Here is a 114190-nt window from a genome sequence, read left to right as displayed (position 1 = left end):
TACCGAGGCTGGTTATTTTACAATCCACACTAGATTGTCCGGATCCTTATTTTAGAAAAATAGTAGATCAGCGAAGTTTTTTACAAAAGTTGGTTGACTTTTTAAAGGCTATTTTTAGGATGGCGACGCATACAGTGGTTCCAATTTCTACTTTTTTTAAGCCCCCTAGCAATACTACCTCTGTACAACCCACAAATTTACCCCAGTTTTTAAATAGTACCCCTGAAAAAGTCCTAAACAGTTAAAGTGTGATGCACTACTCCCAAGAATATCCTTGGGAGTAGTGTTGTGCACATAAGAATTTTTAAGCGGTGTTTAATGTGGGTGAACGATGAGATGGCGTTGCAGTGTCATCTTCACTGTCGTTTCTTGGAAAGAACGAGAGGCTATTAGTTTCACTTAAACCGGGGTTCTTGCCACCAATATTGCTAACTGTGGGTACTAGAAAGTCAACTATTCTTTTGATAAAGGTTTTTATTGCAGAAATAACGTTATGGATTTCTTCAGCGATAGAGGCTTCTTTAGTTTCCATATCCATTATATTCGCCCCGATTTGATATATGTCTTTATCTGCTTGGTTTATAATGGAGTCAAGATCTATGAGTGTTTGCATAGTTTTTGTAAGTGTGCTATTTGAAGTGGCAAGGTAGTTATAAAGCCCTTTCAATTGTCGATTATCAAAATTTTTTAGAGCTCTTTGAGTGTTACAAGAAATATCTTTAAGTTTATTATCTACGGGTATATGAAAAACTAAACGCCCTTCAATCTTAATAGAATGAATTTTGTTAAATGTATTTAGAAGTTCTGATGCTTGCTCTGAACCTTGGTTAAGTAGTCTTTCGCGTTCGATGAGACAGGAAAGCATTGTGAAAGCAATGCGAAGTCGAAGAGCCCGCGATAGGCGTGCGTTGACGGGCGAAGCAGGAAACGCATAACGCCGTAAAGTCATTTGTGGGAGGCACGGGCATGAACTCCGAAGGAGTGAGTGCGTGCCGGACGCAGGACGTATCGCGGCCTAATTTCAGTCGCGTCATGCGAACGAATTTCGGGGGCACGATGGCCGAAATTCTTCGGGAGCATAGCGACTCACTTGTATTATCTTAATATAAAGCAACGTAAGTTATTATATTATACTAGAACTCAAGGTCTAGCTCTCAGATTTTTTGTGAAAACAAGACTTTATATCTTCACATAACAAGTAATACTTTGCCAATAGCACTCTTCATAAGAGGGGTCCCTATACGAAACGCCTAACACTGAAGAAGTGTAAAGTCACTCCCCCGCCTTAAGTTCTTGCTCAAACTAATGTAGCTGGTAAGATGGGATGATTGATTCATAGTTAGTCTATTTATGCTGGATTCGCCTTCACAGACCTCGTTAAATGGGTCGCCAACAACCGATTTTGGCTATAAAACCATTCCGCTAGCTGAAAAAACAGCACAAGTAGGAGCGGTTTTCCATTCGGTTGCCTCCAAATATGATCTCATGAATGACTTGATGTCGTGTGGGATGCACCGCCTATGGAAAAAATTTACGGTGGAATTAGCCCAAATTCGTAGGGGTGATAAGGTACTGGATGTAGCGGGGGGTACGGGTGATTTAAGCAAAGCGTTTGCAAAACGCGTAGGTGAAAAGGGCAAGGTAACCTTACTTGATATTAATGCAGCGATGTTAGCGGTAGGGCGTGAGCGACTCATTGATGCTGGGCTAATAGAAAATATAACTGTGCTTCAGGCGAATGCAGAAATGTTGCCATTTGCCGAGGATTATTTTGATTGTCTCAGCATTGCATTTGGGCTTCGCAATGTGACAGATAAACTGGCTGCGTTACGGTCTATGTATCGTATTCTTAAGCCTGGAGGGCGATTGTTGGTGCTGGAGTTTTCCAAGCCGGTACTCAACTTTTTGCAAATCCTATATGATCGTTATTCTTTTGATTTTCTTCCTAAATTGGGGCAGTGGATTGCCAATGATGCAGCGAGTTATCAGTATTTAGTGGAATCTATTCGACGTCATCCGGATCAAGAAAGTTTAAAGTCACTTATTCTTGAAGCGGGATTTGATCACTGTGAATATCACAATTTGAGTGGCGGCATTGTTGCTCTGCATAGAGCGTGGAAGTTCTAATGCCATTGAGTACCTTGCTTGCAGCTCAAGAAGTTATCCTTAACCGCTTTTTAAAACTTGATCCAGAATCGAGCAGGGTTTTAAACAAGCTATCGGGTAAGGTTGTTAAGTTGGAATTGAATGCCTTAAGTCATTATTGGCTTTTTAAATCCGACGCTATTTATTTGACAAAAAATTACAGTGGATTAGTTGATTTGGTATTACGAGGTTCGGTGTTTGATTTTATGCGTTTAGCTTTTATGAAAAAAGAATTGGCTTTGACTGCAATGCCTATACAAGTTTCAGGCGATATGGAGTTTGCTAAACAATTTAAAGATCTTTTTTCAAATCTAGATATTGATTGGGAAGAGCAATTGTCACGTGTGGTGGGTGATACAGTCGCTTATCCGATAGCACAGTTTTTTAAATCCTTATCGCAATGGGCTAAACAAAGTATCGATGATCTTGGGCAAAATATAACGGATTATGTTCAAGCAGAAATGGACTACCTCGTGCCAGATGAAGAACTACAAGTTTTTTTTGCTGAGATTGATGATTTGCGAGACGATGTCGCGCGATTAGAAGCACGAATAAATCGTTTGCATGTTTGCAAAGGAAGTGAGGAATGAAATCAATAACGCGCTTAATACGGTTAATCCAGATTAGTTTCACCTTATTTCGTTATGGTCTTGATGAGCTTGTATTATCGTTGCATTTATTTCGTCCTGTGCGTTTCTTTATTTATTGTAATCCCTATCGTATTAGTAATAGAAAACGATCTCAAGGCGAGCGAATTCGTTTAGCGTTAGAGGCTTTAGGCCCTATTTTTGTGAAATTTGGCCAGGCATTGTCAACGCGGCGAGACTTCATTCCTGAAGAGATTGCAGATGAACTTGCCAAATTACAAGATCGCGTTCCACCTTTTTCTGGCGATCAGGCAAAGGCGATGATTGAAGCGGCTTGTGGAAAGCCTATCAATGAAATATTTGCTGAGTTTGATACAACACCGCTAGCCTCTGCTTCTGTTGCACAAGTTCATGCTGCAAAATTATTGACGGGTCAAGAGGTAGTTGTCAAAGTTTTACGTCCAGGTATTAATAAACGTATTGTTAAAGATGTAGATTTATTATATGCCGTTGCCAATTTAGCAACGCGTTATTGGAAAGAAGCTAAACGGCTTAGGCCGAGTGAAGTGGTTGCGGAGTTTGAGTCTTGTTTAAAGGACGAATTAGATTTATTACGTGAGGCAGCGAGCGCCTCGCAACTTCGGCGTAATTTTTTACATTCAGATTTGCTCTATATTCCCGAAATCTACTGGCAATATACACACTCTAATGTATTGGTTATGGAACGAATTTACGGTATTTCTATTTCCGATATACCCGCTTTAAAAAAACAAGGCATTAATTTAAAAAAGCTGGCGGAACGGGGCGTTGAAATATTTTTTACTCAGGTATTTCGCGATTGTTTTTTTCATGCGGATATGCACCCAGGAAATATTTTTGTTTCACCAAAACAAAAAGATAATCCACAATATTTAGGCGTAGACTTTGGAATTATGGGAAGCGTAAGCCCAGAAGACCAACGTTATCTTGCAGAAAATTTGTTGGCATTTTTTAAGCGCGATTATCGACGCGTTGCACAATTACACGTGGAGTCAGGTTGGATTGCACCGAATACCCGAGTTAATGAATTTGAAGCGGCTATTCGAACGGTATGTGAACCTATCTTCGAGAGACCCTTAAAAGAAATCTCATTTGGCCAATTATTATTACGCTTATTTCAAACCGCTAGACGTTTTAAAATGGAAGTGCAACCGCAATTAATATTATTACAGAAAACACTTTTTAATATTGAAGGGCTAGGCCGTCAGTTGTATCCCGATTTGGATTTATGGAATACCGCCAAGCCCTTTTTGGAGCGTGGGCTTAAAAAACAATTAGGCCCACGCGCTTTTTTACGTAAAGTACGCGAATATGCGCCTTATTGGGCTGAAAAATTACCGGAGATTCCCGAATTAGTTTATCAAGCGCTACTCGATAAGCGTAAAGAAAGAAATGAGTTACATGATTATTTATATAAAGATCTAAAGAAGCATCGCTACGCTATCAAGAAAAAAAGGTTTTTTGCTATTAATATAGGGATTGGCGTGGCGTGCATTACTTGGGTGTTGTTGAGTTTGGCGGTGGGTAATTTTCCCCAGTTATTATCCTTTAGAAATTTATTAATATTGGGCTTAGGCGGTTTAGGATTATTGTTGGTGGCGTTTATTCGTAGAGAATAAGTAGCGTATATTAAAAAGTAGGGAATTTTATGAGCATACATGGAATTAGCATGATATCACTGCTTATTATTTTTTTAATTGCGATATCGCTTTTTGGCACTAAACGCTTACGTTTAATGCTAGAAGATTTAGCGGTTGCTATAAAAAACTGCAATAAAACTTTAGGTGTTCAAGAAGATATATCGTTACTAAGAAAATTAAAGTCTGGAAAACTTGATAGTGATGCGGGCTAATTTTTTAGTTTAGCCCTTTTTATAGTGTTTAAATTTATGTTACAAAATTTTGATAAAAATAAAAATTTAAAAAAAATATTATTAGTAGATGATGATCTTTTAGTTCTAAGAGTAATGAGCCAATATCTAGAAGATGCTGGTTATTCTTGTGTCATCGCTCAAGATGGACAACAGGCTTGGGATTTCTTGCAACAATCACCCGATGCGTTTTTTGTGGTCTTCGCTGATAGAGTGATGCCTAAACTACATGGGTTAGAACTGTTAGCTAAAATGAAGCAGGCATCACTAAGAGACATTCCGGTTGTTTTATTGACAGGGGAAGCAAGTCATGAAGAAAGATGTGATGCGCTACGCCAGGGGGTATATGATTTTTTTTATAAGCCCATTTCTAAGCCGTTATTATCAGCTATTGTGAAAAAAATACAAAAATTTAGCCCCCCAGAGGACTCTTTATGATGCAAATTATTTTAACGAATCCACGAGGTTTTTGTGCGGGCGTTGATCGCGCAATAGAAATTGTCAAACGTGCACTGAGTTTATTTGGGCAACCTATCTATGTTCGCCATGAAGTCGTTCATAATAAGACGGTAGTTAGCGAATTGCAGCAACAAGGCGTTATTTTTGTTGAAGATGTGCTAGAAATTCCTTCGGGGTCTACGGCGATTTTTAGTGCACATGGTGTTTCTCAGTCGGTGAAGGAACGGGCGCGAGAACGTGGTTTACGCGTATTTGATGCGACTTGTCCTTTAGTGACCAAGGTTCACATGGAGGTCGCGCGTTATAGTCGCTTAGGTCAAGAATGCATTTTAATTGGGCATGCTGGTCATCCTGAAGTTGAAGGTACGCTGGGGCATTATGATAATCCAGCGGGTGGTATCTATTTGATAGAAAATATAAAGGATATAGATTCTCTTCGTATTAAAAATCCACAGTCGCTTGCTTATGTTACCCAAACAACTTTATCGGTATATGACACACAGGCTATTATTCAAGTATTGTGCGAACGTTTTCCGCAGATATCAGCGCCGAAGAAAGAAGATATTTGCTACGCCACACAAAATCGTCAACAAGCCGTTGAGGCGTTGGCGGATCAATGTGATGTGGTATTAGTTTTAGGATCGGCCAATAGTTCGAATTCAAATCGGTTAAGAGAATTAGTGCAGCGATTAGGTAAACCAGCTTATTTGATTGATTCTGCACAGGATATTGTATCGGAATGGTTGATAGGAAAATTTTCAATTGGTATTACGGCGGGTGCTTCTGCACCTGAGGTTTTAGTACAAGATGTGATTAAATATTTAAAATCACTTCCAAATTGGCAAACCTGCCTAGTATCCGAACTGAATGGTCAGGTTGAAAATATTTCGTTTGCTCTGCCGCGTGAGTTACGTCTACCAGCATAATTGTGAATTTCCAAGGTTTGTTTTTTCTCCTAACTCATTGAGTAATAAACGGCGCCATTCCGGATCGGTAAACGTTGCGGTGGCTACAAGTTTATAGCTGTTGTTGGTGCTACTTAAAGATAAGTGATAGAAGTTTTTATCTGTTTTTTCATTGACGCCTAATTTGCTAAGGCTGGCATCGGCATAACTATTATTATTTTCCAAATAATAGATTTCCATTTGATTTGCCAGATTGATTAACGCAATTTTCGCTTCAGTACGACGGGTTTTGGTAATGGCATGTGTATAAATGGGATAAGCAATGCTAGCTAAAATGCCAATGATGCTTAATGTAATCAATAATTCAAACAAACTAAACCCGCACACTCTTCTTCCTAACATGCTTCCTTAATCAAGCCCTTTAGGCGTAATCCCTAGGCTGGTGCTTACGTTCGCTGCAAATGAAGCACCCATGCGATCGGAGAGTTGCTCTAGTAACCCAGGTTTCACTGTGTAATCTACAATATTTTTATTTTTAATAAGATCGCGAGAAACAGAACTTAAATCGCCAAATCCATCAATCAGTCCAAGTGATAAGGCTTCTTCTCCATTCCATGCTAAACCAGAGAAAATTTCGGGGTTTTCTTTTAAGCGACTTCCACGGCCTTGTTTAACCGCATTAATAAATTGTTGATAAACACCTTGTATCATATGTTCCGCAATTTGTTTTTCATCCGGTTTTTGCGGAGAAAAAGGATCTAAAAAGCCTTTATGAGCGCCGGCTGTTATCAAACGTCGTTCAACACCCAATTTTTTCATGGTGTCTACAAAACCGAAACTATCCATGCGTACACCAATCGAACCAACTAAGCTGGAAGGATCGGCATAGATATCCTCACTAGCAGAAGCAATATAGTAAGCCGCTGAAGCACATAAATCGCCACATACGGCATAGAGTTTGATGGTTGGATGCTGAGTACGTAAATAACGGATTTCTTGGTAAATTTGTGAAGCTTGAACGGGGCTTCCTCCAGGACTGTTGATGCGCAAGACAATGGCTTGTGTGTTTTTATCATCAAAGGCATTCTTTAGGCTTTCAATCACATTATCCGCATTAGCGGGTGCACTATCACTGATAATGCCTCGTACATCGATAAGGCTGATATGAGGTTTTGATTTAGTTGAGTTGGGTAAGTTCCCTGGGTTTAGCCATAAAGCTGCCAAAAAGCTGACAAGAAGCGTGAAAAATAAGAGTTTAAAAAAAATGCTCCAACGACGCTTGGCACGCTGTTCTTTGAGTGTATTGAACAGTAACTTTTCTAGGGTTTTGTGTTCCCATTGTGGATTGCCTGATGCTTCTTCTGTCATAAAGCCTCTACTGATTTTCAGGTTGTGTTAGCGTACGGAAAAACGATTTTAGTTTAACCTTTTTTTGCACCATATATCCATGCTGCTTAAAAATGAGTCTTCACACTGAGGAAATAAGATAGTATTGAGATAGCTTACCTAGGGGTTGAGTAATCCTTTGGTATACGAGTTTTCTCTAATGCTAAGTCTTGCTACAATATCTGGTAAAAGCTTTAATTTTCATTAATAAAACCATCAAAACACTTGATTTTCTCTAATTGGACTAAACTATTAGGTCTAAGAACAAGTAGTAAATCGCTATGACAGCAAACCAGCAGAGGATAATATGAGTCTTAATAAATTAACCAGTCAGTTTCAGGCCGCTATCGCTGAATCCCAATCACTGGCGGTAGGGCGTGATAATGCATTTATTGAACCAATCCACTTAATGAAGGCATTGTTATCACAGGAAAATGGAACGGCAAGACCATTGCTGACTAAATCAAATGTTAATTTAAGTCAATTATCTAAAGAACTGGATGAGGCTATCGATCGTTTGCCAACGGTTCAAGCCGCAAAGCCTGGGGAAATTTTTCCATCTAATGATTTGACGCGCTTGCTTAATGTAACCGATAAGTTGGCACAACAACGCAAAGATGAATACCTCTCCAGTGAATTATTTGTATTAGCAGCGGTTGATGATAAAAGTATATTGGGTGATTTATTGCGAAAAGCCGGTGCATCAAAGGCTGCACTTGAAGCGTCAATTAAAGAGATTCGTGGTGGAGAAGGTGTTAGTGATCCAGAAGCCGAAGGGCGACGAGGTGCATTAGAAAAATATACTATCGATTTAACGGTGCAAGCCGCACAGGGCAAGCTTGATCCGGTGATAGGACGTGATGATGTCATCCGTCGAACGATACAAGTATTACAAAGACGAACAAAAAATAACCCGGTGTTAATTGGTGAACCGGGTGTGGGTAAAACAGCGGTTGTTGAAGGGCTTGCACAACGAATAATTAATCATGAAGTACCAGAAGGATTAAAAAACAAACGTTTATTAGCACTGGATATGGGTGCATTAATTGCAGGTGCAAAATACCGTGGGGAATTTGAAGAACGTTTAAAAGCAGTGCTGAATGATCTGGCTAAACAAGAAGGGCAGATTATTTTATTTATTGATGAATTACATACCATGGTCGGTGCTGGAAAAGCAGAAGGTGCGATGGATGCGGGTAATATGTTGAAACCTGCTTTAGCACGTGGCCAATTACACTGTATTGGTGCAACCACATTAAATGAATATCGCAATTACATTGAAAAAGATGCCGCGCTAGAGCGACGATTTCAAAAAATATTGGTTGACGAGCCAAGCGTTGAAGATACGGTGGCAATATTACGCGGTCTAAAGCAGCGTTACGAAATCCATCATGGTGTGGAAATTACGGACTCCGCTATTCTCGCAGCCGCCTCTTTATCACATCGCTACATTTCTGATAGAAATTTACCCGATAAAGCCATCGATCTCATCGATGAAGCGGCCAGTCGTATTCGTATTGAAATTGATTCTAAACCTGAGGAGTTAGATCGTTTAGATAGACGTTTAATCCAATTGAAAATTGAACGTGAAGCTTTAAAAAAAGAGACGGATGAGGCTTCTAAAAAACGTTTACAGAACTTACAAAAAGAAGTGAGCGAACTTGAAAAAAAATATGCTGATTTAAACGAAATATGGAAGGCTGAAAAAGCGACTTTGCAAGGTGAACAGAAAATAAAGAGTGATCTTGAAAAAGCACAATTTGAATTAGAAAAAGCCCATCGTTCAGGTGACTTAAACAAAATGTCGGAATTGCAATATGGCCAAATTCCTGCTTTAGAAAAACAGTTACAAGCCGCTCATAAAATGGAAAAACAGGAAACACATTTAGTACGGAATAAAGTAACTGAAAAAGAAATTGCTGAGATTGTTTCTAAATGGACGGGTATTCCTGTTTCTAAAATGCTGGAAGGCGAACGTGAAAAGTTATTGCATATGGAAGAAGCATTGCATCAACGCGTTGTTGGTCAAGATGAAGCGATTGCTGTGGTAGCCAATGCAATTCTTCGTTCTCGTGCAGGATTATCGGATCCAAATCGTCCTATTGGTTCCTTTATTTTTTCTGGCCCGACCGGAGTTGGTAAAACCGAGGTATGTAAAGCCTTAGCGTCATTTTTATTTGATTCAGATGATGCAATGGTACGCTTAGATATGTCTGAGTTTATGGAGAAGCATTCTGTTTCGCGTTTAATCGGTGCGCCACCTGGTTATGTGGGCTATGAAGAGGGTGGTTATTTAACCGAAGCCGTTCGTCGTAAACCTTATTCGGTTGTATTACTAGATGAGATTGAAAAGGCACATGCGGATGTATTTAATATTTTACTGCAGGTATTAGAAGATGGCCGTTTAACAGATGGTCATGGACGTACGGTTGATTTTCGCAATACCGTGGTTGTCATGACATCGAATTTGGGTTCTCAATTGATACAGGAATTAGCACCTAAAGCGGATTATGCGACGTTGAAGAGCACGATTATGGAGGTTATTTCACAGCACTTTCGCCCGGAATTTATTAATCGTGTGGATGAAGTGGTGGTATTTCACTCACTCACACAGAAACAGATTCATACGATTACGTCTATTCAATTGGAACGCTTACGTCAGCGTTTGAAGGAGCGTGATTTACAGCTAGAAGTGAGTGAAACGGCGATCGATCATATTGCAGCTGTTGGTTATGATCCTGTTTATGGTGCACGACCCCTTAAGCGAGCTATTCAACAAGAGTTAGAAAATCCGATTGCACGTGCGCTTATTGCAGGAAAATTTGTGGCGGGCGATAAAATACAAGTGGATTATAAACAAGATGAAATGATCATCAATGCGAAAGGTAAAACTAAGCCGAAAAATAAAGAATAAAAAAACTCGGTCATTGTCATTGCGAGTGCCGTAGGCGCGAAGCAATCCAGGGCAGTAAACTGGATGGGCACGCTCATTTCATTCGCTCGCCATGACGGTGGTTTTTATTTAAGATGCCCAAGGCCAGTTTTGATAAATTTCTGTTTTTGATAAAGACATAGGATATTTAATAATTTCAAAATAAGGTGGGTAATCGAAATCTTTAGGTGTCATTAAACGAGGGTTTCCTTTTAAGATTTTTAATGTTTCCCCATCTTGCTCTATCTGCGGCATGATGGGGAAATTAACCGATTGAAAAGCTTCCGTGGCAGTGCAGAGCAAGTTTCCTTTATGCTATTTCCTGGCTTGTAATTGAATAGTGTGGAATGCCATTTTCGTGGTAAAAGTGGCCAAGGTAATAAAAATCTGCCTAGATCCAAAATCTGACGGAAATCATATTGTATCTCTAAGTGTTCGATAGTGTAGCTAATAACTTTTTGAGCATCTTGATGAAGGATCCCTCTGGGACGGCAAATGCGAATGTGTTCACTTGCATATTTATTAAGTGGTGAAACCACGGTGCCTTCTCCTAATAAGCTTTCAATAACTAGCCGGTCCTGAGTATCACCCTGATAAAATTGGGCCACTTTTTCTTGCATGGTTTTATCTTCAATATCATGCAAGCGACCGATATAAAGTGCTGAATGTGACTACGAGGTTTGAGTAATCAGTTTGATTATTCGGCTGATACGTTTACGGCCTTCTATGAGTAATACATCACAGGGTCGCAATTCATGTTTAAGCTTATTGAAGTCACTAAGAGGAAATTTCTGAACAGGCTCAACTTCTTGGTTGAGCCAACGAATGAAGGCCAAGTGAGTCGCTATGCTCCCGAAGAATTTCGGCCATCGTGTCCCCGAAATTCGTTCGCATGACGCGACTGAAATTAGGCCGCGATACGTCCTGCGTCCGGCACGCACTCACTCCTTCGGAGTTCATGCCCGTGCCTCCCACAAATGACTTTACGGCGTGATGCGTTTCCTGCTCCGCCCGTCAACGCACGCCTATCGCGGGCTCTTCGACTTCGCATTGCTTTCACAATGCTTTCCTGTCTCATCGAACGAGTAACTTATTAGAACATTTAATGCTCATAAGGCTCCTTGAGTAACTCAATTTAGTTAGAGTTGCTGTGCTAATTCAATCGCATAGCCTAAATAATTTGTAGGTGTTAGCGCCAATAATTGTTGTTTTACTTTTTCAGACAGATCAAGCCCATTAATGAATTGGTGCAGAGATTCTTGGTTGATTTTTTTGCCACGCGTTAATGCTTTTAATTTTTCGTAAGGCATTTCGCTGCCATATCTTCTCAAAACAGTTTGGATCGCTTCTGACAAAATTTCCCAATGTTGATTTAGATCTTCCGTTAATTTCGTTGTATCGAGTTCAATTTTTTCCAACCCGCTTAATAGGCTTTTATAGGCAATTAAACTATGTGCAAGTGCAACCCCTAAATTACGTAGCAACGTAGAGTCTCTTAAATCTCTTTGCCAACGCGAAATGGGTAAAGTGCTGGAAAAATGTTGGTACAAACTATTAGCAAGGCTAAGATTGCCTTCGGCATTTTCAAAATCAATGGGATTGATTTTATGCGGCATAGTCGAAGAGCCCGTTTCTTCAGCCTTAGCCTTTTGTTTAAAATAACCTAATGAAATATATCCCCACATATCAGCAGATAGGTTAATTAAAATAGTATTGATGTGTTTAAGCGCATCGCAATAATTAGCAATGGAATCATGTGATTCGATTTGCGTGGTATAAGGGCTCCAAGTTAATCCTAAGCTTTCAACAAATTGTTTGGAAATTTCAGGCCAATTGATGTCGGGATAGGCAATACGGTGTGCGTTATAGTTTCCAATAGCACCGTTGAATTTGCCCCGTAGTTTAACTTGAGAAAACTGTTCAAGCTGTATCGTTAAACGAGTCGCAAAATTGGCTAATTCTTTTCCCATGGTCGTTGGTACGGCGGCTTGTCCATGGGTACGAGCAAGCATTGGATGGGCAGCATAGTTTTGCGCTAAATTCTTTAGTTGCGTGATAAGTGTTTGAATAGAAGGGAGTAGATAATTTTCACCCGCTTCTTTAAGCATCAAAGCATAAGCAAGATTATTAATATCATCGGATGTACATGCAAAATGAATGAATTCACTGCTGTTTTTAAGTTCGGAATTGTTTTTTATTTTTTCTTTTAAATAATATTCAATGGCCTTGATATCATGATTTGTGGTTGCTTCGAATTTTTTAATCTGTTGTGCTTCATGCTCATCAAATTCTTTAATAATGGCGTCGAGTTGTTTGTTGGTTTTTTCTGAAAAAGGCCCAACTTCCTTAATCTGGCCATGGTTTGCGAGGGCCTGTAACCAGCGAATTTCGACCAAAACTCTAAAGCGAAATAAACCATATTCACTACATAAGGGGCGTAATTCAGCTACTTTGCCGTGATAACGCCCATCGATAGGAGATATTGCAGTTAAAGAAGTCAGTTGCACAATAGCCTCGATAAAAAAATGAGTATAAATATAGTTTTGTGCTTAGATATACAGCAATTTTTCTAATCAGAGTTCTTCGTCAGTATAGTCTTGATTGAATTTTTCTGAGCTATCGTGTCGTTTTTCTTTTTGTTTTTGTTTGTGTTTATTGACTTGCTGTTCAATTTTATCAATCAAGTCATCAATAGCTGTATATAAATCTGTAGACTCGGCACGCGCATAAAATTCTGTGCCGTGTGCGTGCACTAGCGCTTTAGCGACTTGTTCTAAGTTTTCTACACTTAGGGTTACATGTATAGACGTTGCTTTCGTGAGGATGTGATCTAAGCGGTTAAATTTATCTATGTGCTGTCTCAATGCATCCGTTACTTTGATGCCATCATCTGTAATAGTAATTTGCATTAACAACCCCTATATAATTTTAAGTGTTATAAAATATAACTTTCAGTAGCTTAGTATATCTTAGCTTGGGCCGCTAAAGTAGGGAGTATCTCTAGAAGGAACTCAGGGGCTTTTTTGATCTAGAGATCAAATTCGTGGCCTAAATAAACTTCCCTTACGCGTTGATTATTCAATACTTCTTTGGGTGTGCCGGCATAGATCGTCTCCCCTTCACTGACAATATAAGCCCGCTTACAAATCGTTAGGGTTTCTCGAACATTATGGTCAGTAATTAATACACCAATGCCTCGATGACTAAGATGGGTAATCATACGTTTAATGTCTACAACAGAAATGGGGTCAATGCCCGCAAAGGGTTCGTCTAATAACATGAATTTAGGTTCCATAGCCAAAGCACGTGCAATTTCTACACGTCGCCGCTCACCGCCGGATAGGCTGATACCTAGGGTATCGCGTACATGCGTAATATGAAATTCATGCAGCAAATTTTCTAGATGCTGCTTACGTTGCTCTTTACTGAGATCTTTGCGTAATTGCAGAATAGCAAGAATATTATCGGCAACCGTTAATTTGCGAAATATAGACGGTTCTTGAGGTAAATAGCCTATGCCGGCTTTTGCTCGGGTATGCATAGGTAGATGGGTAATATTTCGATTATTGAGTAAAATTGTACCTTGTGCACTTTCGACTAAGCCAACGATAAGATAAAAACTGGTTGTTTTCCCTGCGCCATTGGGGCCCAATAAGCCGACTACTTCACCGGGTTCTACTTCAAGTGAGACATTTTTAACGACAACACGGGCGTGATAACGTTTTGCTAAGTTGATGGCTTGTAGTTTATTACTCATGAGTGCAGTGCTTGAAGTGGCGCCAATGTAATTTGGGTATGTCCTTCTTTTGATAAAGGCGAGGCTACGGTTTTTTTCTTAAAGTCATAGTTAATTTGCGGGCCTTGAAAATGGTTTTGGCCTTGGATAATCTGCGCATTGCCTACGGCCTCTAGGTAGTCTGTTAAAGGATAATAATAGATAGTGTTTCCAGTAGCAATCAACTTAGGGTGTTTATGAAAGACGAGGGCATGGTAGACCGCGGGATGGCCTGAGGCAATAATCTTAAGAATTTCCCCTGCTGGGTTAGAATAACTGGTGGCATAGTCGGCCGTTAGGATGCGGCTCCCTTGTGTTAATTTGATATGTCCTTGGTATATACCTACTTTGGTCTCATTATTAAATTGTAAGCTATCGGCTTCAACGTTGATGTCTTGTTGGTTGTCAATATTTGCGTAGGCGTAGGGATAGATGAAAACTAAAGCGAATAACGTTAAAACTAAACAAGATTTTTTATTAATTTCCCGTCGTAAGTAATTGCGTTCCTGCATTTTAAAACCTCACTTACTTTTAGTAGGTTTGAGTTGTCCTTTGACTTGGGATAAAAGTTGAATAGTTTTGGTATTAAAATCGGCATGTAAGCCTACCGCATTAAGCACTTGGTTGGCTTGTGTGATGACGACAGGCGCAGCAGTGTCTGCCGTTTTTTCCTTAAGATTAATGTTTAAAGTAGATGTCGTTAAGGTGGATGAAATATTCGTGTTAGAACCTTTTTTTTGTATCAGTTTTACATTATCCCAAAGCTGTAAGCGATCATTGCTTTCTTTTAGATTGCCATATTTAGCTGAAAGATCCCATGTTTCGTTGTTTTTTAAAAACAAATTGAATAACGGCGTTGCAAGAGAAATACTATCGTCTAGAGGATAGTGAATGGATAGAGGTGTTTTTAATTGATCATGCAGCTTGCCTTCTGCATCCGTATGAAACATGGTGACTTGGGTGGCATAGGTGTCGGGTTGATGTCGCTCGGTAAAGGCGTTGGTGGTACGGGTTAATTGTTGCCAGGTATACCAAGTACCCAGTAAAATCATTGCGATTAGGATAAGATGGATGAATAGTGTTTTGGAAAACATATATACTCTTCGCACTTGAATTTTTTTCTGCATTGCCGCTCAACTCGCAATCCTCATGTATGTTGTATACATTCCGGTCGCTCATTTTCGCGGCGCCTTGCCAAAAATCCAATTGCTGTGAGTATACTCACAGCAATTTTTCAGCTAAAACCGTGGCTGCTATTTAATGCCTTTCGCCAGAATATCATGAATATGAATAACACCAAGGGGTTTTTTTGTGTCGTCAACGATCACTAAGGTGGTGATTTTGTTATCTTCCATAAGCCGTAAGGCTTCTGTTGCAAGCTGATTGGCGTCTATCGTTTTGCAATCAGAGCTCATGACTTTATCAATCAGGGTGGTGTGTAAATCTAAACCTTGATCGATAGTACGTCTTAGATCACCATCCGTAAAAATACCTAAAAGCTGTCCGTTTTTAGTGACGGTCGTCATGCCAAGACGTTTTTGTGATATTTCTAATAAGGCATCAATGACGGGAGTGCCTGATTTTACTTGGGGGATTGCAGCGCCCGATTGCATAATATCCGCTACTTTTAACAATAAGCGCCGTCCTAATCGACCTTTAGGATGAACCTTAGCAAAATCCTCGTGAGTAAATCCGCGCGCATTAAGCAATGAAATTGCTAGCGCATCGCCCATGACCAACATGGTGGTACTGCTTGAAGTCGGCGCTAAGCCTAGGGGACAAGCCTCTTGTTTAATGCCTATATCAAGAGAAACGGTGGCTTGTTGTGCTAAGGTAGATTGAGGGTTTCCTGTTATGAGAATAAAGGGGATTTTTAATAATTTTAAGGTGGGTAATATACTGATCAGCTCATCTGTTTCTCCTGAATAGGAGAGTGCTAAAACCACATCCTTGGCGTTAATCATGCCCAGATCACCATGATTAGCTTCAGCTGCGTGGATGAAGAAAGCAGGGCTACCTGTGCTGGCAAGTGTGGCAGCAATTTTGTTTCCTATATGACCTGATTTACCAATACCGATGACAATGATATGTCCTTGGCAGTTGAAAAGCAGCTCACACGCTTTCTCAAAGTGGGTATCTATTTTTTTTTCTAAGTCATTAACTGCTTGTCCTTCGATTTTAATGAGCTCGCGTGCTGATTCAGAGAATTTTTTGTCATTCATTTTTTCACCTTTTATACTCACAGCAATGGGATTTTCGGCAAGGCGCCGCTGCGAAGAGTATATTAATTTGGATTTTCAAGGCTGAGCATGCGAGTATTATTCGCATAGGCAAATAATTCAGCATAACGCCCCCAATCAATAACCGTACGTAGTACACGTTCTGCTTCTTTTTCACTCAAGAAATCTTCTAATTCATTTAAAAAGCGATCTTTGGATGCACGTTGACCTGCGGTAATGCGTTCTTCTAAAACTTGGCGAATATGCTTAGCCAACGGTACATAACGTAATAGATGTGCTGCAAATATTTTTTTACGCTCTAAAATATCGGCGTTTGCAAATAATTTGCCGGCATCGGTTAGAATTAATTCACCATTGTTGACATAAGCAAAACCTAAAATATCTAATACTTCTGTTAAGGGAAATAAATCATCAATATTTAAATGCGAAGATTCAGAAAGCTCAGGTAAACCAATGTGTCCCTCGTGGCCAGCTTCATCTAATGTTTCAAGTAAACCGCTGAGTTCAGAAATATCAGCATCTGGAAGACGGTAGCCTATATCAGTAATACGTGGGAGTTGTTCTTTATGTTCATCCATTTGACGCGTTATCAAGGAATAAATTTGATCCACTAATTTTCTAAAGGCAGGATCTTTGTCAGAACGTGGATAAAGTAAATCAATCTTTAATTCTGCTCGAATAGTGCCAGGATCACTATCAAAAACGATGATTCGATTCGCAAGTAATACGGCTTCTTCAATGTTGTGTGTAACAAATAAAATACCGCGCGTGCCTGTCTGTTTAGTTTCCCAGAGATCAAGTAAATCGCTTTTAAGATTTTCCGCTGTTAACACATCGAGGGCGGAAAAAGGTTCGTCCATTAATAAAATATCAGGATTAACCACGAGTGCGCGTGCAAAACCCACACGTTGACGCATTCCACCGGATAATTCTTTAGGAAAAGCGGACTCAAAACCATCTAAGCCTATAATATCGATAGCTTTTAGTGCACGGGTTCTACGTTCATCACGAGGAATGCCCAAAGCTTCTAAGCCGAGTTCAACATTTTCTAAAACGGTTAACCAGGGTAAAAGGGCAAAATTTTGAAAAACCATCGTCATGCCAAACACAGGTCCTTGTACCGGTTGATCACGGTAGGTTACTGTGCCGCTGCTGGGTTCCGATAGGCCTGCAATGATACGTAATAGTGTGGATTTTCCAGAGCCTGATTTTCCAAGCAATGCAACAATTTCACCTTCATAGAGTTCAAAATTAACCTTATCTAAGACAAGCAACTCTTGTTGTTCGGCCTTTTTAAAAGACTTACTAATGTTTTTTACGGTAAAAATAGGTTGTTTTTGCATAATCTATAGTCTATTCACTCGCAGAGGCGAATTTGTAACGTTAAATGTTTTGCTTACTCTAATTTATAACGGGATTGGGCTAAATTATAAAGGGGCCGCCAGATTAAATAATTCATAGCCAGTACAAAAATACTCATCGTGGCCATGCCCAGCGCAACACGGGGGAAGTCACCTAGTTTACTGTACTGTGCAATGTAAGCACCTAATCCGGTGGCTGTCAGCGTTGTAGCGCCCCAGCTAACCACTTCTGCAATGATGCTCGTGTTCCAACAATTACCTACGGCCGTTATTGTGCCGGTTATCCAGTAAGGAAAAATACCTGGTAAAATTAAACGCTGCCACCATTGCCAGCCTTTTACACCAAAATTAGCGGTCACTTGTTTTAGATCTTCAGGTAAAGCAGAAGCACCGGCAATAATATTAAATAAAATATACCACTGCGTGCCCAATAACATCAGTGGCGTTGTCCATATATTAACATTGAGTTGGTATTTCAAGATGAGAATAACAACGATAGGGAATAAAACATTTGTCGGAAATGCCGCTAAAAATTGAGCAATAGGCTGTACAATTTTAGCCGCATGTCTATTTAACCCGATCAAAACGCCGATAGGGACCCAAATAATACTGCATATGATGGTAACGGCAATAACACGCAATGTGGTCATTGCCCCTAAGAATAGTACATGTGGTATTTCACTCAATGAAATGTGGCGTACTATAAATTGTATTAATAGCCATAAAGAAGCAAAAATGAGTGCGGTAATAACGACATACCAAGTGATATTTAAAGCGACTTCTAAGTTTGTGTTTTTATATTTTCTTATCGTTGGTGAAGGTTTCAAGGATCGTATATTGACAATATGATCACCCAACGTTGCAAAAAAGTGGCTTACATATTTCATGGCGCTTGAACGTTGCAATAGAATGGTTATCCAAGAACGTGAGACAGACTCTTGGCCCATTTGTTCAAAAGTAAACTTTTTGGACCAGCTCAATAGAGGTCTAAAGAATAATTGATCATACAATAATATAACGACCAGCATTGTGAGAATGGTATAAATGACGCCTTGCATACTGGATTGACTAATCGCTAGGCCTAAATAGGAGCCTATGCCGGGCAATACAATCGTTTGATTGTTAACCGAAATACTTTCGCACGCTATTAAAAAGATCCAACTGCCCGACATGGATAACATCATATTCCAGAGTAACCCTGGAATGCTGAAAGGGACTTCTACTCGCCAAAAACGCTGCCAAGCTGATAGGTGAAACATATCGGCCGCTTCTTTAAGTTCTAAAGGAACAGAGCGTAGACTTTGATAAAAGCTGAGCGTTATATTCCAAACTTGTGCAGTGAATACAGCAAAGATAGCGGCTGCTTCAGGGCCGAGACGACTACCGTGAAATAATTTAATAAAACCCACGACAGTGATGGTTAAAAGCCCTATAACGGGAACAGATTGTAGAACGTCAATACAGGGAATAATGAGACTAGCCGCACGTTTATTTTTTGCTGCTAAGGTTCCGATGGTAAAGGTAAATAGCAAAGCAAAAGCCATGGCTGTAAATAAGCGCAGTACGGTGAATAGCGCATATTTAGGTAGTTGATGTGGATCTAAAGTGAGGGGAAGTGTTTGGCCGATTTGATAGGGGGCTGCCATTTGTTTGCCGCCCCACACAAATGCAGCCAGCATGCCGAGTACGATGATAAAAGCAATTAAGTCCCATTTATTGGGGAAACCTTTTATAGATCGTTTAACCGAAAAAGGATTATAGAATTTTGACATGGTGACCTATCCCTATTTTTGGATTGGTGGTAGGACGCATATACTCTTAGCAATTAGATTTTCCTCTGTGTGCCTTGCTAAAAATCCAATTGCTTTGAGTACAGTTTATTCCCCCTGAATTCCAGGGGAAGGTAGTTTTATTTTTTTAGTTTGTCAATATAGGTGTTGCGTCTGAAGCTAATCGTTATCGCAATTTAAATGCTGATTTTTTAAAGGGGAAAATTATTATTTTCCCCTTTATTCATTTTTAATGATTAATTAACTTTTTGACAAACTGTTTTATAAATCCAACCCAAAACGCCCAAGGTTGAGAGTACGCCAAAGATACTTGCAAGTAGTGTGAAGTGTGCAGGCATGAGACGTAATACATCAGTGGATTGTGCCAATGTAAATGGGATAGCTAAAACTACACCCATTAAACAAGCGCCCGCTACTAAGCCACAAGCTAATGTAAGTCCGCGCTGTCTTGCTGGTTTATCACCGGATTCTTCGGTTTGACTAGGATGCTGTTTGCGCAAGGTTCGCTCAACAAAATAAGAAGCAAGTCCACCAAAAATTAAAGCAGAAGATGTGTCTAGTGGAAGATAAATGCCTAAACCTACGGCAAGTACCGGTAAACGCATACCGCGTGGTTGAAGAAATCTATCAACCAGGATACATCCTATAGCAACAAGAAAACCAATACTGATTAAACCCCAAGGTAGATTATGATTAAAGGCACCGGCTACTAGATTTGCCATCAAGGTCGCTTGTGGTGCTGAAAGCATTTGTGAAGGGTCCATGTGGCGTCCTGGAGGGGAAATTCCACCGATGCCATAAGCATTAAAGAGTAGGTCTAGGGTAGGTGCTAAGACTAGTGCTGAAACAATAACACCAAGTATTAATGTGATTTGCTGTTTCCAAGGGGTTGCGCCAACGATTTGTCCAGCTTTTAGGTCTTGAATGGTATCGTTGGTAATCGCACAACTAGTGCTCACTAAAGCACCTATAATGATCGCTAAGCCTTCACCCTCGAGTAAATGCTTCGTATCGCCAGTAAATCCGGGTGCCCAATGAAAGAGTCCTAATAACATCAAGGAGGCTAGTAATAGTACAGACAAGGAAACACCTGAAATAGGGCTTTGGCTGCTGCCAATAAGTCCTGCAAAATAGCCGGATAATGAAGAGAAAAAGAAACCGGTTATCAGAATAAAAAGGACGCCAATGATTACAGTAATGATTTGTAAACTTAATCCTAAACCAAGGGCAGGGTGGCTAACAAAGCTAAATAAAATAAAACTCAATGGAATTAATAAAACAGCTAATAGCGCTATAGTGTAGTGAATAGGAATATCACGTTCATGTTTTGGTAATGAGGCGTAACCACTTTTTTTAACTGTTTTTAAAGAGGCAAATGACGAATGTATACCCTTAATGATAGGTTTAATAAGCAATACCATGGTCCATAAGCCACCGACCAACATTGTTCCTACACCAATGGGGCGAATATCAGATTGCCAAATGCTCATGGCTAAACTATTAGCATCCATATTGGCTGCTAAAGGATGTAAATAGCTGAAAATAGGGATACCAACTATCCAGCCAATCACCACGCCGAGTAAGGTACTTAGAGCAACACCTACCCCAACGATATAACCCGCGGCTAAGAGAGCAGGCTCAAAACCAAAGGTAAAACCGTAAATAAATTTATTCTCTGCTTTAAACCATACGTGTGCATTATCAGCTATGATTTGAAAGCCGCCTTGGAACAAGGCAATAATAGCGCCTAATGCCCCTCCCTGTACGAGCTCCTTGAGCGCCCCTTTAGCATCTTGGCTTACTTTTAAAACTTGGCCTATAGCGGTACCTTCTGGAAAACGTAAGGTTTTATCTGCTAATAAAACACGTCGTAAAGGGATAGAAAATAATACGCCTAAAATACCGCCTGTTAAGGCTATAAAAACGGTTTGCCAGTAATCAAAATGTTGCCAATAGTGGAGAAGGATTAACGCAGGAAGCATGAAGGCCATTCCAGCTGTGACAGCTTCTCCGGCTGAAGCACCGGTTTGAACGATATTATTTTCAAGAATCGATGGATTCTTGAAAAATCGTAAAATACCCATAGAAAGGATAGCCGCGGGGATAGAGGCGGAGATGGTCAATCCTACTTTTAGGCCAAGATAGGCATTGGCGGCCGCCAGAATAACAGCTAATACAATAGCCAATAGGACAGCACGAACTGTGATTTCAGTAGGTTGTGATGGCATAAAATCTCGCGATTATTTTTTTGAGAATCATTTTTTTTATCATATTGTGCCCCATAGGTCAAAAAAACTTATAACCAGAGCCATTGATAGGCATCGAATGTGCGTCCAAAACTAACCCGAATTACGCAACTAAAAGTAGGCTGCGATTCCATCCAGTGTCCGGTCCGCTTATTACGGATTCTTCGACTTTGCATTGTTTTCACAATGATGCGCCTTATCTCATTGAATGTTTTTTAAACCCATATAATGCAGTTTTTCTATGTGGGGTCATATGTAATAATTTGATTTAGGGCCGAGGTCAAAAGTTTTTACAAGGAAAATACAATGGACATAACTAATTCAATAAATACCCCAGGTTTAATGAGGTCAACGGAATTAATACGATCGATACGGCTTACTTACAATCTAGAAATAAATTCAATTTTTGAAAAAAGATTGATGCTTTTAGCAAGAAATGGCAAAAAAATAGCGCTATCAATGATTCAGCTGAATATTTTGAACATAGAAGGCGATGAAGCGCCATTAGACATTCCTATTGGGAGAATGAAAGTAACCCAAGACGGTAAAATATGCTGTGAGAGCATGGTTACTCAGTCACAGTTTAAGTTATCCGAGGAAAACAACGAAGTTTATTTGGGGAGCATAAAAGTAGTTGCTGAAAATAAGCACATCGCCGCCGCTATTATTACTCCTGGAAATAAGCCCGATATAGATTTTGAAAAGTTACAGACACCGGTAGTGTTACTTTCTGTTACATTTAAAACAGAATATCCTAAAGTCATTGGAAAAATTTTACCAAACGATCCAAAAGAGGCTTTTATTTATGCGCTCTATGATGAAGATATCAGTAGCAATGAGAGTGAAGAAGTGAGCTTTTATACTGGAATAAATTTCACTGGCGATCGATATACTTATAAAGTAGGTTATTGTGGTGATTATCCTAGTACCCATCCTCTAAATGATAAATTTAAATCAGTAAGGGTGGGCTCTAAGTGTAAACTTTATGTTTGGGAGGATGGTTATCATAAAGGTAAGCAGACAATTTTCACAGCAGATAGCGCCAATATGAATATTGGCGGGAATGGCTTATCTTCTTTTACTATTATTCATAATACATAGTCTAAAGTCATGCAGGCAGAGAGACAGAGAGTAGTAGCTGAAGGCTAATTTTTTCAGGCGAGTTACGATTAAAAACTAGACCCTGTTCTCGATTTCTCCAGGGCAGGACAATGTGGTTTTTAGCCAAGTAAGTCCTTATCTATTTGTGCTGTAGCCAATTTAGAATGGTGCGTTGAGCAGTCTCAAGCCCAGTACCTTTTGTGGCCGAGAAAAGCTGGACAATGCTGCTATTGTTTAGCGTGATGAGTCGCTGTTGAGTTTCTTTTAAAACTTTTAAGGACTGCTGGCGGGTTAGTTTATCGGCTTTTGTTAGCAGGATGTAGACGGGGATTTGATAATTCGCAGCCCACGTAAGCATAGACTCGTCACGTTCTTTCAGTGGATGGCGGCTGTCCATCGTAATAATTAAGCCTTTTAGTGAATGTCTGGTTTGCAGATAATCAGAGATGACGACTTCCCACTCTTCTTTTCTTTGATCATGAACGCGGGCGAAGCCATAACCAGGCAGATCGACCAGGCGTTGTTCCTCGGTAATTTGAAAAAAATTAAGTAATTGTGTACGTCCTGGTGTTTTACTGGCTCTGGCTAATCCTTTTATCCCTGTAATCGCATTAATGGCCGTTGATTTTCCGGAGTTAGATCGACCGATAAAGGCGACTTCTGCGCCTTTATCGGGGGGTAATTGACTGAGTTGAGCCGCGCTGGTTAAGAAGCGTGTGGGTGGAAAAGTAAAAGTAGTCAAAGTTTATCTTCAATTAGGAGTATGTGAGTGTTTATTTTTTAGCACAAATAAACTGTTTTTTACAAATTCATTTTTTTGGTAGCGACCATCTACTGTTAATTGTTTAAGGCATTCTAAGTGATGTTTTTTAGCCAGTTTTTCTATATAAAGATTTGTGTGTTGGTAACGTCCAGTGGTTTGTAATTGATAAGAGCTTGTTTCTTCCGCTGCTAATTCTATAGAAAAAGCGAATAATGCATCTGTTTTTAAACGTAAAACTATTTCTGCAAATAATGCGTCCAAGTCTCCAAAATAAACCAGCGTGTCTACACATAAAATCAGGTCGTAAGCTTCTTTTAATTCTTTAAGCCCACCTAAAATATCATTTTCAATTAATACCGTGTAACAATTTTTAGCTTTCGCTTGCGCTAACATGTTAGCTGAAATATCAATGCCCGTTAGTTTTTCAGCTATGGTTGCAAAGGGTACACCGCTAAGGCCTGTGCCGCAGCCTAGATCCAGTAGATTATATTTCTTATTTTTTAAATAAGGTTTGATTTGTTCATATAATAATTCTGGTGTTTTATACGCTAAGGTTTCTTTTAAGTGCTGATCAAACTGCAATGCATAATTATCAAATAGATTTTTAATATACTCAAAAGGTGCCGTTGGCGGTATTAATTGCTGAGTGAGAGCGCTCAGCATATAAGAAGCTATAGGATGATTTTTTTGCAGTATTAAAACCTGTTGGTAATAGTTAATGGCGGTATCGTGATCATCTAATTTTAAATAAATAGCCGCTAAATTACAGTTGGCATCAATATGTTGCTTATCCAGGTTAAGTATTTTTTTAAGATCTTCAATCGCTTTCTCAAGCTGTCCGGTTAGCATCAATGCATGTGCACGATTATAAAGTGCTTCTATATCATTGGGCTCTAAATTTAGGTACAAAGAATAGTGCCAAATAGATTCTTTGAATTCATTTTTTTGTAATAGACAAGCGGCTAAGTTATTTCTGCTTTCTTTATGCTTGGGCTCAAGGTTAAGCGCTTGCTTAAAATAATCGATAGCACGGTCTAGCTGGTTTTGTTGAAGAGAAAGTGCGGCTAGATTATTAAGTAAGGCAGGTGAGTTTGGAATGATCTCAAGTAGTTTTTGGTAGTGCGCCTGTACTTTTTCTAAATCATTGTACTGCCAATAAATAGTAGCCAGTCGCCAATGTGCCTGTATGAAAGAGGGTTCCAGCGTTAATATCTGTAGATAGTATTTTTTTGCATCATCAAACTCATGTTTTTGATGTGCATAACTCGCTTGTTTAAAAAGCGTTTCAACTGGATTCATGGTGCGGCTCAATAAAGAAAAGCAGCCGTCCTTGTGCTTCGGTTAGTACAGACCAATGGTCTATTTCAAATTCTAAGCTTATAACACCTGCAGGGGGTAAATTGATAATTTTTGTGCTGTTACAAAGAAGATGTGCTAGCCAGCTGAGATGGGGGTTGTGCCCTACGACAAAGAGTTGCTGTGAGTCTACACAACGTAGGGTACTTAAAATATCATGGGCGTCGCCTGAATAAAGGACATCGCTTATTTTAATGAGGTCGGGATTAAGTTCTAGGGTGTGGCAAAGCAGCGTTGCGGTTTGTAGGGTTCGATTGGCGGGGCTGCATAATAGATAATCAGGTAAGCAGTTTTTTTGTTTTAATTGCCTTGCGATATCTTGTGCCTGAAATCTCCCTAATTCACTGAGATTTCTGGCATTATCTTGTTGTGAAACACGGTTGTTATTAGCCGTTGCGTGCCGAATAAGGGTCAAGGTTTTCATTTTTATTTAATTGTTATAACGGCGGCGGTGATACATACCGTCTTTAAAAGTATCGAAAAAATAATCTAATTCAGGATGTTCAACAGGATCCGAGGTATCGTCTTTTATTAAGTTAATTTCAGCTGCATAGGCATGATGCACTGAGCCATGAACTAAAAGGTGATACCAGGGTTGGATTTTAGAGGGGTTTCCAGGCGCATTTTTATTATACCAGCCTTCATCACCTTGAAAGCCAGCATCGGCGTCGACGATAACGCCTCGATAGCCAAACAAATTATGTTGCACAATTTCGCCAATGCCAAAACGCGCTTTAATAGTATCTGCCATTCTTAAATCCTAGTTGATATTTTCATAACTTGCTATGACTGGGACGTGGTCAGATGGTTTTTCCCATCCACGTATTTCCTTATCGATTTCACAACTTACGCAATAAGGTGCTAACTCAGAACTGCTTAGTATATGATCAATTCGTAAGCCATTATTGCGTCGAAATGCGCCAGCACGGTAATCCCACCAGCTATATTGTCCTGGTTCAGTATTGAGTAAGCGAAAGCTATCTTTTAATCCCAGGTCCAAGATGCCTTTTAACGCACTACGTTCGGCGGGACTAACCAGTACATGGCCTTTCCAAGCCTCTGGATCATGGACATCTTTGTCTTCAGGCGCAATATTAAAATCTCCGAGTACGATTAAACGCGGGTGCTGGATTAATTCTTGTTGTAAATGGGTTTGTAATTTATTAAGCCAGTTTAATTTATAGGTATATTTTTCAGAATCTGGACTGGCGCCATTTGGTACATAGACATTAACGATACGTAAATTGCCAATACTGGCGATTAAGACACGCCGTTGAATACCATCTAAGTTGGGTAAGCTTGTAAGCAGATTATGCAGCGGTGAACGACTAAGCAGCGCAACACCATTATAAGTTTTTTGGCCGTTGAAAAAAACATGATAACCCGCTTGGCGTAATGCTTCTTCAGGAAAATGTTGATCTTCGACTTTAGTTTCTTGTAAAGCCAGTACATCGGGTTGTCGTACGGCTAACCATTCTAATACATGGTTAAGCCGCACACGTAACGAGTTAACATTCCAGGTTGCAATCGTAAACATTTTATTTATTCACTGGGTTTATAATAAAAGAGTTTGATATCGGTAATAAATTCGGCTGAAAGTATTGTTTTTTTTAGTTCTTGCAATAAAGAAGGTTGGTCTAAAAAGCTTAGCGGCAACTTTAGTTCAATCAATATTCCGCCACTTTGATAGTGAAAAATTGCTGCAGTAATGATTGTTTCAGGAATCAGATGTTTCCATTCTCGAAGCAAAATAGGCTGTAACGTAGCTCGATTAGGTAAATGACGCGAAGGGTTTGTTAATTCATCATCTTCCGTATCAACATGGACGGTTACATCGGTAATATCAGGAAAATTTGATGTTAAAAGGTGTTCGACTTCTTGGCCAATGTGGTGGCCTTCTGAGACGCTAAGCTGTGGATCCACTAATACATGTACATCACAAAAGATTGAACCTGCAATTGAACGTGTACGTAATTGATGGATAGCGGCTACACCAGGAATTTTTTTTATAAATTGTCTAACTTTTTTTGTTTCCTCTAGACTAGGCGCTGTATCAACAAGCTCTTGGATACTATGCCAACCAAAATCCCAAGCAACTTTTAGGATCATGAGTCCCACAACAACAGCAGCAAGCGCATCTAACTTAGGAAATCCTGCCCAGGAACCCATTACACCGAGTGCAACAGCTAAGGAGGAAGCGGAATCACTGCGATGATGCCAAGCATTGGTCATTAATAATTTTGATTTAACTTGTTTTGCAATTCGTTTGGTCCAGTAATACAAGCCTTCGTTTAAAAAAATTGATGCTATAGCAATCCATAAAACATAATGCGAGGGGGTAGCGTTGACATGAGAAGCAGCAATTGTAAAACCAGCATCGATAATGATGCCAAAGCCAGCCAGCGCTAATACTAATGCTAGAAAAACCGTGGCGGCCGTTTCTATACGCCCATGTCCATAAGGATGGTCTTCATCAGCGGCTTTACTGCCAAATTTAGAGGCAATAATAACAACACCATCAATCAGTAAGTCCGATAGAGAATGGATGCCATCCGCTAATAGCGCATGCGAATGTCCGGTAATCCCAAAGATGATTTTGAAGGTGGCAAGGAAGACGTTCTTTAATCCGCCCCAAAGGCTTACGGAACGTACTTGTTGGTATCGATTAGATTCCATGCTCTATGCAGAGCCTACTTTTACGGTCATAAAAATTTCTCGTTGCTGATGATGGCTAGAAATTAAATGGTGGCCATGGACTCGGCACCACGCTGAGATATCAGATAAACTGCCTTTGTCTGTGCAAACAACCTCTAAAATATCACCAGCCTTCAGTTGTTTTACTCTTTCTTGTACCCGAATAACGGGGAGAGGGCAAAGTAAACGACGTGCGTCGAGCTGATAATGGGTCATTATTGAACAGGTTATGAATAATTACCCTGAAATATACCATTCTTTGCAGATCTGATCTGTAGTAAAGGGACTCACAGTGAGGGTTAGCAAGCTACCGCTTTGTGAGTGGACCTCTAGCGTCACTAAATCACTCGTTTCTGCTTGGCTAAATCGAGCCGCAATTTGTGCCGCAACGTGAATATCCTCGGCAGTTGCCTGGCCATCGATTAGCGTGAATGGGCCAAGATGGCTGATCGGTTTGATCGATGTAAACTGCTGCTGATAACCTTCAAGAAAATGATTTTCACCTTCATCACGGCCGATGATTAGTTTGAAGTGTGGGTTAGGTCGGAGATGGCGCCCTACTTTGAGCAAGATAATATCATCAAATTCATAGTCTTTTTCCCCTCGATGCTGCCAAAGATCTTTGAGTTTCTTGCTGTAGTGACCATTGGTTAAAAAACAGCAACCGCCGGCCGGCTGAGCATAATCGCTAAAATTAAATTGTTTAGCTAAGTCAAATTGTGGTGTGCGACTACGACCAGAAAAACCATGCAGTTTTTCGCGTGTTACCCATCCTTCTCGTTCTGGCAACGTGGGTGCTAGAAACTTAGCGCAAAGTGGTCGTAATAGACGATCATCTGCTTGCGATTCCCGCGCCACAATAGGCATGTTTTTTTTTAGTTGGGATTTGGGTCGCTGGCCAATGACTTCGCCGGTAATAATAAAGTCAAATTGATTTTCCTCCATCCATTGCTTTGCTTTATTAACCATGAAAATTTTGCAATCTAAACAAGGATTAAGATGTGCGCCGTAACCATGTTTAGGATTTAATACAATTTGTTTATATTCTTGAATGATATCAATGATATGTAATTTAATACCTAATTGCTCCGCCGCCCATAACGCATTATGGCGTTTAGGCTTACTTTTATCTGCGTTACGGATAGCGTGTGTATGACCTTCGACGCAAAACCCCGTGTAAAAGTTAATGCCTTCAACATGAATGCCTTGTTCTTGTATCACTCGGGCCGCTAGCATGGAATCCAGACCACCGGAAATAAGAGCGATTGCTTTTTTCATCATAGGTTTTATTATTTAAGGTTTAAGGCCTGTTCTAAATCTTGGATGAGATCTTCAACTGCTTCTACGCCAACAGACAAGCGAATTAAACCATCACTAATGCCCAAACGTGCGCGCGTTTCTGCAGGTACCGATGCGTGTGTCATAATTGCAGGATGATCGACAAGGCTTTCTACGCCACCCAAACTTTCTGCTAAGGTAAATAAGCGACAACCCGAAAGAAAATGGCGAGCATCTTTTAGATCACCTTTTAAAACAAAGCTAATAATGCCGCCAAACTTATTTGCCATTTGTTTTTTAGCTAATTCATGTTGAGAATGGCTTGCAAGTCCTGGGTAATAAACTTTGGCAATTTTTGGGTGTGTTTCTAAGTACTGTGCAATTTTTAAAGCATTTACGCAATGTCTTTCCATGCGTAAGGCAAGTGTTTTTAAGCCACGTAATGCCAGAAAACTATCGAAAGGCCCTTGTATTGCGCCGGTAGCATTTTGTAGGTAGCGCATTTTCGCAATCAGGTCGTGATTATCACCGACGACTACAATGCCGCCTACCATATCGGAATGACCATTCAGATATTTAGTAGCTGAATGTACGACTAAATTAGACCCCATTTCTAAAGGACGCTGTATCCAGGGTGTAGCAAAGGTGTTATCCACTGCGACGAGAATTTTGTGTTGTTTCGCAATTTTTACTGCAGCAGTGATATCAACCAATTTTAATAAAGGATTAGTAGGCGATTCTATCCAAAGTAATTTAGTTTCAGGTTTTATGTGACTGTTTAGACTATCTAGCTGCGTTAAATCAACAAAAGAAAACTGCAGGCCAGCAGAGCGTTGTTTTACTTGGCTAAATAAACGCACAGTACCACCATACAAATCATCCATACCGATAACATGATCACCTGGGCTTAATAGTTCAAGCACCGTATTGATAGCGGCTAATCCAGAAGCAAAGGCAAATCCAGCATGCCCACTTTCCAGATCAGCGATACAACGTTCATAAGCAAAGCGGGTTGGATTATGTGAACGGGAATATTCAAAGCCTCGATGTTCGCCAGGGCTTTTCTGCGCATAGGTTGATGTTGCATAGATAGGTGTCATCACAGCACCTGTGCTGGGATCCGGTGATTGCCCGGCATGAATAGTGCGTGTAGCGAACTGTAGTTTTTTTTCTTTAGAAGTTGTCATGATGATGGTGTTGCGTAGAAGTCGTCTACTGTTTTTACAAGACGATGACAGATTTCATCGGCTTCTTCTTCGTTAAGAATTAAAGGCGGTAAAAGCCGTATCGTGTTATTAGCAACGACATTAAATAATAGTCGATGTTTCAGTGCTAAACGCGGTAGGTTGCGGCATTCGCGATCAAGCTCTATACCAATCATAAGGCCTTGGCCGCGTATTGAAATAACCTGTGTATGCTTAGAAAAGCACTTTTTTAATTGCTGAGTTAAATAATTCCCGATTTTTTTTACATGTGCAGAAATATTTTCTTTTTCTAATGTATCAAGTACGGTGATAGCCACAGCACAACCTAAGGTATTACCAGCAAAGGTAGAACCATGCTTACCAATAGGGAATAAATTATTGGCTTTATCGCGAGAGAGATAGGCGCCTATTGGGAAACCATTGGCTAGCGTTTTAGCCAGGGTTAAAACGTCGGGCATAACATCATAGTGTTGATACGCGAACCAAGCACCGGTACGACAAAGCCCAGTTTGAATTTCATCCAAAATCATTAGCCAATCATGTTGGTCACAGAGTAGACGGATTGTTTTTAAAAATTCAGTCGTTGCGGCTTGGATGCCACCATCACCTTGAATAGGTTCAAGCATGATAGCGACGATGCTTTCTTCGTGTTGTTTTACAGCTGTTTTTAAGGCAGAGATATCATTAAAAGGGATATGAATAAATCGCTCTACTAAAGGCTCAAAACCGATTTGTAAGCGTTCACTGCCAGACGCACTGAGTGTGGCCATGGTTCGCCCATGAAAGCTATTTTTCATGCAAATAACAATCGGCTCAGCAATATTTTTTTTTCGCGCATAAAGGCGAGCCATTTTTATGGCGGCTTCGTTGGCTTCAGCACCCGAATTGGCATAAAAAACCTGATCCATCCCTGATGTGCGTGCTAAAGCAGTGGCCAGCGTTTCTTGTTCAGGAATTTGATAGGTATTAGAGACATGAATCAATTTTCCGGCTTGCTCACAGAATGTTTTGGTAACAGCGGGATGCGAGTGACCTAAACCACAGACAGCAATGCCTGCTAAAGCGTCTAAATATTCGGCACCGTCCTTATCCCATAGCCAAACACCTTGGCCTTTTTCAAAGGCGATCGGTAGGCGATTGGGATAAATCGGCATTAAATTAGAAGTGAAAGGTTGATGTTTGTTTGAGTTCATTATTTTTCGAAGTTTTTGCTAGCAAAATCCCAATTCATTAATTCCCAGAATTTTTCTAAATACTTGGGACGGGCGTTACGGTAATCAATATAGTAAGCATGTTCCCAGACGTCACAGGTCATTAAACAGGTTTTTCCATCCTTAAATGGGGTGGCTGCATTACTGGTGGTTTGAATTCTTAGGCCTTGAGCATCTTTAACTAACCAAGCCCATCCTGAGCCAAATTGGGCAATAGCGGCTTTATTAAAGGCCTCTTTGAATTTTTCAAAGGATCCAAATGCTTTATCTATATCGCTAGCTAATGCGCCATGCGGTTTATTTTTTGTACTTTCGGGCGTCATGCTGTGCCAATAAAAAGTATGATTCCATATTTGGGCGGCATTATTGAAAATAGGGCCTGCAGGGGCTTTTTTTATAATGTCTTCCAAGGATAGTTCGGCAAATTCAGTACCTGGGATGAGCTCATTGAGTTTATCCACATAAGCTTTATGGTGCTTGCCGTAGTGATATTCTAAAGTTTCTTTAGAAAGTGTGGGTGCTAGGGCATCTAAACTATACGGTAGAGGGGGTAGTTCGTGTTTCATGCGATAGATATCCTCGTTTATTTTTTAAAACGCTAAAATTGCTTGCGTCAGTTTAAAATCCGAGTAATCATAAGGCAAGCTTTATATATTGTTCGTATTTAAAGAGAAATACAATAATAGTCGACCAGAGTTTTAGAGGGCAATAATGGAAAGTAAAACACAAAATACGTTACTACTCACAGCAACGGGATTTTTGGCAAGGTGCCGCGAAAATGAAGCAACCGGAGTGTATTTATGATACATGAGGATGGCGAATTGAGCGGCAACACAGCTGAAAATTCTAGTGCGAAGAGTATAGAAATGATCAAGCAGCAGCTTGCTAAGCATGCGCTTATTTTATATATGAAAGGAACGCCGGACCAACCGCGTTGTGGTTTTTCCGCACGCGTAGTGCAAGCGTTAAAGGCGTGCGGGGCAAAATTTGCGCACGTTAATATCCTGGAAAATGATGATCTGCGCGAGGAATTAAAACGTTATTCGCAGTGGCCGACGTTTCCGCAACTGTATTATAAGGGTGAACTGATTGGGGGTTGCGATATCATTGAGCAACTCTATAAAACGGGTGAGTTGCAGAAAAAAATATCAGAAACTTGATTTTAATAGATTTGCCATCTATTTTCTTGTAATTGGCGAGGTTTCTTTTTAAGCATTAGATTTACGTCGTGTTTTTACAAAAAACCATTGACACAAGTCGTTGTGTTAGGTATAAAACGCAATAGCATATCTAATGCTTGATGTGCAGCAATTTTCAGCAAAAATAACAAAGTCTTGTGCCTGTCAAATAGCTGAAAAATCAAAAAATAATAAAGTATCTAAGGTTCTGGTAAACCGCTAAGCAAGTTTATTGTTTAGAGTTTGCGAACAGTTAATTAAAAGAATGTATAGCGGTACCAAGACCAGGGTTGTTTAATTTTCGCCGATATCGCCTTGACAGGCAGGAATGGAAATTAAACAGCCTTGGTAGGGAATAACAAGGGATAAAGACCGTGTTTGAATTATTTTTATGAATGCTGCCTATTCCAGTTTTATCGGTGGGTTGCAGATATAAAATTAAGTTTAATGTTAAGTAGATAACCTATTAAGGAGATGGATGAGTATGAAACTCAAGACGATAGTTGCTTCACTCGTAGCACTTGGACTTAGCGCGCCTGTTTTGGCGGCGCCATATTATATGGATACTTCATATCAGTTAGATGTTATGCGCGATCAGGCAAATAAAGCAGATATGATACTTGATCAAAATCAACCAGGTGGATTTGATCAGCCTTGTGGTTGGACTTGCAGAATTAACCTCAGTGGTTGGATTAACACAGATGCCTATCTTGCGAATCGGCCTCCTGTTTTCTTGACTTTTAACCCAGCTTTTAACGCAGGAGCTCCTATCGCTAGTCCCGATAATCTTGTTATGATCCCTTCTTCGGGTCGTGCCAGTGATTTAGTGCTCAATAACGCTAACTTATTTGTTGATGCGCGGGTTAACAATTGGGTGACGGCAATGATGTCGTTAGTTTATTCTTCATTGACTGGGGTAGCTGGTTCCACAGGCCCTTATAACATTGCAAATTCTCTTTTTGTATACCACCCAGTTAATCGAACCAGTCTAGATACAGCCTATGCGACCATAGGTAATTTCCAAGCTTCGCCGATTTATTTTCGCGTTGGTAAAGAATACGTACCATTTGGTCAGTATGATCCTTATGCGTTTGTACAAAGCGGAAACCCAACCCAGTTGTTTACTGAAATTAATCAAACCGTCGCTCAATTAGGGTTTGTTATGCCGAGCGGTTTCTATGGTTCGGCTTATACCTTTGCGGGTAATCCTAAAGTAAGTGATGGTGGTTCTACACGCCGCATTCAAAACGGTGGTGTTGACATAGGTTTTGGTTTGAAATTGTTGAGTACTAAAATTAATGTAGATGCAGGTTGGATCGCTAACATCGCGGATTCTAATTTCTTATCTTCCTATTATCTCAACTCACTCGTAACCGGAGCAACTGTACCAGGGATACCTAATCAAAAAGTTCCTGCTTGGGATGTGAATGCTGATCTTGCATTTGGGCCTTTTGATGTGAATGGTCATTATATTGCTACAACACGTAGTCTCGCTAATCCGGTGTTTTTAAGCGGCTTCGCTCCAGGAACACCACCAGCTACAGTAACACCCGGCTTCTTAGGCAAACCTAATGTTTGGGGTTTAGAAGCAGGATTGACTTTCCCTGTGAAAGCGCATCAGTCACGTGTAGCCTTAGGTTGGCAGCAAACAACCCACTTAGCGACTTTCTTACCTAAGAAACGCATTTATATAGATTATTTGGTCAATCTGGCTAAATGGTTTGATATGGGCGTTGCGGTCGTTCAAGACAGAGATTACAGTGTAGGTGAAGGCGCTATTTTTGATACCGGCGGTGCTTTAGTGCATCTAGGTGCAACAGATGGTAAATCTACCTTTGGTCAAGTACGTGCTAGCATTAAATTTGCTTAAACTAAATAATTAAATACGTTTATCTTCAAAGCCCACTTCGGTGGGCTTTTTTATAACTAAAATAAATTTAAGTGAGGTGATATAAGCGAATCGTATAGAATAAATCTAAAGTTTTATAGAGTAGCTCTCAAAAGGGTAAATAACGTTCCTATGCTTGAATTATTTCTTTCTCCAGAAACCTGGATCAGCCTACTTACCTTAACCGCCTTAGAGATTATTCTGGGAATCGACAACCTGGTTTTTATCTCCTTAGTGACCAACAGGCTGCCTACCGCACAGCAAAGACCTGCCCAACAATTTGGTTTAGTGTTGGCGTGCGTAACGCGTCTTTTATTGTTGGCGACTATTACGTGGATGATACGATTTACCGAGCCCCTTTTTACGCTTGCCGAACACACTTTTTCAGGACGAGATCTGATATTAATTGGAGGAGGCGTTTTTTTATTGGCAAAGGGGACAAGCGAGCTTCATTTAAACGTGAGCGCTATCGATGAAAAAGCGGGTGCGGTGCGTCGGTTTTCACGGTTTTCATTCGTTCTTATCCAAATCATGCTGCTGGATATTATTTTTTCTTTAGATAGTGTGATTACTGCTGTAGGAATGGCGCAGGAATTCATAATAATGGCGCTCGCCATTATTATCGCTATTGCCTTAATGATTTGGGCCAGTGGGCCATTGAGCCGATTTATCAATACCTATCCCAGCCTAAAGATACTTGGTTTAAGCTTTCTATTGTTGATAGGGTTGGTGTTGGTAGCGGATGGTTTTGGGTTGCATGTGCCTAGAGGATACCTCTATTTTGCCATTGCCTTTTCAGTCTTTGTGGAATGGTTGAATATTTTGGCTGTCCGCTGGCGGGAAAGAAAAAATAAGTGATAAATTAATTGTAAATAAGCTTGCATTGCCTTGTTTTTTTTGATAAATAGGAGGCCCACTGCTTATTCCAAATAATAAGGTCTTTGTATGTCAAGTAAAAAATATAAATTAACGGCACTGGTAGCAAGTGTTTGTTGGTTAGGATTACAGGGAAATGTCGCTTTAGCGGCTGATCAGACAACAGGCGATGATCAACTCGTTAGAAAACTAGCGGCGCGTACCCAAGCGTTAGAGTCACAGATACAGCATCTGCAAGGCCAGGTGGCTACACTAAAGAAGAGCCCGCCTCAAAGAAGAACGGCAGGTCAAGCCTCACACCCATTGCCTGATGTTAAGGTGATTGCTGATCCGAAGCACCCTGTTTTTATTCTAGGAACTCCCGTCATTAGTTCGCCTTATATTGGGATCAATTCGGAATATAATGCCTCTGACTTGGTGGTCAACCAGCCTTATGTCAACGAAGATCTCCACTTACAACAACAGCGCAAGCAGTTATGGAATTATTTACATCCAGCAGATGACCATCCATGGTCTAACACGCCTATTGTTAATTTGAGTGGTAAAATCGAAGCGCAGGTTATTCATGCGGATGATTTCGGGGGAAATTTCCAACGTGGATCAATGAACGATATTGATTTAACAGGAATTGAGCTTGATACCGAAATTTTAGTCAATAAATGGGTGGCGGGCCTTATTGCTTTTGTCTATGACAATAGCCCCCCTTCCTCATCACCGCGCCGTATCGATAACTCAAACGTATTGTTAGAGCGGGGATTTTTAACCGTTGGAAATCTGGCTGAGTTCCCAGTGTACGGAACGATTGGTCAGTTCTATATGCCATTTGGTCAATATTCTTCAGCGATGATTAGTGATCCGTTTACAAAAACCCTAGGTAGGACGAAAGCAAGGGCGATTTCTCTTGGTTTTTCTAAGGAATTTAATTCAGAAAATAATTTGAATTTAGCGGCTTTTATATTTAGGGGCCCTACTCGAACCACGATAGGAAATAATGGCCTGCATAACTATGGCGCAAATATTGACTATACTTTCACGAAACCTAAGTGGAGTCTGGATTTAGCCGGTAGTTATATTCGTAGCATTGCTGACGCGGTGGGTATGCAACATAACGGCAACCCTGGCAGTAGTAACTTCGATGGATTTGCAACGAACGATACAACGGAAGTGCTTAACCCTGTAGGCGGTTTAGATGGACGTGGAACATTATCAGTAGGTCCGGTTAGCTTAACAGCTGAATATGTTACGGCGGCAAGCACATTTGCAGAATCAGTGCTGTCCTTTAATGACAAAGGTGCTAAACCATCTGCGTTCCATACCGAAGTTGCTTATAAGTTTGCTGCTTGGGACAAGCCAAGTGCATTTATTGTTGGTTATGACCACTCTAAAGATGCCTTAGCACTGTTGATTCCTAAAAAGCGTTATAGTGCAACGGCAAGTACCTCTATTTGGAAGGACACAATCGAAAGTATTGAGTTCCGTCATGACATCGATTATCAAGCAACCGATGTAGCGACAGGTAATACAGGCTTTAATACTATTAACGGTACTGGTAATAGTGGAAATACGGTTACATTCCAGATAGGTCTATACTTCTAACCTTTATAAATTTTTATTTAGGTTTTCAATAAAAAAGGGGCATGACTTTCATGCCCCTTTTTGTTATGTTAATAGTATGAAAAACATGCAAAAGCGTCGTATTTTGTTGGGTATTACCGGTAGTATTGCTGCCTACAAAATACCGGATTTAATCCGAAAGCTCAAAGAACAAGACTATGAAGTCAGGGTGGTATTAACCCCCGGCGGAAAAGCGTTTGTAACACCCCTTGCACTCCAAGCAGTTTCACAACATAAAGTTTACGAGCAGCTCATGGACTCCGAAGCAGAAGCCGCCATGAGTCATATTGAGCTAGCACGTTGGCCTGACTGTATTTTAATTGCGCCTGCTACAGCGAATTTTCTTGCTAAATTAGCCTATGGTTTTGCTGATGATTTGCTGAGTACACTTTGTTTGGCATCTCATGCAAGAATCGTTGTAGCGCCGGCTATGAATCAAGCAATGTGGGCCAATGCGGCAACTCAGGCTAATCTGCGTAAACTCAAAGAACGAGAATATTTATTTCTAGGGCCAGCGGAAGGTAGTCAAGCGTGTGGCGATGTTGGCTTGGGCCGCATGCTAGAACCTGCAGAGATTGTAAGAAGCTTAGCGAGTGTGTTTGTAGAGCCTTTTTTAAGAGGTCAGCATATTTTGCTGACAGCGGGTCCTACACAAGAGCCTATTGATCCCATTCGTTACTTATCTAATCGTAGTTCAGGCAAGATGGGTTTTGCTTTAGCACAAGCGGCCATCGATGCTGGAGCAAATGTTACACTGATTAGTGGTCCTGTTGGCTTAAAAGCACCTGAAAAATGCAAATTTATTGCGGTTAGGACAGCGGCAGAAATGCTGGAAGCCGTCCAAGCGGAAATTGTTAAAAAAGATGTTTTTATCAGTACCGCCGCTGTAGTGGATTATCATGTGGCTGAGCCTTGCTTGCAAAAAATTAAAAAAATAGCGAATAATTTAACGTTAAATTTAAAGATAACTAACGATATTTTAGCAATGGTTGGCCAAATGAATGAACCTAAGCCGCTTATCGTTGGTTTTTCTGCAGAAACAGCGGATATATTCCGCTTTGCAGAAGAGAAGCGTTTAAGAAAGGGTGCTGATTTAATGGTTGTGAATGATGTCAGCCAAAGCGATATTGGTTTTGATAGCGATGAAAATGCGGTTACTATTCTATCTAAGGAACCGCCTATTTATTTAGAAAAGGCGCCTAAAAGACTGATAGCACAACGATTATTAGAAACCATTGATCAGCATTTAGCAAAAAAAACTAGTTGTTGAAGTGCTGTAACGATGTCCTGGGTTCGTCATTGCGAGCGCGAAGCGCGCGGCAATCTAGTGAAAAGCTTTATTTTTTTCCTAGATTGCCACAGCCTTCATTTCATTTCCGTTTCACCACGATCACTATTTGATGATAATGAATCTTACACCTGCGCGTGACAATACATTAACTAATAGTTCATTTTTACTTTCTTTCGCTATCTTTTGTAATTGCTCGACATTCGCGACGGTTACTTGATTGGCAGACGTCATGACGTCGCCGGGGCGGATACCGGCATGCCAAGCCATACTTTCTTCATCAATATTAACCACTTCAACGCCGACCAAGTGCCCTTGCCCTGTAACGGTTTGGTCAAAGTTACGTAGCACCATGCCGTAGAGGAAGGGATTATCGCATTCGGCGGTTTGTTTATATTGTTTAGGATCCTTCAGTTTCAATTCAGTGTTGATTATTTTTCCTTTTCGTGTCAGCCTTATGCTGACTTTGTCATCGACTCTTAACATACCGACAATGTTTTTCACTTGACCTGCATTATGGATGGTTATGTTATTGAGTGATTGAATAATATCTCCCGTTTGGATTCCCGCTGTGGTAGCAGGAGAATAGATAGGTACCTGAGTGACTAAAGCACCATCCGTATTGGTAGGGAGATGAAAAGCGCTTGCTAGGGCAGGTGTTAGATCTTGAACTAAAACACCCATCAAGCCACGACGTACCGAACCATATTCAGCCAATTGTTGCATAACGCCGTGTGCCATATTGACGGGGATAGCAAAACCAATACCAATGTTACCCGCATTGGTGTTTGATGCGAGTATAGCGGTATTAATCCCGATTAATTCACCTTTTAAGTTAATTAAAGCACCGCCTGAGTTACCAGGATTAATCGGAGCATCGGTTTGAATGAAGTTTTCATAACCCTCTATGCCTAAACCCGTGCGTTGCAATGCGCTAACAATACCTGAAGTAACGGTTTGATTGAGGCCAAAAGGATTTCCAATTGCAGCGACAAAATCGCCCACTTTTAAATTATCTGAATTTCCCAGTGGGATTTGTGTTAAGTGGTCCGGCGTGATAATGAGTAAAGCAATATCAGAAGCGGGATCAGCGCCTTTAAGCGTCGCTTTGAAGACACGGCCATCACCTAGTGTGACGGTAATCGATTTAGCCTCATGAATAACGTGCGCATTCGTTAAAATATAACCTTTTTTAGCATCAATAATGACACCCGAGCCCATGCTTTCAAAATGGCGTGGATAAGGGCGGCCAGGAATAGGTTGAGGCAATTGGTTAGGTGGGATATCGCCTTGAACAGAGACATTAACCACGGCGGGCATGATAGATTTTAATATCTGAGAGATGCTCGTGTTATTAACTTGCTGGGCAACGCTGAAAGGCCAGCCGGCAAAACAAGGCGCGTTAAACCCTATTATTAATAGTAAGCTGGTTAATAATCGGTATAATAATTTTTTCATAATTTTTTGTGGCTAAATAGCTAGCCGCTAAGCTTAGCGTATTTATTGGCCCTATTCCAATGAAATATGCTAGGGGTTGTAGGTTTTTATGCGTCAATATTCTTTGTGGGATCATGTCATTTTAGGGCTAGATAAAGCCTTACAATCCGTTAATACGATGCCTCTCGCAACACGCCCTAATCCATCGGCTCATCTATCCGAAGGCGCCTTAAGCGCTAGCGAACGCCGTCATGCTGCGGGACTCATGCGTATTAATCATGTTGGTGAAGTGTGTGCGCAGGCTTTATATCAAGGCCAAGCACTGACAGCCCGTTCATCGACTATTCAGAAGAAATTACAAGAAGCAGCTCAGGAAGAAGCAGACCATTTGAAATGGTGTGAACAGCGCCTAGAAGAATTAAATACACACCCTAGTTATTTAAATCCTTTTTGGTATAGCGGTGCATTATTTATGGGGTTAATAGCGGGATTGCTAGGTGATAAAATAAGTCTAGGGTTTTTAGCAGAAACCGAGCATCAAGTAGAAAGGCACTTAAATAAGCATTTGCAGCGGCTACCGCTGAATGATAAAAAAAGCCGTGCTATTGTCGAACAGATGCGTTTAGAAGAAATTGAACATGCTACAACGGCGGAGCAATCCGGTGCCGTCCCGTTACCGTTGCTTATTCAGATGAGTATGCAGGGATTAGCAAAGTTTATGACACTAGTCGCCTATAAGATTTAAGAGATACATAAAAATGAATACCTTACACTCAGTTTATAAAATGTTACTACAAGGTTGTGTCATAAGAGCTTGTATTGCGCTTATCATAACGGGACTGCTTTGTTTTGGCCTACGTCTATTATATAAAAAAATGCTTCAGCGTTTTGATCAAGGTGCTCATTTTGTAAGTTGTGCGTCTGTAAAAGCACTTTATAACCCCTTAATCATTTTTGTTGCTGTGATCGGCGCTACTTATTCATTTGAATGGCTTTGTTGGCACTGGGAATTAGAAGCGCAACAGTTCCAATTCTTTCGTCGCCTCGTTTTTATCGCTTTATTCGCATGGTTTTTATGGCGTTTTGTTACATTTTATAGCACCACATTTCTTAAGCGTAAAAATAAAACAGCGGATACCACCCTTGTTCATGCGTTGAGTCAAATTGCTAAGATCGCCATTGTCATTGTTAGTGCTTTGTCGTTGTCTCAGCTATTTGGTTTAAGTATTGCAGGCGTGCTAGCGTTTGGAGGAATGGGCGGCATTCTTATCGGGTTTGCGTCTAAAGATCTTTTAGCGAATGTTTTTGGTAGTTTAATGTTGTTTCTAGATAGACCTTTTGTGATAGGTGATCAAATTGTATTGCCCGCACTCAAAGTAGAAGGTCAAGTACAAGCGATTGGTTGGCGTGTTTGTCGATTGCTAACACCCGATTGCCGCCCTGTGTATATTCCTAACGCATTATTTTCTAACTTAGTGGTAGAAAATCGGTCTAGAATGAAACATCGACGTTTCTCTTGTGCTATTAGTTTGCGTTATCAGGATATAGCGAAGGTTCCAGCGATTTTGCAAGCAATGCAGTCGGTTTTAAAAGAAAGTACGGCGATTGATAAAGACCGCGCTATCACTGTTAATCTAAGTGAATTAGCCCATTCATCGCTTAATATATCAATTAATGCATTTACTAAGCTTGTTAATAGCGCTGATTTTTTAACATTACAACAAACACTTTATTTGCAGCTGTTAGATTGCGTTCATAGTCATGGTGCTAAATGGGCCTTTCCGACCAACATTTGTTTAAGTGCTCAGGAATCAGAATTATCTGCACCAAAATAGCATCTCGAATCTAGGTATGAAATTAAAGCTCAATATCATCGGCTGTGGTCGTTTAGGAAAAACACTGGCTTTTTTATTGAGAAAAACCAATCTTGTATTTATTCAAGACATCTATAATTCCAGCATTAACAGTTCAGAAAGCGCAGTTGCGTTTATAGGGGAAGGAACCGCTTGCCATCGCTTAAAGCAGTTTAGATTTGCTGATCTTTATTTAATTGCTACGCCAGATGATGCCATTGAAATGGTGTGCAAGCAGTTAGTTGAACAAGCAGCACCTAAGTCCGAAAGTTTGGTTTTTCATTGCAGTGGCTTGCAGTCATCAGATAGTTTAAACAGTGCTAGAACATGGGGCTGTTATACAGCGAGTGTGCATCCCATATTTAGTTTTTCTAATCCATTAAAGGATATAGAAAACTTTGCGGGAACTTATTGCGCATTGGAAGGTGATAAACAGGCTTTAGAAATAATGTCACCCTTAATCGCTGGAATTGGAGGGCAATTATTTCCTCTAAGCAAAGAGTCCAAAGCACTTTACCATGCCGCCTGTGTTTTTTCTTCTAACTATATCGTTACTTTATCGGCAATGGCAGAGGACTGTTATCAAAAAGCAGGGTTACCTTACGATTTAGCTAAAACCTTAGCCAATAGTCTAATGACGCAGTCTTTAAATAAGCTAAAAGCCACAAGTGCTTTAAAAGCGCTGACGGGGCCTATTCAACGGGGTGATAAAGAAACATTGAAAAAACATCTACACGCACTTAAACCATTTAGTGAGTTGGAACAGGTGTATAAGAGTTTGGGTAAATCAACTGTGCCGCTTACTGTACTAGTGCCTGAATTGAAAAAAGCACTAGCACAGCTTTTGGCGTAGTGGGTTTAAGCCGCAGAGGCTTCTGATGCAGCAGGGCTTAATTTGCGAATTCTCGCTAATAAGCGACTTTTATGTCTGGCAGCTTTATTTTTATGGATAAAGCCTCTTGTTGCCATACGGTCAATGATAGGAAGTGCTACTTGGTAAGCGGTGTCCGCTTCCGTTGCTTTTCCTGCTTCAATCGCTGTTACAACGCGTTTAATGTAGGTACGCATCATAGAGCGATAGCTCGTGTTATGTTGACGGCTTTTTTCAGCTTGTCGTACGCGTTTTTTTGCTTGTTTTGTGTTGGCCAATGTACTAGTCCTCGGATATATCAGTAATACGAAAAAACTACTCTTGTGAGCAACTCTCCTATCGAATTTCTCACGTTGAATTCCAATGAATTTTGGCGCCAATCATGCCTTTATGCAGGATATTTGTCAATCAAGTTATTCTTCTAAGGGCTCATTTTCTTCGTCTTCCTGATCATTCCCGTCCTCATCCGGATGGTCTGCTTCAGCCATTATGGCGTTTTTACCGGCCTCTGCAGAGGCCGGTGGTGGTTGGGTTGTTAGATTTTTCTTTGTTTGTGCCTCGTCCGATGGCTCAGCGGGAGCAGGAGGAGGTATAGGTATCGCTTCTTGCGAAGTAATCGTGGGGATAGGTGAAGGGGGAATTAAATAGTAATCAAGAAGCCGACGAGCGATTTCTGCCGCCGGCGTTACACTATTTTGCACGATAATGGCGAGGGCTATTTTTGGCTCCTCGACCGGGGCAAATGTGATAAATAGGGAGTCATCCCGTAGTTTAGTGGCTATTGTTTTAGAGTCATAGCGCTCATTGTTTTTCATGCTAAAGACTTGAGCGGTTCCTGTTTTTCCTGCCAAGGTATAGGGGGCGCCAGGGAAAAAGCGTTCAGCTGTTCCACCGGGAGCATTAACAACATGCTGCATGGCCGTACGGATAAACCTTAATATCGGTTTAGGTACATCGGCTATAGGTGCCAAACGTTCAGGTTCTATAGACGTTATAGCGCCATTACCGGAGCGCCAATTTAATACCACATGCGGTTTCCAGCGTTCTCCCCAGTTTGCGAGTGTGCTGACCGCATAGGCTAATTGCAGAGGTGTTACTAATAAATATCCTTGGCCAATACCGCAATTGAGGGTATCGCCTGGATACCAGGATTCCCCATAGGATTTTTTCTTCCATTCTGGGGTGGGTAGCACACCGCCACTTTCATCAGGGAGGTCGACGCCTATAGGAGAACCAAAGTTAAATTGCTTAAGGATAGAATCAATTCGATTAATACCCATGCGCATACTGAGATTATAGAAATAGATATCAGAAGAAACGGTTAGGGCCTTGAGTAAATTGACACCACCATAAGAATGGCGGCGAAAGTTGTGATAAATCCGTCCTCTACCATTAATTTGGAATTCGCCCGTATCATGAATCGTATAAGAGGGGGTAATGACATTATCCCTTAGGGCTTCAATGCTGATAAAAGGTTTAATGGTTGAGCCCGGATGGTAGGCGCCGCGTAAGGCGCGATTATATAAAGGGTTGCCCGGGGCATTTTTTAATACATCATAATCTGTTTGTCTAATGCCACTAACGAAGAGATTTGGGTCAAAGCTAGGGCTGCTGACAAAAGCTAGAATTTCCCCGTTACGTGGGTCCAGCGCGACGACAGCTCCTTTTTGCTGGCCTAAAGCCCGTTGAGCTAATTCTTGTAACCCACTATCAATGGTTAATACGAGGCTTCTACCTGAAATAGGTTGGGTTTGTCTTAAAACACGTACGATTTGACCATGCACATTGGTTTCAACTTGCTGGTACCCTACTGTGCCATGTAATTGTGCTTCATAATACTTTTCTACGCCTGTTTTCCCGATAAAGTTACTGGCGCTATAGTTAACCGGGTCAACGGTTTGTAGTTCTTTCTCATTAACGCGACCCATATAACCGACTATAGAGGCAAAAGCGTTGCCTCTTGGGTAATAGCGGATCATTTCTGCTTGTATGCTAACGCCGGGAAAACGATAACGCTCAATGGAAAACTTAGCGACTTCCTCTTCCGTTAATTTAACGCGTAGAGGGACGGGTTCAAAGCGGTGATGTAAGCGCCGTTGTCGCTCAAATTGTTTGAGGTCCTCTGAATCAATCTTGATAATTTTAGAGAGCGCAGCGATGGTTTCATCCATGTGACTGACTAAGTCAGGGGTGATAACAAGGTTGAAAATGGGTTTATTCTCAGCCAGTAAAACACCTTTTCTGTCATAAATAAGGCCGCGATTAGGCTCAACAGGGATCAGACCGAGCTGATTTTGTCGAGCTAGAGTCGTATAGAGGTTATGTTGAAAGAGCTGTAGGTAAATTAAACGCCCTAAGAGGGCAAGCGTTAAAAATCCTATTCCTACAAGAATGGAAAACGCCCTTCGCTTAAATAGTCCATGCTCTTGACGAGTGTTTTTAAACCTATTTATCGACTTGAGCATGAGATAGTTGAGCCAGAGTAAAGGTTGTTTATAAATTCTCTTTTGAGGAGGTGAATAGGCTCAATTTTTCGATTAAGCCCAACAAAACACTGTGTTTCAAAAGAGGTCTATAGTATGATTCTAACTGTATTTTGTCAGTAACGATATCTTTGTAAGCCTTTTGACCAGGGGACATTGAAAACCTCAACAAGATGCTTCAAAGCTAAACTATCTAGAACTTACTAAAATTTAATTAGACTTTATAAAAAAGTAAAGAATTCCAATATTTTATGTCTTCTTCTCAAGAACTGTTTTCACGCGCTAAACAATTTATCCCCGGTGGCGTTAATTCGCCTGTACGTTCTTTTAAGGCAGTAGGTGGGGAACCGCTGTTTTTTTCACATGGTAATCACGCCTATCTGTTTGATGTACAAGGTAAATCCTATATTGATTATGTTGGATCGTGGGGAGCATTAATTTTAGGACATGCGCCTGAAAACATAGTTAAAGCTGTACAGGAAGCAGCAGCAAAAGGTCTTAGCTTTGGCGCTTCTATTGCGGCGGAAGCGGATTTAGCAGAAAAGATTCGCACGCTAATGCCGAATTTAAAAAAAATACGACTGATGAATTCAGGCACAGAGGCAACTATGACTGCCGTACGTCTTGCACGTGGTTTTACCGGTCGTAAAAAAATCCTTAAATTTAATGGTTGTTACCACGGTCATGTAGATGCTTTATTAGTAAAAGCAGGATCAGGACTCGCTAGTTTTTCAATACCGGATTCAGCCGGCATTCCTGAAGAAGTCGTAGAGCAAACCTTGAGTGTTGATTTCAATAATCTTGAGCAAGTTAACCAAGTATTTTTACATCACGGTAAAGAAATTGCGGCGGTTATTGTAGAACCGGTAGCAGGTAACATGGGATGTATATTACCGCTTTCAGGCTTTTTAGAAGGTCTACGTGAGTTATGTAATTACTATGGAAGTTTATTGATTTTTGATGAAGTCATCACAGGTTTTAGAGTAGCCTTAGGTGGAGCGCAAGCGCTTTACCATGTAAAACCTGACCTAACCACCTTAGGTAAAATTATTGGTGGAGGTTTGCCTATTGGTGCGTTGGGCGGGCGAAGTGACATTATGGATTGTCTTGCACCCGAAGGATCCGTTTACCAAGCAGGGACTTTATCAGGTAATCCCATCTCCGTAGCTGCAGGATTAGCAACGCTAGAAATGCTCAGCGTACCTGATTTCTACACTGATTTAAGTGCAATGACGCGCAGACTCGTAGAAGGCCTATTGCATATTGCTAAAGAAATAGGAATTCCTTTGCAAGGGCATTATGTGGGTGGTTTATTTGGACTTTTCTTTACAGAAGAAAGTGAAATTTACCAATATGAACAAGTTGCACGATGCAATCCCTTATTATTTAAACAATTTTTTCATGAAATGTTAGCAGAAGGCATTTATTTCGCGCCTTCACCTTTTGAATCCGGCTTTGTTTCGAGTGTACATAGTGAGGAAGATCTTTCTTTTACGCTAAACGCAGCAGAAAAAGTATTTACTAAGCTAAAAAAGCAAATACTTGAGCCCAGTCTTTCTTAAAGGCACCGCGAAAATTCTAGTCGAAGAGCCTATTAATTTTCACCCAGCGTAACGACCAATAATTTTCCTGGGTTAATATGTTTTTGAAAAGCATCACGTACTTGTTTAACACTGACATTATTAATTTTTTCTCGATAATCATCCAAATAATTTAAAGGCAATTCATAAAAACCTATTGCTTTTAATTTAGCTAAAATAGCAGCATTATTGGCAATGCTGAGCGGAAAACTACCGATTAATGCTTGTTTGGCGGCAATTAATTCTTGTTCACTCGGTCCTTTTTCAATAAAGCTTTTTAAAGTGGTTTGCGTCACTGCAAGTGCAGTAGCCGCTTGGCTTTTACGAGTTTGTAAACCGATGATAAAGGGACCGCCTGCTTGTAGTGTATTAAAGTTGCTGCTTATCCCGTAACAGAGTCCTCGTTTGTTTCTTACTTCTGTGAAAAGTTGTGAGGTCAATATACCGCCGCCTAAAATTTGATTACCTAATAACAGCGGAAAATAATCCGGATCTTTCAATGTGATGCCGAGTTGTCCTAAAAGAATAGTTGATTGTTGAGAGGGGTAGTGAATTTTATAATGCTGATTGCTTAACTGAGAGGTAGGCTTAGCTAAGGGCATTACTTTTTTGCCTTGTGGGAGGGCGGATGAGAGCTGATCAGCCAGGCTAACTGCTTTATCTTTGGTAATATTTCCAACAATCGCCATCATCGCGTTTTGAGCAACGTAATAACGTTGATAAAACTTGATGAGTTCCGCGTGTGTAATTTGATCAATGCTTTCTGTTGTTCCAAATAAAGGTGAGGCGTAGGGATGTTCGGCGTATAAATCTTTATAAAATGCTTTTATTGCAATGGCTGTGGGTGTTTGTTCTTCTTGTTGTAGGGCGATTCGGACTTGTTTTTTTTCTCGGTGTAAAGCATCTTCCAGAAAATTAGCTTGGCTAATTAATTCTGCAAACGTATTAAAAGCCATATTAAAAAACTGGGGTTCACTCAATGAACGAAGCTGCGCTATCGCCATATCTTGGTTAATTCCCGCATTATAATGCGCGCCTGCCGATTCAAAACGATTTGCGATTTCATTTGCATCTAAATTATGTGTGCCTTGACCCAGCATTTGTGCTGTGAGCTGAGCAATACCTGGTGAGGTACTATCGTAAGCAGATCCCGCATGGAATATCACAGCGATATCGACGATAGGTACTTGTGTCTTGGCAACAAAATAAACAGGAACACCACTTTTACTTGTCCAATGCTCAATAGGAAGTACTGAAGTGGAAGCTATGGCATTTGCTGTAATGAGAGCAACCGTTAACAACAGAAAAAGGGTGGCAAAAAAACGTTTAACGTACATGCGAAGACCTTGGGCTAATAGGGTTAGATGAATGTAAAGGTAAGGGATGTAAATAGGCGATGATTAAATGGCCAGATTGTAGATATTCTTTTGCAACACTTTGTATCTGACGAGGCGTTACGGCATTAATGTGTTTGAGATAGTCTTCGGCTAATTGCCAAGGCAAATTGACTGCCGCTAAACTGCCAAGCTCATACGCTTGTTGCGAGATAGAGTCGGCTTGGTAGATTTTGTTTGCGGCTATTTGAGCCTTGGCGCGTGTTAACTCTTCGCTGCTTACGGTGTACGTTTGTAATTGTTTGATTTCATCGAGTAAGTTTGTCTGCAATTCAGCTAAGGTATGTCCCGGTGCAGGCGTTGCATCTAGTAAAAATAAACTATTTAAACGGCTAAACGGATTATAGGAGGCATCTGCATCGGCAGCGATTTGTTTTCCACGTACTAAATTTTTAGTGAAGCGGGAACTATTCCCCATTGATAATAGGGCAGTAATGAGATCCAACGCATAAGGATCGGCGCTATTAAGATTTGTTTTAATAACAGGCACAGGATAAGCCATCACTAACCAAGGTAATTGGGCGGGGATATGAATATCCAGATGTTGCTGCCCTAATGGCATAATATTATCCGCAGGTTTCAGTAGGGGTAGTGGCGATGAATTTATAGGGCCAAAATATTTTTCAGCTAATTGGTAAACTTCGTCGGGTTTAACATCACCGACCACAACAACGATGGCATTGTTAGGCGCGTACCATGCTTGATACCACTGTCGTAGATCCTTAGCCGTCATATTTATTAGATCACTTTTCCATCCTATGACAGGATGGTGATAAGGGCTGGCAACGAAAGCAGTGGCATTAAGCCGTTCCATTAGGGTTTCTTGGGGGTTATCATCCGTTCGCATGCGTCGTTCTTCCATAACGACTTGAATTTCCTTTTCAAAATCTTGTTCGCGCAGTAATAAATTTCGCATTCTATCGGCTTCTAATTTGAAACTAATAGGTAATTTATCGGCAGAAAATTCTTGATAGTAGGCCGTAAAATCACTATCCGTAAACGCGTTTTGTTGGCCGCCATTGGCCGCAACCATTTGCTCAAGTACGCCGGGACCGTATTGTTGTGTTCCACGGAACATCATGTGTTCTAAGGCGTGTGAGATGCCAGTTATTCCATTAGGTTCATAACTAGCGCCCACTTTATACCAGATTTCTGAAATCACAACGGGTGCACGATGATCTTCTTTAATCAGTAAACGAAGTCCGTTTTTTAAATGATACTCATGAACACCTTGTGCATGGCTTAAATAGGGAAATAGTAACAAGCTGATATAAATAAGAATCTTTTTAAGGTACATTCAATCGGATTTCCTTTTAATGGAACGGCTTTAAAATAGCGACTTAAGGCCATTAACGGCGAGCTAAACTAAACTACTTTTTAATAGTAACAACATTTATAATATTTGACATCACTTTACCGGCCTTTCATACTCCTTGCTATACAGAATAGGTAATATGCTATGCCAAAGATGAAAAAAAATGTGGCCTTTGATTTTGAAAAAGGCTTGATTGAATTGGAAAAAATTGTCGAACAAATGGAACAAGGTAATACGACACTAGAAGTATCCCTTGAACAATTTGGCCGGGCGATTGATTTGTTAAAAGACTGTCAAACCACGCTAAAACAAGCGGAACAAAAGGTGCAGATCTTGCTTAATAAAGGCCAGAAAGATACCCTCGTGCCCTTTGAAGTAGATGAAGAATTTGCCTAGTGACTACGAAAGAAGCGTTAGAACAATACCAACAACGAATTAATCGGTTTTTAGCGGAATATTTATCTTCTCTAGTGCTTTCTGAGCCCTTGTCTGAAGCAATGCGTTATTCTGTTTTAAGTGGCGGTAAGCGTTTAAGACCATCATTAGTTTATTTATTAGGTGAAGCTTTAGGCCTTCCTCTAGAAAAGCTTGATCAATCTGCTTGTGCGGTTGAACTTATCCATGCTTATTCATTAATCCACGATGACTTGCCCATGATGGACAACGATGATTGGCGACGAGGAAAGCCCAGCTGCCATAAGGTATTTGGCGAGGCTATTGCCTTATTAGCCGGCGACGCGTTACAAACACTTGCCTTTGAAGTATTGCTGAAGGCGCCGTTACTGCCATCAAAAATTCTAGCCATGATCGGCGCACTAGCAAGAGCGGCCGGTCCAAATGGGATGGTTGGTGGGCAAGCCATGGAATTCAGCGGATTAACGAAGCCATTAAATCGTGAAAAACTAGAAGTTATTTACCGTTTAAAAACAGGCGCTTTATTTTCTGCTGCTTTAGAATTAGCTGGAATTGTTGCGGATGTTTCGTCCGATGCCCTTGTCGCTTTAACGCGTTTAGGTCATGCAATCGGGTTGGGTTACCAACTCCAGGATGATATCAGTGATAACGCGGTAGAAACTCAGGGTTTAATAGCGTCAAAAAACGGCTTTCAAGATTATTTATTTGCTTCATTAGAAAATTTGCAGCAAGTGCTTCCTCGTTTTCCTAATGAACAGTTTACTTCTCGCCTAAACCATTTATTTTCTGATCAATTGCTCGATAAAAGCCCATCATTGAAATAGAATGTTCATTTCTTTAATCAAACAGAGACTGCTATAATAAGCCGTTTTTGAGAATTAGAATATAAAAGTTAATAAAATAATTGTTTATATAAGCAATTTAATAGACCACAAAAGATTTATTTAAAAGAGGAAAATAACCATGTCGATGTTAAAAGTAGGGGATAGATTGCCCGAGTTTAAGCTTACAGCTACGGTTGATACAGATATTAACAAAGCATTTACTGAAATTAGTTATGATTCTTATCCGGGAAAATGGTTAGTGCTGTTTTTTTGGCCTAAGGATTTTACCTTTGTATGTCCGACCGAAATTATCGCATTTAATGATTTAAATGATCAGTTTAAAGAAAATAATGCAGTGTTACTGGGCGGTAGTACGGATAGCGAATTTGTACACCGTGCTTGGCGTCAATACAATAAAGATCTAAGCAATCTTTCTTTCCCTATGTTGAGTGATATTAAACATGAGTTATGTAATAACTTAGGTATTCTGGACAGTGCAGCGGGTGTTGCGCAGCGCGCCACTTTTATTATTGATCCAGAGGGCATCATTCGTTTTAACATGGTCACTGACTTAAGCGTAGGTCGTAATCCTGAAGAAGTATTGCGTATACTACGTGCTTTACAAGACGGCGGACTCTGTCCTTGTAACTGGCAGCCTGGCCAAGGTACGATTAACGTTGCTGAAGTTGCTTAAACAGCTAAAAGCGCAATTAAAAAACCCGCGTCATGTGGGTTTTTTATACTGGATTATTAATGATTCGAAAATTTTAAATTGTTTTTAAAATGATATTTGTTGTTTAATAAAACTATCAATGAGTTTTGATGCAATACTGACGGAAGTTGATGGTCGGCCTGGTAAATTATCATATCGGTACCATCCCGCTTCTTCAATTTCATTAGGGTTGATAAGGATATCTCCGCTACAATAATCTGCAGTGAATGCAATCATTAAAGAATCGGGAAAAGGCCATGGTTGTGATCCAAAATAGTTTAAGTGTTTAATTTGTATTCCAACCTCTTCTTTTACTTCACGATGTACGGCTTCTTCTATACTTTCCCCGATCTCAACAAACCCTGCAATCAAACCATAATCGCCCGGTAAAAAAGTCGGACTTCTTGCCATAAGCAAATACTCTGCTTTTTTAATTAAAACAATTATTGAAGGGGATATACGTGGAAAAAAACTCAAGTGACAAAACAGACAGAAACGCTCAAATCCTTGATCTTTAGTTACCGTACGGTTGCCACAGCAGCTACAGAACTGCTGGTTTTTATCCCAACGAATGACGGAATACGCTTTAACCGCCATACTATAATAGTCAGGATGTAATAATGACAATGTGTTACGTAAAGATAAGACATGAAAGACTTCTGGGATAAGCGTGTTTTGATCGAGTTCCGCGCAAAAATAATTGCGATCGTTAACCGACCCTAATTCAAAACGTCTTAAAAAATTTGGAATTATTGATTTTAGGTCTGAGCTAACAGGTAATTCATTATTTTTTTAAGAGTAATAGCCCTTCATTCGATGAGACAGGAAAGCATTGTGAAAGCAATGCGAAGTCGAAGAGCCCGCGATAGGCGTGCGTTGACGGGCGAAGCAGGAAACGCATCACGCCGTAAAGTCATTTGTGGGAGGCACGGGCATGAACTCCGAAGGAGTGAGTGCGTGCCGGACGCAGGACGTATCGCGGCCTAATTTCAGTCGCGTCATGCGAACGAATTTCGGGGACACGATGGCCGAAATTCTTCGGGAGCATAGCGACTCACTTGTTGAAAAATAAATCCAATAGAATTTTCCATTATCTATATCTCAGAAGTTCCAGGCCCAATGGATATATTTCATTAATGTGCATTTTGAAAATTGCTGAGTATGATTTCAGCATTTAAAGCATTAGCATATTTATTATTATTTTTTAATAATTTGATAACAGCTATATCGCCATATCTATTTGAAGTTATATTTTGTCCATAGTTAATAGTTGAATAACCATTTGAAGACACACTATTGCCCATAAACGTATTTATAGAGTTAGTTTGCACTGTGGCAGGTGTAGTTATGGTTCGACGAGATACCTCGATGTTTTCGTTAAGTATAACAAAATATTTATACCCTTTTTGTATTGTTACATCTGCGCATCTTCTAAGCAGATAATTTTGTACCAACTCTTTAGAAGCAAAAGAATTTCCATTAAAAGATATTTTATAGATATTCTCGGAAAGTTGTATATCCTCATACCCACCAGAGAACCCAGAAGGCTGATAGGTAGTTGCACATCCAGTAAGGGCTAATGTTAATAATGGAAGAAGAAAGAAACATTTTTTCTTTGACATGGGTTGCCTTTGTTATTTTTATAGATAATGTTCGAGCCGAGTACTAAAATCAAATAGCAACCAGTGAAATCACGGTAGTTTGAAATTGTTATTAAGTTTGCAACGTACCACAAGGTGTTGATTATTAATGATTTAGCTGGTGCTGATGAGACGAATCGAACGTCCGACCTACTGATTACGAATCAGTTGCTCTACCGACTGAGCTACATCGGCTAACTCTTTGAAAAAAGGTGTACTTTTATATCCTTTTGGATAGATGCCAGGTTGGTTTAGTGGTTATTTTAGTATTTATAGACTCCTGTAAAATCAATAGGTTACGCGTGGGTTTTGGTAAAGCTTTTTCGCATCTTTGGGTATGTTATTATTCTATTGGCGATAAAACAATACACATGAAGGATTTTTATGAAAAAATTGATTTTATCTATAATCCTCTCAATGTTAGGAACCAAAGGGATATTTTGCTACGACGAGATTTTTAACATCAGTAGGTGTTTGGGATGTAGTTGGAACCGAAAAGAAAGCCGCCGGTGATGCTGCTACGGTTACTGGTGGTGGAGTATTTTGTTCTGGTTCAGCTAATAAAGCTTTTAGATGTTCTATCTCCGCTTGATTCGCTTTTATTCGAGCTTGTTTCTCTTTTATTCGAGCTTCTGCTTCTTTTGTCTTTTTGCGTGCTTTGGCCGTCCTAGTATCCATCTGCTTGCGTTCATTGATGTGTTGACGGGTTTCTTCGCTATACTCTTGTAGCTCATCAGGCGAGAGAGAGAACATATAGACACTCCATTGCATGCTGTTGACATGATAATGCATACAATTAAGTACGACTTTTTTTAGGTGCCTTAATAATGAGTCTGCTGCTCTTTCAGCATCGGAACTTTTTAATTCATTGGGATTTCGCTCTCTGAATTTTTGCAAATCATCTCTTACAGACTGGATCCGTCGAAAATGGTACTGTAATTGCTCTTTTAATCGAGCGTCATTCCTGTGAGCTTCGGATTTTTTATCCGTGTGAAACATCAATAATAATTTTTTAATGATCGCGGCAATCTCAACATGGTGTTGCTGTACAAACTCTACGGCGTTGCCTGAATGTGCATCCAACGCCTCTTGAAATTCGAACCAGCGTTTTTGGAACGGAGGAAAGAAATAGAAGCCAGCGCCTAAACGCTCAATCGCTCCCAACATGAGAAAGGCAAGCTTAGGAATAGAATCTTCTGTCCATATTATTGGTTCTTTATTTATTTGATACAACCAGCGCTCTGGTTTTAATAGACTATTGGCTAAATCAGCGTGAGGAACCATGCGTCCAATTTCTTGAAACCAAACACTTAGAATCATTTGCGTGATCTGATTTAAATCTGCACAGAAATCTTTATGAATCTCTTGCACTAAACGGTAGAGGTTTCTTTTATCAAAAAAAGGAATTTCATCTTCTTGGAAAGCCCATTCTTCGGTGCTTACATACTCCTTGATCTTGGCCATTAGACGAAGTTCCTGTCGAGAGAGCAGCCATTGTAGAAAGGATCCCTTATGGGGATAACCATGATACTCAAACCAGTCCCTCATAAAGAAATCAGCACACAGTTTATTTAAGGCCGGATCCAGCAAGGACTCCCAGTGTTCAACCGGCGTAGTTTTTTTTCGGTTGAATGTAAAAAATCTCTGTGATTTTAGAGGGTTCTCGCCTAAAATCCCTTTTTTAAACGTATCTGGCCAGTCAAACGTACTCATAAAACTTTCAAATAAAGCCAGTGCTGTCGATTGATATTCCAGAGCGTGTTTCTCTTTATCTACCCATTGGGTGATGAGTTGTTCATGCAATGAAAAATATAACCAACAACCTTCCCGTATCAATTCAGGGGATTGAAATTTTTTATTTCGAACCGCTTTTCTAGTGGATTTTCGTAATCGTTCACTGATGCCGAGTAGCCGTAAATATGAGGTTTCTGCAGCGCTGGGTGTCTTTGTATACAACGATGTCAGTTGGCTAATACACGTTTGTATCCATTGCTTCAAGCGTTCTATCCAGGAAGGGGATAAATCCAGTGTGCTGGTAGTTTCTATGAGTTGTGTTAATTGTTCCAATAAAAGTTTTGATAAATGTGCTGTTTCTTTTTCTTTTAGTGATGAGTCATCTATTTCACCGATGTAAACATGTAGCACGCCAATCATTTTAGTATAGCGATTATAGGTACTATCTTCTTTATCGGGAAACGGGCAGTTTTGAGTTGTATTACGCAGCTCATCCAAAAATTGTTTGAAGTAGAAGTTCAGTGCGTGCTGTTGGATCGTGAGTAAAGCGTGATCCACTGTGTGGTCGATGGGTTGTTCATGGATGGCTCTATAGACTAATTGGCGTAACTGATTTAAGTAAGCCGCTTTAGGTACTTTTGTCATCACCAGAGTGGCATGCTTTGTCCATGGCATTGCTGGTAGCTCAACTAATTGATCACGATAGCATTCTGTAGCGTTTTTTCTATAGACATACATCACAAGTAGCTTTAATAATAAAGCAGACGCCCAATCATTTTGTGTATTCTCGTCAGTTAGGTGTTGCTGTCCCAGCAGGCTGTTGAATTCTTCAGTGAGTAGCTTATATCCCTGTTTAATGGTCACTGAGCTTGTCTTTTTCAGTTCTATCTGCAAGGGTTCGAGCCAATCGGATGTCCATACGAGACTCTTGATTTGAGATATCGGGAAACAATTTGTTATCCAGCGGTAGAGAAGTGGATTGCGCTGCAACAACTGGTTTGCAGAGTCTGTACCGGGAGTGTTGGTTTTAGGAGGCATTGCTACATCCTGGTAAGTTAAGATTGGCAGCTTCAGTATTTGATGCTCGTGGTGTAGTTGTAGCTGGAAAGAAAGCCGCCGGTGATGCTGCTACGGTTGCTTGTGATGTAGGCGGTCGTCCTTTTTTAGCTAATAAAACTTCGTGTAGACGTTTTTTCTCTGCTTCTGTCGTTTGTTCTTGTGTTTCTGTCTCTTGTCCTCGAGCTTCTGTCTCTTGTCCTCGAGCTTCGGTTCTTTCTGTTTCTCTGCTTTCGTCAGTAGTTGTCGGTGTTTCTGTTCGTTGCGCAGTCAGCCCCGAACCCGAAGCGGACCCAAGATCATTTTCCTTCAGTTTTTTGATGTCTATAAGAGGGCCTGTGACGAACCTTTCCATTATCTTATATAAAACACTGCTACGGCCAAGTGTGGCTTTCTTGCTCATGTTCTTATAATTTTCTTCCAAGTCATCTAACACGTTGCTAATGCTCTCTACATCTTCTTCCGATAATAGAGTACATAAATCGCCAATATATATTCGCACACTGTCCAGTCGCTCTTGTCCGACTTCAGGTTGCCCTTGTTCAACTTTAAGATTAGATCTAATTCCATTTCTAAATGAACACCCCCATCGTTTTATGAGCGGTAATTCGTTGTAATACTCCGGCTCCATTCTCGCTAAAGCTGACAAATAGTAATCTAGCAAATCTGTAAAAATAATCTCTAGTTTTTTTACCATTTTAGGTGGCACACTGCGCAACGCCTTACTGTTAGTAATGATAGACAGCGTTTTTTTGGAGTCCTTGACGATAGCTTGTATGGAAAGACTATTATTAATCGCGACTAGTGATGATGTTGGTGCTGGGTTAGGCGTGTTTGTTGAAACTAAGAAGCGATCGGTAAATAAATGAAAGAATAGAGGCACCCTATCTATTTGACATTCGGTGCAAGCGTAAAACCAAGCTTTCTTTCTTGAGTCATCTTTTTTTTTATCCGGGTAAAAATAATGCGTGAGTTGCTTGGATCGGGAAGAGGTTTTAGTATTTTCTTTCCAGTCGCAAACCCCATTCGGATCGACTCCTCTATAAATCACATAGGATAAATCATCTAGGGTTGGTACTTGCTGTTCTTTATCTGCTTTATTGATGGTTTTAGTCTGATACAAATAATGAAATAAGCTGATGGTTGAAGAGGGAGAAGAAATCTCATTACAGATACGTCTTTGGGCTTGCTTGATACGTGCTACGCTCGCTTGATGTGCTTGATTTTCGTGTACCTCGGAAGCTGTTGTTTGTTTTCTGGGGAAGGCGTTAATTATCTCTGTATAACGAGATTGACTTCCCTCCAACGCCTTTTGTAACCGTTTAAGATCGGCAACAACATCTTTGGATAGTTGCCACATCTCAAGAGAGATGGGGAGAGATTTTTGTCTTGGGTCATCTGTGCGATGCTTCGATCCAACATTCGTCGTAAATGATTTTGGTAACTGGATCAAGGTATCATTTTTTTTCCAGATAGCGCCCCAGCGGCTGCCTCGATGTTCTTGAATAAGCTCATCAGACAATAAGCTTTTTTCAAGTGCTGATTTTATGTTGTCTTCGCTAAAACAACAGGGTAAAACTAAAATTTCTTTGTACAGTTCGATCAAACTCTGTTTTCTTTCGTTTGTTCTGAGCCACTCTATTAGCAAGTGCCGATCCTTCAGTTCCCGTCGCAGTTCCTCCAGTTGCCGTTCTACTGGTCGCTGCTCCTCCGGTTGTAGTCCTTCCAGTCGTTGTCGCAGTTCCTCCAATTGCTGTTCCTCGTAATCCTTATCCGGTAACCATACTATTTCTATTATTGTACTGAGAAGCCGAATAAGTTGTATGCACTTCTCGATTTGCCAATTGCGTAAACTGCATGCCATCTTATGAGCCTGCTGATCGACTTCAATTTGTTCCATCTCGTATTCGGAAATAGCTTTAGGTAAGAAAATATGAGCCATCAGTAATTTTTCATCCTCTTTGGCAGCGTGCACATCCATCGTATGTAGAAAAATACGCTGCCCGACTACTCTCTGTTTAGCTTCAGTTAGTAGGGGAGCCCAATCTGGTTTGGTCTCAAATGGGTTGGTCAGTTTTGCTTTGTAGGCTTGTTGAATGGTTATGAATAGCTTGAGGATATCAGTACAGGTAGTGGCAAGTACTGGATTGTTTGGCAGGAACGCATGCATTCTTTGCGATATTTGATCAGGGTAATTCATGCACAGTTGGATGATTTGCTGTAATGGATCATTAGGCCGCACTCTACGGAAAACGCTAACAGTGCTTGAGTTTGTTGCAGGTCTCAAGTAGATGGCACTGAAGCTTTGATAAACCTGGGCAGCAATTGCTTGTTCTTTTTTTTTCAGTTGTTCAATGCAACCCTCAATGCTTTTTAAGCGGTTATTATATCGAGTGATTACGCTTGGCGCTTTTGGCTCTTTCTCACATAATAAATCGGCGATATACAACGTTTGACGAGGTGGCAATACAAGCGAATCAATAAATTTTGTGAAATTGTTTTCAAAGATTTGAAAGTAGCCTTTAATCCTTCCTACATAGGAGAGGAGCGTGCGGTAGTCATTAGAGGTCAATACAGAAACGAGATTTGTTAAAGCTGTCTCGATTTCTATAAAACTTGTTAGTGCCTTTTCTAAATCACTAACACGATCATTTAGGTCAGTCAGATACTTTTCAGCTTCTTTTTTAATTTTCAGAATAGCTTTGTCAGCATTGTCGGTAATCTTAAAATCGTAGCGTGTTTTTGCATTTCGTACTATTTCCTGATTTGGATGTTTTTCATCTTGGCGTTTTTGATACTGCTTTTGGGCGAAATGTACAATAAAGCTCCCTCCTTTATGAGCGTTATGTAAAGATTCTTCGATCAATAATAAACGATGCAGATATTCAAATAGTATATGTATGGCTTCAGCCGCCGTGATTCCTGCTGCTACCGCCGTGGCTCCTGTTGCTGCTGCTGAAAGCATTGCTATCCCCTGTAAAGTAATTTTCTAATAAAACTCCGTAGAGTGTATGGTAATTGAATCTATTTTATAAATAGATAAATTAATTATCCTTAATATACCATTTGCTAAACTAATATTCAGTTTAACGCACTCTGCATTTATAAAACTTATAAAAATTATCGTAGTAATAAAAATAATTTATTCTGATAAATATCAATTTAATAAATAGAAAACATATTTATTTTTTTTATTGGTATAACCGCTTATTAAGTGTGAATATTATACGTTCTAGCCGTTTCTTATTTAGCGTTTGACAAGTACACCTATTTAGTGTACTATCTTAATATGAGTGATATTTTCGATGTTCTTTTATCTGCAAAGGCTAAAAAAGACTTAAAAAAAGTCCCCTTGCCTATCGCTGTTAAACTTCAAATATGGGTAGATGCAGTAGGCCATCACGGGCTAAGTGAAGTCAGGAAAATACCTGGCTATCATGATGAGCCTTTAAAGGGAAAGAGGAAAGGACAACGCTCAATACGTCTGAATATTGCTTATCGGGCTATATATACTATCAGTAAATCAGGCCTTATCAAATTTGTAGAAATTAGGGAGGTTAATAAACATGAGTATTAAAAGTAAAAAAACAGAGAAAACCTTAAAAGAAATAGAGAAAATTACTAAGATTCAACTTAGTTTTGGAAAGCTCATTTGGGCTATTCGTCAAGCCGATGAATTATCTCAAATTGATTTTGCAACTAAACTTAAGATTAGTAAGCAACATTTATGTGATATTGAGCACGAACGTAAATTTGTTAGCCCTAAGTTGGCATCAAAATATGCTGAAATATTAGGTTATTCAAAAGAACAATTTATTAGATTGTCGCTTCAAGATCTAGTTGATCGCGACGGCTTAAATGTACAAGTGGAAATTGTATCAAATAGGCCTAGAAGACATGATAATAATTCAAGAATGGCTGCTTAATGTTGTTTTAGATCCTTCTCAATAAATGAGCAGGGTTTAAAGCTTAGCACAGAGAAACCGCATTGTTTTTTATTGCGACTGATAAATAGGTTCAAAAAATTGATATTAATCTTTCTTTTTACTAGGAAGATTTTTTATAGCTTTAATAACTAGCTCAGTAACAGTCATGCCTTCATCTATAGCTCTATGTTGAATCTCTTTATAAAAAGCTATAGGAACATTTATGTTCATTCTAATAGAATCTTTCGGTGGTTTTTTGCCCCCCGTAGAAGATTTTTTTTCACTTTTAGTCATTTAGATACCATTGTTTACATTTAATACACATTATTAAAGTTTACTACATTTATAGAATAAGTAGATACGCACCCAACAGGATAAGTATTTACTTATCCTGTTGGGTTTGATAAAGTAGAAGAGTAAATATTAAGCGTTCCCCAAGGTCTGATACACCTTGAGGACAAACACAACCAACTATGTGGAGTTAGTTATGACCGCAAACGTCAGTTTAAATCAATTAGTCCATCTGAAACAACCTGCCAGCGATTACCTATTTCAAATCAAAGGTTTAATTCGGCAATTAAAAGAGCTTATAGACGAAGCGACTAATCTCTTATTTCACGTTCAAGTTAAATCCAAATCGAGTGATAAGCTATTAAAAAATGGTGATATCGCTCTAATGGATGTTAAGAGATTGCACAAACTTTCTTCTAAAAGGTTGATTGTAATAGAAGCGATCGTGACCGAATTAATCCTTCGTAAAAGAAAATTAAACCAACTCTATCAAGATTATTTCAGTCCACTGCTAGAAGAGAGAGCTTAAATAATAATGCCTCTCAATTTAAGTTGAGGGGCATATTTAAATCCAAACCGGTCAAACCCCAGTTAAGGGGGACAGTTACACAGGTGATACTAACACCCTATCGCTGTCTGACCATTTATCTCAACAACTAAGACTAAGTTAGGAGTCGAGCATCATGGCTGTATTAAGCTTATACCGATCGTCTGATCGAATCAAATTCCTTTATAGAAAATCTAGCATCTACATGGAGTCCTTTTATATGGAGTCCATCTACCTGGAATTACAATCAAATTTTTCTAGATTCATAATAATCATATCCAAAATAAAAAGAGAATGTGTAATGTATATCGGTGCCTTTATATTTCGATGCAGCACTAACTCTCAGTTACGTGGGGGTTGATATGAGCATCAGTAGAAGAATTCGAGATGCTTCCTGGCATGAAACTATTGTACGGGAAAATGATTACTATAATGCGCTAGCAGGATTGTCATTAGCAAACAAAGGCATTAAAAATCCTAATTTTTTACAGCTACGAATAGAAACATTGTTTTTATCGCATAAATTTCTAAGAAATTCAATTTTTTTTATTGATTTTTCAGAACAAGAGCTTAGGTGTCTTTTTCTAACCTCATGGGGATTTGAGGTCAAAGAAATAGCTGAGATACTTGAAATAGAAGAAGACAGCGTAATTAAAATTCGTGCCAAATTTTCTCTAAAACTAAACGCTAAAAACATTCCTCATGCTGTATATAAAGCGTGGCATGCAGGAATTTTAATGGTTGATAACGTGGATTTTATTCTCCAGCCCAAAAATAAAAAAACTCAATTCATTCAATAAAATATAAGAACTAAGGGAGTTGAAAATTCCTAAATATAAAGGAGTTTTTTAATTTCTATAAATTTTTAAAGATTCTATACGTTACCAACATAAAAAAGGAGTAAAAATGAAAAATCAAGAAGAGCAAAAAAATGCGTTAGGTTTTTATAGTGAATTAACGAGATCGTTATATAAAAAAAAGGCCTTAGTGATTGATGATGATCCTGTGAGTTGGTATTTACATAGGCATTATTTACAAAAACTTGATTTTTTAGTTGATGTGGTCAGTACACGGCAAAACGCACTGAAGCATGTTTATAGAAAACAATATGGGTTAATGATCACAAATTTGCGACTTGGGCCTAATATTGATGAGTTCATTATTACTCAACTTCGCCAACTACCCTCGCTGAACAGTAATACACCTTTGATTGTCGTAACTGCGGCAGAAAGTAGTTTGAAACCCAGGTGTATAAAAGCTGGCGCAAAAGAATTTGTTGTTAAGCCACTTACCATAGAAATATTGGAATCTATTTTAAATGAAATATTTTATCTCCCAAAAACTCAGTCTTTTTGAGAGCGGCTAAAAATTGAATTATTAAGAATAATATAATTACTCAGATCGATAATAATATATAATTTATTTTATTCTGAGCTATTATTTTTTTTAAGATACTGAAAAATAAGTTAGTAAGATTAGTGTCTAAATTAGCTAACCACTCCTGTAGTTAGCTATATGTGATTGATTTTTTTTAAGTCAGGTGTTTTTTCTTGCTTTTCACTTACTCGTTTTTGAGTTATTGATCTTGGTATAGGAAATAAATTAAAGCTCATCCCCAATTGAGTTGCCATTGTTTCTATAACTCGAAGATTATGCCAAAAAAAAGAATGATTTTCTTTTTCAAATATAGATATGTGTGTCCATACATTAGCCTTTACTAATTTATTTCTATAACCTTCGCTATCACTTCTGAAACGATCAAATTCTCCACATAAAAAGTAAGTAGGTGGTAAATTGGTCAAATCATTTGACCGATAAGGGGATATTATCGGGCTTTTAGGGTTACAAGTACCTTGTTGTAAATAGAGCGTTATAAACCATTGTGCTAGTGATGAAGGAAAACTATCTTTGTTTTCAAAATGTGAATATTTTTTTAGGCTGCGTGATAAATCTGTTATAGGTGAAATTAATAGTTGTAAAGATATTGGAAGTTTATCTTTTTTTGCTTGAATAGCTGCTAAAGCGGCAAAATTTCCACCGGAGCTATATCCCGAAATAGCTATTTTTTCAGGATCAATTTTTAATTGTTCTGAGTTTTTAATAATAGATTTAATGCTAGCATAGACGTCATTAAATCCAATTGGGCATGGATATTCTGGAGCCAATCGATGGTCAAGATCAATAACTTGACAACTAGATTTTTCGGCTAGATGGCTACAGGTTATATAAGCATAATACCGTGCTTCTGCGCTATAACCTGTGCCTCGAATATGTAATACTGTAGGATAGAGTCTATTAATCGCTAAGCGAGAAGGTCTGTAAATAAAAGCCGTAAGTATATTGTCGCTTTTTAATGGAAAAAAAAGTGGTGAAATCGTTACATTTTTAGCCGCGGTTCTTTTTTCTTTTTGTTGTAAACTTAAAATGAACTTACGATGTTCACTAATAGTGTAGTTCAAGGGCATTAAAATTTCTTATATTTATTTTTTTATGTTTGCAGTTATTATATAATAATCAAGTAATCCTTTTTCGTGAGCAATTTTCCAATTCATATCCCAAATGCTGGGATCATTTTGTTTTACCCAAGTGTCATATCCCAACCAAACATATTGACTAATATTTTCTAATTTTATGTTTTGAAATGAATATTCTTCTAATAAATTTAAAACTTCAGGTAATGCAGCTATTTCTCCATCACTACTATCTGATAGGAGCGCAGGCCTTGGCATGAGAGTGAGTAATTCTTCAAAACGGCTTTTATTTTTAGCAAAAAATGTAGAAATAACGAGTTTACCGTTAGGTGATAAAACTCTGTAGAATTCAGGAATAGCATGCGGAGCATTAAAGTGCTGAAATGCTTCTATCGTATAAATTTTATTGATACTTGAATCTGGCATTGGAATAGATTCAGCAGCGCCTTGTAAAAACTGTAACTTTCCTAATTCAACTAAAGAGAAATGCTTTTTTTGTGAATGTTCTGTATGAGCCGCTAAATAGTCTAGGCCAGTTATAGACTTTATAGAGTGAGAGGAAGATAGTAGAGCGCACCCCCCACCGTGACCAGAACCTATTTCTAAAACTTTATCTTGATCATCCAATGATAATCGTTGAAAAACTTGATGATAAAGATTTTTATTTGCTTCAATGACATCGTATTCAGATATAACAGTTGGAACATTTTTCCAGTAACCGAAGTTAATAAAGTCACCTTTAAATAAGGTAGCTAAATCATTTCCAGAATAAAGTTCTATAAGGTTTTTTGGATTATACATATGTAAGATTAAGTATTATTATTTTAATATAAATAGTAATACAAGAATGTTTAAATAGCGACCCCTATTTTTAACAAGCCTTGAAATGAAAAAATATATACATGAAATGGTTTTACTGGCTAAAGAAGCAGCTCTTAATGCTTATGTTCCTTTTTGTAAATTTAATATCGGTGCATGCATAAGAACGATCGAAGGTAAATTATTTAATGGTTGTAATTGGGAAAATGCAGCTACACCGCTTAGTCAATGTGCTGAAACTTCGGCACTTAGTGCCATGCTAACGGCAGGCTATAAAAACATATCTGATATTGTTTTAGTAACCCCTAAGCTAGTTTGTATGCCTTGTGGTGCCTGTAGACAGCGTTTAATCCAGTTTTCTGACTCGAAAACTAACTTTTACTCTTATAATATGGACAATGAGCAATTGAAAGCTATAAAGTTGAATGAACTTTTACCCGATAAATTTACTTGGGAGCTTTCTTAATATAGACTTCTACGGTAAGTATACCGGGCATTTTTTATAAGGGAGTGGTTAAAAAAAATAATGCAAAACCTCAATAAATCAGAATTACTTAATATTATTGAAACCCAACAACTGGAAATAAAAAAACTTAAAAATAAATATAAAAAAGAAATTTATACCTTAAATTTTATTTTAAAGAATTTACCAGGAAGTGTTTATTGGAAAAATAAAGAAGGCGTTTACTTAGGTCAAAATAGTTATGCTAAAAAACTTACGCATAAACTTGGATTTAGTGAGGTTGTTCTTGGGAAAACAGATTATGATCTATTCCCTAAAGTAGTGGCAGATAACTTTAGAGAAACAGATTTAGCTGTGTTATCGGGAAAGAATTTAACGATGGAGGAAGTAGTTACTTTGCCTAACGGCAAAAAAAGAATTTTTTTATCCTCAAAAATTCCATTGCCAGATAGATCTAAAAATATAGTGGGTGTTTTAGGTATATCTATCGACATTACTACTAGAAAAAAGGCTGAAGACGCCTTGAAGTTAGCTAAAGAGAAAGCAGAAGCGGCAAACCAAGCAAAGACCAAATTTCTCGAAAACATGCGCCATGATATACGTACGCCATTAAGCGGTATAGTGGGTTGTGCACATCTGATTCAAATGCAATCGGGCCTTCCAAAAAAAGTGACTGCATTTGCTGATGATTTAGTGCTATCAAGTGAGGCTTTATTAGGGTTTTTGAATAAGATTTTGGAAAGTATTACCGTGTCTAGCGGTGAAATTCCACTGTTAAGAAAGCAATTTAATTTAAAAGCAGATTTAGAACAGATAGTACGACTGAATAAATCCCAAGCCGTGCTAAAAGGCTTGGAATTAAGTTTAGATTATGATGAAACAATTCCGACTTGTTTACGCGGTGATGGCGTCCGGGCGCAACGGATTATATTAGAGCTGTTGACGAACGCCTTAAAATATACCGATAAAGGGTTTATTAAAGTCAGCGCACGTTTAATAAAAAATGAAAAACATGAAGCCATTATTGAATTGCGTGTCAGCGATACAGGAATGGGTATCCCTGAAGATAAGCATAAAGAGGTTTTTGACCGCTTTACTCGCTTGACGCCTTCATATCAGGGCATCTATCCAGGAACAGGATTAGGGCTTTCGGTCGTTAAACAATTTGTCGAAGACTTAAATGGTGAAATTCATATTGAGAGTGAGGTAGGGAAGGGTACAACATTTATTTGTGTCATTCCTTTTCAAGAATCCTTATCCCAGGATGAAACCCCTACAGAATTATCAGAAGAGTTAAAAGAAAATAGTGTTTTGTCAAAAGGAAGAGCAGCGAATGAAGCATTAGCGTCCGAAGTTGTTAACGCTAATGGAAGTCATATTTTAGTGGTTGAAGATAATATGATAGCGGTCATGGTGGCACAAAACGTGCTATCAGCACTTGGCTGCCGGATAGATACAGCACCTGATGGAAAAACAGCTGTAGAAAAAATAGAAAAGAATCATTATGATCTGATTTTAATGGATATGGGATTACCCGATGATGACGGCTGTGAAGTAACGCGGCGTATTCGATTAATGCAATGGCAAAAAAATCCCTCGGTGCCGATTATTGGATTAACAGCGCAGGTTGAGGATGATAAGAAACAGAATTGTCTCGCAAATGGAATGAATGCGGTATTTAATAAGCCGCTGACACCTGAAAAAGCCTCTGAGATATTAAGTGCTTTTATTTCACATAAAGGCCAGTCCCAAAGAGCGATCCATAAAGGCATAGAATCTCTACAATCGATTTCTATTTTAAACATAGAACAAGCCGTTAAGCTTGTAGGTAAAAAAGAAGTTGTAAAAGAATGTTTAGATTTGCTGGTAAGTGGGCTTAACAAAGAATTAGACATTATCAAACAACAACATAAAGAGAATGATTGGCAAGCGATTAGAAATATGGCACATAAATGGAAAGGTGGAGCAAGTTATTGCTGTGCAAATCGTTTAGAACAAGCTTGCGAACAGCTAGCAGCTGTTCTACGAACAGAGTCGCTTGAAGAAGCGGAAGTGCTTTATCAGCAGTTAATTCAAGTGGCTGAAGAAACCAAAGAAGCAGCTAGAAAAGCGATTGCCTAGGGATAATTAATTTTAAGCCATTAATGCTTACTAAAAAATCCTTTCTTCTCTTTTTCTGCCGAGGAATCGTGTTGTGGTGGATTAGAAAATACAGAACACGATCCAGGTAAATTCACTTGAAATGGCGTGCAACCAGAAAGGATAAGCATGTTCATGGCTATTCCGATTAAATAGACTTTTAAGCGATTGATTTCTTCTTTAAGATTAGCGAGTTGCATCTCTAATACTTCATGACGTAATTAGCTGCAAAATTTTGGGGACGCGATTCTGAACCTCCTCTATCACCCGTACTTGGATAGTTTTTAACGCCATTATCTCCACCTGAATAAGCATTTGAAGCGCCACTAAAAGCTTGGAATAAATATTGCCCATTAACAGCGGAAGGAGTTGGATGACTATGGATTAGGATTTCATCAAACTGGAATGAGCCGATACTATTTTCAATCAAACCTTGGCCATAATTAAAATAACGGTCATCTGTTTTGATACTGCCATCTTGGTTCCAGCCGCGAATAAACGCATCTCGTAAATCGGGTACAGCAAAACAAAATTGATTGATAGCAATTTTAATTTTTTGAGCAACTTCCGGCATCGTATCGGTCTCTATGAAATCGACAGGAATATTAGTACCTGAAATAGGGGCTGGGGGCGGTTCACCTTGATTATTTATTCTAGCAAAAACGTTAAAATTTTCAGCACTCGTTGAGAAAGTCCAGTAATCGTCAGGTTTAATCTTACTCGCGTCTGTGCAACTAATGCGTGTTAATTGATGTCCACCTAGGAATTCAGCGAGATAAATAGCTACCTCTCTAACGGTTTGTGTTGATAAAAGAGGTAATAAAATGGCGGTCAAATTGGACGGTACCGGATTGGAGCCTTTCCCATCGATCGTAAAGTATAGTCCAAAGGTTTTGGTCGTATTTGAAAATTGAAGCCACTTGCCGGCTAAATTCTTAGCATCCGTACATTCGATATAAAAAAGCTGTTTTACCAATGCGCCATTCCGTAAGGGAACAATATTAAATCCACTGGTTTTAGGATTAGGGGGTGCCACTCCAGCAGCTATGTTCCCTTGTACATAAACGCGATTAGGATAGTCAGAACTGAGAAAAGCATTGACCCCATAATCGTTACCTTTGAATACTTTTTCTACGGTAAATCCTGATGTTTCTGCTGAACTTGTTTTTGCTGCACCGGTTCGATTTGTCGTTAAAATTAATTGGTTGTTGGTATTAAGGTTGGCACTAACAAAGCTAGTACCTGTACCAAAGCGGTAATAACCGGCTTTATCATTCCAAAGCTTTTGAGCAACACGTGCATAAGGAATATCTTCTTGCGAATAATCGGTACGTAAATAACGTGTGCCAATACAGAGCAGTTCACCAAAACTAGGTTCAGGATAAATAGCTGGATATATCTTTCCAACGTCGCCGTCATAATATATCAATCCTTTTTTAGTATTCACGATAGGTAAATAATCATCGTAGCCATCCGCTCTGGGAACAGGCAAGCTACCCGCGAGACTTTGACTAATAACGTTGGTATCGGTTATTTGTGGGTAGTCTTCAATTACGAAATTGCCCGATGTTAAGATAAAATCGGTTAAAGAAATATCGAATACACTGTTAGTAGGAAATCGTAACGCAATAGCAACAGTGTCATCGTCATTAAGTCCCAAGGTTTTAGTTTGATTTTCACCAAAAATGAAAGGAACATTAATAAGCGAATAAGAACTTGTTATTGTCACAGTATTAATAATTTTTTCTTCTATTGGACTACCACCTTCACCAAAGTTTTTGATGAGTAATACGGTTACATTTAACGCATTTCCTGTATTCGTTTGTGCTGTAAAAGCAAAGGTATAATATTGATCGGTAGAAGCAAAGCGATTCACATTACGAAAGCTGATGCGCAAATCTTTGACTAAGTCCCCTGGGCTAGGTAATTGATTTCCAATCCGAATGGCATAACGGGGATAACCCGTGGGATTATTGATAGCCGATCCAAAGCGTTCAAAGAGGACTAAATCTTTAGCGGTCGATTGTTCAGGTCGGTTAAATGTCCATCCAGCGGGCGCTAATAGGGTGACAGCCTCTGTTATTTCTCCTACGGCCTTATTTTCCTTGGCAGGAATGTTGTTGTGTATTAAAAATTGGCCATTGGGAATAAAGTTAGTGATATTACCATCATCTTTGCTGCCATCTAGGCTCGTATTAGGCCATCCTTCGCGAGTAAACTGTAAAACACCGTCACTACTATAAACAGTGACATAATAAAGTTCTAAATTACCTTGCTCATCATAAGGGAAATAAAACGGTAATACGTTGTTTCCATTGTCATCTTGTATGGTGCCAACGGCACTTAAGGTTAAGGGGTTCGGTAGTTCCACATAACTGTAATTAGGTGGTGCCCCACTTAACGTATAAATCGATTTTAAACCATCACTCGTTCGTTGATTATCCTTATAAAAGGTAATTTTACCTTTTGCTAAAGGTAGTCCCGTTTTTTTATTAATGTAAAACTGTTCTAAAGCGGGTGCTATAATATAGCGCGGGTCTAAATTCATTGATTATTTTCCTGGGGTAATACGTTACTAACCGCACTAGTTGCTAATGCACGATAAGGTACACGCAGTCGATCGAGTTTGGCTTCAGGATTTTCAACCACACGCAGTAGGCGAGGTAACCCATAATGGCCAAAGAATCCACCACCGGCTAAACCTAACGCAGCGGGCCATAAACCAGGATGAACCGCCATACCGATCGCCGCACCTGTACCACCTGTGACGATGTCCTTTAATAATTTTCCTTTATTGATACGTTTATTCAGATCGTTTTGTGCAGACTGTAAAAAATGATTGCTAGGAACATCCTTTTTTTCTGATTGGGTGAGTTTGCTTAATGCACTGAGTAAGGCGGAGGGTTTAACATTTTTTGTTTCGCCTTCGCTGATATTTCTAACGAGTTTGTTTTGTTCAAAAGGAACCACATTTTTTCGGTGAAATTCAGCCGCTGCTTGATATTCATTCGCTATATCAGGGTGAATACGCTGTAACGCTGAATTTAAATCAGATAACAGTGAACCATGAACAGTGTTGAGGTCTTTAATTGCATTAATCGTGGCTGGGTCTTTGTTGGGGTTAGATTGCAACTCTCTGATCTTATGACCAATCTGACTTTGCAAGAAATGTGATTTTTCTATGGTCGGTTTTGTTATGTAGTCTTGATGCAATAAATTTTCCCCACCGCTATAAGCACGCATAAAACGTTTGTCTAGTTCAGGATAAAGTAGGTTTGGATGGTTTATCGGATAACCGCCTACTTTATTCATGATGTTGTTATAATTTTCTTCAGATTGTCCGCGGCTTTTGTTATACGATTGACGAATAGTGTCCGCTAAATTGGAGGCATATTGTTTTGGGTTTATTTTTTCCGGTACCTTTAGCAAAGCTTGACCTAGTGCTGGGATGCTTTCCGCAGTACCGCCTAATAAAGCACCTTTTAATGCACCGCTGGCTCTATTATCCGAATTTTCTAAAGCGCCACCGATAGATGTTCCAATGATTCTTCTGGCTATACCTGGAATACCTTCGCCGCTTAATGCGTTGGCTAAGCGACCTAGCATCGGTAAACCTTCAGCGCCTAAACGCGCCATTTCTAATGCTTCGCCACCCGCTATAAATTGTCCGATATTGCCAATAACATTGCCCGTTTCACCCGCCGCGCCTTGTGGCGGAGGCGCTTTAGTAAAAGGACTTCCAGGTAAAGCGGCTAAGCCATCTTGAATGGCACCGCCAGCGCCATTAGCAAAATTAAGGAGATCGTTAAGCGCATTAAAGAGTGGATTATGTTGTTCAGTGCTTTGATCTAATGATGCAAATAAAGCGGGATTATTAATAGCGCTGCTTTTATGATCGGCTGTATTATCAAGCTGTGCTAATAGTGCGGGATCAGTAATGCGTTTCATGCTTCAAACCATTCTCCCTGGATTTTATGATAGGTTTTGCCATTAACCGTTTTAGTTGCTTCTGCAATCGGATTAAAATCGCTAACACGATTCATAGGCGTGAGAGGAGAAGCCGATGTTTGTACAGAACGTGCCACTAAATTTAAGGTTTTGCCAAATTCATTGAGTTGGGTAATGAATTGTTGTGGATTAGAAGTCAGTGCATTTGCCGTTTTACCGAGCATATCTTCGAGTAATTTACGTTGTGCATTACTGGCACCCATTTGGTCTAACGTTTTAATTCGGCTTTCAAGCAAAGGTAATGTTTGATATTGAAAGGCTAAAGAATCCTCATAGGCTTTTGGATTAGTTTGCGATAAGGCGACTAAGGCGGCTTTACCTTTGCCGGCCGCACCCGCATATAAAGCGGCATTTTGTGCTTGCGCTTGGAAGTGCGGATCATTAAAAATACCTTCAATCTGCAAAGCACCTTCATATTGGCGACGCGTTGCGGCCGTTGTTAACGCATTATTGGCTGAGATTTGATTAGCTAATTGGGTTTGTTGGGTTGCTTCGGGTGTTTGTGGTGAAAACAAAGGCTTTTTTACAGCGACATTCTCAGGCGTATTCGTATTAACACCTAATTGTGGAAAATACGTTTGTAATATCTCCGGGGCTATCAAATTATTGCTGCTGCGATTACCTAAGTCGAGCAACATTTGATTGTATTCGTCTTGATGTTGCGAAATCCAAAGCTGCCTTGCCGCCGGCGACATAGCTTGCAGTCCTCTTGATAATTGATAAGCGCCGCCAAAACGTGATCCTTGTTGTGCTGATTGTTGCACTTTCATTAACGTTTCCAAGGGCATAAATTGTGCCTCTTGGTTTAATCTTTGCGTATTGGCTTGTAAGTAGGGTATTTGCGTTTGTTTATAATCTAAGTCGGTTTGTAGGGTTTGTGGCGCAATGGTTAACTTCAATTTTTCCAAAGCATTCGCTAACGCCCGCGCTTGTAAGGCTTGGCCTGTAGATAATCCCATACCCAGAGGATTAGCTTGTTGTGCGGATAAAATTGGAAATTGTTGGACAGGAATTGACATACATTATTCCTATAAAAAACCACCGGCTAAACCAGCTAACATACCGAGTAGTTGTTGATTCATTTGGTTTTGATTCGTTGCATTGGAATAAGCTAAATTACCTTGTGACATTAAGGCGTTGGCTAAATTTTCCCCTAAATTACCGGACATTCGGGCGCCGGTGTTATAAATGTTTTGATCGCCCGCTAAACCTTGTCCATACAATCCCATCGCATGTGCTAAATACTGATTAAAATCTTGATTGGCTAATTGTCCAGCGGTTTGTTGTGCTTGTTGTTGCTGCATCGGACTACCTAACATGCCTTTAGCAGCGGAGGCGCGATTACCTGCATTCAACGATTGGTTTAATTGAAATTGATAGCCTGGCGATTGTTGGTATCCTTGACCCAATTTATTTAATACGCCGGTAGGATCATGTAATAACTGATCATATTCTCCCTGTAATTGCGGATAAATGGCGTTACCGCGATCCGCATAGGGTTTTAAATATTGCTTTAATATATCTGGTATTTGATTGTAATATTGGCTAGCTGCATCACCTGGATTATTACCGCTAAATAAATTACCTACAAAATCACCAATACCGCTAAAAAAATTCATCAATGAGTTCCTTGGTCAGATAGTTTTTTTTGCAATACAGCAATTAACTCTTGAAGCCACAAACTCCATGAGGCCGTCCATTGACCATTACTATCAATGGGTTTTTCATGCGGTAAATTAGGAATATTCATGGTGTAATACTCAGTAGACCATTACCTACGACAATGCGATCGAAGCTCCAAAAACGTAACTGTAGCGTTAAATCATTGGCGCGTCCTAACTGCCACCAAATCAGGCGGTTTTGTCGATGGGCAACAGGATTTAATGTTTTAGATAGGTTAGAACTAAAACTCATCGCGCCATCTTTAGAAAAAGATAAATCAATACGCTGTTCTAATGCGCTATGGCCTTGTTCAATAGGCAAATTAAATTTTTGTGCGATAAAAAATTCGCTATCCGGTGATCGAATAGGGGGCGTTACTCGGATACGGGGTATTTCTTTCTCATCCGCTTGCGTATAACGGGAATTTAACTCGTAAATATGACCGTCAATAAAACTAATAAAATAATAGCTGTTATTATAAAATACCGCTTTTTTAGCGATATGCGCCGCCATGTCCTGATTAGTTAAGGTAAAAAAGAGTTTTGTTGTAAAGTCATAGGCATAAGTTATCTGATCATCAGGAAAGGTTATGACATACAGTAAATGACCATCCTGTTTAAATAAAAAACCATACGCTTGATTCGGGTTTTTTAATTGCGAAAATTTAAAGTTAATTCCTTCCGTGGAAATTTGCTGTACTGATCCACCGTCACTTAATAAAATAACAGGCCCTGATTGTTCATTGGCACCTAACCAAACCATAAATTGATCACTACGCGCAATCGTTGCTGGATTTAAACAGCCATAATCAATGTTAAAGCTGGAGGCGCGCTGGTAAGGAAAAGCATTTAAACCAATATCTGACCAGCATTCCGTTACGATGGATCCCATCACAAAGATCGTATTACCACGTCCAGGGAGTGGAATAACGGCTAAGGGATTATCGGCTTTGGTTTGAAATTCTCCCACATGCGAGGCATCGGTTGGCCAATGCAAACTATTTTCTTCATCACATAAACGCCATTCAGCATGTTCGCTATCAGCAGAAAGAAAACGACCATTATGATAACTAATGTAGCTCGGAACAAAATCCAATTGTGCTTTCGATGAGACAGGAAAGCATTGTGAAAGCAATGCGAAGTCGAAGAGCCCGCGATAGGCGTGCGTTGACGGGCGAAGCAGGAAACGCATCACGCCGTAAAGTCATTTGTGGGAGGCACGGGCATGAACTCCGAAGGAGTGAGTGCGTGCCGGACGCAGGACGTATCGCGGCCTAATTTCAGTCGCGTCATGCGAACGAATTTCGGGGACACGATGGCCGAAATTCTTCGGGAGCATAGCGACTCACTTGTTTAAATGTCGATTCACGATAATTGAATATAAAGATATCTTTATGATCGCAAATCGAAATTTCTTCTTTTTCATTTTCGGCAATTTGTACATCACCTTCAAAACTCTCTAAACTACCAATACGTTGTGCATGTAAGGTAGAGCCAATGATATAAACACCATTATCAATCACGGTAATTAAATTACCAAAACGGGCGCTATTAAATAATCCACGTCCCTGTCCTTGATCATTAATGGTAATGACTCTTTTATAACCTGCAAAAGGGACTAAAAAATTATCACTGACAATCATATTAAAGGTTTGTTCGCGTGATATTTTGGGATAACGACCAAACCCATTACCACCCACCACGGCAACTGGAAGTTGTGCCATATCAAGGCGTCTCCGCATTAAAATACGAGATCTTCTCTACAGTAAGGTCTAACGGTGAATAATCACGTAACTTAGATTCGAGCTCGCTTAATTTTCCTTTCCCTGAAAAGGGATGGTTATACAGATCGCATAGATAATCGGCTAAACCATAACGTAGGTAGAGTAAATAGAAGCGATCATAAACTTTACTTAAATCATCGTTATAATCTACCTCGGCTAAGCCAAATTTACCGACTAATCTAAATTCATAGGATTTATCCGGTGTAGGGGATAAAAACAATAGACTACCGCCTTTAGCAGGTTCGATATGATAAGCTCGTGGTTGAGAAGGCGAATAATGTTGGCAGGGTTGTGAAAAAAACGCCTTTCTTCCTTGCGGCTGTAAAGGATAATCCCCATTGCCTTTTATTGTTAAAACATCGATCTCCAGTAAATGATCAATTAAAAATTCATCACACTTTGCTTTGCATTCAAAGGAATGAACACGGGTGTAAGGAATCATCCGAGATTCAGTGCTTTGTAAAGCTAAAAAATCATTCAGATGATCTAAACCCGTGGTCAGTTGATCGCCACTCACTGTTTCCGCTTTTGCCGCGACAATACTGGATAAATTCCAGGCGGTGGTAATGAGTTCTGTGACGGTATAAGCCATATTATGTTCTTCTTGTTAAATAACAGGGAATAAAATACGCATACAACGATTAGGAACCATTAAAGTTCCCCACAGCGCCGCGTAATGAAATCCAAATACATTTGATCCCGCTACGGTACCGTAGGTTACTCGTAGTGCTACGCCGGTATCGCTGTCATATTTACTGACCGAGTCATTAGGACGTTCAGCGGGTAATTTGGGCATGGAAATATAGAAAGCATCGCCACCGATGAGTAAGCCTGCTCGATGACTCGGTGCCGTTTGTATTTTCATTCCTTTGACAATATTCGTTGTAATATTCCAGTCAGAATCACTAGGATCAGCACATAAGATAGGGTCGATGTTAATCGTCAGTGGGCCTTTGTCAGGAATCGTTGCATCGCTGGTGACACGGCATTGCAACGGACAATTGGAGGGCCCATGACCTACGTCTGTTAAAAATCTAACGTTGGGGATGCCAGGTACATCTTGGAATTGAATCAAATCGTTTTTCTTAAATGCCACACTCCCTGGCTCTGTGTCACCCGATAGTTGTAGTTGTGTGATTTTCTTTCCGCTTGGATCGTCTGTACCCTCAATAGTCAGTACAGTGCCTTTTTGACCTACGTCACCAGCCTCATGTATAGGCAACATATTACTGCGATAAAATTTTGTATAATTATATTCGCCAATTTCATAACGGCGTGCCAATTTATCATTACGAATCGGCGCAAATTGATTCATCATGCCACTGCGTGCTTTTAGTAAATACAGATCACTAACGTAGCAATTGAGTGATGGGGATGGAGTACCGACTTCGCGATACATAATCAGCATTTTTTCTAGATCTTCGAGTCCACTAAAGGTAGTTTTTCCATCACCAAAAAAACGGTAAGTAAAATCAGGAATACGCGAAGCAACATTTTTTTCTACATAAGCGGATAATTCAGCAATCGCCGATTTGCCTATTCTTTCACGGTTATTATCGAAATGATAAATCATTTCTTCCGCGCTCATGGCATAGTCAACTGATGCGGATTGATCTGTAATTAAAGAGACGTAGCGTTGTTTAATCGCTTGTGTTTGTGAAACCAGTGAAGGTGTGGTAATAAAGCGAAACGGTAATTCGACTTTAATTTCTGCACCTAAATTGCCGATGGTCTTTTCAAAATCGACAAATTTCGTACTAGCCGTTTGAACGAAACAATTTCTATTTTGAAAGAGTGCTAACGCATCTTCTTGTAACGTGGCAACACTTTCTAATACATTGATACTCATGGAGAATCCTTAATAGTCTTAATTTATTAAAACTAATGGGGAACCTTGACGAGTGTGTAAGTAAAGAAATCCTAAAAAATAAAACGGGGGTCTTCTTTTAGCTCACGTACAGTTAAGGGCCCATTAGACATTCGTGTTACAGAAGGGGTTAATGGACTTAAAGGAGGGCGCGTTGACGGGTGCTGACGCTGATTTTGTTTAATCGATTCGGCTATTTTTTTTGTTTCCGCTAAAGCGGCTTTGGGATTAACTTGGTAAAGTTGCCAAAGTGTAATGGCTTTTTGCGGTGTTTTAGCTAATTCGTAAACAACAGCAGCGGTTTCATCGGTTTGATTTGCTAAATCCAATACATGAGGAATAGATGTCCAATTAACGCTATGAATTGTTTCGTTAAAATCGGAGTATTTTTCCTCGCCAGACTTTAATTTACCTAAAAAATCCTGTGAGGCTTGCTGGGCTTGTTGTTCATAACGTGCTTTCGCTTGCCTAGCCTCATTTTCATCTATGATCTTTTGTACTTGTTCTATTGTTAAATTAGATGAAGTAGAAGGCGGTGTAGCCTCTATAGGCGCAATAGTTGAGGCTTTTCCTACCTTTATCCCTTGCTCGTAGGCATCCCTTTTCGCTTCCACCACAATACGATTGATGGCGGATTGCGGTAAATGTTTTTCAGCCGCTGCAGGATTTTCCGGTAAATGTTGTCCAGTGGATTCCGATACATGTTCCGTCGTTTGTCCTTCATTTGATTCCATTAGTTTCCTTCGACTATTGCCCCGTCACGGTAGTAACCTTAAATAACGTCTAAGTCCCGACTATTTACACCGGATAGCTCCGTAAAAACCTCTCGTATCGCAAGAGTCTCGATGAGTTTGATCGATAATCATTCATACTCTTATTATCTTACCTAAACTGGAAATCTCCAATACTACATGCGGTAAAAAAACAAATAGCCTTCAGTTATTTAAATAAATAGCTCTATTATGTTCATAAGGAAGTTATTTTTAATTAGCCTTTGCTTTCCGCTTATATTTTATAAACAACTCTCTGACTTTAAGATATCGAGGAGAAGCAAATTTTGAAACTATTTGAAAAGGGGTAACTCCTTCAAAATCTTTAGCATAAATATTCGCACCATGTTTTAAAAGTAACGTTATAATTTTAATTGATGAGTGGAGAGGATTTAGTACCGCAAGATGTAAAGATGTTCTTCCATATTTTTCTTCTATCATTTCTAAAAGAATCTTTCCTTTTTTCATATCTTGTTTTAACAGCATGCGTATTATTTGATAATTTCCAGCTGCAACCGCATCATATAAAACACTATAGTGATAAACATTTATCGCGATTGAATATATTTCTGCGCCGTAATCCAAAAGTAGTTTTGTAATTTTCTTATGCCTGGCTAAACCTGAGCCTGCTGCATTATGTAAAGGGGTAAAACCCTCTCTATCCATTATATTAATATGCGCACCGTTCTTTAAAAATAATTTAGTTAGTTTTAACGATAAATGAGTAGCCCAATGAAGTGGCGTCAAGCTATTTGAATCTCTTACATTAGGATCTGCCCCTCTGCTTAAAAGCAAATTAACAATTTTAAAGCAGTCTCTTTCATGAAGTTTATCTTGCCAATATTCATTCATTAGTTGAGCTACTAAAGAGTTTTTATTATCAAAAATGTAGTTAGGATTTCCTCCCTCATCAAGAAAATTTTTTATAGTATTAAAATTACAGACATCAGTTTTTTTGATAAAAGCATCTTTATTTTTTATCATTTTTTTTCATTTCTCAAAAATCTATATTGTATTTTATTTGGAAAAATTTTTCTCTTTTTTTATTTCAAAGTCAATAGCTTGCGTCAGTCGTTCAGTCTGCGCTTTCTCAAGCTGTACTAGATTTTCATTATGAGCCGTATGTAAATCAGCCATTAGTTTCATACGTTCAGTATCGATATTCTCCTTATCTAAGCCTAACTCAATGGCTTTATGGGCATTGTTAATTTGATTTTGCTGTGCTTGTGCGGCTAATTTGGCTTTTTCCAGGTTTAGTTTTTCTACCATAGGATTAGGTTGATTTATTTGTTGTTGCTGGGCCTGTTGTACTTTCATCTTCTGATTTTGAATAAAGTTTTCAGCAAGCGTTTTTAGTTGCTCGCCCCCACGTATCTCTAAATTGTCTAATAAAATGGGTAGACCTTCTGTATTGATAAGTTCAGCAAACCCAGGTAAGGCTTGAGCTAAAGGAATAATTTTTTGCAATGACTGTGATTTTTGAATAGAAAAATTAACACCGGCACTCACACATATCTCTAGCTGCTCGCTGCTGTATTTAACGTCAATACCACCTTGTTGATTAATTAAGGCATAGCTTCGTTTGCCATTCGGTAAGGTGACTGGTAATGTTCTCGGTGTCACATAATATTTAGGAATTAAATCTACAATAATTTGCGCCACTTGATTTAAGGATTGTAGAAAACTGACAACATAGGGCATAGCCGCTGCATTGGATTGTGTAGCGCCTTCTACAATCGCTACGCCGCTTAATTGATTGTTATTAATACCGAGGGAAGCATCATACGATCCTAAAATAGATTGCATGGCGCTATCGGCATTCATGAAAGTTTGTATGATTTCTGGCGGTGCACTAGTACGTTGTACAGATTGTGGCGGTGGTAATGGTACTAATGAGCCGTTATGTTCCATATAGCCATTATAAACGGCTATACTAGGTACTTGGGATTTTTTGTAATTTTCGATGTACGCTTCAGGAATTGCTTCTGCGGCTATAATCCATTTTTGAGCAGTCATAGTAGCTAATTCGTTAGCGAGACATTGCCCAGCAAAATTCTTTAATTTTTGATTGCTTGCAGCATGGTAAACATAAGGGCGTGTTAACTGCTTCATATCACCCATTTTGCCATCACGTAAACGAATAGAGTTACCATCGACATAGACCAAGGGCAAATATTTATAATCCGTTTCTTCATATTTGATGACCTGTGATTCAATCAACTGGTAACGGTGTATCGTTTCAATCGTGGTTGGACGTTCTTCAACAATCCTAGGAAACGGCGACAGAATGCCTGATTGTTGCCAGTGTTGCTCAAGGGTTTTGTAATCATCATAAAAAATAGTATCACCTGAGCTTAGGTGCACTAATTTTTTAGGTACCTGCTTTTTTTCGTAATAATCGCAAACTAATAAAATATCTTCTTGATTGCCTTGGTAAGACCAACTAAAGCCTTTGATTTCTCGGTTAAATTTAAGTGAGGATAAGTCGATATGGGGGAATTCTGATTGAAATTCTTTTTTTGTCTTAGGTACTAATTCAAAACAATAACACCCATCCCCTTTATGAGGTAACACCGCTAAGGGATCAAATCCAACTAAGGTCGGATCGTATACCCTTGCCATTTTAATAACTTGATCAAAGCTTTTTTCATGTAGGTAGTCTGTCCATACTCTTATGGCACTAAAACCACCACTGAGGATATCAGTATAAACTTCATATTCACAGCCATTATGGTTTGCCTCACAAAAAATCGAACGTAAATGGGCTTCTAGCAGAAGTGGTAACTCAGGATGCAACTGACTATGATCAAGTAATCTCACTGCGATGGAGGGTTCTTGCTTAGAAAACTCACCGCGTAAGCGCGAAATATAAGCTTCTAGTGTATTAAACTCTAAAATAGGTTTTCCTGTTAGTTTTAGCGCTTTTATATCTTTTTCAGAAAGTGAGGTTTCAAAAACAAACTTTCTAAAGAAATTAAAGCGTTTTATATTATCTTCAAAAAAGCAATAGCTTTTTTCAATGTTAGTTTTTAGTCGCTTTAATTGATCTTGGTGAGTTGATGCTATTGGCATAACCGTTCTTCCTGTAATCGATTAAGATGTTGAGCATGCTTGGCCAGTTCGGCAACAATGCGGTGTGTTTCTTGACGTCGCTTATTCCGTAAAATAACCGATTGATCAATTAACCCTATTTTTACCGCATCGTATAAGGTATCGGCGATATCATCGAAACGGTGGGTGTTATTAATAGTTATTTTTTTACAGTGATCCAAACACAGTGGGGTGTGTTTCGCGTAACGCATCAAAGAGACTAATTGTCGGGTAATAATCGGTTGTATTTCTAAAAAGCGATCACCCTTGCTTGAGGTGTTGGAACGTTCAATTTCTCTTACTTCAATGCCACGTAACGTTCTCAATAACGCTAATAGCATGGTCCCGGTAGACTTCTTTTCAATGGCAATAATACTAGGTTTTACGGCGTGCCGACTAGTGTGTGTGCAAAAATTTCGGAGTTCGGCTTCTAAATCTTTAGGCTCTATACGCAGTTCTACACAATCAATCCAGTGTAATGCTAATTGATCGGTTTCTATACCTTTATCGTTGATAGTGTACAAACCCCAAAAGCTAAAAACAGTGGCATCATTGTACGTTTTTACTGTTTCTGCCGTATCAACGGTAATAAATGTGGCTAGAAACTTAGGTTCTTCATCCAATAAATAAAACCATTCTGGTTTAAATAATCCGCCACCGGCAGGCTGTGGGTCTTGTTGATACTGTGCGGAAAAAACATAAGGACTTTCTTGTTTTAATTTCAATAAGGATTTTTCATCATGTTGGCTTGGATTGAGGGCATTACCACTTTCATCTAAGGCAGGTAATATGACAGCCGTCCAATCGCCCGTATCGCGCAATGTGGCAACCAGGTCTTCTTCATGTACACGCTGTCCGATAAAAATAATCGGTGTTGTCGGTGAATTAACGCGGCTTTGTAGCGTGTTGTAATACCAATTAACAACACCTTCGCGCATCACGTCGCTGCCCACATCATCGGGCTTATGGATGTCATCAATAATGATGGCACCTGCAAATCGCTCGATATTCTGTAGTCCTGCACCACGACCTGTGATTGCACCCCCTGAACCGGCTGCATAAACACAGCCACCTTGTACGGTTTCAAAGTTATCTTTAGCGCTCGAACTATCCGAGAGTTTAATTCCAAACAGTTTTTTATAGGCCGGTAGATTCACTATCTGTCGAATGGTTTGTGTTTGCTTTTTTGCTAGCATATGTGCATAGGAAATATATAGAAACTGCGAATCAGGGTAACGCGATAAGGCCCAGGCAATAAAATGGATGACTAATTCACTTTTTCCGTAGCGGGGTGGAATGTTAATAATTAATCGTTTGGTTTTTCCTTCTAATACTTCAGTTAAGGCACGACATAAGGTAATAACGTGTGGTTCACGGCAAATAGGCTGTGATATTTTAAATTCATGGCCAGTGCGTATTTTATAAAAAACCTGGGTAAACAATAAAAGTGAACCCCAATATTCCGCTTTCATATGTTCCGTAGAAAGCGCACTCATTTAATAGTCCTTTCGATATTTTTCTATTAATTTTTCGAGCTGTTCAATATCAGTATCTACGGCTACATTGAGGTTCATATGCTTTTCTGCAGCGTAATGCCCTTGCATTTTATTCATCTCAGCAATGGCTTGAATGGCTGAATTCACGTCTTTAGCTTCTAAAAAATCACTACCCGCTGGTAGAAATGTGTCTACAATTTGTTTTAGTTTTTCCAGCTTCCAGGCATGATTAACCGTCACTGTATTCTCTAATCGCGGTTGAGCGGTTTGTGTCGCATTATGCGGGGGTATCGCATAGGCTTGGCAAAGCTTGGTTTGTTTGACGGTTAGCCCGTTCGGTAGTTTGCTCATTTTCAGTTAAAAGGTTAGCTTCTTCTGTCTTTTTAATACGCATTTTTGATTTTTTATTGACGGTGGTTTCAGTTTCTTTCTTAAGTCCAGTCCCTAAACAGGTTGAACACGTTTGAGTGACGAGTCCTAAGCCCATCATTTCTTTTTTTCCATGACAGTGTTGGCAATAATTCATGTTTTTGTAACTCCTATGTCTTATTATCCCCATTTTTTTACTGATTAAACAGGTGGCTATTTAGTAAAAATCTAATCAAGTTCAGCTAAGTTAGGCGATTTTGCAAAATAATTGGCTAGCCGCTCTACTAGTTTTCGGTTGATATTATTTCCTTTGCCTCGATAGATAGTAATTTCCAAGGTGGTAAAAAACACTTTGCAATTGGGACAAATACGACGTCGCTTGACAATTTGTCCATTTTCTATGCGACGAGAGTCATATACTACGGAGGCTCGACTTTCAACATCTTTACAATCAGGACATAACATTATTTATTTCCTTATTAAAATAGTTTTTTAATGGCATTACTGGTGGCTAACCAATTTTTTAACGCTTTATTTTCTTCTTGCGCTAATTGCGCTTTGATTGATTCTATTTTTTTTCGAGCTTTTTTTCTCAGACGAAAAGTGGCTCGTTGTTCACGTCGTTTTATAAAATAGCGTTTCACAGATAACATGGTGGGTCTCCTTAATAAAAAATATCTAAATAGGTTGTATTTGCTTAGTTTTTGAAGAAAGTGCGATAGCTGAAGGAATATATGCCGTATGGCCATTTACCGCATTTTGATGTGCAATGCGCCCCGTTAATTGACGAGGTAATATCTTGGGTCGTCTTCGGCAATAAACTTGATAGCGGCGCTCAAAATCACGTTGAATAAAAGGCAATTCTTTTTCACTATGTTGGCATAATGCAATCCAACCACCCATATCACTAATCACCGCATGGATTAATTCATCCGAAAAAATCACACTGTCGTAATGACCGATTTCCCGAATCGCTTTTGTGACTTCTGTCCATGCCAGTAGACTTTTGCTGCCGATATCACCTTCAATGATGGCAACAATGTCTGACGGTGAAGGGAAATACGCATGTTTTTTTACATGGGGGTTCTTTAATATTTCCTCGAAAGCGTGTTGTACCTCCAAAAATGAATACGGTTCCAAACACGACCAATAAGCCCTTACTAAAACTTTGGATAATTTTCGATTGACGGTTTCTGCAATGACCGTCAATCCAGCCAGAAAAGCTTTTTTATCTTTGGTTTCCATCTTCTTCCTCCAACACGTCACGAATAACAGCTACATTGTGATCCCATGTACTCACGGCTTGCCTGGGACTATCACGATTTCCTTTGCTTTGATTTTGTTGGGTATGTGCTAACCAACCTTGAATGTGACGATTGATTCCACGTTGAGTTTTTTGTCGATCAGGATTGGCTTTGTTCCACTCCATCAAATGACGTATTTCTTGTCGTACATCCACCGCGGGATAATTTTTTCCCCATGTTTCGAGTTCAGCTTCTGTGATGGGATGTTGTTTCCCTTGGCGTAATGGAACCATGAAAATAGGCGGATCAATGTCAGTTGTGATTGGAGTTGAGATTGATTTTTCATCATCCGTATTTTGTGTTTCTTTAGTTGTACTTTTTTTGTGCTCTGTACTGAAGATAATAGGGATATTTTCTTTATTACTTATTACTTCTCTCTTCTCACTTCTTACTTCTTTCTTCTTACTTGCTTCTAAGGGAATAACAAAGGGCTTCGAAGCCGGTTCCCTTGAGTCTAAATGTAATAACGCATGGTACTTTTCGTAAAAACCATTTAAAAAAGGTATCTCAGGAAGGGCTTGGAATAGCTCATTAACATGCTTCACTTTATTGTCTTTAGGCTTTAAAGTGGCTCCTACCTGTGTTAATGCCATTTCATAAACCCAAACATAATCAGTTTCTTGGTCGTAAGCGCAAAAGCCTGCTTGGATAAGTGTTTCCATGCTCTTAGAAACTATTTCAAAGGTGGTTCCTATTTCATGCGCCATCAGTGAAAGGGGTAAATAATAAAAGCCAATCATGTTGGAGTTCGGGCACGTCATGAGATAAAAGGCCAAGGTCTTTGCTTCAAAATTACAGCTTTTTATTTTTTTACTTAAAGGCCCCATCCAGAATTGAGGTGAAAACTTTGCAAATTCACGCATAATATTTTCCCTGGTTAATTACAGCATACGGAAGTTTGATTTGTTTCCTTCGCAAGGTCTTTTTTCGTTTATTTCTTCTAATGAAATAGGTTTTATTCCTTCGCTAGGTAAATATCTTTTTAAAATAGATTGGAGTCGTCGGCGAAAGGATCGATCTAAATAAGGCGCTTCTAATAAATGTCCAATAAGCACTTGGATTATGTTGCAAGCTTCTGGTAGTGTGTTAAAAACCCGTTCAATCTCTCTCGCTTGATAATAATGACGAATAGGGAACCATTCTAAAAAATCTGTTAAATAGCCCCATTCCTCAGTATGATCCCAAATCAAATAGCCCACGTTAATAAGTTTATTAAACGTACTTTTTAAAAAAATGTCTGTCCAGCTTAAGTCTTCGGCAATAAAATGTAGCGGCAATCTAAAACAACCTAAGCGGTTAGTATGAGAATGATTAATTAAATAAAGTAGAATTAACTGTTCTTGAGGCGAACAGGTTCTCTTTGTTTCTACCCAAAAATTGAGGGGAATGGTATGGTATATTTTCATGGTTTTTCCTTATATTTGAATGAAAATTTATGGGGTTAACGATGTTTCAACTTTTCTCTGTTCTTCATAAGAGCCCTTAGCAAGGGATGCTGCTTTTGATATGGATATTTTTTTTTGATCGGCTTCTTCGATTAATTCAGGGCAGCCTCGTTGAAATAATTCTTTAGCTTGTTGGTATGTAAAGTGACTGCCAAAACCTAAATGTGTAGCGACGAACTCTCTGGTTTTTGTGCCTTTATCAAAGTTAAAAAGTGCAGAGTTCTGCACCTTTTTTCTTCCTCTACGCTCTCCTAAGAAGTTTTCTAGGGCAATTCCTATGGCTGCTCGCTCGCTTATTAAAAAGGTCTTTACTAAATCTTCTGTTATATATTTACCTTCGACTAATTTTCCTATAGAAAATTTCCAACAGGGAATTGTTTTTTTGTTTTTTTCTTGATAGTTAAGAAAAACTTTATGACCAAAAATAAGCGCATGATCTTCATCAATACAGGGTGGTCTTTGTATATAGACAGGTTGGTTTTGTTGATTTTTTGAAAAGTAATTGGGTACCGTGATGCGGTTTAGAAGTACATGTGTTAATTCACAGGGATAAGTACGGACTTCTTTTAATGTCAGACGCAAGTCTTTTAAACGATAAGCGATTTCAAAAGGTACTAACTCTTTCCAATCCACCTCGCCACGCATAAGGAAATCAAGGTGTAAAGCGACATCTAAGGGCACCTTGCTACGACCACGATGCCAATCACTGACACTTTGTTGGTTGATTCCTAAAATTTTAGCCACTTGTGTAGCTGATCCAAAATAATTAATCACTTTATTTAATGTATGAATGGGCATTACCTTTCCTTGTAATTATTTTTTGATTAAAGAAAGTTTATAGAAGTTTCCTACAACATATGTTGTAGCTAAATTCGGTAAGCTAACTAAGGATAGGAAAACAGCCCTTTAAGGCAAGAAAATATTTAAAAGGCTTAAATTCTTTCAAAAGTAATTTAATACGTTTTTTTGCTGAAAAAGCTTAAGTATATTTAAAAAGGATAGTAAAATATGGCGAAATATATGTGTATTGAGGAGTATATAGAGCAACATTATACGCCTAAATCACGTCCAACTAAAAAAACTGTTATCCGTTTAATTAAACAAGGAGAGTTATTAGGGAAAAGAATAGGAAAATTTTACTATATCAATATTGATGCTGAAGCTTGTCGAACAGGGAATCCTTTGGTCGATAGAGTGTTAGGTATAGAGGTATGTTAATCATGGCTAGACCAAGAAATAAAAATAATAAAGGGTTGCCTCCAAATTTGTATGAAGGTGTCAATGGTCATTATAAGTATCGTCGTCCTGATACAGGGAAATGGCATAGTATAGGAAAAGACCGGCTTAAAGCCGTATCGGTGGCTAAGCAATTGAACTCGATGTTATTGCCAGGTCGTGAAATAGTGGGAAAGGTGATGGGTCAGACTATCTACCTATTTAACACATTCTTAGATCTGTTTGAATCTAAGTTAATGCCAGAGCGCAAATTGGCTGTTCTTACGATCAAGGAGCATAAGAAAAGGCTAGTCCATATCCGTGAAAAGTTGGGTAACAAAGTAATTGATGAATTATCGGTCAAAGACATTTCAGATTTTTTAGATAATTTTCCATCAGTTTCATCAAATCGTTATAGAAGTTTACTTATAGTAATTTTTAGCTATGCAGTAGCAAAAGGATTATGTAATGAAAATCCAGTTGAGAAGACACTGCCAAAGATGGAAGAAAAGAAACGGCAGAGATTGGAGTTAGAAGGATTTTTGGATATTTACAATCATCCTGAAGCAGAGCCATGGTTCAAGAATGCACTGGACTTGGGTTTGCAGACTTTGCAGAGACGAGAAGATTTAGTCAATTTGAAGTTTTCGGATATTAAAGATGGTTATTTGTATGTTATCCAGCATAAGACAGAGAAGCATGGGGACTCAGCTTATCTTAAAATTAAGATAACGCCTATATTGCAAAACGTTTTGGGCCGTTGTCGCGATTGCTTTTTAAGTCCTTTTATTCTCCATAGGAAACCTGAGAAACATAGTAAACAGAATTATAAGGCAGAAAGTAAACAACACTTCAGCCAGATAACACCAGATTATCTGACTAAAGCATTTTCTAATATTAGAGATAAGCTACCTCGTTTTAAATCAATGCCCGTTGCAAAGCGTCCAACCTTTCATGAGATTCGCTCTTTAGGGATTAAGGAATATGAAAATCGAGGAATTGATGCACAAGCACTCGCGGGGCATACGACACGAGCGATGACAGATAAATATAAGGAAGGTCATGAGCCTCAATGGACTGAAGTGGAGGCCGGTTTAGACTTAAATTTTCCAGTTGTGGAAGTAGCCAAATAAGACTAATTATTTGCATTAGTTTTGGTAAAATTTTGGTAAAGTTTTGGTAAAACTAAAATGCGTAGTGCAGGTGTGTTATCTAAGTGTTTGATTTAATTGATTTAGCTGGTGCTGATGAGACGAATCGAACGTCCGACCTACTGATTACGAATCAGTTGCTCTACCGACTGAGCTACATCAGCTTCCAAAGAAGCGTAAGTATAAAGATAAGCTATGGTTTAAACAAGGAAGCCTTGTTAAACTAGAGGGCTATATTGTAGGTTGATTTGAAATAAAATTTAATTGGGGATGCTAGAAGCGATGAAAACAATGAGAAGAAAAGAACGTGGGCTTACGCTATTAGAGCTTATGATTGTTATTGCTATCATCGGTATTTTGGCGTCGATTGCCATCCCTAGCTATCAAAATTATAGTAACCGCGCTAAATTTTCTGAGGTTATTCAAGCAACGGGGCCTTTCAAACTAGCTGTGGCGACATGTGTACAAGAACACGGTAATTTAAGTGCTTGCGGTACCCCTGGCCAAAATGGCTTGCCCAATAATATCAAGGCCCAGGACCTAGCCAAAGGTTATGTGGCTAGCGTAGAGATGGGCAAAAATGGCCAGATTATTGCGACTTCGCAACGTATTCGCGTGAATAAGGTCGATCATGCTACCTATATTTTGACCCCTACTTCTCAAGCAGATGGGCAATTACGCTGGGATATCAGTGGTACTTGTGTGCAACAGGGTTTGTGTAAGGCCGAATAGCTTTTTTTGTTACTGAACACGCTTCAAGCATGTTATCCTAACCCCTTTTAATTTAAGGGCGGAAGGCCGCGCTCTAATTCGGCGCTTGAGCGGATGACATGACTGACTATAAAAATACCTTAAATCTTCCTCATACTAAATTCCCTATGAAGGCGAATCTGGCTAATGCAGAGCCGGCCGTTTTAAAACAGTGGGAATCCTCAGCGCTTTATAAGCAATTGCGTAAAAAAAACCACGGCAAGCCAAAGTATATCCTTCATGATGGCCCGCCCTATGCGAATGGGCATATCCATATTGGTCATGCGGTTAATAAAATCTTAAAAGATATCATTGTGAAAGCAAAAACCTTGAGTGGTTTTGATGCGCCTTATGTACCTGGCTGGGACTGTCATGGTTTGCCGATTGAACTAAATGTTGAGAAGAAACATGGTTCCGTTGGGGATAAATTAACCGCGAAGGCTTTTCGTCAAGCCTGCCGTGAGTATGCTCAGAAACAAATTGCTATACAACGTGATGAGTTTAAACGTTTAGGTGTTATTGGGGATTGGGAACACCCCTACTTAACCATGGACTTTAAATTTGAAGCGAATATTATTCGCGCTTTAGGCAAAGTGATTAGCCGAGGTCATGTACAACAAGGTTTTAAGCCAGTGCATTGGTGTGTTAATTGCGGTTCTGCTTTAGCGGAAGCAGAAGTGGAATATGCGGATAAAGTTTCATCCGCGATTGATGTACGTTTTCGCGTGGTAGATGAAGCTGATTTTTTAAGGCGGATAACGGCTACTACGGGTCATGGTCCTATTGTTATTCCTATTTGGACCACTACACCCTGGAGTTTACCGGCTAATGAAGCAGTGGCTTTAAATGCTGATCTTGATTATGTGTTAGTCCAAACTAAAACAGAGCGTTTACTGCTTGCCGAAGCTTTATTAGAGGCGAGTTTGGCGCGTTATAAAATAAGTGATTATCAATGCTTAGGCCAAGCGAAAGGTAAGGTATTTGAAGGTACGTTGTTGCAGCACCCATTTTACCACCGTCAAGTGCCTCTTATTTTAGGCGAGCATGTGACGACAGAAGCAGGATCCGGTGCAGTACATACAGCGCCTGCGCATGGTTTAGAAGATTATTGGGTCGCACAACAATATAAGTTACCACTGAGCAATCCCGTCGGTGACAATGGTTGCTTTTTACCGGATACGCCTTTGTTTGCCGGTGAACATGTTTTTAAAGTAACGCCACATATGATTGAAGTATTGCAAGAGCAGCAAAACTTATTAAGTGAGGAATCTATAAGACATAGTTATGCGCACTGTTGGCGACATAAAACACCATTAATTTTTCGTGCAACGCCACAGTGGTTTATCAGTATGCAGCAGCAGGGCTTACGTACAGATAGTTTAGCGGCTATTAAACAAGTACATTGGATTCCAGAATGGGGTCAAGCGCGTATAGAGTCGATGGTTTCTAATCGGCCGGATTGGTGTATTTCACGGCAACGGAGTTGGGGTGTTCCTATTCCTTTATTTGTACATCAAGCATCGCGGGAGTTACATCCAAAAAGCTTGGTTTTGTTAGAGAAAGTTGCGGCGCAGGTTGAAGAAAAGGGAATTGATGCATGGTATGACTTAAACGCTGAAGATTTATTAGGGCCAGAAGCAAAAGAATATGAAAAGCTAAGCGATTGTTTGGATGTATGGTTTGATTCCGGCGTAACACACTATGCGGTGTTAATGCAAAATCCGGAATTAGCTTGGCCAGCCGATTTATATTTAGAAGGTTCTGATCAGCATCGTGGTTGGTTTCAATCCTCTTTATTAACGTCGGTTGCAATGAATGAAAAGGCGCCTTACAAAACCGTGTTAACACATGGTTTTACCGTGGATGAAAAAGGACATAAAATGTCTAAGTCCTTGGGTAATGTTGTTGCGCCAGATAAAGTTATTCAAAGTTTAGGCGCAGATATTTTACGTTTGTGGGTTTCATCAACCGATTATAGAAAAGAAATAGCAGTTTCGGATGAGATTTTAAAGCGTACCGCAGAAGCCTACAGGCGTATTCGTAATACAGTTCGTTTTTTATTAGCTAATCTACATGATTTTGATCCAGCAACTGATTGTGTCGCGTCTAATCAGCTTTTGTCGTTGGATAGTTGGATTATAGAGCGGGCTAACATTTTACAAATAGAAATTATTAATGCGTATGAAGAATTTCAATTTCATAGCATCTATCAGAAATTACATAATTTCTGTATTAATGATTTAGGTGGATTTTATTTAGACATTATCAAAGATCGCCAATACACCTTACAAAAAGAAAGTATCCCGCGTCGTTCTGCTCAAACCGCGCTTTTTTATATTGCTGAAGCAATGGTGCGTTGGCTAGCGCCTATTTTAAGCTTTACAGCGGAAGATATTTGGCAATATTTGCCTGGCAAAAGAGAAAAAACGGTATTTTTAAACGAATGGTATGCTTTACCTGTTTCATTTGAACAAGATCCCTTAGAGCCAATTTATCAGCAATGGGATCGTCAGAGCTATTGGAATTTATTGATTCAAATACGTAATGAGGTTAATAAAGCGATTGAGAAGTGTAGAATTGCGGGTCAACTAGGTTCGTCTCTAGAAGCTGACGTAGAACTTTATGTTAAAGCCGATTCAAGCTTAGCTGTATTGTTAGGTGCATTACAAAACGAATTACGATTTGTTTTGATTACTTCAGATGCCAAACTTTTAACATCAACGCCGCCTGAGCAGGCGACATCGTTTAAAATAAACGATGATGAGTTAAAGATAACAGTCATCTCTACGGTGGGAAATAAAGAGAAATGTGCACGTTGTTGGCATCGCCGTTCGGATGTAGGTCAAATTATTGAACACCCTACAATTTGTCAACGTTGTGTTGATAACCTTCCTGATGGAAAAGGAGAGCTACGTTGTTACGCTTAAGCTATGTAAAAAATAGTATCCTTTTTAAAATAAAATATTATGAAAAATAGAAAAACAAGCCAACTTGCTTGGCTTTGGTTGAGTGCTTTGGTGATTGTGTTCGATTATGTCACTAAGGCATGGATGAGCTATTGGCTAGATCCTTCGAGTATTATTCCGGTATTTCCTTGTTTAAATTTTATTTTGACACACAATCCAGGCGCGGCGTTTAGCTTTTTAGGTTGGGCAGATGGTTGGCAACGTTGGTTATTTGTGGCGATTAGTTTAGGCGTTAGTCTTTATTTAATGCGCTTATTGTATCGTGGCGGGGTTTCTAAATGGGTAGGTTGTGCTATCGCACTGATTATAGGTGGCGCGATCGGCAATCTTTATGATCGTTTAACCTTAGGATACGTAGTTGATTTTATCGACTTTTGTATTGGCTATTGGCACTTTGCTACTTTTAATGTCGCTGATATGGCGATTTCAATCGGTGCTGTTATGTGGGTAATTGCCAGTTATAAGAAGTCCGGAAAAAAATAATTGGCCAATGAAGACCGCAATTAAACCACTGGGCGTTTTTAGTTTAGCAATGATGAATGTTATTGCTGTGGATAGTTTACGCTCCTTACCCGTGGCCGCTCAATTTGGTTATTCGCTGATCTTTTTTTATTTATTGGCAGCAGTTTTCTTTTTTATTCCCACAGCGCTTATTACGGCGGAACTTGCAACGGCTTGGTCAAGTACGGGTGGTGCTTATATTTGGATTCGTACCGCTTTTGGTGCACGCTGGGGTTGGTTTGCCATCTGGTTACAATGGATTTATAACGTCGTTTGGTATCCGACGATATTAGCTTTTGTTATTGCTGCAGTTGCATATTTATTTAATCCTCAATTAGTTCAGCATAAAGGATTTGTTTTAGGGTTGGTATTAGCTATTTGGTGGTCTGTTACTGGCTTAAGTTGTTTGGGTTTACGGGTTTCTAGCTGGCTTAGCAGCCTTGGGGCATTGATTGGCACCTTAATCCCCATGCTTTTTATGATTGCATTAGCTATTTTTTGGATTAAAGGCGCGAATCCGCTTGCGATTCATTTTTCTACACAGGCGTTATTACCGAATTTAAAAGATTTTAATAATATTGCTTTTTTAACAACCATTCTTTTTGGTTTGATGGGTTTAGAAATGTCTGCGGTGCATGCCGGTGATGTGCGCAACCCACAAAAAGATTATCCGTGTGCTTTATTTTGGTCTGCAGGGCTCATTTTGCTAACACTGGTGTTAGGTTCTTTATCGATTGCTTTAATTGTTCCCGCATCGCAATTAAATATATTGTCGGGGTTAACGGACGCCTATGTGCTGTTCTTTACAAATTATCATTTAAATTTCTTTATTCCGATAATGATTGCACTGATTATTATTGGTAGCTTATGTAGTGTATCAACCTGGGTAATAGGGCCGACACGTGGGCTGTTGATTGCTAGTTTTGAAAGCAAAATAGAAGGCTTACGATGGTTGTTAAAACTCAATCGTTTTGGTGCGCCAGTTAATTTATTATTGTTGCAAGGCTTTTTAGTTTCTTTGTTAACAAGCCTCTTTATATTGATTCCTACCGTGAATGAAGCGTATTGGCTGTTAAGTGTGATGACAGCGCAATTGGCGGTCTTATTTTATATTATTTTATTTTTAGCGGCCTTGCGCTTGCGTTATAAACCAGGGTGTCAATCTAGAGTTTATCGTATTCCTGGAGGAAAGTTAGGTATTTGGATAGTCACTGGTTTGGGCTTATTTGCCTGTATAGTGACGTTTACGATTGGTTTTTTTCCGCCGGTAGGTGTTGCATTAGGCAGTGTTTTGAAATTTGATGTTATTTTAATAGCGGGTGTTTTATTGTTTTGTATACCGCCTTATTTTGTAGCTAAAGCCCAAGGCTGTTTAAACTGATGATAAGCGCATTAGAAATTCATGGCGTTCCCATTGAATGCATTAACCAAGCGGCTGTGATATATCATGTTCCAGCAAAGTTAATTCTTTCTATTTTGGCGATAGAAGGCGGACGTGTCGGTTTAGCATCGCCTAATAAAAATGGCAGCTTTGATTATGGTCCCATGCAAATTAATTCTATTTGGTTGGCAAAGATTCAGCAGTATGGTTATACCAAGCAGCAACTGCAATACGATCCTTGTGCGAATGTGATGGTAGGCACATGGATTCTAAGTCAAAATATAGCGAATGCGTCTACAACTTGGCGCGGTATAGGCGGTTATCATTCGCATACAGCGACTTTAAATTACCGTTATCAAGAAAAAGTTTCTGAAGTCTATCAATTGCTTTCTCATTATCTATCCAATTCTAATACAAACAATATTTAACTAAGCACAATGTTCTGAGCCAATTTCATATTTATTTAAGTTTAAATAACTATGCTTAATTGAATGTATTTTTTTAAAGAATAGTTGAGGCCTTTGTTTGTCAATATTAGACACAGTTAAAGAAAAATTAAGCAAGCTCGATAATGAGCGTTTAGCGATTGGGGCAGTTTCAATGTTGGGACTCTCTTTATTGATACCATTACTGATTGTTACGCCGGGACTACTCGAATCAGAGTGGTTTTTAAATTTGCTTAGTGTTCCCGCAGAATATTCTAGCTTTATAGCGGGTGGTGCCTATATAGGCCGGTTGTTAAATTTATTGACGGCACAGGCAACAGAAGATGGGCAAAAAACAAAGGTTGCCACACTCTTAAATACAGAAGCGCTGATGAGTAGACGTATAGGCCTCCAAGAAAAGCGGTTTACACCCGTAGGTATGTTATTGGGGATGGGGCTTGCCATTGCTTTCATTGCTTTACATGCGGCAGTACCTTTTTTAAATGTATTTTCTTACTTTGCATATATTCTCTTTATATTAGGCTATGTCTGTGCCTTGGGTGGTTTGTTTAATCGATTAGGCAGTTCCATAGATGGCACACGATTACAGCAAGAAAAGAAAGCCATTTTGTTTGGGACTATTTTGGGGTTATTGGCTTCCTTAAGTTTAATTGTAATTTTAGCTACCACAGGTACTTTGCCTTTTGTGGCTGTAGCGGGTATTAGTAAAGCTTTTTTTGATCTCTTTGTGTTACATAAAGTGCTTTTTTCTTTGGCATTTGCTTTAAGTATTACAAGCACAACCGCTTCTTTTTTTGACTACTTTTCTAAGGCGTATTGTTTTTTAAAGTATCAGGGTTTAGGTGTTAAGGATGAGCTGCTAAATGAGCGTATAGAAGCACGTAAACGTGAATACAGAGGTGCTTTTTTAGGTTTAGTAACGGGATGTTTATTAACACTGGCTATTATTACCGGTTTAGCATTGACAGGTGGTTTGGCAGCGGCACCGATTGCGGTGTGCGCCACACTTTTTATGATCACGATTACCAGTACGAGTGTCATTGCGGCACTTTTTTCGAGGATAGGCCGTGTGATAGATGGTATTATGCGTCCTTCTAATAGCGCAACAAAAACGGAGACGACTGACATGGAAAAAACGAATGTAATAGAGAAAACCAAAGCTGAAAATCAAGCTGACGTTAATCTTAATCAGAACGTATTAAGTCCTGCAGAGAAGGTAGGGCAAGTGAGTAAACTAACCAGACGTCATAGTGTTGTGGTTTCTGTGGCCGATGCGATTAGCTCAGCTAACTTAATTTTTAAGCCTAAATTAAGGAGCGCTTCAATTCCGAACTTAGCTACCATCCGTGAAACGATCAGTGAAGCGACGGGTATAAACATTCAAACAACTTCTTTGCGCTCATAGCCGACTTAATAAAGGCTTTCTTTCACGAATAAAAGGGCTAGAATAAGCCTAAAACAATGAGAGGAAGCATTTATGACGGTTAGTATTTTTGATTTGTTTTCGGTTGGTATTGGCCCGTCAAGCTCCCATACCGTAGGGCCTATGAAGGCGGCCTATGAGTTTGTTAGTGGTCTGCCCTTGGATCAAGTACAAAGAGTACAAGTCGATCTCTATGGCAGCCTTGCTTTAACGGGCCGTGGCCATGCTACCGATAGCGCTATCTTAAGTGGTCTAGAAGGGAATTTGCCTGATAAAGTTATTCCTGAAAAATTGCCTGAGTGCATCCAACAAATTCTAGCGCAGCGGCAGATTAATCTAGGCGGAAAAAAAATCATTCCTTTTTCCGAGCAAAGCGATTTTTTATTCCACCAAAAAGAGCTATTGCCTTTACATACCAATGGAATGCGATTTACTGCGTTTGATGCGGAAGGCGGGTCATTAAAAAGCCAAGTTTATTATTCAATCGGTGGTGGTTTTATTGTGACTGAGCAACAATTTGGAAAACCATCGCCATCCGTTAAAGTCCCTTATCCTTTTAATAATGCTAAAGCGCTTTTTAGTTTGTGTAAGGAACACGGATTAACCATCGCCGACATTATGCTTGCCAATGAGCAAGCGCTTGCGCCAGATAGAGAGTGCCGTGCGGATCTGTTAGCCATTGCTAATATTATGCAAGACTGCGTAGAAAAAGGGTGCCATGCTGATGGAATTCTACCGGGTGGACTTCAGGTTAAGCGCCGCGCACCAGAACTTTATAAAAAACTAAAGAATAAAGAAACACCGAAATCGCCTACAGTGACGGGTTCTTTTTTATGGCCTACGGTCTATGCCATGGCGGTGAATGAGGAAAATGCAGCGGGTGGTCGTATTGTAACCGCACCCACTAATGGTGCAGCAGGTATTGTTCCGGCCGTGCTGACTTATTATCGTCATTTCTATGAAGACGTTAGCGAAAAAACGATCGCTGATTTTTTATTAACAGCCGGTGCTATTGCCTTATTATATAAAACCAATGCGTCCATATCAGGTGCCGAAGTCGGTTGTCAGGGCGAAGTCGGCGTAGCTTGTTCTATGGCGGCAGGCGCTTTGACAGCCGTGTTAGGAGGCACCTTAGAGCAAACCGAGAATGCTGCAGAAATGGCGATGGAACATCATTTAGGAATGACGTGTGATCCTGTTGCTGGTTTAGTGCAAATTCCCTGTATTGAACGTAATGGTGTGGGTGCAGAAAAAGCAATTAAACTGGCCTATTTAGCATTAATGGAAGATGGTAAAAATAAAAAGGTTTCTTTAGATAAAGTCATTGAAACCATGTTTGTAACAGGAAAGGACATGATGAGCATTTATAAAGAAACTTCCTTAGGTGGATTGGCTAAATCATTAGCAGTAAATATAACAGAACGTTGATTATATTCTTCGCTCTTGCATTTTTTGAAAGTATTTTTATGCACAAATAGCAAATATGGCTTTTTAAGCTATATTTAGTTTGTTTGGGTAATAGATAAACAGGGAAGTAGCATGAGTTTTTTTAAAGTAGTCAGTGCGTTAGTGCTGGGCGTGTTTTTGTGTTTTGCGCCGGCTTTGCTTTACGCCGCACCCGTTCCGTGTTGTGTCAAACCACATTATCATCATCCTCACCGTTTGTATTTTGATTTAGGTGTAGGTAAAACCTATGATTTTGCGAGTAGTAACAGTTTTTTAGAGAATAACGGATTGATTCTCGGCAATCTTAATACGCTTATTTCTTACAGCACACCCTTTTTCTTTATAGGTTTAGGCTACCAATGGACGCAGGATTCTCAATGGTTTCCTTATTTAAATGTAGGTCTGCAGCATCGCTATACTGCTCCGGTTAATGTAGCTGGGATCTCGAATACAGCGCCAGTAGGGATCACTAATTATACTTACCGGATGCAACAGGAAAGTTGGCTTATTATGACGAAAGCGGATATCTATAAATGGAAAAGATTCATGCCGTATCTTACCGCTGGTATGGGGGCTTCCTTTAATAGAATTAGTCAGTTATTTATCAATGCACCTGATTTTGCAAACCAATTAGCGGGTTCTACGACGCACACAGGTGATTTTAGCTATAGTTTTGGTGCAGGTATAGATTTCATTGTAAAAGATGATTTTTGGCTAAGTTTAGGTTACTTCTTTGATGATTTTGGAAAAAATAAGATAAATAAGGTATTTGCAAATGAGCTTGGACCTGGATTTTCTCTGGGCGAATTGAAAAATGCCAGTTTGCATGCGAATAGCTTTTACTTAAAGGCGCGTTATCTTTTTGCTTGATTTTGCTAGATTATTTCGAGTGGATCGACATCCAGGGACCATCTGACGCGACGATGATTGATTAACCCCGGTATTAATTTTGTTAATGGTTTTAGTAAACTGTGCAAATCATTACGTTTGTTTGCTTGAAATAATAACTGAGCGCGATAATAGCCCGCACGACGTGGTGATAAAGCAGGAATAGGACCTAGTACGGTTACATTGCTTTGTAGCTGGGTTGCGTGTTGTTTAACTTCATTTAAAAATGCCAATGGATAATCCGATGTGATTGCCTCAGCCTGCACTAATGCCAAATGGCTGTAAGGCGGTAACATGGCTGTTTGCCTTTCTTGCAGTAATTTTTCACTAAAATCCAAATAGCCTTGATTTACCAGCTGTAGTAATAAAGGATGTTCGGGATGATGGGTTTGAATAAGTACTTCCCCCGGTTTATCAGCACGGCCGGCACGACCCGCTACTTGCATGATAAGTTGTCCTGTTCGTTCTAAAGCACGAAAGTCAGCGCTAAATAATCCAGCATCCGCTTCTAAAATACCGACCAGAGTCACATTAGGAAAGTGGTGCCCTTTTGCTAACATTTGTGTACCGATTAAAATCTGACTGTTTCCTTGATGTATATTTTTTAATAAATCCTCTAAGCTGCCTTTTTTTTGCGTGTTATCTCGATCAAGTCGTACTATTCCAACACCAGGAAAATATTTTTTTAAGGTTTCTTCCAAACGTTGTGTACCTTGGCCTAAGCTGACTAACTGCGGTTCTTTGCAAGCAGGACAATGCGTAGTAAGCGGACAACGATACCCACAATAATGGCACTGCAAATGCGCGGGCTTTTTGTGAAAAGTCATGGTTTGATCGCAATGCGGGCAATTGGCTGTCCATCCGCAGGCGTGGCAAATCGTCAGTGGTGCAAAACCACGACGGTTTAAAAATAAAAGTACTTGGTTCTGATTTTTTAGATGTTGCGCCATACTTTGTAATAGTAGGGGTGAAAATCCCTGCTCAAGTTTTTGATGGCGTAGATCAATAAAACGAAGTTTAGGTAAAATAGCGCAGCCTGCACGGTTTGGTAATGATAAAAAATGATATCGTTCTTGTTTTGCATTGGCCAGACTTTCTAAAGAAGCGGTGGCTGATCCTAATACAATAGGACAGTTTTCAAATTTAGCGCGCATCAATGCTAAATCACGCGCATGATAGCGTAATCCTTTTTGTTGTTTAAACGACGCATCATGTTCTTCATCAATAATAATAAGACCAGGGCGATGAAGCGGAGTAAATAAAGCAGAACGTGTACCCATAATAATCGCCGCATCGCCGCTTTTAGCTAATAGCCAATGCCTTAAACGTTGTTTATCGGTGAGTCCGGAGTGAAATAACACTAAAGGTACCGCAAAACGTGCTTGAAAGCGTGCTAACATTTGCGGCGTTAAGCCAATTTCAGGTAGCAATACCAACACTTGTTCTTTTCGCTTGAGTACCGCTTCGATGATTTCAAGATAAACCTCAGTTTTGCCGCTTCCTGTCACGCCATGCAGTAAAAAGGGTTTAAATTGACCGAGCGATTGCGTTACTGTGGCCACAGTGGCTAGTTGATGAGTGTTTAATGTGATGGTGGTTGAATTAATTTTAATATCATCATTTTTTTCTAATGGTATAGCAGCGAGCGATAAGGGTTTGCCTTTTTTGGATTTTCTCAATAACGCTGGGAAAGCATTGGCAAACACTTCGCCTAAAGGCGTGTGATAATAGCGGCTTGTCCATTCAAATAAATGTAATAAAGCATCGGATAAAAGTGGTAGCGCGTCGAGAATAGCGATGGCTGTTTTTAATTGAGAGGTAGGTAATTCAGAAGTTTCACTGACTTCAACCAAAAAGCCTACTTTTTCCTGCTTCCCAAAAGGAACTAATACCCGTAGTCCTTTTTTTAGTGGAATATCAGGCAAATCAGTAGGCGCTAAATAATCAAAATAGTGAGCTATCGGCACTGAAAGAGCGATTCTGAGAATAAGTGCCATGTATGTAATTAGCCTTTCATAATATATTAATGTGAGTTAGCATAGCGATAATTAGGAGAAGCCAATGCCAAACCTAAATTACACCATAAGTTATAACAAAGAACTACAAATCTTGGAGTTTAGACATGAGGCTTTGTTTAGTAATGGCTATAATCAACCGCTAGCAAAGCTATTTAACAATTTCGGATATAATTTAACTAATATTATTTTAGATAGGCATAACTTATCAGTTTGTCTTATTTCTAAATATGAGGTTAATGCTATCGCTTATGGTGATGATGTACGATGTAATGAACATGTCACCGATATCGTATTTTCACATGGAGAGTATAGAGATTATAAAAACCACTATCCAGGTTTTCTTTCTCCAAAACAATTTACGCATTGGCAGAATACTGTCAAAGAGGTAGATAAACCCGCTATTTTAAAGCTGCTTTATCAGGATAATAAAATATCCCGTGCGTATTTACTTAAATACTCTAATTATCCCGCTTCTCGCTATGAATTAGGGAGATATAATTTGATGGATAATTTTTTTGGAAAAGGTGCTATCCAAACTAAAAAAATTGATGAATTGACTTTACCGCTTTCTATAAAGGAAGACCTAAAGTGTAGTTTGTCAAACGATGAGACAGGAAAGCATTGTGAAAGCAATGCGAAGTCGAAGAGCCCGCGATAGGCGTGCGTTGACGGGCGAAGCAGGAAACGCATCACGCCGTAAAGTCATTTGTGGGAGGCACGGGCATGAACTCCGAAGGAGTGAGTGCGTGCCGGACGCAGGACGTATCGCGGCCTAATTTCAGTCGCGTCATGCGAACGAATTTCGGGGACACGATGGCCGAAATTCTTCGGGAGCATAGCGACTCACTTGACCCAGATTTTCTTAGACAAGAAGAATTTTCATGCGGGCAGAATATTATCAGAGATGTAGGTAAATCAGCTGTTTTAAAGATGCTTTATCAAGATAATAAAATATCCCGTGCCTATTTACTTAAATATTCTAATCCTCCTGCTTCTCTCTATGAATTAAGTAAATATAATTTGCTTGATAATTTATTTGGAAAGGATGTTATTCAAGCTGAAAAAATTGATAAGTTACCTCTTCCTCGTCTTATAAAAGAGGATCTAAAGCTTAGTTTTTCAAGGTCTTAGGATGGTTTTAAGCAATTGCCATATTGTTTCTGCGTTTGTGTCTAAGGGTTGATGGGTCTGCGATGTTCCCATTGTTCCTATGAGTTTTGGATCAGTAGGACCATACAAGGTAATGGTGGGGACTTCTAAAGCGGCGGCTAAATGACTTAATCCCGTATCCACACACACAGCTGCTTTGGCGTGTAACAGCACGCTAGCTAGTTCATTTAAGCTTAATGCGGGTAATACCTTTACATTGGAATGCTGGTCACGAATTCGTAAAGCGCGTTTTTTTTCTTCTTCATTACCCCAGGGAATAAAAAAAGGTATTTTTTCTTGTGCCGTTTGTTCTGCAAGAGAATACCAATAGGTTTCAGGCCAGCATTTAGCTGACCAGCTAGCATTGGGTACAAATACCAGATAATTTTCTGGCAAAGTAAACTTTGTTAAGTTTAAACGTGTTTTGTCTATACCATAGCAAGGCGGAGTTGTAGGTAAAGTATATGCAAACGCCTCGGCAAATAATTGACGGCTACGGTTGATGGCATGTTGTTTCCAGGGTACAGAAAATGTTTTTTGATAGGCTAGATTAGCAAAAAGCTCTCTGACTGAGTTTTTATCGAAGCCTACCCGATAACCACGACTTAAGCGTGTTGTGACTGCACTTTTGATGGAACCTTGCGCATCAAGCACTTTATCGTAGTGTTGTAATCGTAGTTGTTTATAAAATCGCTGAACTTCATGCTGTCGTAAACTTCGGTAGATTTGTCGGCGCCATCGGCGTAAAGCAATTGGAATGACTTGCCTCACATTTTTATGCCACATTGGAATTTCAGTAAAGGCTTCTTCAGTCACCCAGTCAAATTGGATGCCAGGTAATGCTGTGCTGGCATCATTGATAGCCGGCAAGGTATGGATAATATCACCCATAGAAGACATTTTTACGATTAATACACGCATGAAATAAGCATAGTTCAGATAAAGACCATTAAACTAGCATAAAGTGCGCTTGCTTGCGAAGAAGGAAATGTTCCATTAGACTAAATTGAGCTTGCTTTGACCTATCAGGCAAAGACAAGTGATTATTCCAAATATATAAATAATCTAATGATGAGGACTTGATCATGCGACAGGTATCCAACGTTACCCACGTCTGTATTTTACAGGGTGGTTATCAATGAGCAGCCAGCTTTTTACCCAAAAAAAACAAGCACAAGAAAAAATTGCCGTACTGACCTGCTATGATTACACCACGGCAAAAATTCTCAACGATTCTACGCTTGATGCGTTGCTGGTAGGTGATAGCCTAGCAATGACCATGCACGGTTTTAAGGATACTGTGATGGCCACATTGACGATGATGGAACTACATACGGCAGCGGTTAGTCGTGGCGCAAAGGATAAATTTATTATCAGTGATCTTCCTTTTTTAAGTTATCGTAAATCACTACGTCAAAGCGTTTCTGCCGCTGAAACGTTAATGCGCGCAGGTGCACATGCACTTAAATTAGAAGGTGCCGCTGGTAATCTCAGCTTAATTTCTCATTTAGTTGAATCAGGCATTCCAGTGATGGGACATTTAGGTTTAACACCACAATTTGTCCATGTACTAGGTGGTTACAAAGTTCAGGGAAAAACCGTAGCTGCCGCTGAGCGCTTAAAACAAGATGCTTTAGCTTTACAAGAAGCAGGCTGTTTTGCCTTGGTACTGGAATGTATTCCGGCACCTTTAGCAAAAGCGATTACACAGCTTTTAAATATTGCCACTATCGGAATTGGTGCTGGCTCAGATACCGATGGTCAAGTCTTAGTATTGCAAGATCTTTTAGGGTTAAATCTGGATTTCAAAGCTAAATTTGTCAAACACTTTTTAAGTGGCAGTCAGTTACTGAATGAAAGCGTTAATCAGTATGTTCAATCCGTCAAACAAAGAGAATTTCCAAGCTATGAACATTGTTACTAGTATTAACGAATGGCGAGTTTTAAGGAAAAAAATACACGGTAAAAGTATTGGTTTTGTGCATACCATGGGTCATTTACATGAAGGTCATTTGAGTTTATGCGCACGTTCCCAACAAGAAAATGAAATTACAATCGCGGCTATTTTTATTAACCCCACACAGTTTAATCGCGATGAAGATTTTGCCAATTATCCGCGTACCTTAGAAAAAGACAAAAGCTTGTTGGCTGAACAAAAAGTCGATTATTTACTCTTATTAGATAAACAAGCTATCTATCCTGATGATTATCATATACAGGTTAGTGAAACAACTGAATTAAGCCAAATACTTGAAGGAGAATTTCGCCCCGGTCATTTTAATGGCATGTTAACCGTGGTTTTGAAATATTTAAATATAGTTAAACCATCACGTGCGTATTATGGAGAAAAAGATTATCAGCAATTATTGCTCATAAAAAAAATGGCACAGGCACTGTTTTTAGAAACAGACATTGTTGCTTGTTTAACAGTACGTGCTGAAGATGGATTGGCATTGAGTTCCAGAAATTCACACTTAACAACAGATCAGCGTGAAAAAGCACGTCATTTCCCAGAGATGTTAAAAAAATTGCAGCATTCAGCATCGGCGGCTAAGCAATTAGAAGCTTTAGGATTTAAGGTTGATTATGTCGCTGATCAATGGGATCGGCGCTTAGCGGCAGTATGGTTAGGGGATGTAAGGCTGATTGATAACGTAGATTACACTATGCCGAAAGTGCTCGGTGACGTGTAATTTTTACGATGGCTTTAATCGTACGGAGTAATCGAATAATTTTAGCAAGATGCTTTCGATTTTTTACGGATAGTGTGAAAAGAATAATGCTATGTTCTCTGTCATGGTTTTCAACTTGAATGTTATCGATGTTGGTGTTTGCTTTAGCAATGCGATGCGTTAAAAGAGCAAGAACGCCACGTTGATTTAAGGTTTCAATATAAAGGTCAGTTTTATAAAGACCTTCAGTGATTTTTTCCCATTGTACGGGGATAGCGCGATGTTTGTTTTTTTTCAATAACCGTACCGCATATTTACAACGTTGTAAGTGTACCGTAAGGCCATGGCTTGCATTGAGTAAGCCAATGATCTCATCGTCTGGAATAGGGCGGCAGCATTCAGAAAACGTAATTAAACTATTTTCTGTATTCTTAATGAATAAGGGCAATGGGCTTGGGCTATCTTTTTTTGAAATATTTTTTAAATTTGTCAGTGAGCTAGCAATCATTGATGGATGGACATGGCCTAATCCGATCGCTTCGAGTAAATCTTCAAAGGATGCATAATGAAATTTATTCAATGTTTTAGTGCTGTATTTAGGTGATAGGTGCGTACTATCTTTCCCTAGAGGGCTTAATGTATTGTCGAGTAAGCGCTGTCCTAGTTGAACCGCTTCGTTATGTTGTTTAGTTTTAAAAAATTGGCGAATATGGCTACGTGCCCGCCCAGTGGCGGCAAAATCTAACCAACGTGAGTCTGGCAAGGCTTGTGGATCGGTTGTAATTTCCACAGTTTGGCCGCTTTGTAATGCTGTACTTAAGGGGACTGGTTGTTGATCAATTTTAACCGTAACACAATGGTTTCCTATATCTGAATGGATCGCATAGGCAAAATCGATAGGTGTGGCTTTTTGGGGTAGCTCGATGATATCGCCTTTAGGTGTGAAAATATAAATATCAGAAGGAAATAGATCGATTTTGACGCTTTCTATAAACTCTAATGAACTTGAGGTTGTTTTTTGAATATCAAGTAATCGTTTAAGCCATTCACGAGCACGTAAATGTGGTCTAAGTTCGCTTTCTTTATTTTGATCTAACCAATAACTCACGATGCCATGCTCAGCACACTTGTCCATGTCAGTAGTACGGATTTGAATATGTATAGAAGTACTGGGCCCAAATAAGGTGGTGTGTAATGCTTGATAACCATTGGCTTTGGGTAGCGCTATATAATCGTGAAAATGATCCGGTAATGGCTTATAAAGGTTATGCACGGCACCTAAAACGCGGTAACAAGAGTCAATGTTGTCTACAAGAATACAAAAAATCGGAATATCAATAATTTCATTAAACCCTAAATGATTTTCGCGCATTTTTTTATAGATAGGGTAAAGATGCTTTTTTTTATGCCAAATCGCGGTAGGGTGTAAGTGATTTTTTTGAAAAGCGGTTTTTATTTCAGTTTCGATCTTACTTATCAATGCTTTACGTTTTCGTCTGGTTTTTTGTAATGCGGCTTCTAAAATACGATAGCGCCAAGGATGAAGATTAAGTAAGCACAGATCTTCTAGTTCAACGCGTAAGGCATGCATTCCTAGACGTTGGGCAATCGGTGCATAGATATCTAGCGTTTCTCTGGCAATGCGTTGACGTTTTTCCGGTGGAACAACGGATAAGGTACGCATATTATGTAAACGATCCGCCAGCTTAATGAGAATGATACGTATATCTTTTGCCATAGCGAGCAGCATTTTGCGAAAATTTTCTGCTTGCGCTTCGGCACGGCTTTGAAATTGAATTTGGGTAAGCTTACTCATGCCATCGACAAGCTCTGCAATTTCAGGGCCAAAGGTGTTGGCTAGGCTATTTTTTTCGATAGCGGTATCTTCAATGACGTCGTGCAGGAGTGCCACGATCAGGGTTTGTGCATCCATATGCATTTGCGCTAAGATTTTAGCGACAGCAAGTGGATGGGTGATATAAGGATCACCACTATGCCGCTGTTGGCCAGCATGCGCTTTAGCGGCAAATTGATAAGCGTGGTAGATACGTTCGACTTGATCGGGTGGTAAATATTCTTGCGCTTCTTGTTTGAGTTCACTAAACAGATGCATGCAGGATCCCCGCCAAGCTATTATGGAGTAGTGGTTTGTGCACCACTTTCTAGTTCGGATTTTCCTTCTGTTTCATTAAGTCGTCCGCTTGCAATTTCTCTAAGCGCGATGACAGTCGGTTTATCATTCTCAGGCTCAACCATCGCCATGCCGCCCTTTGCAATTTGTCTTGCGCGTTTTGATGCTATAATGACTAGCTCAAAATGGTTTTCAACTTTTCGTAAGCAATCTTCAACAGTAATACGTGCCATATTCTTTTCTCTATCAAATTAACTAATTCTTTAATACTGGGCCTTACCCCGGATTTCTCTAAGACAGGGCATGCCCTTAATAAGTCTCACTAAGTGACGCTTATCTCAGTTTTTTCGAGAGCAACGTTCAATCTATAGGCTACACTATATCATTATTTGGCTTATTTTATACTAGATTCTCTTGGTAGAGGGCATTAACTAGCCTGCATGAGGGCTGTGGTGACATCGAGCATTCGATTGGAAAACCCCCACTCATTGTCGTACCACGCTAACACCTTCACAAAATCGCCCATTACGCGGGTTTGTGTCGCATCTACGGTAGAGGAAGCCGGGTTATGGTTATAATCAATAGAGACCAAAGGTTCTTCGCTGTAGTTCAATATGCCTTTAAGAGACTCTTCTTGAGAGGCTTGTTTCAATATTTGATTCAGTTCTTCAACGGTCGTTGCACGTTTTGCTTGAAAGCTTAAATCAACCAGGGAAACATTAATCGTTGGGACGCGTATGGCGAGACCATCTAATTTACCCGCTAATTCAGGAAGCACAAGGCCTACAGCGCTAGCTGCACCAGTTTTTGTGGGGATCATCGATGATGTGGCAGAACGCGCGCGATGCATATCGCTATGGTGCGTGTCTAATAATACTTGGTCGTTAGTATAGGCGTGAATGGTGGTCATCAAACCTTGAATGATGCCTAGTTTTTCGTGCAGGGGTTTTACAATCGGCGCTAGACAGTTGGTCGTACACGAGGCATTAGAAATAATTTTATGCTCGGCTTTTAGAGTGTGGTGATTGACACCATAAACAATGGTGGCATCCACATCTTTTCCAGCAGGGGCGGAAATAAGCACTTTTTTTGCGCCGGCTGTGAGGTGCTTAGCTGCTTTATCAGGGCTAGTAAATAAGCCCGTGCATTCGTGTACCACATCGATATTGAGTGCTTTCCAGGGTAGTTTTTCTGGATCACGCTCTGAAACCATTTTTATAGGGTGGTCATTAATAATTAAATGATCACCTTCAACCACAACGGTTCCTGGAAATTTTCCATGGGTAGTATCGTAGCGGGTTAGGTGGGCATTCATGTTGATATCGGCTAAATCATTGATCGCTACAATTTCTATGTTGAGTTTTTTGGGTGATTCAAAGATTGCTCTTAGGATATTACGGCCAATGCGTCCATAACCATTGATAGCAATTTTTGTCTTCATCGTTATTTTCCCCTTGTTTTTAAGCTGCTAATAATTTATTGAGTGTTTTAATGACATGTTCAGTGGTGAAACCTAAGGCCGCAAATACAGTAGCGCCGGGTGCAGATTCACCAAATCTATCCAAGCCAATTACTTTCCCTTCGCAGCCTACATAGCGATACCAAAAATCAGTATTACCAGCCTCGATGGCAAGCCGTTTAGTGATCGTAGGAGGTAAAACAGCGTGTTGGTAAGCGACATCTTGTGTAGCAAAACGATCGCTGCACGGCATAGATACCACACGAATTTTTTTGCCTTGTTGATTTAGCGATAGTGCCGCACTCATAGCGAGGCTTACTTCAGAGCCGGTGGCGATAATAATGGCCTCTGGTGTAGATTCACAATCAAGAAGGATGTAAGCACCACGATTGATAGGGGATAAACTTGTTTCCGAGTGGGGTTGTGGCGCTAAGCCTTGTCGTGTGAGTAATAAACAAGTAGGGCCTTGATGCTCTAGGGCTTGCTGCCACGCGATGGCTGTTTCAACGGCATCGCAAGGCCGCCATACAGAAAGGCCAGGAATCATACGTAAACTATTGATATGCTCAATAGGTTGATGCGTAGGACCATCTTCGCCTAATCCAATTGAATCATGTGAGTAAACGAAAATAACGCGCTGTTTCATTAATGCGGCAAGGCGAATGGCATTTCGTGCATAGTCACTGAATACTAAAAAAGTGCCGCCATAGGGAATAAATCCAGCATGTAGTGCGATACCATTCATCATCGCCGACATACCAAATTCTCGAACACCATAATGGATATAATTCCCAGCAGGGTTTTCTCGATCTAATACACGAGAGGTTTTGCTAAAGGTTAAATTAGATTCGGTTAAATCCGCTGAACCACCTAATAATTCAGGTAATAGAGGACTAAAATCATTTAAGCTGTTCTGCGATGCTTTACGCGTAGCAATTTTTTCAGATGATTTTTTAATGGTTTCCAAAATGATCTTCCTGGATTTTTCCGACCAATCTTCAGGAAGTGCATGGTTAATGCGGCGTTGAAATTCTTTACTTAGCTCGGGATGCGCTTGTTGATAGTGTTGCCATTTTTCTTTCCAGCTATTTTCTAAAGTGCTGCCTTTTTCGCGAGCATCCCAACATTGATAAATATCATCGGGGATTTCAAAAGCAGGATAATCCCATTGTAATCCTTGTTTAGTGGCGGCTATTTCTTCGTCACCTAAAGGTGCTCCGTGTGCTTCGTGACTACCCGCTAAGTTAGGTGCACCAAAGGCGATGTGTGTTTTACAGCAAATTAAGCTAGGTTTATCGGTTACGGCGCGTGCTTGTTGAATGGCTTTTTTTAGTTGCTCAGGATTATGGCCATCGACATCAGGGATAACATGCCAATTATAGGCCTCGAAGCGTTGCGGTGTATTGTCTTTAAACCAACCTGTGACATCACCATCAATGGAGATGTTGTTGTCATCCCAGAAAGCAATTACTTTTCCTAGGCCCAAACAACCGGCTAATGAAGCTGCTTCATGAGAAATACCTTCCATTAAACACCCATCACCCATGAAAACATAAGTGAAGTGATCGACTATTTCATGATTAGGACGATTAAACTGCGCCGCTAAACTTCGCTCAGCTAATGCCATGCCAACAGCATTAGCAAACCCTTGCCCTAAGGGGCCGGTGGTGGTTTCTATACCGGGTGTGACGCCAACTTCAGGATGACCGGGTGTTTTTGAATGTAATTGCCGAAATTGTTTAATATCTTCTAAGGTAAGATCGTAACCTGTCAGATGAAGTAGCGCATAGTGCAGCATGGAACCATGCCCATTTGATAATATAAAACGATCGCGATCCGACCATTGCGGATTACTAGGATTATGCTTAAAAAAATCTTGCCATAAAACAGTCGCAATATCGGCCATTCCCATCGGCATACCAGGGTGACCTGAATTGGCCTTTTGTACGGCGTCCATGCTCAACACACGAATGGCGTCAGCACATTTTTTTTGATAAGGCATATAAATAAATTTGCTTAGAAAACATCAACTATAATCGCATGCACTATAATAATAGTAGCCGCGAGGATTACCAAACCTAATAAAAATTTTCCACCTGCTACTTGATAAGGAAAAGTATTCTGTTGACGATAACGTCCTGACCAAGCCATGAGTGCTGGAAGTAAAGCTAACAAACTAGCGCACCAAATACCAGCATAATTTAATGCCGTCATAAATGCGCCAGGAAAGAATAAAACAATGATTAAGGGCGGAAGAAATGTAAGTAGAGTCGTTATACTTTTACCTTTTTCGGTTTTGTTTAAGGCAAAACCATCTTTTAAAAAGTCAGCTAGACTGAGTCCTACGCCTAAAAAAGAAGTAGCAAGACAAATAGATGTAAATCCCCATGCGAGTCCGGTAATGAGATTTTTACCTAATAATGTGCTGAGTGTATTCGTTAATTCACTGGTAGGTTGTTTAGCCTGCGCAATGTGCACAAGACCTGAATCACCGCCAAGCGGTATGATGCCCATAATAGCGGCATTCCATAAAATATAACAAATGAGCGGGATTAGACTGCCAAAAATAATGACACGACGTAGTTGTTGTACATCACTATGAAAATAACTTCGTAAGCTAGGGATGATTGCGGCGAAACCAAACGAGGTGATCATAATGGTGAGGCTGCTTGGCAAATAATGAAACTGTCCTTGATGCAACTGTTTTGATGAAAGAAAAGGGAAAATTAATACAATCAGCAGAATATAAATGAGTAATTTGCCGCCCATTAACGCGCGATTGAAGGTATCGACGGAGCGTATGCCTTTATAGACAATGATACCCAACGCGAGGACAAACAAAACGGCCATCGATTTGAGCGAGAAATGTAGGTGTGCTTTTTGAAATAAACCCTGTAAAAAATCTGAGCCGCCCGCAATATAAGCGGCGAGCAAAGAATACAATAATAATAAGTAGCATAACCATGTCACTATTTCGCCGGTTCGTCCTAACGTAGCACGTGCCATAGAGACTAAATGGCTATTAGCAGGGAACCAAAGATTGACTTCTAATATCAATAAACCACCTGCAAGCATAATAGCCCAGCAGGCTATTAAAAATAATGTGGAGTTAATAAAGCCAGATTGTGCCGTGGCGAGAGGTAATGCCAGCATTCCACCACCGATGGCGTTGCCGCTGATCATGAGAATGCCGCCGATTTGTTTAGTATTCATTTTTTTCCAGTTAATAACAGATTAAATTAGACTTAAAACAATAAGAAAGAAGGAAGCCATCAGTAAAATAGTTAATAAATATTTACCACCGCTTACCTGATAGCCAGACGCACATTTTTTTATATAGCGTCCGCTCCAAGCCATCATCGCGGGAAGTGCTATTAATAGTATGGCGCAAAGTACACCCGCATAGGAGAGGGCTTTAATAAATACATTAGGATAGTGATAAGCAATAATTAAAGGCGGTGTAAAGGTCAGCGCATAAATCATTAATTTATTTAAGCTGGTTTTTTTAATAGCAAATCCATCGCTTAAAAAATCAAAAAGACTTAAAGCGACGCCTAAAAAGGAGGTAGCCAGGCAAATGGCGGTAAATGTTTTTGCTAAAAAGTTAATAAGTGGTTTATGGAGTAATTGACTTAAGGCATTAATTAAATCACTGCTTGAATGGCTTGAGTGCGCCATGACCGCTAAACTAATTGGTCCTTGTGGGGGAATGACACCCATAATGACTAATTCCCACAAAATGTAACAAATCAATGGAATGACACTGCCAATTAGAATAGCTTTACGTAATTGCGACACATTATTTTTAAAATAGCTGCGTAGGCTAGGGACGATGACCGCAAATCCAAAAGAAGTGATGATGACGGTGATGCTAGCGATAACGCCCGGAAGATGAAGGAATTTTCCAGGTGTTAAAAGATAGTCAATCGAGACAAAGGGAAAAATACAGAGGACTAATAAACCTGTGGCGGCTAATTTGCTAAACATTAGCCCCCGATTTACATAATCAACGGATCGAATACCTTTATAAACCACGATACTTAATAAAAAAGCAAATAAGCCAGTAGAAATTTTACTGCTCAGTTTTATATGAAATCCATTTAAAAAATGCTGTAGAAAATCGCCTCCGCCAGAAACATAAGCGGCCAATAAGGCATACAGTAATAATAAATAACTAACCCAAGCAATCACTTGACCAAAACGACCTAAGGTTGTTTTCGCCATCGTAATTAAATTACTGTTTACCGGATGCCAGAGGTTAACTTCTAAAAGAAGTAAAGCACTGGCTGTCATAACCGCCCAGCAAATAACAAGGAATAGAAGGGCGTTGATAAAGCCTAACTGCGCGGTGGCAATAGGTAAGGCAAGCATTCCGCCACCGATGCTGGTGCCGATAATCAGTAAAATGCCGCCGATCAATTTATTATTCATAATTTAAGCTTTTAGTAAAAAGAGGGTTGACCAGGCGGTCTCGTTTTAAAGCGGCGATGTATCCACAGGTATTGTTCAGGATGAGCACGAACTGCTTCTTCTAATGCGTTATTAAAATAAAGTGTTGCCTCCGTGGGCTCAAGCTCAGCAAAATTTTTTAAAATAGGTGCGATCGTAATTTGATAACCTTTTCCATCGGGAAGACGATGATAAAATAAAGTGACAGCTTGCGCATGGGTTTGTTTGGCATAGCGGCTAGGTGTTGTAATGGTGGCTGTTTCTATATTAAAGAAAGGGGAAAAAATACTGTGTGCCGCACCATAATCTTGATCGGCCGCATACCAAATAGCGGTGTTTTTCTTGAGTGCTTTAATGATTTGACGTACGGCGTGTCGATGAATAGGTTGCATCAGTTTAAAATTTCTATGTCGTTTTAGTAGCATGTCAATCACTTGATTTTTTTGCTCACGGTAAACGACTGACATAGGAAAAATAGCTGAGAATAAACGTCCGCAAATATCTAGTGAGGTAAAATGACCACTTAAAATAATCACGCCTTGTTTTTTTGCAATGGCATCATGTAAATGTTCTAAGCCTTCTACATGAAGCAGCGGCGCTAGTTTGTGGGGTGGCACCCACCACGCCATGGCTGACTCAATGAGACCCATACCGAGGGATTCAAAATGTTTTCGCAACAGTTGTTCTCGTTCGGGCTCGGATAGTTCCGGAAAACAAAGCGCAAGATTAATACGGGCAATACGTCGAAAACGTTTGAGTGGATAAAATGCAGCACGACCTAAATATTTTCCAATCGTTAACTGTATTTTATAAGGGAATTTACTTATCCCATATAAAATACCTAACCCCAGCCAAGTGAGCCAGTAACGAGGATGTAGCAGATTAAAGTGTTCGGTTTTCATTAGGTAGTAATAATCGAGCGACGGTTTGTTTGTTTATTATATGCTGCGCGATGATTTCATCGATATCCTGCTGGGTTTCACAATGGTACCAGATAGCTTCAGGGTAAATAACTAGCACAGGTCCCCGTTTACAGCGTCCTAAACAACCAGCACTACTAACCCGTATTTTCTTTTCCCCTTTATTATCAAGTTGTTTTATTTTGCTTTTTAAATAGTCTAACAAGGGTTTAGCGCCTCGTTTAGCACAGCAGTCTTTATTATTGTCGCGTTCGTTGACACAAAGGAAAATATGCTGTTGGTAGTAGGACATAAGCGGTCCGCGTGTTAGAAAGTAAAGTTCAACCCCGAGATTATATGCTTTTTTTCGGTTAAACTAGTAGTATGTACTTCAAGGAGGAGAAATGCCGTGACAAATACGACTCGCTACAGACCTTCTTTACTTCATCAACTGCATCGTTTGTCTCAGGAATGGGATCAATTATTTGAGCCAAACTATCCTGAGGATAATTCATTAGTGGAGACAAGCCATTGGGCGCCCTGCGTTGATATCAAAGAGGAGCCTGAGAGGTTTATACTTTATGCGGATATCCCGGGTGTCGATCCGAATGATATAGAAATCGCCATGGAAAATGGCGTATTAACTATCAAGGGTGAGCGTACGAGTGCGAAGAAAGAAGAAAGAGGCGGTTATACGCGTATAGAACGGTCAACAGGGTCTTTTTATCGTCGCTTTGCTTTGCCGGACACCGCTGATCCGGATAGGGTGACCGCTGAAGGTAAGCATGGGGTATTAGAAGTTATTATTCCTAAACGCGAGAAGATGAAGTCTAAAAAAATCAAAGTAGCAATGAAAAGAGATTAGTTTTTTAGTAATTTACTACAGAGGGTTTGTAGTGTCGGTATGATCGTTTTTTCAAACCACGGGTTTCGTTTCAGCCAAATATTATTACGCGGTGAGGGATGCGGGAGTGGGAAATACTGTGGTAAGTATTCTGAAAAAAAGGCTACATTATCAGTTAAGGTTTTTTTACTGCGATTTTTCAGATAATGCTGTTGAGCATATTGACCTATGAGTAGGGTTAATTGAATATGTGGAAGAGACTCTAGAAGAGGCGTTAACCAATGTTGAGCACATTCTTTTCTAGGCGGGAGATCACCCGAAGGGCCTGTTCCTGGATAACAGAATCCCATCGGGATGATGGCAATTCTTGATGCATCATAGAATATTTTTTTATCTATATTTAACCACTGACGTAAACGATCACCACTGGGATCATTCCACGGGATGCCCGTTTGGTGCACACGGATTCCAGGTGCTTGCCCTACAATGAGTAAACGACTTTGTGATTGTGCCCGTAGTATGGGGTTGGGTTTGAGGGGTAAATGGGCTGCGCAAACGTGGCATTGACGAATTTTCTCAAGTAGTAATGGTAATTTATTCATAGGTGGATAGAAGTTCTACTTGCCAAAGGGGCCCTACACCCACTAAAGTAAGCCCTAAAATAGGTTGCTTACAACAGGTAGGATCTATGGAGTATAAAGAATCGGATGTGTTAGTAGAAGAAGATAGTGGTGATGGGCATAATGAAGCCGCGTTATCACCGGATATCTTAGAGATCGAAGATGACGAATTAGATACATGGCCAGAAGAATTAGCGTTAGATGCATTAAATAAAAAGTCTAAGATTTCTCCCGTGCGTTTTTCTTTGGAAAAAAGGCGCGCTATCGAAGATTATTTAGAGCAACGACGATTGCGCGAAGAGTTCGACTATGAATTTGATACGGAAGCATCAGAAAATAATGATGTGACGAAGAGCGAGTAATTATGCACGGTAAGTTTTTGGATTTTGAACAACCCATCGCAGAGCTTGAAGCGAAAATAGAAGAACTGCGTAAGTTGGGTAATGATGCCGAAGTCAACGTGAGTGGGGAGATCAAACGTTTAGAACAAAGAAGGGTTGAAGAGATTCAATCTATTTTTAGTTCGCTTAATGCATGGCAGGTCGTTCAGTTAGCCCGTCATCCGCTACGCCCTTATTTCCTTGATTATGTAGATAAGATTTTTACAGAGTTCGATGAACTACATGGCGATAGACAATTTGCAGATGATGAGGCGATTATAGGGGGCTTAGCGCGTTTAGCCGATCAGCCGGTTATGATTATCGGTCATCAAAAAGGTCGTGGTACAAACGAAAAAGTACGGCGTAACTTTGGAATGCCTAGGCCTGAAGGTTATCGCAAAGCACTGCGATTAATGGAACTGGCAGAGCGATTTAAATTACCTATTTTAACATTTGTAGATACGCCCGGTGCTTATCCTGGTATTGATGCGGAAGAGCGTAACCAGAGCGGTGCAATTGCCATTAATTTACAAGCTATGTCTCAGCTTAAAGTGCCTATTATCTCTACCGTCATCGGTGAAGGTGGTTCTGGAGGCGCATTGGCTATTGGTGTTAGCGACCGCGTTTTAATGCTTCAATATAGCGTGTATTCAGTTATTTCCCCGGAAGGTTGTGCTTCTATTCTTTGGAAAAGTGCTGAGAAAGCGCCTGAGGCTGCTGCTGCGATGGCGATGACGGCAGAACATTTGCTAGAGTTAGGGTTAGTTGATCAAGTGATTGAAGAGCCACTGGGTGGGGCACATAGAGATCCGGATGGTATGCTCGATAGCCTAAAAAAAGTGCTTATTCAACAGTGTGAGCAATTACGTGGTTATTCTACGGATAAATTACTGGGTCAACGCTATGAAAAGCTATTAGCGATAGGAACATAAGCTAATAAGCCTTTACAAGCCGCGTTAGGCTTTGTATCGTCACCCCATGTTTAATCCTGAAAAACTCCTTATTTTATTGGATCAATATCCACAGTCGATTTTTTGGGTCGCTTATAGTGGCGGCTTGGATTCGCAGGTATTGTTACATGCACTTTCTCAGTTGGTACCCACTTCACGGTTACGCGCTATTCATATTAATCATGGCTGGCATAGCGAGGCGGCACAATGGGCAGATAAGTGTCAGCGAACCTGTGCACAGCTGGGCATTCATAGTGAAGTGATTGCCGTTGACGCTCAGCCAAAGCAAGGTGAAAGTCCAGAAGCTTATGCGCGACAAGTACGCTATGCGGCGATGGGGGAACGATTAGGAAGTGGGGATTGTTTATTGACAGCACATCACCGTGATGATCAGGCTGAAACGCTACTGTTACAGTCATTGCGTGGTGCGGGTCTTCGAGGTCTTGCCAGTATGTCTGAGGCTATGCCGTTTGCAAATGGATTTCTTGTTCGGCCTTTGTTG

At 39.7% G+C, this 114190-nt stretch carries 121 protein-coding genes and 2 tRNA genes (2 of these 123 cut by a window edge); 51 read left to right on the top strand and 72 right to left on the bottom strand.

Features of this window, described 5'->3' with window-relative positions:
- On the top strand, window positions 1–245 hold the final stretch of the coding sequence (locus KX723_RS09350; RefSeq protein ID WP_218814065.1) for a hypothetical protein. Its footprint begins 523 nt before the window's first position; 245 of the gene's 768 nt are visible here — the last part of the coding sequence; its start codon lies beyond the left edge, outside the window; its stop codon occupies window positions 243–245.
- A 59-nt stretch (window positions 246–304) separates the two neighbouring features.
- On the opposite strand, the gene KX723_RS09345 is transcribed toward KX723_RS09350, so the two are convergent.
- The gene (locus KX723_RS09345) at window positions 305–538 is read right to left on the bottom strand and encodes a hypothetical protein (protein WP_218814064.1); all 234 of its coding nucleotides are present in this window, start codon (window positions 536–538) and stop codon (window positions 305–307) included.
- A gap of 244 nt (window positions 539–782) precedes the next feature.
- Between KX723_RS09345 and KX723_RS09340 the strand changes: the two genes are divergently transcribed.
- From KX723_RS09340 to ispH, 7 genes are all read left to right on the top strand, one after another.
- The gene (locus tag KX723_RS09340; protein ID WP_218814063.1) at window positions 783–935 is read left to right on the top strand and encodes a hypothetical protein; all 153 of its coding nucleotides are present in this window, start codon (window positions 783–785) and stop codon (window positions 933–935) included.
- 415 nt (window positions 936–1350) lie between these two features.
- Entirely contained in the window at window positions 1351–2127 is a 777-nt protein-coding gene (ubiE, locus tag KX723_RS09335; protein ID WP_218814062.1) for a bifunctional demethylmenaquinone methyltransferase/2-methoxy-6-polyprenyl-1,4-benzoquinol methylase UbiE, read from the top strand.
- Window positions 2127–2735, top strand: a complete 609-nt coding sequence (locus KX723_RS09330) for a ubiquinone biosynthesis accessory factor UbiJ (RefSeq protein WP_218814061.1) — start codon at window positions 2127–2129, stop codon at window positions 2733–2735. The genes ubiE and KX723_RS09330 overlap by 1 nt, the downstream gene beginning before the upstream one ends.
- On the top strand, window positions 2732–4390 hold the full coding sequence (gene ubiB, locus KX723_RS09325; protein ID WP_218814060.1) for a ubiquinone biosynthesis regulatory protein kinase UbiB: 1659 nt from the start codon (window positions 2732–2734) through the stop codon (window positions 4388–4390). The genes KX723_RS09330 and ubiB overlap by 4 nt, the downstream gene beginning before the upstream one ends.
- 50 nt (window positions 4391–4440) lie before the next feature.
- Window positions 4441–4623 (top strand): Sec-independent protein translocase family protein, encoded by a 183-nt coding sequence (locus KX723_RS09320; RefSeq protein ID WP_218814059.1) that lies wholly within the window; start codon window positions 4441–4443, stop codon window positions 4621–4623.
- 36 nt (window positions 4624–4659) lie between these two features.
- Complete coding sequence (locus KX723_RS09315; RefSeq protein ID WP_218814058.1) at window positions 4660–5079, top strand: response regulator; 420 nt, start codon at window positions 4660–4662, stop codon at window positions 5077–5079.
- A complete protein-coding gene (gene ispH / locus KX723_RS09310) occupies window positions 5076–6026 on the top strand; it encodes a 4-hydroxy-3-methylbut-2-enyl diphosphate reductase (RefSeq protein ID WP_246562455.1) in 951 nt (316 codons plus the stop codon). Before KX723_RS09315 ends, ispH begins: the two co-directional genes overlap by 4 nt.
- On the opposite strand, the gene KX723_RS09305 is transcribed toward ispH, so the two are convergent.
- Window positions 6015–6407, bottom strand: a complete 393-nt coding sequence (locus tag KX723_RS09305) for a type IV pilin protein (protein WP_218814057.1) — start codon at window positions 6405–6407, stop codon at window positions 6015–6017. The genes ispH and KX723_RS09305 overlap by 12 nt on opposite strands.
- 6 nt (window positions 6408–6413) lie before the next feature.
- Window positions 6414–7373, bottom strand: coding sequence for a S49 family peptidase (locus KX723_RS09300; RefSeq protein ID WP_218814056.1), 960 nt, complete (start codon window positions 7371–7373; stop codon window positions 6414–6416).
- A 325-nt stretch (window positions 7374–7698) separates the two neighbouring features.
- Between KX723_RS09300 and clpB the strand changes: the two genes are divergently transcribed.
- The gene (gene clpB / locus KX723_RS09295; protein ID WP_218814055.1) at window positions 7699–10305 is read left to right on the top strand and encodes an ATP-dependent chaperone ClpB; all 2607 of its coding nucleotides are present in this window, start codon (window positions 7699–7701) and stop codon (window positions 10303–10305) included.
- Between the two features lie 108 nt (window positions 10306–10413).
- Here the strand turns inward: clpB and KX723_RS09290 are convergent, their stop codons facing one another.
- Entirely contained in the window at window positions 10414–10626 is a 213-nt protein-coding gene (locus KX723_RS09290) for a hypothetical protein (RefSeq protein ID WP_218814054.1), read from the bottom strand.
- Between the two features lie 452 nt (window positions 10627–11078).
- Here KX723_RS09290 and KX723_RS09285 point away from each other — a divergent pair, with 452 nt between their 5' ends.
- Window positions 11079–11219 (top strand): hypothetical protein, encoded by a 141-nt coding sequence (locus KX723_RS09285; protein WP_218814053.1) that lies wholly within the window; start codon window positions 11079–11081, stop codon window positions 11217–11219.
- An 11-nt stretch (window positions 11220–11230) separates the two neighbouring features.
- On the opposite strand, the gene KX723_RS09280 is transcribed toward KX723_RS09285, so the two are convergent.
- The 10 genes from KX723_RS09280 to KX723_RS09235 form a co-directional block, all read right to left on the bottom strand.
- Entirely contained in the window at window positions 11231–11401 is a 171-nt protein-coding gene (locus tag KX723_RS09280; protein WP_218813291.1) for a hypothetical protein, read from the bottom strand.
- Window positions 11402–11462: 61 nt separating this feature from the next.
- Window positions 11463–12830: an adenylosuccinate lyase gene (purB, locus tag KX723_RS09275; protein ID WP_218814052.1), complete on the bottom strand. Its 1368-nt coding sequence runs from the start codon at window positions 12828–12830 to the stop codon at window positions 11463–11465.
- A gap of 66 nt (window positions 12831–12896) precedes the next feature.
- Window positions 12897–13232 carry a ribosome hibernation-promoting factor, HPF/YfiA family gene (gene hpf, locus KX723_RS09270; RefSeq protein WP_218814051.1) on the bottom strand — a complete coding sequence of 112 codons (336 nt, stop codon included), beginning with the start codon at window positions 13230–13232 and terminating at the stop codon, window positions 12897–12899.
- Window positions 13233–13351: 119 nt separating this feature from the next.
- On the bottom strand, window positions 13352–14080 hold the full coding sequence (gene lptB, locus KX723_RS09265; protein WP_218814050.1) for an LPS export ABC transporter ATP-binding protein: 729 nt from the start codon (window positions 14078–14080) through the stop codon (window positions 13352–13354).
- On the bottom strand, window positions 14077–14610 hold the full coding sequence (gene lptA, locus KX723_RS09260; RefSeq protein ID WP_218814049.1) for a lipopolysaccharide transport periplasmic protein LptA: 534 nt from the start codon (window positions 14608–14610) through the stop codon (window positions 14077–14079). Before lptA ends, lptB begins: the two co-directional genes overlap by 4 nt.
- A 9-nt stretch (window positions 14611–14619) precedes the next feature.
- A complete protein-coding gene (lptC, locus tag KX723_RS09255) occupies window positions 14620–15192 on the bottom strand; it encodes an LPS export ABC transporter periplasmic protein LptC (protein WP_218814048.1) in 573 nt (190 codons plus the stop codon).
- A 159-nt stretch (window positions 15193–15351) separates the two neighbouring features.
- Complete coding sequence (locus tag KX723_RS09250) at window positions 15352–16320, bottom strand: KpsF/GutQ family sugar-phosphate isomerase (protein WP_218814047.1); 969 nt, start codon at window positions 16318–16320, stop codon at window positions 15352–15354.
- A gap of 62 nt (window positions 16321–16382) precedes the next feature.
- A complete protein-coding gene (locus tag KX723_RS09245) occupies window positions 16383–17681 on the bottom strand; it encodes an ABC transporter ATP-binding protein (RefSeq protein ID WP_218814046.1) in 1299 nt (432 codons plus the stop codon).
- Between the two features lie 53 nt (window positions 17682–17734).
- A complete protein-coding gene (locus KX723_RS09240) occupies window positions 17735–19471 on the bottom strand; it encodes an ABC transporter permease (RefSeq protein ID WP_218814045.1) in 1737 nt (578 codons plus the stop codon).
- A gap of 254 nt (window positions 19472–19725) precedes the next feature.
- Window positions 19726–21717, bottom strand: coding sequence for an OPT family oligopeptide transporter (locus tag KX723_RS09235; RefSeq protein ID WP_218814044.1), 1992 nt, complete (start codon window positions 21715–21717; stop codon window positions 19726–19728).
- 324 nt (window positions 21718–22041) lie between these two features.
- On the opposite strand from KX723_RS09235, the gene KX723_RS09230 reads away from it, so the two are divergent.
- Window positions 22042–22836, top strand: coding sequence for a beta/gamma crystallin domain-containing protein (locus KX723_RS09230; RefSeq protein WP_218814043.1), 795 nt, complete (start codon window positions 22042–22044; stop codon window positions 22834–22836).
- Between the two features lie 139 nt (window positions 22837–22975).
- Here KX723_RS09230 and yihA read toward each other — a convergent pair whose 3' ends face one another.
- The 11 genes from yihA to KX723_RS09175 are packed head-to-tail and all read right to left on the bottom strand — an operon-like array spanning window position 22976 to window position 31909.
- Window positions 22976–23578 (bottom strand): ribosome biogenesis GTP-binding protein YihA/YsxC, encoded by a 603-nt coding sequence (gene yihA / locus KX723_RS09225; RefSeq protein WP_218814042.1) that lies wholly within the window; start codon window positions 23576–23578, stop codon window positions 22976–22978.
- Between the two features lie 9 nt (window positions 23579–23587).
- Window positions 23588–24898 carry a tetratricopeptide repeat protein gene (locus KX723_RS09220; RefSeq protein WP_218814041.1) on the bottom strand — a complete coding sequence of 437 codons (1311 nt, stop codon included), beginning with the start codon at window positions 24896–24898 and terminating at the stop codon, window positions 23588–23590.
- Window positions 24885–25379, bottom strand: a complete 495-nt coding sequence (locus KX723_RS09215; RefSeq protein WP_218814040.1) for a SixA phosphatase family protein — start codon at window positions 25377–25379, stop codon at window positions 24885–24887. The genes KX723_RS09220 and KX723_RS09215 overlap by 14 nt, the downstream gene beginning before the upstream one ends.
- A 6-nt stretch (window positions 25380–25385) precedes the next feature.
- Window positions 25386–25706 (bottom strand): heat shock protein HspQ, encoded by a 321-nt coding sequence (gene hspQ, locus KX723_RS09210; RefSeq protein ID WP_218814039.1) that lies wholly within the window; start codon window positions 25704–25706, stop codon window positions 25386–25388.
- A gap of 9 nt (window positions 25707–25715) precedes the next feature.
- Window positions 25716–26492 carry an exodeoxyribonuclease III gene (gene xth / locus KX723_RS09205; RefSeq protein WP_218814038.1) on the bottom strand — a complete coding sequence of 259 codons (777 nt, stop codon included), beginning with the start codon at window positions 26490–26492 and terminating at the stop codon, window positions 25716–25718.
- A gap of 5 nt (window positions 26493–26497) precedes the next feature.
- Window positions 26498–27631 (bottom strand): cation diffusion facilitator family transporter, encoded by a 1134-nt coding sequence (locus tag KX723_RS09200; protein WP_218814037.1) that lies wholly within the window; start codon window positions 27629–27631, stop codon window positions 26498–26500.
- A 3-nt stretch (window positions 27632–27634) separates the two neighbouring features.
- Window positions 27635–27865, bottom strand: coding sequence for a sulfurtransferase TusA family protein (locus KX723_RS09195; RefSeq protein ID WP_218814036.1), 231 nt, complete (start codon window positions 27863–27865; stop codon window positions 27635–27637).
- 21 nt (window positions 27866–27886) lie between these two features.
- Complete coding sequence (locus KX723_RS09190; protein ID WP_246562454.1) at window positions 27887–28930, bottom strand: tRNA (5-methylaminomethyl-2-thiouridylate)-methyltransferase; 1044 nt, start codon at window positions 28928–28930, stop codon at window positions 27887–27889.
- A gap of 8 nt (window positions 28931–28938) precedes the next feature.
- The gene (locus KX723_RS09185; protein ID WP_218814035.1) at window positions 28939–30114 is read right to left on the bottom strand and encodes a trans-sulfuration enzyme family protein; all 1176 of its coding nucleotides are present in this window, start codon (window positions 30112–30114) and stop codon (window positions 28939–28941) included.
- Window positions 30111–31325 (bottom strand): aspartate aminotransferase family protein, encoded by a 1215-nt coding sequence (locus KX723_RS09180; RefSeq protein ID WP_218814034.1) that lies wholly within the window; start codon window positions 31323–31325, stop codon window positions 30111–30113. The genes KX723_RS09185 and KX723_RS09180 overlap by 4 nt, the downstream gene beginning before the upstream one ends.
- On the bottom strand, window positions 31325–31909 hold the full coding sequence (locus KX723_RS09175) for a superoxide dismutase (protein WP_218814033.1): 585 nt from the start codon (window positions 31907–31909) through the stop codon (window positions 31325–31327). The genes KX723_RS09180 and KX723_RS09175 overlap by 1 nt, the downstream gene beginning before the upstream one ends.
- 300 nt (window positions 31910–32209) lie before the next feature.
- Between KX723_RS09175 and grxD the strand changes: the two genes are divergently transcribed.
- The 5 genes from grxD (at window position 32210) to coaBC (ending at window position 38169) form a co-directional block, all read left to right on the top strand.
- On the top strand, window positions 32210–32503 hold the full coding sequence (gene grxD, locus KX723_RS09170; RefSeq protein ID WP_425516604.1) for a Grx4 family monothiol glutaredoxin: 294 nt from the start codon (window positions 32210–32212) through the stop codon (window positions 32501–32503).
- Window positions 32504–33005: 502 nt separating this feature from the next.
- On the top strand, window positions 33006–34391 hold the full coding sequence (locus KX723_RS09165; RefSeq protein ID WP_218814031.1) for an LbtU family siderophore porin: 1386 nt from the start codon (window positions 33006–33008) through the stop codon (window positions 34389–34391).
- Between the two features lie 150 nt (window positions 34392–34541).
- On the top strand, window positions 34542–35267 hold the full coding sequence (locus KX723_RS09160; protein ID WP_218814030.1) for a TerC family protein: 726 nt from the start codon (window positions 34542–34544) through the stop codon (window positions 35265–35267).
- 87 nt (window positions 35268–35354) lie between these two features.
- Entirely contained in the window at window positions 35355–36881 is a 1527-nt protein-coding gene (locus KX723_RS09155; protein ID WP_218814029.1) for an LbtU family siderophore porin, read from the top strand.
- Window positions 36882–36957: 76 nt separating this feature from the next.
- Window positions 36958–38169 (top strand): bifunctional phosphopantothenoylcysteine decarboxylase/phosphopantothenate--cysteine ligase CoaBC, encoded by a 1212-nt coding sequence (gene coaBC, locus KX723_RS09150; protein WP_218814028.1) that lies wholly within the window; start codon window positions 36958–36960, stop codon window positions 38167–38169.
- A gap of 123 nt (window positions 38170–38292) precedes the next feature.
- On the opposite strand, the gene KX723_RS09145 is transcribed toward coaBC, so the two are convergent.
- Window positions 38293–39645, bottom strand: coding sequence for a trypsin-like peptidase domain-containing protein (locus KX723_RS09145; RefSeq protein WP_218814027.1), 1353 nt, complete (start codon window positions 39643–39645; stop codon window positions 38293–38295).
- 88 nt (window positions 39646–39733) lie between these two features.
- Here KX723_RS09145 and coq7 point away from each other — a divergent pair, with 88 nt between their 5' ends.
- From coq7 to KX723_RS09130, 3 genes are read left to right on the top strand one after another with little or no spacing between them, the layout of a single operon-like run.
- Window positions 39734–40369, top strand: a complete 636-nt coding sequence (gene coq7, locus KX723_RS09140; protein ID WP_218814026.1) for a 2-polyprenyl-3-methyl-6-methoxy-1,4-benzoquinone monooxygenase — start codon at window positions 39734–39736, stop codon at window positions 40367–40369.
- Between the two features lie 13 nt (window positions 40370–40382).
- A complete protein-coding gene (locus tag KX723_RS09135; RefSeq protein WP_218814025.1) occupies window positions 40383–41459 on the top strand; it encodes a mechanosensitive ion channel family protein in 1077 nt (358 codons plus the stop codon).
- A 16-nt stretch (window positions 41460–41475) separates the two neighbouring features.
- Entirely contained in the window at window positions 41476–42330 is an 855-nt protein-coding gene (locus KX723_RS09130) for a Rossmann-like and DUF2520 domain-containing protein (RefSeq protein WP_218814024.1), read from the top strand.
- A gap of 5 nt (window positions 42331–42335) precedes the next feature.
- On the opposite strand, the gene rpsT is transcribed toward KX723_RS09130, so the two are convergent.
- Window positions 42336–42626 carry a 30S ribosomal protein S20 gene (gene rpsT, locus KX723_RS09125; protein ID WP_218814023.1) on the bottom strand — a complete coding sequence of 97 codons (291 nt, stop codon included), beginning with the start codon at window positions 42624–42626 and terminating at the stop codon, window positions 42336–42338.
- Window positions 42627–42761: 135 nt separating this feature from the next.
- Window positions 42762–44813, bottom strand: coding sequence for a penicillin-binding protein 2 (mrdA, locus tag KX723_RS09120; protein ID WP_218814022.1), 2052 nt, complete (start codon window positions 44811–44813; stop codon window positions 42762–42764).
- Between the two features lie 269 nt (window positions 44814–45082).
- Between mrdA and hemL the strand changes: the two genes are divergently transcribed.
- Window positions 45083–46393 (top strand): glutamate-1-semialdehyde 2,1-aminomutase, encoded by a 1311-nt coding sequence (hemL, locus tag KX723_RS09115; RefSeq protein ID WP_218814021.1) that lies wholly within the window; start codon window positions 45083–45085, stop codon window positions 46391–46393.
- Between the two features lie 32 nt (window positions 46394–46425).
- Here the strand turns inward: hemL and KX723_RS09110 are convergent, their stop codons facing one another.
- Window positions 46426–47748 carry a M16 family metallopeptidase gene (locus KX723_RS09110; RefSeq protein ID WP_218814020.1) on the bottom strand — a complete coding sequence of 441 codons (1323 nt, stop codon included), beginning with the start codon at window positions 47746–47748 and terminating at the stop codon, window positions 46426–46428.
- Window positions 47738–49102 carry a M16 family metallopeptidase gene (locus tag KX723_RS09105; RefSeq protein WP_218814019.1) on the bottom strand — a complete coding sequence of 455 codons (1365 nt, stop codon included), beginning with the start codon at window positions 49100–49102 and terminating at the stop codon, window positions 47738–47740. Before KX723_RS09105 ends, KX723_RS09110 begins: the two co-directional genes overlap by 11 nt.
- Window positions 49103–49264: 162 nt before the next feature.
- On the opposite strand from KX723_RS09105, the gene KX723_RS09100 reads away from it, so the two are divergent.
- From KX723_RS09100 to KX723_RS09090, 3 genes are all read left to right on the top strand, one after another.
- Window positions 49265–49516 carry an exodeoxyribonuclease VII small subunit gene (locus tag KX723_RS09100; RefSeq protein ID WP_218814018.1) on the top strand — a complete coding sequence of 84 codons (252 nt, stop codon included), beginning with the start codon at window positions 49265–49267 and terminating at the stop codon, window positions 49514–49516.
- Window positions 49516–50358 (top strand): polyprenyl synthetase family protein, encoded by an 843-nt coding sequence (locus KX723_RS09095; RefSeq protein ID WP_218814017.1) that lies wholly within the window; start codon window positions 49516–49518, stop codon window positions 50356–50358. The genes KX723_RS09100 and KX723_RS09095 overlap by 1 nt, the downstream gene beginning before the upstream one ends.
- A 145-nt stretch (window positions 50359–50503) precedes the next feature.
- Window positions 50504–51052, top strand: a complete 549-nt coding sequence (locus KX723_RS09090; RefSeq protein ID WP_281421190.1) for a peroxiredoxin — start codon at window positions 50504–50506, stop codon at window positions 51050–51052.
- 84 nt (window positions 51053–51136) lie between these two features.
- Here the strand turns inward: KX723_RS09090 and nudC are convergent, their stop codons facing one another.
- Window positions 51137–51820, bottom strand: coding sequence for an NAD(+) diphosphatase (gene nudC / locus KX723_RS09085; RefSeq protein WP_246562602.1), 684 nt, complete (start codon window positions 51818–51820; stop codon window positions 51137–51139).
- Between the two features lie 66 nt (window positions 51821–51886).
- Between nudC and KX723_RS09080 the strand changes: the two genes are divergently transcribed.
- Window positions 51887–52057 carry a hypothetical protein gene (locus KX723_RS09080; protein WP_218813323.1) on the top strand — a complete coding sequence of 57 codons (171 nt, stop codon included), beginning with the start codon at window positions 51887–51889 and terminating at the stop codon, window positions 52055–52057.
- Between the two features lie 146 nt (window positions 52058–52203).
- Here the strand turns inward: KX723_RS09080 and KX723_RS09075 are convergent, their stop codons facing one another.
- From KX723_RS09075 to KX723_RS09060, 4 genes are all read right to left on the bottom strand, one after another.
- Window positions 52204–52692: a CC0125/CC1285 family lipoprotein gene (locus KX723_RS09075; RefSeq protein WP_218814015.1), complete on the bottom strand. Its 489-nt coding sequence runs from the start codon at window positions 52690–52692 to the stop codon at window positions 52204–52206.
- Window positions 52693–52829: 137 nt separating this feature from the next.
- Window positions 52830–52905, bottom strand: a tRNA-Thr gene (locus tag KX723_RS09070).
- Between the two features lie 225 nt (window positions 52906–53130).
- A complete protein-coding gene (locus tag KX723_RS09065; RefSeq protein ID WP_218814014.1) occupies window positions 53131–55482 on the bottom strand; it encodes a coiled-coil domain-containing protein in 2352 nt (783 codons plus the stop codon).
- On the bottom strand, window positions 55472–58465 hold the full coding sequence (locus KX723_RS09060; protein WP_218814013.1) for a hypothetical protein: 2994 nt from the start codon (window positions 58463–58465) through the stop codon (window positions 55472–55474). The genes KX723_RS09065 and KX723_RS09060 overlap by 11 nt, the downstream gene beginning before the upstream one ends.
- A 324-nt stretch (window positions 58466–58789) precedes the next feature.
- Here KX723_RS09060 and KX723_RS09055 point away from each other — a divergent pair, with 324 nt between their 5' ends.
- Both KX723_RS09055 and KX723_RS09050 read left to right on the top strand, forming a co-directional pair.
- Complete coding sequence (locus KX723_RS09055) at window positions 58790–59077, top strand: hypothetical protein (RefSeq protein ID WP_218814012.1); 288 nt, start codon at window positions 58790–58792, stop codon at window positions 59075–59077.
- Entirely contained in the window at window positions 59067–59426 is a 360-nt protein-coding gene (locus KX723_RS09050; protein WP_246562453.1) for a helix-turn-helix domain-containing protein, read from the top strand. The genes KX723_RS09055 and KX723_RS09050 overlap by 11 nt, the downstream gene beginning before the upstream one ends.
- Window positions 59427–59531: 105 nt before the next feature.
- Here KX723_RS09050 and KX723_RS09045 read toward each other — a convergent pair whose 3' ends face one another.
- Window positions 59532–59720, bottom strand: coding sequence for a hypothetical protein (locus KX723_RS09045; protein WP_218814011.1), 189 nt, complete (start codon window positions 59718–59720; stop codon window positions 59532–59534).
- A gap of 193 nt (window positions 59721–59913) precedes the next feature.
- Here KX723_RS09045 and KX723_RS09040 point away from each other — a divergent pair, with 193 nt between their 5' ends.
- From KX723_RS09040 to KX723_RS09030, 3 genes are all read left to right on the top strand, one after another.
- The gene (locus KX723_RS09040) at window positions 59914–60246 is read left to right on the top strand and encodes a hypothetical protein (RefSeq protein WP_218814010.1); all 333 of its coding nucleotides are present in this window, start codon (window positions 59914–59916) and stop codon (window positions 60244–60246) included.
- 329 nt (window positions 60247–60575) lie between these two features.
- Complete coding sequence (locus KX723_RS09035; RefSeq protein WP_218814009.1) at window positions 60576–61064, top strand: LuxR C-terminal-related transcriptional regulator; 489 nt, start codon at window positions 60576–60578, stop codon at window positions 61062–61064.
- A 106-nt stretch (window positions 61065–61170) separates the two neighbouring features.
- Window positions 61171–61620, top strand: coding sequence for a response regulator (locus KX723_RS09030; RefSeq protein ID WP_218814008.1), 450 nt, complete (start codon window positions 61171–61173; stop codon window positions 61618–61620).
- Window positions 61621–61775: 155 nt separating this feature from the next.
- Here KX723_RS09030 and KX723_RS09025 read toward each other — a convergent pair whose 3' ends face one another.
- The gene (locus KX723_RS09025) at window positions 61776–62723 is read right to left on the bottom strand and encodes an alpha/beta hydrolase (protein ID WP_218814007.1); all 948 of its coding nucleotides are present in this window, start codon (window positions 62721–62723) and stop codon (window positions 61776–61778) included.
- A 21-nt stretch (window positions 62724–62744) separates the two neighbouring features.
- Entirely contained in the window at window positions 62745–63536 is a 792-nt protein-coding gene (locus tag KX723_RS09020) for a class I SAM-dependent methyltransferase (protein ID WP_218814006.1), read from the bottom strand.
- A gap of 85 nt (window positions 63537–63621) precedes the next feature.
- Between KX723_RS09020 and KX723_RS09015 the strand changes: the two genes are divergently transcribed.
- Window positions 63622–64020: a cytidine deaminase gene (locus tag KX723_RS09015; protein WP_218814005.1), complete on the top strand. Its 399-nt coding sequence runs from the start codon at window positions 63622–63624 to the stop codon at window positions 64018–64020.
- A gap of 60 nt (window positions 64021–64080) precedes the next feature.
- Window positions 64081–66138 carry an ATP-binding protein gene (locus tag KX723_RS09010; protein ID WP_218814004.1) on the top strand — a complete coding sequence of 686 codons (2058 nt, stop codon included), beginning with the start codon at window positions 64081–64083 and terminating at the stop codon, window positions 66136–66138.
- 20 nt (window positions 66139–66158) lie between these two features.
- Here KX723_RS09010 and KX723_RS09005 read toward each other — a convergent pair whose 3' ends face one another.
- Genes KX723_RS09005 through KX723_RS08980 form a run of 7 tightly spaced genes read right to left on the bottom strand, consistent with a single transcriptional unit; the run spans window position 66159 to window position 72921 of the window.
- Window positions 66159–66356, bottom strand: a complete 198-nt coding sequence (locus KX723_RS09005) for a hypothetical protein (RefSeq protein WP_218814003.1) — start codon at window positions 66354–66356, stop codon at window positions 66159–66161.
- Between the two features lie 2 nt (window positions 66357–66358).
- Entirely contained in the window at window positions 66359–68704 is a 2346-nt protein-coding gene (locus KX723_RS09000; protein ID WP_218814002.1) for a hypothetical protein, read from the bottom strand.
- Complete coding sequence (locus tag KX723_RS08995; RefSeq protein ID WP_218814001.1) at window positions 68701–70104, bottom strand: hypothetical protein; 1404 nt, start codon at window positions 70102–70104, stop codon at window positions 68701–68703. The genes KX723_RS09000 and KX723_RS08995 overlap by 4 nt, the downstream gene beginning before the upstream one ends.
- The gene (locus KX723_RS08990) at window positions 70101–71183 is read right to left on the bottom strand and encodes a hypothetical protein (protein WP_218814000.1); all 1083 of its coding nucleotides are present in this window, start codon (window positions 71181–71183) and stop codon (window positions 70101–70103) included. Before KX723_RS08990 ends, KX723_RS08995 begins: the two co-directional genes overlap by 4 nt.
- 9 nt (window positions 71184–71192) lie before the next feature.
- Window positions 71193–71783 (bottom strand): hypothetical protein, encoded by a 591-nt coding sequence (locus tag KX723_RS08985; protein ID WP_218813999.1) that lies wholly within the window; start codon window positions 71781–71783, stop codon window positions 71193–71195.
- Complete coding sequence (locus KX723_RS09785) at window positions 71783–71914, bottom strand: hypothetical protein (RefSeq protein ID WP_281421150.1); 132 nt, start codon at window positions 71912–71914, stop codon at window positions 71783–71785. The genes KX723_RS08985 and KX723_RS09785 overlap by 1 nt, the downstream gene beginning before the upstream one ends.
- Window positions 71911–72921, bottom strand: coding sequence for a hypothetical protein (locus tag KX723_RS08980; protein ID WP_218813998.1), 1011 nt, complete (start codon window positions 72919–72921; stop codon window positions 71911–71913). The genes KX723_RS09785 and KX723_RS08980 overlap by 4 nt, the downstream gene beginning before the upstream one ends.
- An 11-nt stretch (window positions 72922–72932) precedes the next feature.
- On the opposite strand from KX723_RS08980, the gene KX723_RS08975 reads away from it, so the two are divergent.
- On the top strand, window positions 72933–73103 hold the full coding sequence (locus KX723_RS08975) for a hypothetical protein (RefSeq protein ID WP_218813323.1): 171 nt from the start codon (window positions 72933–72935) through the stop codon (window positions 73101–73103).
- 11 nt (window positions 73104–73114) lie between these two features.
- Here the strand turns inward: KX723_RS08975 and KX723_RS08970 are convergent, their stop codons facing one another.
- From KX723_RS08970 to KX723_RS08900, 15 genes are all read right to left on the bottom strand, one after another.
- On the bottom strand, window positions 73115–73549 hold the full coding sequence (locus KX723_RS08970; protein WP_218813997.1) for a hypothetical protein: 435 nt from the start codon (window positions 73547–73549) through the stop codon (window positions 73115–73117).
- A 1-nt stretch (window position 73550) separates the two neighbouring features.
- Entirely contained in the window at window positions 73551–74201 is a 651-nt protein-coding gene (locus KX723_RS08965; protein ID WP_218813996.1) for a hypothetical protein, read from the bottom strand.
- 15 nt (window positions 74202–74216) lie between these two features.
- Window positions 74217–75458, bottom strand: a complete 1242-nt coding sequence (locus KX723_RS08960) for a hypothetical protein (RefSeq protein ID WP_218813995.1) — start codon at window positions 75456–75458, stop codon at window positions 74217–74219.
- Between the two features lie 71 nt (window positions 75459–75529).
- A complete protein-coding gene (locus KX723_RS08955; RefSeq protein ID WP_218813994.1) occupies window positions 75530–76210 on the bottom strand; it encodes a hypothetical protein in 681 nt (226 codons plus the stop codon).
- A 249-nt stretch (window positions 76211–76459) separates the two neighbouring features.
- Entirely contained in the window at window positions 76460–77230 is a 771-nt protein-coding gene (locus KX723_RS08950; RefSeq protein WP_218813993.1) for an ankyrin repeat domain-containing protein, read from the bottom strand.
- A 33-nt stretch (window positions 77231–77263) separates the two neighbouring features.
- The gene (locus KX723_RS08945; protein WP_218813992.1) at window positions 77264–79318 is read right to left on the bottom strand and encodes a portal protein; all 2055 of its coding nucleotides are present in this window, start codon (window positions 79316–79318) and stop codon (window positions 77264–77266) included.
- On the bottom strand, window positions 79309–80832 hold the full coding sequence (locus KX723_RS08940; RefSeq protein ID WP_218813991.1) for a hypothetical protein: 1524 nt from the start codon (window positions 80830–80832) through the stop codon (window positions 79309–79311). Before KX723_RS08940 ends, KX723_RS08945 begins: the two co-directional genes overlap by 10 nt.
- Window positions 80833–81183: a hypothetical protein gene (locus KX723_RS08935; RefSeq protein ID WP_218813990.1), complete on the bottom strand. Its 351-nt coding sequence runs from the start codon at window positions 81181–81183 to the stop codon at window positions 80833–80835. It abuts the gene before it with no gap.
- The gene (locus KX723_RS08930; RefSeq protein ID WP_218813989.1) at window positions 81110–81358 is read right to left on the bottom strand and encodes a hypothetical protein; all 249 of its coding nucleotides are present in this window, start codon (window positions 81356–81358) and stop codon (window positions 81110–81112) included. The genes KX723_RS08935 and KX723_RS08930 overlap by 74 nt, the downstream gene beginning before the upstream one ends.
- A gap of 71 nt (window positions 81359–81429) precedes the next feature.
- A complete protein-coding gene (locus KX723_RS08925) occupies window positions 81430–81666 on the bottom strand; it encodes an NrdR family transcriptional regulator (RefSeq protein WP_218813988.1) in 237 nt (78 codons plus the stop codon).
- Between the two features lie 14 nt (window positions 81667–81680).
- Window positions 81681–81854 (bottom strand): hypothetical protein, encoded by a 174-nt coding sequence (locus KX723_RS08920; protein WP_218813987.1) that lies wholly within the window; start codon window positions 81852–81854, stop codon window positions 81681–81683.
- Window positions 81855–81879: 25 nt separating this feature from the next.
- On the bottom strand, window positions 81880–82446 hold the full coding sequence (locus KX723_RS08915) for a DUF6475 domain-containing protein (protein ID WP_218813986.1): 567 nt from the start codon (window positions 82444–82446) through the stop codon (window positions 81880–81882).
- Window positions 82430–83368, bottom strand: a complete 939-nt coding sequence (locus tag KX723_RS08910; protein ID WP_218813985.1) for a hypothetical protein — start codon at window positions 83366–83368, stop codon at window positions 82430–82432. The genes KX723_RS08915 and KX723_RS08910 overlap by 17 nt, the downstream gene beginning before the upstream one ends.
- 18 nt (window positions 83369–83386) lie before the next feature.
- Window positions 83387–83911 carry a hypothetical protein gene (locus KX723_RS08905; RefSeq protein WP_218813984.1) on the bottom strand — a complete coding sequence of 175 codons (525 nt, stop codon included), beginning with the start codon at window positions 83909–83911 and terminating at the stop codon, window positions 83387–83389.
- 27 nt (window positions 83912–83938) lie between these two features.
- The gene (locus KX723_RS08900) at window positions 83939–84748 is read right to left on the bottom strand and encodes a Cro/CI family transcriptional regulator (RefSeq protein ID WP_218813983.1); all 810 of its coding nucleotides are present in this window, start codon (window positions 84746–84748) and stop codon (window positions 83939–83941) included.
- A 210-nt stretch (window positions 84749–84958) separates the two neighbouring features.
- Between KX723_RS08900 and KX723_RS08895 the strand changes: the two genes are divergently transcribed.
- Both KX723_RS08895 and KX723_RS08890 read left to right on the top strand, forming a co-directional pair.
- Window positions 84959–85168, top strand: coding sequence for a hypothetical protein (locus KX723_RS08895; protein WP_218813982.1), 210 nt, complete (start codon window positions 84959–84961; stop codon window positions 85166–85168).
- Window positions 85169–85170: 2 nt separating this feature from the next.
- The gene (locus KX723_RS08890; RefSeq protein WP_218813981.1) at window positions 85171–86298 is read left to right on the top strand and encodes a phage integrase Arm DNA-binding domain-containing protein; all 1128 of its coding nucleotides are present in this window, start codon (window positions 85171–85173) and stop codon (window positions 86296–86298) included.
- Between the two features lie 106 nt (window positions 86299–86404).
- Here the strand turns inward: KX723_RS08890 and KX723_RS08885 are convergent.
- Window positions 86405–86480, bottom strand: a tRNA-Thr gene (locus KX723_RS08885).
- Window positions 86481–86607: 127 nt separating this feature from the next.
- Here KX723_RS08885 and KX723_RS08880 point away from each other — a divergent pair.
- The 8 genes from KX723_RS08880 (at window position 86608) to KX723_RS08845 (ending at window position 96099) form a co-directional block, all read left to right on the top strand.
- The gene (locus KX723_RS08880; RefSeq protein ID WP_246562452.1) at window positions 86608–87048 is read left to right on the top strand and encodes a pilin; all 441 of its coding nucleotides are present in this window, start codon (window positions 86608–86610) and stop codon (window positions 87046–87048) included.
- A gap of 98 nt (window positions 87049–87146) precedes the next feature.
- Window positions 87147–89993, top strand: a complete 2847-nt coding sequence (gene ileS, locus KX723_RS08875; protein WP_218813979.1) for an isoleucine--tRNA ligase — start codon at window positions 87147–87149, stop codon at window positions 89991–89993.
- A 39-nt stretch (window positions 89994–90032) separates the two neighbouring features.
- Window positions 90033–90515 carry a signal peptidase II gene (gene lspA / locus KX723_RS08870; protein WP_218813978.1) on the top strand — a complete coding sequence of 161 codons (483 nt, stop codon included), beginning with the start codon at window positions 90033–90035 and terminating at the stop codon, window positions 90513–90515.
- Window positions 90516–90522: 7 nt separating this feature from the next.
- The gene (locus KX723_RS08865; protein WP_218813977.1) at window positions 90523–91914 is read left to right on the top strand and encodes an amino acid permease; all 1392 of its coding nucleotides are present in this window, start codon (window positions 90523–90525) and stop codon (window positions 91912–91914) included.
- The gene (locus KX723_RS08860; protein ID WP_218813976.1) at window positions 91914–92342 is read left to right on the top strand and encodes a lytic transglycosylase domain-containing protein; all 429 of its coding nucleotides are present in this window, start codon (window positions 91914–91916) and stop codon (window positions 92340–92342) included. The genes KX723_RS08865 and KX723_RS08860 overlap by 1 nt, the downstream gene beginning before the upstream one ends.
- Window positions 92343–92439: 97 nt before the next feature.
- Window positions 92440–93765, top strand: coding sequence for a hypothetical protein (locus KX723_RS08855; RefSeq protein ID WP_218813975.1), 1326 nt, complete (start codon window positions 92440–92442; stop codon window positions 93763–93765).
- A gap of 72 nt (window positions 93766–93837) precedes the next feature.
- Window positions 93838–95211, top strand: a complete 1374-nt coding sequence (locus KX723_RS08850; protein WP_218813974.1) for an L-serine ammonia-lyase — start codon at window positions 93838–93840, stop codon at window positions 95209–95211.
- 111 nt (window positions 95212–95322) lie between these two features.
- Window positions 95323–96099 (top strand): outer membrane protein, encoded by a 777-nt coding sequence (locus tag KX723_RS08845; RefSeq protein ID WP_218813973.1) that lies wholly within the window; start codon window positions 95323–95325, stop codon window positions 96097–96099.
- 5 nt (window positions 96100–96104) lie between these two features.
- Here KX723_RS08845 and KX723_RS08840 read toward each other — a convergent pair whose 3' ends face one another.
- Window positions 96105–98114: a primosomal protein N' gene (locus KX723_RS08840; RefSeq protein WP_218813972.1), complete on the bottom strand. Its 2010-nt coding sequence runs from the start codon at window positions 98112–98114 to the stop codon at window positions 96105–96107.
- 64 nt (window positions 98115–98178) lie between these two features.
- Between KX723_RS08840 and KX723_RS08835 the strand changes: the two genes are divergently transcribed.
- Genes KX723_RS08835 through KX723_RS08825 form a run of 3 tightly spaced genes read left to right on the top strand, consistent with a single transcriptional unit; the run spans window position 98179 to window position 99266 of the window.
- On the top strand, window positions 98179–98793 hold the full coding sequence (locus KX723_RS08835; RefSeq protein ID WP_218813971.1) for a hypothetical protein: 615 nt from the start codon (window positions 98179–98181) through the stop codon (window positions 98791–98793).
- Window positions 98741–98911 (top strand): hypothetical protein, encoded by a 171-nt coding sequence (locus tag KX723_RS08830; RefSeq protein WP_218813323.1) that lies wholly within the window; start codon window positions 98741–98743, stop codon window positions 98909–98911. The genes KX723_RS08835 and KX723_RS08830 overlap by 53 nt, the downstream gene beginning before the upstream one ends.
- Before the next feature lie 37 nt (window positions 98912–98948).
- A complete protein-coding gene (locus KX723_RS08825; RefSeq protein ID WP_218813970.1) occupies window positions 98949–99266 on the top strand; it encodes a hypothetical protein in 318 nt (105 codons plus the stop codon).
- Here KX723_RS08825 and waaC read toward each other — a convergent pair.
- Entirely contained in the window at window positions 99255–100205 is a 951-nt protein-coding gene (waaC, locus tag KX723_RS08820; RefSeq protein ID WP_218813969.1) for a lipopolysaccharide heptosyltransferase I, read from the bottom strand. The two genes, KX723_RS08825 and waaC, sit on opposite strands and share 12 nt — an antisense overlap.
- A gap of 217 nt (window positions 100206–100422) precedes the next feature.
- Between waaC and panB the strand changes: the two genes are divergently transcribed.
- Both panB and panC read left to right on the top strand, forming a co-directional pair.
- On the top strand, window positions 100423–101208 hold the full coding sequence (panB, locus tag KX723_RS08815) for a 3-methyl-2-oxobutanoate hydroxymethyltransferase (protein ID WP_218813968.1): 786 nt from the start codon (window positions 100423–100425) through the stop codon (window positions 101206–101208).
- The gene (panC, locus tag KX723_RS08810) at window positions 101192–101977 is read left to right on the top strand and encodes a pantoate--beta-alanine ligase (protein WP_218813967.1); all 786 of its coding nucleotides are present in this window, start codon (window positions 101192–101194) and stop codon (window positions 101975–101977) included. Before panB ends, panC begins: the two co-directional genes overlap by 17 nt.
- Here panC and KX723_RS08805 read toward each other — a convergent pair.
- The 8 genes from KX723_RS08805 to KX723_RS08770 form a co-directional block, all read right to left on the bottom strand.
- Window positions 101949–104069 carry a RelA/SpoT family protein gene (locus KX723_RS08805; RefSeq protein WP_218813966.1) on the bottom strand — a complete coding sequence of 707 codons (2121 nt, stop codon included), beginning with the start codon at window positions 104067–104069 and terminating at the stop codon, window positions 101949–101951. The two genes, panC and KX723_RS08805, sit on opposite strands and share 29 nt — an antisense overlap.
- A 20-nt stretch (window positions 104070–104089) precedes the next feature.
- The gene (gene rpoZ / locus KX723_RS08800) at window positions 104090–104320 is read right to left on the bottom strand and encodes a DNA-directed RNA polymerase subunit omega (protein ID WP_126323337.1); all 231 of its coding nucleotides are present in this window, start codon (window positions 104318–104320) and stop codon (window positions 104090–104092) included.
- Window positions 104321–104514: 194 nt separating this feature from the next.
- Window positions 104515–105528, bottom strand: a complete 1014-nt coding sequence (gene gap, locus KX723_RS08795; RefSeq protein WP_218813965.1) for a type I glyceraldehyde-3-phosphate dehydrogenase — start codon at window positions 105526–105528, stop codon at window positions 104515–104517.
- A 19-nt stretch (window positions 105529–105547) separates the two neighbouring features.
- On the bottom strand, window positions 105548–107548 hold the full coding sequence (gene tkt / locus KX723_RS08790) for a transketolase (RefSeq protein WP_218813964.1): 2001 nt from the start codon (window positions 107546–107548) through the stop codon (window positions 105548–105550).
- A gap of 14 nt (window positions 107549–107562) precedes the next feature.
- Window positions 107563–108759, bottom strand: a complete 1197-nt coding sequence (locus KX723_RS08785; RefSeq protein WP_218813963.1) for an amino acid permease — start codon at window positions 108757–108759, stop codon at window positions 107563–107565.
- 21 nt (window positions 108760–108780) lie between these two features.
- Entirely contained in the window at window positions 108781–109977 is a 1197-nt protein-coding gene (locus KX723_RS08780) for an amino acid permease (protein ID WP_218813962.1), read from the bottom strand.
- An 11-nt stretch (window positions 109978–109988) separates the two neighbouring features.
- The gene (gene lpxL, locus KX723_RS08775; RefSeq protein WP_218813961.1) at window positions 109989–110897 is read right to left on the bottom strand and encodes an LpxL/LpxP family Kdo(2)-lipid IV(A) lauroyl/palmitoleoyl acyltransferase; all 909 of its coding nucleotides are present in this window, start codon (window positions 110895–110897) and stop codon (window positions 109989–109991) included.
- Window positions 110878–111207 (bottom strand): (2Fe-2S) ferredoxin domain-containing protein, encoded by a 330-nt coding sequence (locus tag KX723_RS08770; RefSeq protein WP_218813960.1) that lies wholly within the window; start codon window positions 111205–111207, stop codon window positions 110878–110880. Before KX723_RS08770 ends, lpxL begins: the two co-directional genes overlap by 20 nt.
- 96 nt (window positions 111208–111303) lie before the next feature.
- Between KX723_RS08770 and KX723_RS08765 the strand changes: the two genes are divergently transcribed.
- Window positions 111304–111759: an Hsp20/alpha crystallin family protein gene (locus tag KX723_RS08765; RefSeq protein ID WP_218813959.1), complete on the top strand. Its 456-nt coding sequence runs from the start codon at window positions 111304–111306 to the stop codon at window positions 111757–111759.
- Here KX723_RS08765 and KX723_RS08760 read toward each other — a convergent pair.
- On the bottom strand, window positions 111756–112340 hold the full coding sequence (locus tag KX723_RS08760; protein WP_218813958.1) for a uracil-DNA glycosylase family protein: 585 nt from the start codon (window positions 112338–112340) through the stop codon (window positions 111756–111758). The two genes, KX723_RS08765 and KX723_RS08760, sit on opposite strands and share 4 nt — an antisense overlap.
- A gap of 86 nt (window positions 112341–112426) precedes the next feature.
- On the opposite strand from KX723_RS08760, the gene KX723_RS08755 reads away from it, so the two are divergent.
- The 3 genes in view from KX723_RS08755 to tilS are tightly spaced (at most 46 nt apart) and all read left to right on the top strand, a layout consistent with a single transcriptional unit that may run on beyond the window.
- The gene (locus KX723_RS08755; RefSeq protein ID WP_218813957.1) at window positions 112427–112720 is read left to right on the top strand and encodes a PA3496 family putative envelope integrity protein; all 294 of its coding nucleotides are present in this window, start codon (window positions 112427–112429) and stop codon (window positions 112718–112720) included.
- Window positions 112721–112722: 2 nt separating this feature from the next.
- On the top strand, window positions 112723–113670 hold the full coding sequence (locus KX723_RS08750) for an acetyl-CoA carboxylase carboxyltransferase subunit alpha (RefSeq protein ID WP_218813956.1): 948 nt from the start codon (window positions 112723–112725) through the stop codon (window positions 113668–113670).
- 46 nt (window positions 113671–113716) lie between these two features.
- A protein-coding gene (gene tilS / locus KX723_RS08745) for a tRNA lysidine(34) synthetase TilS (protein ID WP_218813955.1) crosses the window boundary here: on the top strand, window positions 113717–114190 show its beginning. The gene runs 846 nt beyond the window's last position; only the first 474 of its 1320 coding nucleotides appear in the window; its start codon is at window positions 113717–113719; its stop codon lies beyond the right edge, outside the window.

Source organism: Rickettsiella endosymbiont of Dermanyssus gallinae (genome assembly GCF_019285595.1).
GTDB lineage: Bacteria > Pseudomonadota > Gammaproteobacteria > Diplorickettsiales > Diplorickettsiaceae > Rickettsiella_B.
This window is presented reverse-complemented; position numbering and strand designations above follow the sequence as displayed.

Excerpts from the sequence above, each read along its gene's own strand:
- KX723_RS09155 (WP_218814029.1), top strand. The coding sequence starts at position 35,355 with ATGTCAAGTAAAAAATATAAATTAACGGCACTGGTAGCAAGTGTTTGT.
- KX723_RS09020 (WP_218814006.1), bottom strand. The coding sequence starts at position 63,536 with ATGTATAATCCAAAAAACCTTATAGAACTTTATTCTGGAAATGATTTA.
- KX723_RS08965 (WP_218813996.1), bottom strand. The coding sequence starts at position 74,201 with ATGGCTTATACCGTCACAGAACTCATTACCACCGCCTGGAATTTATCC.
- KX723_RS09200 (WP_218814037.1), bottom strand. The coding sequence starts at position 27,631 with ATGGAATCTAATCGATACCAACAAGTACGTTCCGTAAGCCTTTGGGGC.
- panC (WP_218813967.1), top strand. The coding sequence starts at position 101,192 with ATGAACATTGTTACTAGTATTAACGAATGGCGAGTTTTAAGGAAAAAA.
- KX723_RS09240 (WP_218814045.1), bottom strand. The coding sequence starts at position 19,471 with ATGTCAAAATTCTATAATCCTTTTTCGGTTAAACGATCTATAAAAGGT.
- KX723_RS09000 (WP_218814002.1), bottom strand. The coding sequence starts at position 68,704 with ATGAATTTAGACCCGCGCTATATTATAGCACCCGCTTTAGAACAGTTT.
- rpoZ (WP_126323337.1), bottom strand. The coding sequence starts at position 104,320 with ATGGCACGTATTACTGTTGAAGATTGCTTACGAAAAGTTGAAAACCAT.
- KX723_RS08830 (WP_218813323.1), top strand. The coding sequence starts at position 98,741 with ATGAGACAGGAAAGCATTGTGAAAGCAATGCGAAGTCGAAGAGCCCGC.
- KX723_RS08940 (WP_218813991.1), bottom strand. The coding sequence starts at position 80,832 with ATGAGTGCGCTTTCTACGGAACATATGAAAGCGGAATATTGGGGTTCA.
- KX723_RS09285 (WP_218814053.1), top strand. The coding sequence starts at position 11,079 with ATGTTTAAGCTTATTGAAGTCACTAAGAGGAAATTTCTGAACAGGCTC.
- KX723_RS08970 (WP_218813997.1), bottom strand. The coding sequence starts at position 73,549 with ATGGCACAACTTCCAGTTGCCGTGGTGGGTGGTAATGGGTTTGGTCGT.
- KX723_RS08950 (WP_218813993.1), bottom strand. The coding sequence starts at position 77,230 with ATGATAAAAAATAAAGATGCTTTTATCAAAAAAACTGATGTCTGTAAT.
- KX723_RS08825 (WP_218813970.1), top strand. The coding sequence starts at position 98,949 with ATGGCCGAAATTCTTCGGGAGCATAGCGACTCACTTGACCCAGATTTT.
- KX723_RS09030 (WP_218814008.1), top strand. The coding sequence starts at position 61,171 with ATGAAAAATCAAGAAGAGCAAAAAAATGCGTTAGGTTTTTATAGTGAA.
- lspA (WP_218813978.1), top strand. The coding sequence starts at position 90,033 with ATGAAAAATAGAAAAACAAGCCAACTTGCTTGGCTTTGGTTGAGTGCT.
- KX723_RS09280 (WP_218813291.1), bottom strand. The coding sequence starts at position 11,401 with ATGAGACAGGAAAGCATTGTGAAAGCAATGCGAAGTCGAAGAGCCCGC.
- KX723_RS08865 (WP_218813977.1), top strand. The coding sequence starts at position 90,523 with ATGAAGACCGCAATTAAACCACTGGGCGTTTTTAGTTTAGCAATGATG.
- hemL (WP_218814021.1), top strand. The coding sequence starts at position 45,083 with ATGTCTTCTTCTCAAGAACTGTTTTCACGCGCTAAACAATTTATCCCC.
- KX723_RS08890 (WP_218813981.1), top strand. The coding sequence starts at position 85,171 with ATGGCTAGACCAAGAAATAAAAATAATAAAGGGTTGCCTCCAAATTTG.
- KX723_RS09185 (WP_218814035.1), bottom strand. The coding sequence starts at position 30,114 with ATGACAACTTCTAAAGAAAAAAAACTACAGTTCGCTACACGCACTATT.
- KX723_RS08805 (WP_218813966.1), bottom strand. The coding sequence starts at position 104,069 with ATGCATCTGTTTAGTGAACTCAAACAAGAAGCGCAAGAATATTTACCA.
- KX723_RS09075 (WP_218814015.1), bottom strand. The coding sequence starts at position 52,692 with ATGTCAAAGAAAAAATGTTTCTTTCTTCTTCCATTATTAACATTAGCC.
- KX723_RS09005 (WP_218814003.1), bottom strand. The coding sequence starts at position 66,356 with ATGCAACTCGCTAATCTTAAAGAAGAAATCAATCGCTTAAAAGTCTAT.
- ubiB (WP_218814060.1), top strand. The coding sequence starts at position 2,732 with ATGAAATCAATAACGCGCTTAATACGGTTAATCCAGATTAGTTTCACC.
- KX723_RS08935 (WP_218813990.1), bottom strand. The coding sequence starts at position 81,183 with ATGAGCAAACTACCGAACGGGCTAACCGTCAAACAAACCAAGCTTTGC.
- KX723_RS09110 (WP_218814020.1), bottom strand. The coding sequence starts at position 47,748 with ATGTACGTTAAACGTTTTTTTGCCACCCTTTTTCTGTTGTTAACGGTT.
- lptC (WP_218814048.1), bottom strand. The coding sequence starts at position 15,192 with ATGTTTTCCAAAACACTATTCATCCATCTTATCCTAATCGCAATGATT.
- KX723_RS08955 (WP_218813994.1), bottom strand. The coding sequence starts at position 76,210 with ATGGAATCAAATGAAGGACAAACGACGGAACATGTATCGGAATCCACT.
- KX723_RS08995 (WP_218814001.1), bottom strand. The coding sequence starts at position 70,104 with ATGAAACGCATTACTGATCCCGCACTATTAGCACAGCTTGATAATACA.
- KX723_RS09215 (WP_218814040.1), bottom strand. The coding sequence starts at position 25,379 with ATGAAAACCTTGACCCTTATTCGGCACGCAACGGCTAATAACAACCGT.
- ispH (WP_246562455.1), top strand. The coding sequence starts at position 5,076 with ATGATGCAAATTATTTTAACGAATCCACGAGGTTTTTGTGCGGGCGTT.
- lptB (WP_218814050.1), bottom strand. The coding sequence starts at position 14,080 with ATGAGTAATAAACTACAAGCCATCAACTTAGCAAAACGTTATCACGCC.
- KX723_RS08945 (WP_218813992.1), bottom strand. The coding sequence starts at position 79,318 with ATGCCAATAGCATCAACTCACCAAGATCAATTAAAGCGACTAAAAACT.
- KX723_RS08760 (WP_218813958.1), bottom strand. The coding sequence starts at position 112,340 with ATGAATAAATTACCATTACTACTTGAGAAAATTCGTCAATGCCACGTT.
- KX723_RS08905 (WP_218813984.1), bottom strand. The coding sequence starts at position 83,911 with ATGAAAATATACCATACCATTCCCCTCAATTTTTGGGTAGAAACAAAG.
- KX723_RS09165 (WP_218814031.1), top strand. The coding sequence starts at position 33,006 with ATGAAACTCAAGACGATAGTTGCTTCACTCGTAGCACTTGGACTTAGC.
- KX723_RS09245 (WP_218814046.1), bottom strand. The coding sequence starts at position 17,681 with ATGCAAAAACAACCTATTTTTACCGTAAAAAACATTAGTAAGTCTTTT.
- KX723_RS09230 (WP_218814043.1), top strand. The coding sequence starts at position 22,042 with ATGGACATAACTAATTCAATAAATACCCCAGGTTTAATGAGGTCAACG.
- KX723_RS09100 (WP_218814018.1), top strand. The coding sequence starts at position 49,265 with ATGCCAAAGATGAAAAAAAATGTGGCCTTTGATTTTGAAAAAGGCTTG.
- KX723_RS09305 (WP_218814057.1), bottom strand. The coding sequence starts at position 6,407 with ATGTTAGGAAGAAGAGTGTGCGGGTTTAGTTTGTTTGAATTATTGATT.
- KX723_RS08845 (WP_218813973.1), top strand. The coding sequence starts at position 95,323 with ATGAGTTTTTTTAAAGTAGTCAGTGCGTTAGTGCTGGGCGTGTTTTTG.
- KX723_RS08780 (WP_218813962.1), bottom strand. The coding sequence starts at position 109,977 with ATGAATAATAAATTGATCGGCGGCATTTTACTGATTATCGGCACCAGC.
- KX723_RS08895 (WP_218813982.1), top strand. The coding sequence starts at position 84,959 with ATGGCGAAATATATGTGTATTGAGGAGTATATAGAGCAACATTATACG.
- KX723_RS08785 (WP_218813963.1), bottom strand. The coding sequence starts at position 108,759 with ATGAATACTAAACAAATCGGCGGCATTCTCATGATCAGCGGCAACGCC.
- lpxL (WP_218813961.1), bottom strand. The coding sequence starts at position 110,897 with ATGAAAACCGAACACTTTAATCTGCTACATCCTCGTTACTGGCTCACT.
- KX723_RS08985 (WP_218813999.1), bottom strand. The coding sequence starts at position 71,783 with ATGAATTTTTTTAGCGGTATTGGTGATTTTGTAGGTAATTTATTTAGC.
- KX723_RS09065 (WP_218814014.1), bottom strand. The coding sequence starts at position 55,482 with ATGCCTCCTAAAACCAACACTCCCGGTACAGACTCTGCAAACCAGTTG.
- KX723_RS09235 (WP_218814044.1), bottom strand. The coding sequence starts at position 21,717 with ATGCCATCACAACCTACTGAAATCACAGTTCGTGCTGTCCTATTGGCT.
- KX723_RS09130 (WP_218814024.1), top strand. The coding sequence starts at position 41,476 with ATGAAATTAAAGCTCAATATCATCGGCTGTGGTCGTTTAGGAAAAACA.
- KX723_RS08990 (WP_218814000.1), bottom strand. The coding sequence starts at position 71,183 with ATGTCAATTCCTGTCCAACAATTTCCAATTTTATCCGCACAACAAGCT.
- KX723_RS09050 (WP_246562453.1), top strand. The coding sequence starts at position 59,067 with ATGAGTATTAAAAGTAAAAAAACAGAGAAAACCTTAAAAGAAATAGAG.
- KX723_RS09190 (WP_246562454.1), bottom strand. The coding sequence starts at position 28,930 with ATGATGAAAAAAGCAATCGCTCTTATTTCCGGTGGTCTGGATTCCATG.
- lptA (WP_218814049.1), bottom strand. The coding sequence starts at position 14,610 with ATGCAGGAACGCAATTACTTACGACGGGAAATTAATAAAAAATCTTGT.
- KX723_RS08920 (WP_218813987.1), bottom strand. The coding sequence starts at position 81,854 with ATGTTATCTGTGAAACGCTATTTTATAAAACGACGTGAACAACGAGCC.
- KX723_RS08835 (WP_218813971.1), top strand. The coding sequence starts at position 98,179 with ATGCCAAACCTAAATTACACCATAAGTTATAACAAAGAACTACAAATC.
- grxD (WP_425516604.1), top strand. The coding sequence starts at position 32,210 with ATGATCAAGCAGCAGCTTGCTAAGCATGCGCTTATTTTATATATGAAA.
- KX723_RS08900 (WP_218813983.1), bottom strand. The coding sequence starts at position 84,748 with ATGCCCATTCATACATTAAATAAAGTGATTAATTATTTTGGATCAGCT.
- KX723_RS09040 (WP_218814010.1), top strand. The coding sequence starts at position 59,914 with ATGACCGCAAACGTCAGTTTAAATCAATTAGTCCATCTGAAACAACCT.
- panB (WP_218813968.1), top strand. The coding sequence starts at position 100,423 with ATGAGCAGCCAGCTTTTTACCCAAAAAAAACAAGCACAAGAAAAAATT.
- KX723_RS09080 (WP_218813323.1), top strand. The coding sequence starts at position 51,887 with ATGAGACAGGAAAGCATTGTGAAAGCAATGCGAAGTCGAAGAGCCCGC.
- KX723_RS09220 (WP_218814041.1), bottom strand. The coding sequence starts at position 24,898 with ATGAATCCAGTTGAAACGCTTTTTAAACAAGCGAGTTATGCACATCAA.
- KX723_RS08925 (WP_218813988.1), bottom strand. The coding sequence starts at position 81,666 with ATGTTATGTCCTGATTGTAAAGATGTTGAAAGTCGAGCCTCCGTAGTA.
- mrdA (WP_218814022.1), bottom strand. The coding sequence starts at position 44,813 with ATGCTCAAGTCGATAAATAGGTTTAAAAACACTCGTCAAGAGCATGGA.
- coq7 (WP_218814026.1), top strand. The coding sequence starts at position 39,734 with ATGCGTCAATATTCTTTGTGGGATCATGTCATTTTAGGGCTAGATAAA.
- KX723_RS08770 (WP_218813960.1), bottom strand. The coding sequence starts at position 111,207 with ATGTCCTACTACCAACAGCATATTTTCCTTTGTGTCAACGAACGCGAC.
- KX723_RS09090 (WP_281421190.1), top strand. The coding sequence starts at position 50,504 with ATGTTAAAAGTAGGGGATAGATTGCCCGAGTTTAAGCTTACAGCTACG.
- hpf (WP_218814051.1), bottom strand. The coding sequence starts at position 13,232 with ATGCAAATTACTATTACAGATGATGGCATCAAAGTAACGGATGCATTG.
- hspQ (WP_218814039.1), bottom strand. The coding sequence starts at position 25,706 with ATGGCAGATACTATTAAAGCGCGTTTTGGCATTGGCGAAATTGTGCAA.
- KX723_RS09015 (WP_218814005.1), top strand. The coding sequence starts at position 63,622 with ATGAAAAAATATATACATGAAATGGTTTTACTGGCTAAAGAAGCAGCT.
- KX723_RS09145 (WP_218814027.1), bottom strand. The coding sequence starts at position 39,645 with ATGAAAAAATTATTATACCGATTATTAACCAGCTTACTATTAATAATA.
- KX723_RS09105 (WP_218814019.1), bottom strand. The coding sequence starts at position 49,102 with ATGTACCTTAAAAAGATTCTTATTTATATCAGCTTGTTACTATTTCCC.
- KX723_RS09195 (WP_218814036.1), bottom strand. The coding sequence starts at position 27,865 with ATGACCCATTATCAGCTCGACGCACGTCGTTTACTTTGCCCTCTCCCC.
- ubiE (WP_218814062.1), top strand. The coding sequence starts at position 1,351 with ATGCTGGATTCGCCTTCACAGACCTCGTTAAATGGGTCGCCAACAACC.
- KX723_RS08755 (WP_218813957.1), top strand. The coding sequence starts at position 112,427 with ATGGAGTATAAAGAATCGGATGTGTTAGTAGAAGAAGATAGTGGTGAT.
- KX723_RS09180 (WP_218814034.1), bottom strand. The coding sequence starts at position 31,325 with ATGAACTCAAACAAACATCAACCTTTCACTTCTAATTTAATGCCGATT.
- KX723_RS08960 (WP_218813995.1), bottom strand. The coding sequence starts at position 75,458 with ATGAGTATCAATGTATTAGAAAGTGTTGCCACGTTACAAGAAGATGCG.
- KX723_RS09320 (WP_218814059.1), top strand. The coding sequence starts at position 4,441 with ATGATATCACTGCTTATTATTTTTTTAATTGCGATATCGCTTTTTGGC.
- xth (WP_218814038.1), bottom strand. The coding sequence starts at position 26,492 with ATGTTTACGATTGCAACCTGGAATGTTAACTCGTTACGTGTGCGGCTT.
- KX723_RS09345 (WP_218814064.1), bottom strand. The coding sequence starts at position 538 with ATGGATATGGAAACTAAAGAAGCCTCTATCGCTGAAGAAATCCATAAC.
- KX723_RS09175 (WP_218814033.1), bottom strand. The coding sequence starts at position 31,909 with ATGAAACACGAACTACCCCCTCTACCGTATAGTTTAGATGCCCTAGCA.
- KX723_RS08860 (WP_218813976.1), top strand. The coding sequence starts at position 91,914 with ATGATAAGCGCATTAGAAATTCATGGCGTTCCCATTGAATGCATTAAC.
- KX723_RS09330 (WP_218814061.1), top strand. The coding sequence starts at position 2,127 with ATGCCATTGAGTACCTTGCTTGCAGCTCAAGAAGTTATCCTTAACCGC.
- KX723_RS09060 (WP_218814013.1), bottom strand. The coding sequence starts at position 58,465 with ATGCTTTCAGCAGCAGCAACAGGAGCCACGGCGGTAGCAGCAGGAATC.
- gap (WP_218813965.1), bottom strand. The coding sequence starts at position 105,528 with ATGAAGACAAAAATTGCTATCAATGGTTATGGACGCATTGGCCGTAAT.
- KX723_RS08910 (WP_218813985.1), bottom strand. The coding sequence starts at position 83,368 with ATGCGTGAATTTGCAAAGTTTTCACCTCAATTCTGGATGGGGCCTTTA.
- KX723_RS08915 (WP_218813986.1), bottom strand. The coding sequence starts at position 82,446 with ATGGAAACCAAAGATAAAAAAGCTTTTCTGGCTGGATTGACGGTCATT.
- KX723_RS09010 (WP_218814004.1), top strand. The coding sequence starts at position 64,081 with ATGCAAAACCTCAATAAATCAGAATTACTTAATATTATTGAAACCCAA.
- coaBC (WP_218814028.1), top strand. The coding sequence starts at position 36,958 with ATGAAAAACATGCAAAAGCGTCGTATTTTGTTGGGTATTACCGGTAGT.
- KX723_RS08850 (WP_218813974.1), top strand. The coding sequence starts at position 93,838 with ATGACGGTTAGTATTTTTGATTTGTTTTCGGTTGGTATTGGCCCGTCA.
- waaC (WP_218813969.1), bottom strand. The coding sequence starts at position 100,205 with ATGCGTGTATTAATCGTAAAAATGTCTTCTATGGGTGATATTATCCAT.
- tkt (WP_218813964.1), bottom strand. The coding sequence starts at position 107,548 with ATGCCTTATCAAAAAAAATGTGCTGACGCCATTCGTGTGTTGAGCATG.
- KX723_RS09160 (WP_218814030.1), top strand. The coding sequence starts at position 34,542 with ATGCTTGAATTATTTCTTTCTCCAGAAACCTGGATCAGCCTACTTACC.
- KX723_RS09250 (WP_218814047.1), bottom strand. The coding sequence starts at position 16,320 with ATGAATGACAAAAAATTCTCTGAATCAGCACGCGAGCTCATTAAAATC.
- KX723_RS09300 (WP_218814056.1), bottom strand. The coding sequence starts at position 7,373 with ATGACAGAAGAAGCATCAGGCAATCCACAATGGGAACACAAAACCCTA.
- KX723_RS08750 (WP_218813956.1), top strand. The coding sequence starts at position 112,723 with ATGCACGGTAAGTTTTTGGATTTTGAACAACCCATCGCAGAGCTTGAA.
- KX723_RS09055 (WP_218814012.1), top strand. The coding sequence starts at position 58,790 with ATGAGTGATATTTTCGATGTTCTTTTATCTGCAAAGGCTAAAAAAGAC.
- KX723_RS08880 (WP_246562452.1), top strand. The coding sequence starts at position 86,608 with ATGAGAAGAAAAGAACGTGGGCTTACGCTATTAGAGCTTATGATTGTT.
- KX723_RS09045 (WP_218814011.1), bottom strand. The coding sequence starts at position 59,720 with ATGACTAAAAGTGAAAAAAAATCTTCTACGGGGGGCAAAAAACCACCG.
- KX723_RS09135 (WP_218814025.1), top strand. The coding sequence starts at position 40,383 with ATGAATACCTTACACTCAGTTTATAAAATGTTACTACAAGGTTGTGTC.
- KX723_RS08975 (WP_218813323.1), top strand. The coding sequence starts at position 72,933 with ATGAGACAGGAAAGCATTGTGAAAGCAATGCGAAGTCGAAGAGCCCGC.
- KX723_RS08930 (WP_218813989.1), bottom strand. The coding sequence starts at position 81,358 with ATGAATTATTGCCAACACTGTCATGGAAAAAAAGAAATGATGGGCTTA.
- clpB (WP_218814055.1), top strand. The coding sequence starts at position 7,699 with ATGAGTCTTAATAAATTAACCAGTCAGTTTCAGGCCGCTATCGCTGAA.
- ileS (WP_218813979.1), top strand. The coding sequence starts at position 87,147 with ATGACTGACTATAAAAATACCTTAAATCTTCCTCATACTAAATTCCCT.
- KX723_RS09315 (WP_218814058.1), top strand. The coding sequence starts at position 4,660 with ATGTTACAAAATTTTGATAAAAATAAAAATTTAAAAAAAATATTATTA.
- KX723_RS09785 (WP_281421150.1), bottom strand. The coding sequence starts at position 71,914 with ATGAATATTCCTAATTTACCGCATGAAAAACCCATTGATAGTAATGGT.
- KX723_RS08840 (WP_218813972.1), bottom strand. The coding sequence starts at position 98,114 with ATGGCACTTATTCTCAGAATCGCTCTTTCAGTGCCGATAGCTCACTAT.